At 68.9% G+C, this 110,893-nt stretch carries 110 protein-coding genes (1 of these 110 running past the window's edge); 72 read left to right on the top strand and 38 right to left on the bottom strand.

Annotated elements, in window-relative coordinates; translation table 11 throughout:
- Positions 1-260, bottom strand: the start of a protein-coding gene (locus ACFQ9K_RS19765) for an ROK family protein (protein WP_378719524.1). The gene continues 784 nt to the left of window position 1, outside the view; the window shows 260 of its 1,044 coding nt (coding positions 1-260); it begins with the start codon at positions 258-260; the stop codon falls past the left edge of the window.
- Between the two features lie 73 nt (positions 261-333).
- Positions 334-1,278: an SIS domain-containing protein gene (locus ACFQ9K_RS19770; protein WP_378719523.1), complete on the bottom strand. Its 945-nt coding sequence runs from the start codon at positions 1,276-1,278 to the stop codon at positions 334-336.
- 128 nt (positions 1,279-1,406) lie between these two features.
- Here ACFQ9K_RS19770 and ACFQ9K_RS19775 point away from each other — a divergent pair, with 128 nt between their 5' ends.
- From ACFQ9K_RS19775 to ACFQ9K_RS19820, 10 genes are all read left to right on the top strand, one after another.
- The gene (locus ACFQ9K_RS19775) at positions 1,407-2,657 is read left to right on the top strand and encodes an extracellular solute-binding protein (RefSeq protein WP_378719522.1); all 1,251 of its coding nucleotides are present in this window, start codon (positions 1,407-1,409) and stop codon (positions 2,655-2,657) included.
- A gap of 55 nt (positions 2,658-2,712) precedes the next feature.
- The gene (locus ACFQ9K_RS19780) at positions 2,713-3,540 is read left to right on the top strand and encodes a carbohydrate ABC transporter permease (protein WP_378719520.1); all 828 of its coding nucleotides are present in this window, start codon (positions 2,713-2,715) and stop codon (positions 3,538-3,540) included.
- Positions 3,537-4,445 (top strand): carbohydrate ABC transporter permease, encoded by a 909-nt coding sequence (locus ACFQ9K_RS19785; RefSeq protein ID WP_378719518.1) that lies wholly within the window; start codon positions 3,537-3,539, stop codon positions 4,443-4,445. Before ACFQ9K_RS19780 ends, ACFQ9K_RS19785 begins: the two co-directional genes overlap by 4 nt.
- Before the next feature lie 134 nt (positions 4,446-4,579).
- The gene (locus ACFQ9K_RS19790) at positions 4,580-5,980 is read left to right on the top strand and encodes a lipase family protein (RefSeq protein ID WP_378719516.1); all 1,401 of its coding nucleotides are present in this window, start codon (positions 4,580-4,582) and stop codon (positions 5,978-5,980) included.
- Between the two features lie 66 nt (positions 5,981-6,046).
- The gene (locus ACFQ9K_RS19795; RefSeq protein ID WP_378719514.1) at positions 6,047-6,700 is read left to right on the top strand and encodes a TetR/AcrR family transcriptional regulator; all 654 of its coding nucleotides are present in this window, start codon (positions 6,047-6,049) and stop codon (positions 6,698-6,700) included.
- Positions 6,701-6,840: 140 nt separating this feature from the next.
- Complete coding sequence (locus ACFQ9K_RS19800) at positions 6,841-8,916, top strand: CocE/NonD family hydrolase (protein ID WP_378719512.1); 2,076 nt, start codon at positions 6,841-6,843, stop codon at positions 8,914-8,916.
- A gap of 112 nt (positions 8,917-9,028) precedes the next feature.
- On the top strand, positions 9,029-9,820 hold the full coding sequence (locus ACFQ9K_RS19805; protein ID WP_378719511.1) for a DeoR/GlpR family DNA-binding transcription regulator: 792 nt from the start codon (positions 9,029-9,031) through the stop codon (positions 9,818-9,820).
- Positions 9,821-9,852: 32 nt separating this feature from the next.
- Positions 9,853-10,017 (top strand): hypothetical protein, encoded by a 165-nt coding sequence (locus tag ACFQ9K_RS19810; RefSeq protein ID WP_378719509.1) that lies wholly within the window; start codon positions 9,853-9,855, stop codon positions 10,015-10,017.
- A 245-nt stretch (positions 10,018-10,262) separates the two neighbouring features.
- Complete coding sequence (locus ACFQ9K_RS19815) at positions 10,263-11,804, top strand: cytochrome P450 (protein WP_378719507.1); 1,542 nt, start codon at positions 10,263-10,265, stop codon at positions 11,802-11,804.
- An 8-nt stretch (positions 11,805-11,812) separates the two neighbouring features.
- Complete coding sequence (locus ACFQ9K_RS19820; RefSeq protein ID WP_378719505.1) at positions 11,813-12,553, top strand: TetR/AcrR family transcriptional regulator; 741 nt, start codon at positions 11,813-11,815, stop codon at positions 12,551-12,553.
- A 25-nt stretch (positions 12,554-12,578) separates the two neighbouring features.
- Here ACFQ9K_RS19820 and pnuC read toward each other — a convergent pair whose 3' ends face one another.
- Positions 12,579-13,262 (bottom strand): nicotinamide riboside transporter PnuC, encoded by a 684-nt coding sequence (gene pnuC / locus ACFQ9K_RS19825; RefSeq protein ID WP_378719533.1) that lies wholly within the window; start codon positions 13,260-13,262, stop codon positions 12,579-12,581.
- Between the two features lie 160 nt (positions 13,263-13,422).
- On the opposite strand from pnuC, the gene ACFQ9K_RS19830 reads away from it, so the two are divergent.
- The 4 genes from ACFQ9K_RS19830 (at position 13,423) to ACFQ9K_RS19845 (ending at position 17,132) form a co-directional block, all read left to right on the top strand.
- Positions 13,423-14,265, top strand: coding sequence for an ABC transporter ATP-binding protein (locus ACFQ9K_RS19830; protein ID WP_378719503.1), 843 nt, complete (start codon positions 13,423-13,425; stop codon positions 14,263-14,265).
- A gap of 127 nt (positions 14,266-14,392) precedes the next feature.
- Complete coding sequence (locus ACFQ9K_RS19835) at positions 14,393-15,139, top strand: ABC transporter permease (RefSeq protein ID WP_378719501.1); 747 nt, start codon at positions 14,393-14,395, stop codon at positions 15,137-15,139.
- Positions 15,140-15,159: 20 nt separating this feature from the next.
- Positions 15,160-15,957 carry an ABC transporter permease gene (locus tag ACFQ9K_RS19840; protein WP_378719532.1) on the top strand — a complete coding sequence of 266 codons (798 nt, stop codon included), beginning with the start codon at positions 15,160-15,162 and terminating at the stop codon, positions 15,955-15,957.
- An 80-nt stretch (positions 15,958-16,037) separates the two neighbouring features.
- Complete coding sequence (locus ACFQ9K_RS19845; RefSeq protein ID WP_378719499.1) at positions 16,038-17,132, top strand: ABC transporter substrate-binding protein; 1,095 nt, start codon at positions 16,038-16,040, stop codon at positions 17,130-17,132.
- On the opposite strand, the gene ACFQ9K_RS19850 is transcribed toward ACFQ9K_RS19845, so the two are convergent.
- Together ACFQ9K_RS19850 and ACFQ9K_RS19855 are read right to left on the bottom strand one after the other, a co-directional pair.
- Positions 17,129-18,151: an XdhC family protein gene (locus tag ACFQ9K_RS19850; RefSeq protein ID WP_378719497.1), complete on the bottom strand. Its 1,023-nt coding sequence runs from the start codon at positions 18,149-18,151 to the stop codon at positions 17,129-17,131. The genes ACFQ9K_RS19845 and ACFQ9K_RS19850 overlap by 4 nt on opposite strands.
- Before the next feature lie 13 nt (positions 18,152-18,164).
- Positions 18,165-18,764 carry an NTP transferase domain-containing protein gene (locus tag ACFQ9K_RS19855; RefSeq protein WP_378719495.1) on the bottom strand — a complete coding sequence of 200 codons (600 nt, stop codon included), beginning with the start codon at positions 18,762-18,764 and terminating at the stop codon, positions 18,165-18,167.
- Positions 18,765-18,914: 150 nt separating this feature from the next.
- Here ACFQ9K_RS19855 and uraD point away from each other — a divergent pair, with 150 nt between their 5' ends.
- Genes uraD through ACFQ9K_RS19875 form a run of 4 tightly spaced genes read left to right on the top strand, consistent with a single transcriptional unit; the run spans position 18,915 to position 21,994 of the window.
- Positions 18,915-19,418 (top strand): 2-oxo-4-hydroxy-4-carboxy-5-ureidoimidazoline decarboxylase, encoded by a 504-nt coding sequence (gene uraD / locus ACFQ9K_RS19860; RefSeq protein ID WP_378719493.1) that lies wholly within the window; start codon positions 18,915-18,917, stop codon positions 19,416-19,418.
- A complete protein-coding gene (gene uraH / locus ACFQ9K_RS19865; RefSeq protein WP_378719491.1) occupies positions 19,415-19,732 on the top strand; it encodes a hydroxyisourate hydrolase in 318 nt (105 codons plus the stop codon). The genes uraD and uraH overlap by 4 nt, the downstream gene beginning before the upstream one ends.
- Before the next feature lie 7 nt (positions 19,733-19,739).
- Positions 19,740-20,645, top strand: a complete 906-nt coding sequence (gene pucL, locus ACFQ9K_RS19870) for a factor-independent urate hydroxylase (RefSeq protein WP_378719489.1) — start codon at positions 19,740-19,742, stop codon at positions 20,643-20,645.
- The gene (locus ACFQ9K_RS19875; RefSeq protein WP_378719487.1) at positions 20,633-21,994 is read left to right on the top strand and encodes an 8-oxoguanine deaminase; all 1,362 of its coding nucleotides are present in this window, start codon (positions 20,633-20,635) and stop codon (positions 21,992-21,994) included. Before pucL ends, ACFQ9K_RS19875 begins: the two co-directional genes overlap by 13 nt.
- Positions 21,995-21,996: 2 nt before the next feature.
- On the opposite strand, the gene ACFQ9K_RS19880 is transcribed toward ACFQ9K_RS19875, so the two are convergent.
- On the bottom strand, positions 21,997-22,383 hold the full coding sequence (locus tag ACFQ9K_RS19880; protein ID WP_378719485.1) for a hypothetical protein: 387 nt from the start codon (positions 22,381-22,383) through the stop codon (positions 21,997-21,999).
- Positions 22,384-22,613: 230 nt separating this feature from the next.
- On the opposite strand from ACFQ9K_RS19880, the gene ACFQ9K_RS19885 reads away from it, so the two are divergent.
- Positions 22,614-25,502: a tetratricopeptide repeat protein gene (locus ACFQ9K_RS19885; RefSeq protein ID WP_378719484.1), complete on the top strand. Its 2,889-nt coding sequence runs from the start codon at positions 22,614-22,616 to the stop codon at positions 25,500-25,502.
- A 1-nt stretch (position 25,503) separates the two neighbouring features.
- On the opposite strand, the gene ACFQ9K_RS19890 is transcribed toward ACFQ9K_RS19885, so the two are convergent.
- Complete coding sequence (locus tag ACFQ9K_RS19890) at positions 25,504-26,736, bottom strand: M20 family metallopeptidase (RefSeq protein ID WP_378719482.1); 1,233 nt, start codon at positions 26,734-26,736, stop codon at positions 25,504-25,506.
- Positions 26,729-27,415: a 2OG-Fe dioxygenase family protein gene (locus ACFQ9K_RS19895; RefSeq protein ID WP_378719480.1), complete on the bottom strand. Its 687-nt coding sequence runs from the start codon at positions 27,413-27,415 to the stop codon at positions 26,729-26,731. The genes ACFQ9K_RS19890 and ACFQ9K_RS19895 overlap by 8 nt, the downstream gene beginning before the upstream one ends.
- Positions 27,416-28,019: 604 nt before the next feature.
- Between ACFQ9K_RS19895 and ACFQ9K_RS19900 the strand changes: the two genes are divergently transcribed.
- From ACFQ9K_RS19900 to ACFQ9K_RS19925, 6 genes are all read left to right on the top strand, one after another.
- A complete protein-coding gene (locus ACFQ9K_RS19900) occupies positions 28,020-28,877 on the top strand; it encodes an FAD binding domain-containing protein (RefSeq protein ID WP_378719479.1) in 858 nt (285 codons plus the stop codon).
- Entirely contained in the window at positions 28,874-31,789 is a 2,916-nt protein-coding gene (locus tag ACFQ9K_RS19905; RefSeq protein ID WP_378719477.1) for a molybdopterin-dependent oxidoreductase, read from the top strand. The genes ACFQ9K_RS19900 and ACFQ9K_RS19905 overlap by 4 nt, the downstream gene beginning before the upstream one ends.
- Before the next feature lie 114 nt (positions 31,790-31,903).
- Positions 31,904-33,094, top strand: a complete 1,191-nt coding sequence (locus ACFQ9K_RS19910) for a DUF6986 family protein (protein ID WP_378719531.1) — start codon at positions 31,904-31,906, stop codon at positions 33,092-33,094.
- Positions 33,091-34,059, top strand: coding sequence for an allantoicase (gene alc / locus ACFQ9K_RS19915; protein ID WP_378719475.1), 969 nt, complete (start codon positions 33,091-33,093; stop codon positions 34,057-34,059). Before ACFQ9K_RS19910 ends, alc begins: the two co-directional genes overlap by 4 nt.
- Positions 34,056-34,976: an allantoinase PuuE gene (puuE, locus tag ACFQ9K_RS19920; protein ID WP_378719472.1), complete on the top strand. Its 921-nt coding sequence runs from the start codon at positions 34,056-34,058 to the stop codon at positions 34,974-34,976. The genes alc and puuE overlap by 4 nt, the downstream gene beginning before the upstream one ends.
- 101 nt (positions 34,977-35,077) lie before the next feature.
- The gene (locus tag ACFQ9K_RS19925; RefSeq protein ID WP_378719471.1) at positions 35,078-35,272 is read left to right on the top strand and encodes a hypothetical protein; all 195 of its coding nucleotides are present in this window, start codon (positions 35,078-35,080) and stop codon (positions 35,270-35,272) included.
- A 51-nt stretch (positions 35,273-35,323) separates the two neighbouring features.
- Here the strand turns inward: ACFQ9K_RS19925 and ACFQ9K_RS19930 are convergent, their stop codons facing one another.
- Positions 35,324-36,457, bottom strand: a complete 1,134-nt coding sequence (locus tag ACFQ9K_RS19930; protein ID WP_378720062.1) for an alpha/beta hydrolase family protein — start codon at positions 36,455-36,457, stop codon at positions 35,324-35,326.
- Positions 36,458-36,956: 499 nt separating this feature from the next.
- On the opposite strand from ACFQ9K_RS19930, the gene aceA reads away from it, so the two are divergent.
- From aceA to ACFQ9K_RS19950, 4 genes are all read left to right on the top strand, one after another.
- On the top strand, positions 36,957-38,246 hold the full coding sequence (gene aceA / locus ACFQ9K_RS19935) for an isocitrate lyase (protein WP_014988628.1): 1,290 nt from the start codon (positions 36,957-36,959) through the stop codon (positions 38,244-38,246).
- A gap of 194 nt (positions 38,247-38,440) precedes the next feature.
- Positions 38,441-39,313 (top strand): 3-hydroxybutyryl-CoA dehydrogenase, encoded by an 873-nt coding sequence (locus tag ACFQ9K_RS19940; protein ID WP_150399891.1) that lies wholly within the window; start codon positions 38,441-38,443, stop codon positions 39,311-39,313.
- 90 nt (positions 39,314-39,403) lie between these two features.
- Positions 39,404-41,707 (top strand): 5-methyltetrahydropteroyltriglutamate--homocysteine S-methyltransferase, encoded by a 2,304-nt coding sequence (gene metE / locus ACFQ9K_RS19945; protein WP_378720059.1) that lies wholly within the window; start codon positions 39,404-39,406, stop codon positions 41,705-41,707.
- A 311-nt stretch (positions 41,708-42,018) separates the two neighbouring features.
- Positions 42,019-43,623 carry a DEAD/DEAH box helicase gene (locus tag ACFQ9K_RS19950; RefSeq protein WP_378720057.1) on the top strand — a complete coding sequence of 535 codons (1,605 nt, stop codon included), beginning with the start codon at positions 42,019-42,021 and terminating at the stop codon, positions 43,621-43,623.
- 423 nt (positions 43,624-44,046) lie between these two features.
- On the opposite strand, the gene ACFQ9K_RS19955 is transcribed toward ACFQ9K_RS19950, so the two are convergent.
- Together ACFQ9K_RS19955 and ACFQ9K_RS19960 are read right to left on the bottom strand one after the other, a co-directional pair.
- Entirely contained in the window at positions 44,047-44,526 is a 480-nt protein-coding gene (locus tag ACFQ9K_RS19955; protein ID WP_378720055.1) for a Clp protease N-terminal domain-containing protein, read from the bottom strand.
- A gap of 2 nt (positions 44,527-44,528) precedes the next feature.
- On the bottom strand, positions 44,529-44,759 hold the full coding sequence (locus ACFQ9K_RS19960) for a hypothetical protein (RefSeq protein WP_378720054.1): 231 nt from the start codon (positions 44,757-44,759) through the stop codon (positions 44,529-44,531).
- A 73-nt stretch (positions 44,760-44,832) separates the two neighbouring features.
- On the opposite strand from ACFQ9K_RS19960, the gene ACFQ9K_RS19965 reads away from it, so the two are divergent.
- Entirely contained in the window at positions 44,833-45,246 is a 414-nt protein-coding gene (locus ACFQ9K_RS19965) for a VOC family protein (protein WP_378720052.1), read from the top strand.
- A gap of 5 nt (positions 45,247-45,251) precedes the next feature.
- On the opposite strand, the gene ACFQ9K_RS19970 is transcribed toward ACFQ9K_RS19965, so the two are convergent.
- On the bottom strand, positions 45,252-45,983 hold the full coding sequence (locus ACFQ9K_RS19970; RefSeq protein ID WP_378720050.1) for a ZIP family metal transporter: 732 nt from the start codon (positions 45,981-45,983) through the stop codon (positions 45,252-45,254).
- A gap of 79 nt (positions 45,984-46,062) precedes the next feature.
- Positions 46,063-46,620 (bottom strand): TetR/AcrR family transcriptional regulator, encoded by a 558-nt coding sequence (locus ACFQ9K_RS19975; RefSeq protein ID WP_378720048.1) that lies wholly within the window; start codon positions 46,618-46,620, stop codon positions 46,063-46,065.
- Positions 46,621-46,716: 96 nt separating this feature from the next.
- Between ACFQ9K_RS19975 and ACFQ9K_RS19980 the strand changes: the two genes are divergently transcribed.
- On the top strand, positions 46,717-48,030 hold the full coding sequence (locus ACFQ9K_RS19980; protein WP_378720046.1) for a condensation domain-containing protein: 1,314 nt from the start codon (positions 46,717-46,719) through the stop codon (positions 48,028-48,030).
- Here the strand turns inward: ACFQ9K_RS19980 and ACFQ9K_RS19985 are convergent.
- Together ACFQ9K_RS19985 and ACFQ9K_RS19990 are read right to left on the bottom strand one after the other, a co-directional pair.
- Positions 48,005-49,219: an AI-2E family transporter gene (locus ACFQ9K_RS19985; protein ID WP_378720044.1), complete on the bottom strand. Its 1,215-nt coding sequence runs from the start codon at positions 49,217-49,219 to the stop codon at positions 48,005-48,007. The two genes, ACFQ9K_RS19980 and ACFQ9K_RS19985, sit on opposite strands and share 26 nt — an antisense overlap.
- 127 nt (positions 49,220-49,346) lie before the next feature.
- Positions 49,347-50,399 carry an NAD(P)-dependent alcohol dehydrogenase gene (locus tag ACFQ9K_RS19990; RefSeq protein WP_378720042.1) on the bottom strand — a complete coding sequence of 351 codons (1,053 nt, stop codon included), beginning with the start codon at positions 50,397-50,399 and terminating at the stop codon, positions 49,347-49,349.
- A gap of 177 nt (positions 50,400-50,576) precedes the next feature.
- Between ACFQ9K_RS19990 and ACFQ9K_RS19995 the strand changes: the two genes are divergently transcribed.
- Entirely contained in the window at positions 50,577-51,662 is a 1,086-nt protein-coding gene (locus ACFQ9K_RS19995; RefSeq protein ID WP_378720040.1) for a S1C family serine protease, read from the top strand.
- Here ACFQ9K_RS19995 and ACFQ9K_RS20000 read toward each other — a convergent pair.
- Both ACFQ9K_RS20000 and ACFQ9K_RS20005 read right to left on the bottom strand, forming a co-directional pair.
- The gene (locus tag ACFQ9K_RS20000) at positions 51,659-52,225 is read right to left on the bottom strand and encodes a vitamin K epoxide reductase family protein (protein ID WP_378720038.1); all 567 of its coding nucleotides are present in this window, start codon (positions 52,223-52,225) and stop codon (positions 51,659-51,661) included. The two genes, ACFQ9K_RS19995 and ACFQ9K_RS20000, sit on opposite strands and share 4 nt — an antisense overlap.
- On the bottom strand, positions 52,222-52,998 hold the full coding sequence (locus tag ACFQ9K_RS20005) for a DsbA family protein (RefSeq protein ID WP_378720036.1): 777 nt from the start codon (positions 52,996-52,998) through the stop codon (positions 52,222-52,224). The genes ACFQ9K_RS20000 and ACFQ9K_RS20005 overlap by 4 nt, the downstream gene beginning before the upstream one ends.
- Before the next feature lie 193 nt (positions 52,999-53,191).
- Here ACFQ9K_RS20005 and ACFQ9K_RS20010 point away from each other — a divergent pair, with 193 nt between their 5' ends.
- Positions 53,192-54,052, top strand: a complete 861-nt coding sequence (locus ACFQ9K_RS20010) for an LLM class flavin-dependent oxidoreductase (protein ID WP_378720034.1) — start codon at positions 53,192-53,194, stop codon at positions 54,050-54,052.
- Between the two features lie 45 nt (positions 54,053-54,097).
- On the opposite strand, the gene ACFQ9K_RS20015 is transcribed toward ACFQ9K_RS20010, so the two are convergent.
- The 4 genes from ACFQ9K_RS20015 to ACFQ9K_RS20030 are packed head-to-tail and all read right to left on the bottom strand — an operon-like array spanning position 54,098 to position 56,760.
- Positions 54,098-54,946 carry a polyphosphate kinase 2 family protein gene (locus ACFQ9K_RS20015; RefSeq protein ID WP_378720033.1) on the bottom strand — a complete coding sequence of 283 codons (849 nt, stop codon included), beginning with the start codon at positions 54,944-54,946 and terminating at the stop codon, positions 54,098-54,100.
- Between the two features lie 30 nt (positions 54,947-54,976).
- Positions 54,977-55,705, bottom strand: coding sequence for an ESX secretion-associated protein EspG (locus tag ACFQ9K_RS20020; RefSeq protein WP_378720032.1), 729 nt, complete (start codon positions 55,703-55,705; stop codon positions 54,977-54,979).
- Positions 55,702-56,340, bottom strand: a complete 639-nt coding sequence (locus ACFQ9K_RS20025; protein ID WP_378720030.1) for a hypothetical protein — start codon at positions 56,338-56,340, stop codon at positions 55,702-55,704. The genes ACFQ9K_RS20020 and ACFQ9K_RS20025 overlap by 4 nt, the downstream gene beginning before the upstream one ends.
- Before the next feature lie 27 nt (positions 56,341-56,367).
- A complete protein-coding gene (locus ACFQ9K_RS20030; RefSeq protein WP_378720028.1) occupies positions 56,368-56,760 on the bottom strand; it encodes a hypothetical protein in 393 nt (130 codons plus the stop codon).
- Between the two features lie 153 nt (positions 56,761-56,913).
- Here ACFQ9K_RS20030 and ACFQ9K_RS20035 point away from each other — a divergent pair, with 153 nt between their 5' ends.
- The 4 genes from ACFQ9K_RS20035 (at position 56,914) to ACFQ9K_RS20050 (ending at position 60,031) form a co-directional block, all read left to right on the top strand.
- Entirely contained in the window at positions 56,914-57,657 is a 744-nt protein-coding gene (locus ACFQ9K_RS20035; RefSeq protein ID WP_378720026.1) for a GntR family transcriptional regulator, read from the top strand.
- An 86-nt stretch (positions 57,658-57,743) separates the two neighbouring features.
- Positions 57,744-57,950 carry a hypothetical protein gene (locus tag ACFQ9K_RS20040; RefSeq protein WP_378720024.1) on the top strand — a complete coding sequence of 69 codons (207 nt, stop codon included), beginning with the start codon at positions 57,744-57,746 and terminating at the stop codon, positions 57,948-57,950.
- A 108-nt stretch (positions 57,951-58,058) separates the two neighbouring features.
- Positions 58,059-59,312: a serine hydrolase gene (locus ACFQ9K_RS20045; RefSeq protein WP_378720023.1), complete on the top strand. Its 1,254-nt coding sequence runs from the start codon at positions 58,059-58,061 to the stop codon at positions 59,310-59,312.
- 152 nt (positions 59,313-59,464) lie between these two features.
- Positions 59,465-60,031 (top strand): hypothetical protein, encoded by a 567-nt coding sequence (locus ACFQ9K_RS20050; protein ID WP_378720022.1) that lies wholly within the window; start codon positions 59,465-59,467, stop codon positions 60,029-60,031.
- A 6-nt stretch (positions 60,032-60,037) separates the two neighbouring features.
- On the opposite strand, the gene ACFQ9K_RS20055 is transcribed toward ACFQ9K_RS20050, so the two are convergent.
- From ACFQ9K_RS20055 to ACFQ9K_RS20075, 5 genes are all read right to left on the bottom strand, one after another.
- Positions 60,038-61,150, bottom strand: coding sequence for a serine hydrolase domain-containing protein (locus tag ACFQ9K_RS20055; protein ID WP_378720020.1), 1,113 nt, complete (start codon positions 61,148-61,150; stop codon positions 60,038-60,040).
- A gap of 87 nt (positions 61,151-61,237) precedes the next feature.
- Entirely contained in the window at positions 61,238-61,870 is a 633-nt protein-coding gene (locus ACFQ9K_RS20060) for a class I SAM-dependent methyltransferase (protein ID WP_378720018.1), read from the bottom strand.
- A 23-nt stretch (positions 61,871-61,893) separates the two neighbouring features.
- Positions 61,894-63,144: a saccharopine dehydrogenase family protein gene (locus ACFQ9K_RS20065; RefSeq protein ID WP_378720016.1), complete on the bottom strand. Its 1,251-nt coding sequence runs from the start codon at positions 63,142-63,144 to the stop codon at positions 61,894-61,896.
- A gap of 18 nt (positions 63,145-63,162) precedes the next feature.
- The gene (locus ACFQ9K_RS20070; RefSeq protein ID WP_378720014.1) at positions 63,163-64,599 is read right to left on the bottom strand and encodes an ABC1 kinase family protein; all 1,437 of its coding nucleotides are present in this window, start codon (positions 64,597-64,599) and stop codon (positions 63,163-63,165) included.
- Positions 64,600-64,754: 155 nt separating this feature from the next.
- Complete coding sequence (locus ACFQ9K_RS20075) at positions 64,755-65,438, bottom strand: TetR/AcrR family transcriptional regulator (RefSeq protein WP_378720012.1); 684 nt, start codon at positions 65,436-65,438, stop codon at positions 64,755-64,757.
- Between the two features lie 202 nt (positions 65,439-65,640).
- Here ACFQ9K_RS20075 and ACFQ9K_RS20080 point away from each other — a divergent pair, with 202 nt between their 5' ends.
- The 6 genes from ACFQ9K_RS20080 (at position 65,641) to ACFQ9K_RS20105 (ending at position 70,392) form a co-directional block, all read left to right on the top strand.
- Positions 65,641-66,978: a DUF445 domain-containing protein gene (locus tag ACFQ9K_RS20080; RefSeq protein WP_378720010.1), complete on the top strand. Its 1,338-nt coding sequence runs from the start codon at positions 65,641-65,643 to the stop codon at positions 66,976-66,978.
- A 104-nt stretch (positions 66,979-67,082) separates the two neighbouring features.
- Positions 67,083-67,586: a helix-turn-helix domain-containing protein gene (locus ACFQ9K_RS20085; RefSeq protein WP_223884760.1), complete on the top strand. Its 504-nt coding sequence runs from the start codon at positions 67,083-67,085 to the stop codon at positions 67,584-67,586.
- Positions 67,583-68,251, top strand: coding sequence for a heparin-binding hemagglutinin (locus ACFQ9K_RS20090; protein ID WP_378720009.1), 669 nt, complete (start codon positions 67,583-67,585; stop codon positions 68,249-68,251). Before ACFQ9K_RS20085 ends, ACFQ9K_RS20090 begins: the two co-directional genes overlap by 4 nt.
- A 115-nt stretch (positions 68,252-68,366) precedes the next feature.
- Positions 68,367-68,672, top strand: coding sequence for a DUF2516 family protein (locus tag ACFQ9K_RS20095; RefSeq protein ID WP_378720064.1), 306 nt, complete (start codon positions 68,367-68,369; stop codon positions 68,670-68,672).
- Positions 68,673-68,821: 149 nt separating this feature from the next.
- Positions 68,822-69,859 carry an alpha/beta fold hydrolase gene (locus ACFQ9K_RS20100; protein ID WP_378720007.1) on the top strand — a complete coding sequence of 346 codons (1,038 nt, stop codon included), beginning with the start codon at positions 68,822-68,824 and terminating at the stop codon, positions 69,857-69,859.
- Positions 69,860-70,002: 143 nt separating this feature from the next.
- The gene (locus tag ACFQ9K_RS20105; protein WP_378720005.1) at positions 70,003-70,392 is read left to right on the top strand and encodes a hypothetical protein; all 390 of its coding nucleotides are present in this window, start codon (positions 70,003-70,005) and stop codon (positions 70,390-70,392) included.
- A gap of 11 nt (positions 70,393-70,403) precedes the next feature.
- Here the strand turns inward: ACFQ9K_RS20105 and purU are convergent, their stop codons facing one another.
- Both purU and ACFQ9K_RS20115 read right to left on the bottom strand, forming a co-directional pair.
- Positions 70,404-71,294 carry a formyltetrahydrofolate deformylase gene (purU, locus tag ACFQ9K_RS20110; RefSeq protein ID WP_378720003.1) on the bottom strand — a complete coding sequence of 297 codons (891 nt, stop codon included), beginning with the start codon at positions 71,292-71,294 and terminating at the stop codon, positions 70,404-70,406.
- Between the two features lie 70 nt (positions 71,295-71,364).
- The gene (locus tag ACFQ9K_RS20115; RefSeq protein ID WP_378720001.1) at positions 71,365-71,925 is read right to left on the bottom strand and encodes a GNAT family N-acetyltransferase; all 561 of its coding nucleotides are present in this window, start codon (positions 71,923-71,925) and stop codon (positions 71,365-71,367) included.
- 159 nt (positions 71,926-72,084) lie between these two features.
- Here ACFQ9K_RS20115 and deoC point away from each other — a divergent pair, with 159 nt between their 5' ends.
- The gene (gene deoC, locus ACFQ9K_RS20120) at positions 72,085-72,753 is read left to right on the top strand and encodes a deoxyribose-phosphate aldolase (protein ID WP_378719999.1); all 669 of its coding nucleotides are present in this window, start codon (positions 72,085-72,087) and stop codon (positions 72,751-72,753) included.
- A gap of 76 nt (positions 72,754-72,829) precedes the next feature.
- On the opposite strand, the gene ACFQ9K_RS20125 is transcribed toward deoC, so the two are convergent.
- Positions 72,830-73,561 carry a DUF2993 domain-containing protein gene (locus ACFQ9K_RS20125; protein WP_378719997.1) on the bottom strand — a complete coding sequence of 244 codons (732 nt, stop codon included), beginning with the start codon at positions 73,559-73,561 and terminating at the stop codon, positions 72,830-72,832.
- Between the two features lie 99 nt (positions 73,562-73,660).
- Between ACFQ9K_RS20125 and ACFQ9K_RS20130 the strand changes: the two genes are divergently transcribed.
- Entirely contained in the window at positions 73,661-74,269 is a 609-nt protein-coding gene (locus ACFQ9K_RS20130; protein ID WP_378719996.1) for a hypothetical protein, read from the top strand.
- A 12-nt stretch (positions 74,270-74,281) separates the two neighbouring features.
- Here the strand turns inward: ACFQ9K_RS20130 and ACFQ9K_RS20135 are convergent, their stop codons facing one another.
- The 3 genes from ACFQ9K_RS20135 to ACFQ9K_RS20145 all read right to left on the bottom strand — a co-directional run bounded on the left by ACFQ9K_RS20135 (position 74,282) and on the right by ACFQ9K_RS20145 (position 76,349).
- A complete protein-coding gene (locus ACFQ9K_RS20135; protein ID WP_378719993.1) occupies positions 74,282-75,106 on the bottom strand; it encodes a class I SAM-dependent methyltransferase in 825 nt (274 codons plus the stop codon).
- On the bottom strand, positions 75,076-75,597 hold the full coding sequence (locus ACFQ9K_RS20140; RefSeq protein ID WP_378719991.1) for a DUF2505 domain-containing protein: 522 nt from the start codon (positions 75,595-75,597) through the stop codon (positions 75,076-75,078). Before ACFQ9K_RS20140 ends, ACFQ9K_RS20135 begins: the two co-directional genes overlap by 31 nt.
- Positions 75,598-75,863: 266 nt before the next feature.
- The gene (locus ACFQ9K_RS20145) at positions 75,864-76,349 is read right to left on the bottom strand and encodes a DUF2505 domain-containing protein (protein WP_378722987.1); all 486 of its coding nucleotides are present in this window, start codon (positions 76,347-76,349) and stop codon (positions 75,864-75,866) included.
- Between the two features lie 24 nt (positions 76,350-76,373).
- On the opposite strand from ACFQ9K_RS20145, the gene ACFQ9K_RS20150 reads away from it, so the two are divergent.
- The 3 genes from ACFQ9K_RS20150 (at position 76,374) to ACFQ9K_RS20160 (ending at position 79,617) form a co-directional block, all read left to right on the top strand.
- Entirely contained in the window at positions 76,374-77,468 is a 1,095-nt protein-coding gene (locus ACFQ9K_RS20150; protein WP_378722985.1) for a UDP-N-acetylmuramate dehydrogenase, read from the top strand.
- Positions 77,469-77,536: 68 nt separating this feature from the next.
- Positions 77,537-78,769 carry an Ig-like domain-containing protein gene (locus tag ACFQ9K_RS20155; protein ID WP_378722984.1) on the top strand — a complete coding sequence of 411 codons (1,233 nt, stop codon included), beginning with the start codon at positions 77,537-77,539 and terminating at the stop codon, positions 78,767-78,769.
- Positions 78,770-78,816: 47 nt separating this feature from the next.
- Positions 78,817-79,617 (top strand): patatin-like phospholipase family protein, encoded by an 801-nt coding sequence (locus ACFQ9K_RS20160; protein ID WP_378722983.1) that lies wholly within the window; start codon positions 78,817-78,819, stop codon positions 79,615-79,617.
- On the opposite strand, the gene mscL is transcribed toward ACFQ9K_RS20160, so the two are convergent.
- Both mscL and ACFQ9K_RS20170 read right to left on the bottom strand, forming a co-directional pair.
- A complete protein-coding gene (mscL, locus tag ACFQ9K_RS20165; protein WP_378722981.1) occupies positions 79,618-80,073 on the bottom strand; it encodes a large conductance mechanosensitive channel protein MscL in 456 nt (151 codons plus the stop codon).
- 135 nt (positions 80,074-80,208) lie between these two features.
- Positions 80,209-80,943 carry an SDR family NAD(P)-dependent oxidoreductase gene (locus ACFQ9K_RS20170; protein ID WP_378722980.1) on the bottom strand — a complete coding sequence of 245 codons (735 nt, stop codon included), beginning with the start codon at positions 80,941-80,943 and terminating at the stop codon, positions 80,209-80,211.
- 152 nt (positions 80,944-81,095) lie between these two features.
- Between ACFQ9K_RS20170 and ACFQ9K_RS20175 the strand changes: the two genes are divergently transcribed.
- From ACFQ9K_RS20175 to ACFQ9K_RS20205, 7 genes are all read left to right on the top strand, one after another.
- Positions 81,096-81,917 (top strand): alpha/beta fold hydrolase, encoded by an 822-nt coding sequence (locus ACFQ9K_RS20175; protein ID WP_378722979.1) that lies wholly within the window; start codon positions 81,096-81,098, stop codon positions 81,915-81,917.
- Positions 81,918-82,056: 139 nt separating this feature from the next.
- Positions 82,057-83,469: a D-inositol-3-phosphate glycosyltransferase gene (mshA, locus tag ACFQ9K_RS20180; protein WP_378722978.1), complete on the top strand. Its 1,413-nt coding sequence runs from the start codon at positions 82,057-82,059 to the stop codon at positions 83,467-83,469.
- Entirely contained in the window at positions 83,466-83,969 is a 504-nt protein-coding gene (locus ACFQ9K_RS20185) for a YbjN domain-containing protein (RefSeq protein WP_378722977.1), read from the top strand. Before mshA ends, ACFQ9K_RS20185 begins: the two co-directional genes overlap by 4 nt.
- A 10-nt stretch (positions 83,970-83,979) precedes the next feature.
- Positions 83,980-84,885, top strand: coding sequence for an ROK family protein (locus ACFQ9K_RS20190; protein ID WP_378722976.1), 906 nt, complete (start codon positions 83,980-83,982; stop codon positions 84,883-84,885).
- 24 nt (positions 84,886-84,909) lie between these two features.
- Entirely contained in the window at positions 84,910-85,647 is a 738-nt protein-coding gene (locus tag ACFQ9K_RS20195) for a phosphoglyceromutase (protein WP_378722975.1), read from the top strand.
- Between the two features lie 476 nt (positions 85,648-86,123).
- Positions 86,124-88,181 (top strand): CocE/NonD family hydrolase, encoded by a 2,058-nt coding sequence (locus tag ACFQ9K_RS20200; protein ID WP_378722974.1) that lies wholly within the window; start codon positions 86,124-86,126, stop codon positions 88,179-88,181.
- Positions 88,182-88,383: 202 nt separating this feature from the next.
- Positions 88,384-90,414, top strand: coding sequence for a CocE/NonD family hydrolase (locus ACFQ9K_RS20205; protein WP_378722972.1), 2,031 nt, complete (start codon positions 88,384-88,386; stop codon positions 90,412-90,414).
- Between the two features lie 94 nt (positions 90,415-90,508).
- Here ACFQ9K_RS20205 and ACFQ9K_RS20210 read toward each other — a convergent pair whose 3' ends face one another.
- The gene (locus ACFQ9K_RS20210; protein WP_378722971.1) at positions 90,509-91,168 is read right to left on the bottom strand and encodes an NADPH-dependent F420 reductase; all 660 of its coding nucleotides are present in this window, start codon (positions 91,166-91,168) and stop codon (positions 90,509-90,511) included.
- A gap of 92 nt (positions 91,169-91,260) precedes the next feature.
- On the opposite strand from ACFQ9K_RS20210, the gene ACFQ9K_RS20215 reads away from it, so the two are divergent.
- The 3 genes from ACFQ9K_RS20215 to ACFQ9K_RS20225 all read left to right on the top strand — a co-directional run bounded on the left by ACFQ9K_RS20215 (position 91,261) and on the right by ACFQ9K_RS20225 (position 93,740).
- The gene (locus ACFQ9K_RS20215; RefSeq protein ID WP_378722970.1) at positions 91,261-91,665 is read left to right on the top strand and encodes a winged helix-turn-helix transcriptional regulator; all 405 of its coding nucleotides are present in this window, start codon (positions 91,261-91,263) and stop codon (positions 91,663-91,665) included.
- Between the two features lie 153 nt (positions 91,666-91,818).
- Positions 91,819-93,054 carry a sensor histidine kinase gene (locus ACFQ9K_RS20220; RefSeq protein WP_378722969.1) on the top strand — a complete coding sequence of 412 codons (1,236 nt, stop codon included), beginning with the start codon at positions 91,819-91,821 and terminating at the stop codon, positions 93,052-93,054.
- A complete protein-coding gene (locus ACFQ9K_RS20225; protein ID WP_378722968.1) occupies positions 93,051-93,740 on the top strand; it encodes a response regulator in 690 nt (229 codons plus the stop codon). The genes ACFQ9K_RS20220 and ACFQ9K_RS20225 overlap by 4 nt, the downstream gene beginning before the upstream one ends.
- Before the next feature lie 80 nt (positions 93,741-93,820).
- Here the strand turns inward: ACFQ9K_RS20225 and ACFQ9K_RS20230 are convergent, their stop codons facing one another.
- Positions 93,821-94,153: a hypothetical protein gene (locus ACFQ9K_RS20230; RefSeq protein WP_378722966.1), complete on the bottom strand. Its 333-nt coding sequence runs from the start codon at positions 94,151-94,153 to the stop codon at positions 93,821-93,823.
- 79 nt (positions 94,154-94,232) lie between these two features.
- Entirely contained in the window at positions 94,233-95,030 is a 798-nt protein-coding gene (locus tag ACFQ9K_RS20235; RefSeq protein WP_378722988.1) for a hypothetical protein, read from the bottom strand.
- Positions 95,031-95,173: 143 nt separating this feature from the next.
- On the opposite strand from ACFQ9K_RS20235, the gene ACFQ9K_RS20240 reads away from it, so the two are divergent.
- From ACFQ9K_RS20240 to ACFQ9K_RS20280, 9 genes are all read left to right on the top strand, one after another.
- Positions 95,174-96,205, top strand: coding sequence for a hypothetical protein (locus tag ACFQ9K_RS20240; RefSeq protein WP_378722965.1), 1,032 nt, complete (start codon positions 95,174-95,176; stop codon positions 96,203-96,205).
- Positions 96,202-97,734, top strand: a complete 1,533-nt coding sequence (locus ACFQ9K_RS20245) for a hypothetical protein (protein ID WP_378983425.1) — start codon at positions 96,202-96,204, stop codon at positions 97,732-97,734. The genes ACFQ9K_RS20240 and ACFQ9K_RS20245 overlap by 4 nt, the downstream gene beginning before the upstream one ends.
- A gap of 14 nt (positions 97,735-97,748) precedes the next feature.
- On the top strand, positions 97,749-98,654 hold the full coding sequence (locus ACFQ9K_RS20250) for a sugar phosphate isomerase/epimerase family protein (RefSeq protein WP_378724818.1): 906 nt from the start codon (positions 97,749-97,751) through the stop codon (positions 98,652-98,654).
- A gap of 266 nt (positions 98,655-98,920) precedes the next feature.
- Positions 98,921-99,802 (top strand): thioesterase family protein, encoded by an 882-nt coding sequence (locus ACFQ9K_RS20255; RefSeq protein ID WP_378724816.1) that lies wholly within the window; start codon positions 98,921-98,923, stop codon positions 99,800-99,802.
- Positions 99,803-99,824: 22 nt separating this feature from the next.
- Complete coding sequence (proC, locus tag ACFQ9K_RS20260; RefSeq protein ID WP_378724814.1) at positions 99,825-100,685, top strand: pyrroline-5-carboxylate reductase; 861 nt, start codon at positions 99,825-99,827, stop codon at positions 100,683-100,685.
- Positions 100,686-100,879: 194 nt separating this feature from the next.
- Positions 100,880-101,164 carry a helix-turn-helix domain-containing protein gene (locus ACFQ9K_RS20265; RefSeq protein WP_375911616.1) on the top strand — a complete coding sequence of 95 codons (285 nt, stop codon included), beginning with the start codon at positions 100,880-100,882 and terminating at the stop codon, positions 101,162-101,164.
- A 262-nt stretch (positions 101,165-101,426) separates the two neighbouring features.
- The gene (locus ACFQ9K_RS20270) at positions 101,427-101,528 is read left to right on the top strand and encodes a 30S ribosomal protein bS22 (protein WP_003402602.1); all 102 of its coding nucleotides are present in this window, start codon (positions 101,427-101,429) and stop codon (positions 101,526-101,528) included.
- A 247-nt stretch (positions 101,529-101,775) separates the two neighbouring features.
- Positions 101,776-102,810: an NAD-dependent epimerase/dehydratase family protein gene (locus tag ACFQ9K_RS20275; RefSeq protein WP_378724822.1), complete on the top strand. Its 1,035-nt coding sequence runs from the start codon at positions 101,776-101,778 to the stop codon at positions 102,808-102,810.
- Complete coding sequence (locus ACFQ9K_RS20280) at positions 102,807-103,832, top strand: lysophospholipid acyltransferase family protein (protein ID WP_378724811.1); 1,026 nt, start codon at positions 102,807-102,809, stop codon at positions 103,830-103,832. The genes ACFQ9K_RS20275 and ACFQ9K_RS20280 overlap by 4 nt, the downstream gene beginning before the upstream one ends.
- A 167-nt stretch (positions 103,833-103,999) precedes the next feature.
- On the opposite strand, the gene ACFQ9K_RS20285 is transcribed toward ACFQ9K_RS20280, so the two are convergent.
- Positions 104,000-104,953 (bottom strand): HAD family hydrolase, encoded by a 954-nt coding sequence (locus tag ACFQ9K_RS20285; RefSeq protein WP_378724820.1) that lies wholly within the window; start codon positions 104,951-104,953, stop codon positions 104,000-104,002.
- A gap of 186 nt (positions 104,954-105,139) precedes the next feature.
- Here ACFQ9K_RS20285 and ACFQ9K_RS20290 point away from each other — a divergent pair, with 186 nt between their 5' ends.
- The 5 genes from ACFQ9K_RS20290 to ACFQ9K_RS20310 all read left to right on the top strand — a co-directional run bounded on the left by ACFQ9K_RS20290 (position 105,140) and on the right by ACFQ9K_RS20310 (position 110,855).
- Positions 105,140-105,400, top strand: a complete 261-nt coding sequence (locus ACFQ9K_RS20290) for a glutaredoxin family protein (RefSeq protein ID WP_378724809.1) — start codon at positions 105,140-105,142, stop codon at positions 105,398-105,400.
- A gap of 330 nt (positions 105,401-105,730) precedes the next feature.
- On the top strand, positions 105,731-106,585 hold the full coding sequence (locus ACFQ9K_RS20295; protein ID WP_378724807.1) for a redox-sensing transcriptional repressor Rex: 855 nt from the start codon (positions 105,731-105,733) through the stop codon (positions 106,583-106,585).
- A complete protein-coding gene (locus tag ACFQ9K_RS20300; protein WP_378724805.1) occupies positions 106,582-108,087 on the top strand; it encodes a glutamyl-tRNA reductase in 1,506 nt (501 codons plus the stop codon). Before ACFQ9K_RS20295 ends, ACFQ9K_RS20300 begins: the two co-directional genes overlap by 4 nt.
- A gap of 49 nt (positions 108,088-108,136) precedes the next feature.
- Positions 108,137-109,216, top strand: a complete 1,080-nt coding sequence (hemC, locus tag ACFQ9K_RS20305; RefSeq protein ID WP_378724803.1) for a hydroxymethylbilane synthase — start codon at positions 108,137-108,139, stop codon at positions 109,214-109,216.
- A gap of 73 nt (positions 109,217-109,289) precedes the next feature.
- Positions 109,290-110,855 carry a uroporphyrinogen-III synthase gene (locus tag ACFQ9K_RS20310; protein ID WP_378724801.1) on the top strand — a complete coding sequence of 522 codons (1,566 nt, stop codon included), beginning with the start codon at positions 109,290-109,292 and terminating at the stop codon, positions 110,853-110,855.
- Positions 110,856-110,893: the final 38 nt, after the last annotated feature.

Genomic DNA, 110,893 nt, shown 5'->3' on the forward strand with positions numbered 1-110,893 from the left:
TCGAACGCCGCCTCACCCTGTGGTGTCGCGACGGTGCCGACCGCGAGCACGGTGCCCGCGACGTCGGTGATCTCGCCCTTGATCGTGGTGCCGCCGACATCGAGGCCGAGCACCAGCGCGTCCGCGGCCAACGCGTCCGGCTGCGGCGATACCGCAGCCGAACGCGTCGCAGTGCCGCCGCAGTGAGCCGCGGCCGACCCGGCAGTCCCGGCCGTGGGCCGGACGGCACTCGTCGAGGACGTCTCGTTCGCCACTCCCATGCTTGGCACAGTAGTTCCCGGCGCGTCGTGCGGGGTGGCGCCAGCTTGGTCGAGTTTCACCGGGCCGGTCCGATCACTGGTCGAGGACGACCGAGCGATTGAGCCCACGCGGGTGGTCGGGGTCGAGGCCGAGGTCGGCCGCGCGCAGCACGCAGAGCTGGTGCACGCGGAGCAGGTCGGCCATCGGGTCGATGTCGCGGTGCTCGAAGTGCGCACCGGTGCTGGCGATGTCTCTGGCGAAGTTCGGCACCAGCGGGCCGAAGGCCCAGACCGCGCGACCGGGCGCGGAGATGGCGACCGGGCCGTGGCGGTATTCGGTGGCCAGGTAGGACTCGGTCCAGGACTGGCAGGATTCGCGCAGCTTGAGCCCGGACTCCTCGGCGATGGCGGCGGCGAAGCCCATGCCGACGAAGCTGATCTCCTCGGCGTGGCGGACGTCGGCGAGCGAGACCGCCGGGTCCTCGGCGAGCACCTTGCGTCCCTGCTCGATCACCGGGGCGAGGTCTTCGCCGAGGTGCCAGCGCAGGATCGCCAGCGCGGTGGTGGCGAAGCGGGTCTGCACCACCGATTTCTCGTCGACCTCGTCGATCAGGATCGGGTCGCCCAGCTCGAGCACCGGGGTGCCCGGACTGGAGCAGATGACGGTGCGCGGAATGTGTGCTGGGATGTCCCGCATGGCATTGACCACCTCGGTGGTCGTGCCTGACCGGCATATCACCAGGTAGCGGTCGTAATCGCGGCCGTAGCGGACCTCGCTGGCGGGCCAGGCGTCGGTCAGGCCGTGGCCTGCGCCCTCGCGCAGCGCCGCGATCGCTTTGGACATGAACAGGGAAGTGCCGCAACCGATCACGGCGACTCGCTCGCCCTTGTGGGGGAGGATGTCGCGATGTTCGGCAGCGATCGTTTCGGCGCGCGCCCAGTCGTCAGGCTGGGTGGCGACCTCGTTGGCCAGATGGGTGACGGGGGTGGGTTCGGCGGAGATCGGCACCACAACAGAATCCGCCCGGTGATCGTTCATGTCAAATTTACGAGCGAATCGGTCACATATGATCAAGCTTGGGTCTATGTTGATAGTCGGTCGATCAGTTCGATCCCATCATCGGCTGTCCAGTGGCGCCCGGTGTGCAAATTTGAAAGGTTCTACTCGTGAAAAGACCACTCCACGGCGTGCTTGCGGGGGTCGCGATGTTCACCGGCCTCGCGCTGGCGATCTCGTCCTGTGGGTTCGGCTCGAAAGATAACGCCGATTCCGACAACACGATCAACTTTTTAGCCCCGGCCTACAGCGACGGGGCCAACGGTACGAAGGCGCTGTGGGACGGGATCATCGCGGACTTCCAGAAGTCGAACCCGGACATCAAGGTGAACCTGCAGATCGAGTCCTGGAACTCGATCAACGACGTGGTGCGCACCAAGTTGCAGTCGAAGTCGACCACCCCGGACATCCTCAACATCGACGCCTACGCCAGCTTCGCCAGTGACGGCCAGCTGTACCCGGCCGCGGAAGTCGTGTCGCCGCAGGTGCTTTCGGACATCCAGCCCGGCTTCGCGAAGAACGCATCGCTGAACGGCACGCAGTACGCGCTGCCGCTGTTCGCCTCCACCCGCACCCTGTTCTACAACACCGACCTGTTCACCAAGGCCGGCGTCACCGCGCCGCCGAAGACGTGGGCCGAGCTCACCGACACGGCGAAGAAGATCCAGGCCCTCGGCGGCGGGGTCTCCGGCTACGGCCTGCCGCTCGGCAGCGAGGAAGCCCAGGGCGAGACCTCCATCTGGACCTTCGGCGCGGGCGGCAAATGGGCCGACGGGGACAAGGTCACCGTCGACACCCCGGCCAACCTGGAGGGCGTGCGCGCGATGCGCGAGATCGCCGATGCCGGTGTCACCCAGCCGAATCCGGGTGCGACCGACCGCAAGGACGTGATCAACGCGTTCATCCAGGGCAAGATCGGCATGATCGAGGGCCTGCCCCCGACCATCAGCCAGATCGCCTCGAAGAACCCGGCGCTGAAGTACGCGACCGCGCCGACGCCGACCAAGTCCGGCACCCCGGTGACCCTCGGCGTGGCCGATCACCTGATGGCGTTCAAGAAGGACGGCAAGAAGACCGAGTCGATCAAGAAGTTCCTCGACTTCTTCTACGGCGCCGATGTCTACTCGAAGTTCGTCTCGACCGAGGGCTTCATCCCGATCACCAACACCGCGGCCGCCAAGCTGGCCGCCGACCCGGTGACCAAGGCGTTCGGCTCCACCCTCGCGGTGGCGCAGTTCTACCCGAGCAACAACCCGAAATGGGCTGCGGCGCAGGGCGCTATCCGGCAGCAGATGGGCACCATCGCACAGGGCACCGACCCGGCCCAGGTGCTGCAGCGCATACAGGAAGCCGCGAAATAGCGTGCGACGGAAAGGAACTCTGGCGGCGATACCGTGGATCGGACCCTCGCTGGTCTTGATCGCGGCTATCGTCGCCTTTCCCGCCTGCTACATGCTGTGGACCAGTACCCGGGATCTCAGCGCCTACGGTCAGGACCGGGGCGCGGCGGGCCTGGAGAACTTCCGCACGCTGTTCGGGATTTCGGAGCTGGGATCCGTCCTCGCGCACACGGTGATCTGGGTTGTCGCCGTCGTGCTGATCACCCTGGTGATCTCGGCGGGGCTCGCCCAGTTCCTGAACAAGGATTTCCCCGGCCGCACCGCGGTGCGGATGGCGATCCTGGTGCCGTGGGCCGCCTCCGTCGTGATGACGACGACGATCTTCTACTACATGCTCGATCCCGACGTCGGCATCGCCAACCGGTTCCTGGTCGATATCGGCCTGCTTGACCGGGGTTACGGCTTCACCAAGCAGCCGACGCCGGCCTTCCTGGTCGCGATCGGGGTCGCGGTGTTCGTCTCCATCCCGTTCACCACCTATACGATTCTGGCCGGGCTGCAGGCGATTCCGGCCGAGGTCAACGAGGCGGGCCGGGTCGACGGAGCCAGCGCGTGGCAGCGCTACCGCTTCCTCACGCTGCCGCAACTGCGTCCGGCGATCGCGGTGGCGACGATCATCAACATCATCAACTCGTTCAACTCGCTGCCGATCCTGCAGGTGATCACCGGCAGCATCGCGGGTTTTCAGGCCGACACCACAACCACGTTGATGTTCAAGCTGATTCGGCAGAATCAGCAGGTCGACACGGCGGCGGCGATGAGCGTGCTGAACTTCGTGCTGATCATCGTCATCATCGCGATCTATGTGAAGGTGGTCCGACCGACTCAGGAGGTCGACGGGTGACCGCCGCGGATTTGACGCACATCGAGAAGGTCACGGGCGCAGTGGCGGTGGCCGATTCGGACGCGCGGCCCGGCGTCCGGACGAAGCGACGGCGCTGGGAACTGACTGCGGTCGGTGTCGTGCTGGCCGCGCTGTTCCTGCTGCCGTTCATCGTGATGGTGCTCGGCTCGCTGAAGAGCCGGGCCGAAATCCTGCGTATCCCACCGACTTACCTCCCGGAGACGTGGCATCCGGACAACTACTCCACCATGTGGGACACCCCGGAAACGCCGCTGCCGTTCAATCTGGCCAGCACGGTGATCATTTCGGTGTTCGCCACGGTGCTCGTGCTGCTGGTCGCCATCCCGGCGGCGTATTACACGGCGCGGCACAAGTTCCCGGGCCGCGCGGTGTTCCTCGGCCTGGTGCTGGTCACCCAGATGTTGCAGCCGACGGTGCTGGTCACCGGTCTGATCCGGGAGTTCTTCGCGGTGGGAATCAACGACACCTGGCTGGCGATGATCCTGGTGAACGCGGCGTTCAACCTGTCGTTCGCGGTGTGGATCCTGCACAGCTTCTTCGCCTCCATTCCGGTGGAGATCGAGGAGGCCGCGATGCTGGACGGGCTGAGCCGCTGGCAGATCCTGGTCCGGGTGAGCCTGCCGCTGGTCTGGCCGGGCATCGTGACGGCGACGATCTTCGTCATCGTCTCCTGCTGGAACGAATTCGCCGCCAGCCTGGTGGTGCTGACCACCCCGGAGAATCAGCCGCTGTCGGTCGCGCTGACCAAGTTCGTCGGCCAGTACGACACCTCATGGCAATACGTGTTCGCTATCTCCACGGTCGGCATCATCCCGGTCGTGATCCTGTTCGCTTTCATCGAGAAGCGCCTGGTAGCAGGGCTTACGGCGGGCAGCGTCAAGTAGTTCTGCCGAAGCGGGTGGTGCGTCGCACCACCCGCTTCCGGCGGGCTATGCGCCGGATCACTGTCTGAGTCTGGACTTCTTGCGCCGTATCTGAAAACATGCCTTACCGGTATTGGCAACGGGAAGGCACTTCGATGAACGTGCGCAATGGTGGGCGCGTGGTAACCCTCGGCGTCATCGCGTTGATGGCGGCGTGGACGGCGCTCGGTGCGGCGCAGGCGGCACCAGGGGAGCGGCAGGAGGGGGTCCGGATCGAACCGGCGCCCGCGCTCACCCTGCCGCCCGAGCTCGACGACTTCTACCGGCCGGCGGCGGGGGTGGTCGCCGCGGCGCAGCCCGGCGAGATCCTGCGGGCGCGGGCGATCTATCCGGCGTTCATGGGCATCGTGCAGCTGAATGTCGATGCGTGGCAGTTGCTTTACCGCACCACCGACAGTCACGGTGAGCCGATCTCGACGGTGACCACGATCCTGAAGCCGCGCGGTCCGGCCCCGGCCGGTGGGTCGAAGTTGCTGTCGTATCAGATCGCCGAGGACAGCGTCGCGCAGTATTGCGCGCCGTCGTATGTGGCCCAATCCGGCGCCATTCCGGTCGATTACGTGAACGCGGCGGAGACGCTGATTCCGATCGCCGCAGGTCTCGGGCAGGGCTGGACGATCGCGATGCCCGACTATCAGGGGCCGAATTCGGCATACGGCGCGTCCAGGATGAATGCCCAGGCGACCCTGGACGGCATCCGGGCCGCGGAGAATTTCGCGCCCGCGCAGTTGAGCGGGCCGGAAACGCCGGCGGCACTGTGGGGTTACTCGGGTGGCACGATTCCCTCCGCCTTCGTCCCGGAGATCAAAGAGAGTTACGCGCCCGAACTGAATATCGTCGGAATCGCCGCGGGCGGTGTCGCGGCGGGCGACTACGCGGGGGTGGTGCGGCACAATAACGGCGGCGTGTACGCGGGACTCATCTCGGCCGCGATCGTCGGCATTTCGACCGAATACCCGGAAATGCAGCGGGTGATGCGCGAAAGAATCGATCCGCTGGGGCAATTCGTCATGGCCTCGAAGAAGGTGCTGTGCCATCCGCAGGGTGCCATCCTGTTCCCCGGATTCAACTATTTCGGCACCTTCCAAGGCGGTGATCCGCTCACCCTGCCCGAGATCCGGGAAGCGATCGCGGATAACTCGCTCGGACAACAGAAGCCGACCGTGCCGATCTACTTCTATCACGCACAGAACGACGAGCTGATTCCGATTGCCGGCACCGATTCGACCGTGCGGAAATACTGTGCCGAGGGTGCGCCGAGCGTGACCTACGTCCGGGAATTCGCCGCCGAACATCTCTCCGGTGTGCTCTCCCATCTGCCCGGCGCGTTCTATTGGCTCAAAGACCGGCTCAACGGCGTCGCGGCACCGCCGGGCTGCTCGATTACCAGCCCGGTCAGCACGGTCGGCGAACCGCAGTTCGGCCAGGCCCTGGCGGAGATTCTGCCGCCCATGGCGCAGGCCCTCGTCGGATATGCCATCGGCCAGCACAACTAGTCGTCGCCCCGGCTCGAGCCGATGTCCGGGCCGGGGTCGGGGCGGGTCGGCGGGTAGCATCGAACGGTGGCACGGCGGGAAGAGGAATCGAAGGACGGTCGCAGCTACGGCGGGCTGTCGCGGGAACAACGGGTGGCGCAGCGGCAGACTCGTTTGATCGATGCCGCCCTCGAGTTATTCGGAACCCAGGGTTACGCGGCCACGTCCATCGAGCGTCTGTGCGCGGTCGCGAATGTGTCCACGCGCAGTTTCTACGAAGATATGGGCAGCCGTGAGGCTTTGCTCATCGCGCTGGTCAACCGGACGACCTCGCACGCGGTCGAACGGGCTTTGGAAGCGCTGGCGAAAACCGAGAACGACCCGCTGTCGACCCGGGTGGTCGAGAGCTTCCGCGCCTATCTCTCGGTGACCTGTGCCGATCATCGGTCGGCCCGGGTCTGCTATGTCGAAGTGGTCGGCGTGAGCCAAAAGGTCGAGGAGTGGCGGAGGGAGCAACGGCGCCTGCTTTCCGCTTTGATCATCAGCGAGGCGGAACGCGGAGTCGAGCGCGGCGAGGCCAAGCCGCGCCGGTTCGACCTTTTCGCGCTCGCGGTCATCGGCGCGGTGAACTCGCTCGCCCAGGAATTGGTGCAGAGCACGCTGCCCGATTCGGTGCTCAGCGTGGACGAAATCTGCGAGGAGATCGCGTATTTCGTAAACTCCGGACTCGCCCTCACCTGAGGTGAAATTGGCGCAACCAAATGGCAGGCGCACTTACGCGACACATCTGAAAAGACGTATTGCCGAATATCTGGAAATCTCCTACAGTCGAGTCGGCTCCCTTATTCGGGGGAGTCGACGATTCTCTGGACGGAGCGTTCATGTCCTCCATCGGAAGTGCCGTCCGCGTGGTGGTAGTGGCCGGCGTTCTCGCCGTTTGCGCGGCGCTGCCGACGGCCGCACCGTGCGCGCTCGCGGATTCGGCGCCGACCGCCGAGTTGCCGAAGGCCGATGCGCGCACCGGATTGCCCGCGGGGTGGAATCCGGGGCCCGAGCGCTACGGCGTCGGTGAGCGGAAGAATGTCGAACTGCCGATGGCGGACGGCGTGGTGCTGCGGGCGGACGTGCGGTATCCGACCGACGCGTCCGGCGGGCCCGCACCCGGCCCGTTCCCGATCATGTTGACTCAGACGGCATATGGCAAGGACAGTGCGGGCTTTGTGCGGCTGCTGTCCTACGAGGGGCTCGGGCCGCTGTTGCACGACGCGCTGCCCAGCGTCATCGACGTGGCAAGGCAGATCGGCGACGCGGCGGGTTACGGCGACTACTTCGTCAAGCGCGGCTATATCAGCGTGATCGTGGATATTCGCGGCACCGGCTCGTCGGGTGGGCAGTGGAGCATTCTGCAACCGCAGGAGCGGGAGGACTCCAAGCGGGTAATCCATTGGGCCGCAGGGCTACCCGACTCGACCGGGGAGATCGGCCTGTGGGGGCTGTCGTATCTCGGGATGAGCGAGCTCTTCACCGCCGGTGTGCTGGAACCGGATTCGCCGGTGAAGGCGCTGTTTCCGCTGATGCCCGGTAACCACGCGTTCCAGGACCTGCTGGATCACGACGGGTTCTACAACACCGCGTTCCTGGCCTCCATGCTGCAATTCCCGATCACCCTGCTGCCGCAGATCGACCCGATCCTCGGGTTGTACCGGGAGCCGGACAAGCTGGCGAGTGTCTTCGTCGACCACCTGATCTCGCACTTCCGGTCGGACGGCACCTGGCACTCGGTGTTCAACGCGCTGCTCGACGGCGACAAGGCGTACAACGGCCCGTACTGGGAGTCGCGGGCGATCGACAATGTGGTGGAACGGATTGCCGCGAACGACATTCCGACCTACCTGGTGAGTGGTCAATACGACCTGCTCCAGGACGGGACGCCGCGCACGTTCGCCGGATTGCAGAACGCCTACGCCGGGCGCGCGCACAACGGACCGATGCCGTCGGACGCGTCATCCAGCGGTCGCTTCCAAATGCTCACCGGCCCTTGGTTCCACGTACAGCCGGGCGAGCAGCGCAACACCGATATCGATATGCACTCCATCCAGCTCGCCTGGTTCGACCGGTGGTTGAAGAACGATCGCAACGGGATCGACGAGACGAAGACGCCGCTGCACGCCATCGACGTCGACGGCAACGTGCTCGAGAGTGCTACCTACCCGATGCGAGAAACACCCACGCAGAACATGTATCTGGCGGCGGAGGGCAGGTTGACGCCGGATCGTCCAGTGGCGCAAACAGGTTCGGACCGGGTGACCTTCGGCCCGGTCAACGGCGGCACCGTCTGCAATGCGTCGTTCTCCCGGAACTTCTCCGGTGTCTACGAACTGCTCACCACGATGGCGGGTATCGATGATCCCTGTGCGCAGTTTCCCGCGCACCCGGATGTGCCTGGGCTACTGGACAATCCGCAGTACACGACCGAACCGTTCACCGAACCGACGGTGCTCGGCGGTCCGATCGGCGCCACCCTGTTCGCCGTCTCGAACACGCCCGCCTCGGCGTTCAGCGTGACCGTGCAGGACATCGCGCCCGACGGCACGGCGCTCGCGCTGACCGACGGCCAGCTGGCGGGCAACTTCCGCGCGCTGGACGAGGATCGGACGTGGCGCGCCCCGGACGGCAGCGTGCTCGGTGCGTTCCATCCCGGTACGCGAGAGTCGATGCTGCCGGTGGTTCCCGGCCGGGTGACCGAGTACAACGTCAAGATCCGCCCCGCCTTCCACGTCTTCCGGCCTGGGCACCGTTTGCAGATCACCATCGGCTCCGGCGACGCGCCCACCCACATCCTCAACCCGAAGGACTATCCGGCGCTGCTCGGCGGCGTCTACGACATTCAGCGCACCGAGGGCGCGGCCTCGTTCCTCACCGTGCCGCTGGCCGGCGCCGCCGCGATGCACCGCTGAGCCGGCGGCGCTTGGCATTGCCGCACCGGAATCTCTACGGTCGGCAGCGTGCCTATGGTCAGATTGTGCGCGTGCCTAGAAAAACAGCAGGTCGGGTTCGGGGCGGTGTGAGATGACCGGACCGACCGACCGCCCGCAGCGGTGGAACCGGCTGCTCGAACTGCTCGCCGAATCCGGACGGCTGTCCGTGGAGGAGGCCGCCGAGCGACTCGGCGTGTCCTCGGCCACGGTTCGCCGCGACTTCACCGCGCTGGCCGAACAGCAGCTGGCGACCAGGACCCACGGCGGTGTCGTGGCGACCTCCGTCGCCTACGACCTGCCCGCGCGGTACCGGCAGACCGGCGGCGAGGCGAAGCAGCGGATCGCGGAACACGCTGCGTCCCTGGTGGATCCGCACAAGGTCATCGCGATGAACGGCGGCACGACCACCACCGCCGTGGCGCGCGCCCTGGCCGGCCGCACCGACCTCGGCATGACCGGCGACGAGCAGCTGACCCTCGTCACCAACGCGCTCAATATCGCGGGCGAAATGGTCCTGCGCCCGCACATGCGCACCGTCGTGCTGGGCGGCGTGGCCCGGCGCGAATCCTACGAACTGCACGGCCCGCTGGCCGAGCGCGCGCTCGCCGAACTCCGCCTCGACGAGCTGATCCTCGGCGTCAACGCCATCTCCGCCGAGGGCGGCGCCCAATGCCGCCACATCGACGAGGCCGGCGTCACCACCGAAATGGTCCGCCGCTCCCGTCACGTCATGGTCGTCGCCACCGCCGACAAACTCGAACGCACCGCACTGGCCCGAATCTGCACCATCGAACAGGTCCAGGTCCTGGTCACCGACGCCGACGCCGACCCATCCGCAGTAGCCGCCATCCGCGCCACCGGCGTCCGAGTCGACGTCGTGTGAACGTTGCCCCGTCCTGTTTGAAGGTGGCTGGGGTGGGCATGTTCGAGTGCATGACGACTGAACCCCGTACAGAGCGGTCCGATGACACCGAGGTGGATCGGGAGGGCGTTGATCAGCCGGATGCGACGGAGGATGCTGCGGCGACGACGGAGGATCAGGCGGCGGACATGGATTATGAGGGGGATACGCCCAACTAGGGATTCTGTTCGCTCGGCACCGATTGATCGATGAGACTTGCTCTTTCGCGCCGCCACGCGTAGTTCCGCTCGATCGCGGGGCCGTCGATGATGCAGCCCGGTAGGCCTTGGCCGGCCTACCGGGCTGTGCTGTGTCCGGGGCAGGGGGGTGGGTGATGGTCACCCATTGACCGGGTCATCGTGTCTCACTACTCTGAGTGGGACAGCACGTCCCATGTGAGTGTGTAAGGCAAGGTGAGCCTGCTATGGCCGAGGTCGAGCCCGTTGCTTCCGTCGTCGATTCGACACTGCATCCACCGCGGTGGGCACCGACGTTCATCCGCTGGCACGGCACGCCGGTGACCTGGTGGGAGTCGGTGAAACTGTCGATCGGGATCCTGCCGCGGGTGCGCGATCACACGGCGCTGGACTATGTGACGAACTTTCCGGGGCAGGATGACGTGATCGTCGCCAGGGTGCCGTTCGCGAAGTTCGTCATCGTGCGGAGTCCGGAGTTGGCCCGGCATGTGCTGGTGACCAATCAGAACAACTACACGAAGAGCCCGGATTACGACATGCTCGCGGTGGCGTTCGGCCGCGGGCTGGTCACCGATCTGAACGATGAACTGTGGCAGCGCAATCGGCGACTGGTGCAGCCGATCTTCGCCAAGCGCAACGTGGATGGGTTCGCGCCGGTGATGGTCGAGGCGGCACGGGACGCGGTCGCGCGGATCCGGGAGCTGTCGGCGGGGGACGGCATCGTCGACGTCAATGCCGAAATGAACCGGCTCACTTTGGATGTCACGTCGCGGACCATGTTCGGCACCGACATCACCGGCCCGATGTCGGAGGTGGTGCTGTATCGACTGCTGCGCTTCTTCGGCCGCGGCTTCATGACGAACCTCAGCCATCCGCTGCACCACTTCGCGACCTGGCTGCACAAGCATGGACGTCACCGCGCCGATGCCGGGAATTCGCGGCTGCCGATGCGGATCATGCGGGCCGCGGGCTGGGTGATCGAGCCGCGCAGCATGCGCGACCTGCGCCACGCCGAGCGCGTGGTCGACGGCCTGATCGCCGATCACCGCGCGGGCCGGATCACCCGCAAGGACAACCTGCTCGCCGCCCTGATCGACGCGTCCGACCCGGAAACCGGCTACAAATACACCGATCAGGAGATCCACGACGAGCTGATGACGTTCATCGGCGCGGGCATGGAGACCACCGCGACCGCCCTGACCTGGGTCTGGCAGCTGCTCGCCGAACATCCGGAGGCCCGCGACCGCCTGCGCGACGAGGTGACCTCGGTGCTCGGCGCGCGCCCGGCCACCGCCGCCGACCTCGACCGGCTGCCGTGGACCCAGGCCGTGGTCGCCGAGACGATGCGCGTGCTGCCGCCGGTGGTCGGCCTGGCCCGAACGGCGAAGGCCGAGGACGCGCTGGGCGGTTACCGGATCAAGCCCGGGACCACGGTGATCACGCTGATCCACGGATCGCACCACAACCAGCGGGTGTGGGAGCGCCCGGACGAGTTCGATCCGAGCCGCTACCTGCCGGAAAACATTGCCCGCGAACACAAGCGAGCCACCATGCCGTTCGGGGCGGGCAAAAGAATGTGTGTCGCTTCGGGATTCGCGAACATGGAGGCCGCGCTCGTGGTCGCGACCTTCGCCCAGCAGCTGCAATTCGACGCGGTGTCGGATCAGCGCGTGCGCCGCCAGATCTCGTTCACCGGCGGCCCGGACGGCCCGCTGCCCATGCGCCCCCGGTTCCTGCCGGAACTGGAGCGCGCGGACACCGCCGTATAGTCGGATCCGTGAAACCGCCCGCCCACATGCGTACCCATCGCAGGCGCTCGGGCGGTCATCGGTGGGACGAACACAACTCGACCCGGCAGGCGCAGATCCTCGAGGCCGCCGTCGCGCTGATCGAGGAGAACGGTCCCGCGGCCGAGATATCGATCCAGCAGATCGCCGAGCGCGCCGGCCTGGCCCGCTCGGTGGTCTACCGGCAGTTCGACAACCGCGAAGACCTGGACGCCCGGGTGCGCGAGCACATCATGGATCACTACGTGTCCGAGGTGGAGACGCTGCTCGTGCTCGACCCGGCCAAGACCGCGGAGGAGGTGTTCCACGACGTGATCCGCCGGGTGGTGAGCTGGGCCGCGGCGCACCCCAATCTCTACCAGTTCGCGCAGAACGGCCCTGGGCACTCGTCGGGGGAGACCAGCCTCACCATCGGCAGGCACCGGGTCGCCGAGACGCTGTGGCAACAGTTCTCGTCGTGGACCGGCATGCTCGCCATCGATGTCGAACCGTACCGTCCGCTGGCCTACGGGCTGGTCGGCATGGTGGAGGGCATCGTGACCCAGTACCTGAGTACGCCCGCCGGGGCCGAGCGTCCGGACCAGGAAACCATCGCCCGCATGCTCACGGCCTCCGCCTGGCACCTGTTCGCCGGTCACGCCGCCGATCTCGGCTACCACTTCGACCGTTCCGCGAATATCGCCGAGGTGCTCGCCAAGCTCTTCGCCGATGCCGCGGCCCAGAAGGACTGAACCGCAAGCGTTTTCGTCCCGAAGCTCAGTGCGCCGAGGCCACCGGCACGGCCGCGGGCAACGCCTCCGCGCGAATATTGCGCATCCAGACCAGGAATCCCCACGCGACGAACCCCGCGTAGACGAAGTACAGCGTCGCCGACGGGTAGTAACCGGCCTGCACCAGCAGCGGGATACCGACGATGTCGACGGCGATCCAGATCAGCCAGAATTCGGCGAGGCCGCGGGCCATCCCGTAGGTCGCCAGTACCGAGCCGGTGAAGATCCAGGCCTCTGCCCACGGCCCATACGACCCGATCAGCGCGAAGAGCTGGGCAAAGGCCGCGGTTCCGGCCAGCATCGCGGCGACGAGCACGAGCCGTTCGCGGTTGCTCGCCCAGCGCGGTTCGACGCCCCGATGTTCGAGGCCGGTCTCGCTGGCATGCCGATGCCAGCTCCACCAGCCGTAGACGCTGACCGCGATGAACATCAGCTGACGCCCGGCCTGCCCCGCCATGTTCAGATGCTGCGGGGTGTTGAACACCCCGCCCACGAAAACGGTGAACAGCAGCGCGTTCCCGGCGATGCCGATCGGCCAGGCCCAGACCCGCCTGCGCATGCCACCGAGCGCGGAGGCGAGGCCGAAACCGTTGCCGATCACCTCGCGCCAGAGGATCTCCGAGCCGGCGATGTGCAGCTTGGCGTCGAGCAGCGCGTAGATCGGGTTCACCTGTGGTGCAACCAGCGCGCGCCCCGATGTCATCCACGAGCGGGAGATCGGCTCGCGACGATCGGAAATCCGGTGTGCGCGCGGGTTCGCGTAACGATTGCGAAATCTGGGGTCGCGATTCGCAATATCTGTGCAACGGGCTGCTTCTAGGGTGACCTTCATGAGCGTGGAAAGCAGTGCCGGGGGGACCGGAATTCACATCAGTGGGTTGACCAAAACCTTCAGGGTGGGGCGGAAGACGGTAGCGGCCCTCGACTCGGTCGATCTGCATACCGAACAGGGCACCTTCCTGTCGCTGCTCGGCCCGTCCGGCTGCGGCAAGTCGACCGTCCTGCGCATCCTGGCCGGGCTGGAGACACCGAGCGCGGGCAAGACGCTCATCGACGGCCAGACGCCCGCCGAGCTGGTCCGCAGGCACGAACTCGGCATCGCGTTCCAGGACTCGGCGCTGCTGCCGTGGCGCACGGTGGAGTCGAACATCAAGCTGCCCTTGCAGGTGGCGGGCCTCACCCCGGACCCGGCGCTGATCGCCGACCTGATCCAGCTGGTCGGGCTGGACGGTTTCGAGAAGGCCAAGCCCGCGCAGCTGTCCGGTGGCATGCGCCAGCGCGTCTCGATCGCGCGGGCGCTGGTGGTCAAGCCGACCGTGCTGCTGCTCGACGAGCCGTTCGGCGCCCTGGACGACATGACCAGGCAGCGGCTCAACCTGGAGCTGCTGCGGATCTGGACGGAGAAGCCCGCGACCACGCTGATGGTCACGCACGGCATCGCCGAGGCGGTGTTCCTCTCCGACGTGGTCGCGGTGATGAGCCCGCGGCCGGGCCGGGTGCTGGAACTGGTGGAGATCGACCTGCCGCGCCCGCGCACCCCGGAGATGATGCGCACCCCCGAGTTCCACAAACTGCACGACTACCTGTCGGAGCTGCTGTTCGGGAAGACCGGCACCGGCGGCGCGCTTGGCACCGATGCGGGTAAGTCGAGCACGGGCGCGGTGCAGGCATGAGCGACGACGGACAACGACCGGCACGCTGCCGATGGCAGGCGAGACCGGGGTGGCAGCGGGTGCGCTCGTACGGGCGGCCCATGCGGTCGGCCGCGCTGTGCGTCCGACGTGGTCAGGGAGGCCGGGGATGAAGCGGATCGGCGGATTGCTCGGCGTCGCCGGGCTGATCGGGGTGTGGTGGCTGCTCGCCGCGCTCGGGGTGGCGGGCGGCACCGTGCCCAGCCCCTGGACGGTCGTGCACACGATGTACACCGACGGGTGGGGGCTCTACGGCCCGAACTTCCGGATCACCGCGCTCGGCGCGTTGAAGGGATTCGTGTGGGGGAACGGGATGGCCATCGCGCTGGCGATCCTCATCATGCTGATTCCGCAGATCGAATCGCTGGCCACCCAGCTGGCGATCCTGAGCTACTGCACGCCGCTGCTCGCGCTCGGGCCGATCATCCTGGTCGTGTTCGGCGGGCGCACCCCGACGGTGTTCCTGGCCGCGATGTACTGCTTCTTCACCACCATGGTCGGCACCGTGACCGGATTGCGGTCGGCGGACCGAACGAGCCTCGATCTGGTGCGGGCCTACGGCGGCGGGCGCTGGCAGCAGCTGTACCGGGTGCAGTTGATCTCGGCGTTGCCGAATACGTTCGCGGCGTTGAAGATCGCCGCCCCGTCGGCCGTGCTCGGGGCGATCATCGGCGAGTACCTCGGCGGTGTCGACAGCGGTATCGGGGTCGCGCTGACCGCCGCGCAGACGGCCTACAACGTGCCCCGCACCTGGGGCATGGCGCTGGCCGCGGCGGCGCTGGCCGGCCTCGGCTACGCGGTCGTCGCGCTGGCCGCCCGCGTGGTCGCCCCGTGGACCACCCAGGAGGCGCGATGACCACGAAAGAGGGAGGTCCGATGCAGGTTGTCCTGCGGATCGGGAAGTTCCTGTTCCCGCTGTTCACCTCGCTGCTGTTGATGCTGGTGATCTGGTACGTCTTCCTCGAGGCGTTTCCACAGGTCGGGCCGCGCGTGGGCAAGTCGCCGGAAGACATCTGGCGCTACCTGGTGACCTCGCGCGGCGCGAGTGCCGCGCGGGCGGTGATCATCGACGACCTGCAGATCACCCTGCGGGACGCGGCGATCGGGTTCGCGCTCGGCATGCTGGCCGCGCTGGTGGTGGCCGCGCTGTTCGTCTCGTTCGCCGCGGTGGAGCAGACCTTCCTGCCGGTGGCGATGCTGCTGCGCTCGGTGCCGCTGGTGGTGCTCGCCCCGATCATCGTGCTGGTGTTCGGTCGCGGGCTGGGCGGGGTGACCGTGCTGGCCGCGATCGTGGTGTTCTTCCCGGCGCTGGTGATGATCATGGCGGGGTTGCGCAACGCGCCCCGGCAGGCGATGGACCTGGTGGCCGCGTACGGCGGGTCCAAATGGACCGGTTTGCGGATGGTCGCGGTGCCGGCGGCGCTGCCCTCGGTGTTCGCCGCTGCCCGGATCTCGGTGCCCGGCGCGCTCATCGGTGCGCTGCTCGGCGAGTGGCTCGGCAGCGGAACGGGGTTGGGCGCCAGCCTGATTCGCGCCATTCCGACGTTCCAGTACAACCAGCTGTGGGCGTCGATCGTCATCGTCACGATCGTCTCGGTGCTGCTCTACGCGGTGGTGGGCGTCATCGAGAATCTGGTGCTGGCCCGCTTCGGCGCCGACGCCGGTAGGTCCTGAATCCCGGTGAAATTCGAGCAAATCACCGCTCGGAACGTCAAAGTAAAGAAAATGAAACGCAATCGACCTAGATTCGGCCCATGACACCCGTGCAAAGCTCCTCGTTCGGGCCTTCACTGAACCGACGGTCTCTGTTTCGTTACTCCGCAATGGCAGGTGCCGCACTCGGCGGTGCGGGCCTGCTCGCCGCGTGCGGCGACAACGCCGCCGACTCCTCGGGTGGCTCCACCGCGGACGGCTCCAAATACGGCACCGTCGCGGTGCAGCTGTCCTGGCTGAAAAACATCGAATTCGCCGGCGAGTACTTCGCGGACAGCAAGGGCTATTTCAAGGAGGCCGGTTTCGGCTCGGTCAACCTCATCGCGGGCGGCGCGGCCAGCACCTCGGTGGAGGCCGGGCTGGACACCGGGAAGATCTGGCTCGGCCTGTCCGCGCCGCAGACCACCGCCAAGGCGGTGCTCGAAGGGCTGCCGGGCAAGATCATCGCCACCACCTACCAGAAGAACCCGTTCGCGATCGTCAGCTCGGCGGCCAAGCCGATCAAGACGCCCGAGGACATGCGCGGCAAGAAGATCGGCGTGCAGGACACCAACCAGCTGATCTTCAAGGCGCTGCTCACCGCCAACGGCCTCAAGCCGAACGACGTCACCATCGTGCCCGCGCAGTTCGATCCGTCCCCGCTGGCCAACGGCGAGGTCGACGGTTGGGTCAGCTACGTGACCAACGAGCCGATCACCTTGACCGCCAAGGGATTCGCGAACACGCACTTCCTGTTCGCCGATTACAACCTGCCGCTGGTCGCCGAGACGCTCACGGTCAAGCAGTCCACCATCGACAAGGAGCGGGAGAAGCTGAAGGCGTTCCTGGTGGCGGAGATCAAGGGCTGGAAGGACGCGGTCGCCAATCCCGCCGAGTCCGCCCGTCTCGCGGTCGAGGTGTACGGCAAGGATCAGAAGCTGGACCTGGCCGAGCAGACGAAAGAGGCAGTGGCGCAGAACGATCTGGTCACCTCCCCGGACGCGACCGCGAACGGGCTGCTGACCATGACCGACAAGCTGATCGAGCAGAACATCGCCGCGTTGCGCGCGGCCGATCTCGATATCAAGGCCGAGGAGTTGTTCGACCTCTCGGTGCTGCGTGAGGTGTACGCCGAGAACCCGGGGCTGAAGGCTTAACTACTCAGTCCGACAACTGTTTTCAGTGGCGACTGGGTGTTGGAGTGATCGAGCGAGTGCCGCCCGGACTGTTCGGTCCTGGCGGCAATCAGCTCGGCGGCGATCGCGATGGCCATCTCGGTGGCGGTGCGGGCGCCGAGATCTAGTCCGGCGGGGGAGTGCAGGCGGGCGAGGGTCGCTTCGGTGAAGCCGCCCGCGCGTAGGTCTTCCATGCGCTGGGTGTGCACGGTGTGCGCGCCCATCGCGCCCAGGTAACCGAGCTCGGGTAGTCGGAGCGCGACGGTGAGCAGCGGGATCTCGAACTTCGGATCGTGTGAGGTGACGACAATGCCGGTGCTGCTGTCGATTTCGCCCGCCGAGGACAGCGTGTTCAGGTAGCGGTGCGGCCAGTCGACGACCACCTCCGCGCCGGGGAACTTCTCCGGTTTGGCGAAGTTCTCCCTGGAGTCGCAGATGGTGACCCGGTAGCCGAGCAGCCGGGCCTGCACGGTCAGTGCGGCGGCAAAAGAGTTGGCGCCGAAGATGATCAGCCGCGGCGGCGGGGCGAACGACGCGACGAACACATCCGAATCCGGCAGCGCGAGCAGCTCGGTGCCGTGCTTCTTGTCGGTGACCAGGTGCTGGCCGATCAGGTCGGCGTCGGAGTTCCACACCACGGTGAACACGGTGATCCGCCGGTGCGCGGCGATCTCCGCGGCGACGAGGGGGAACTCGGGAAAGTGCCTGCGCGAGAACGGTTCGGTGAACACGTCCATCGTGCTGTCCCGGTCGGCGACGGTAGCCGCGCCGTAGCGGTGCAGCGCGCGCCGGCCCGTGCGGGCGGCTTGCAGCACCGCCTCGTAGGCGATCTCCTCCAGCCCGCCGTCGGTCACCGCGCCGTAGACGCCGCCGTCCGGATCGACCAGCATCGCGGAGCCGACCGGTAACGTCGCGGAGCCCATCGTGCGCACGATCGTGGCCAGCCCGCCGGTACGCCCGGAATGCCACACCCGCAATAGGTCATCGATGATGTCCCGCATCTGCTCGCTCCGATCACCGTGCGGACGAGGCCGGGTAGTCACGATCGACGCCCGTCGCCAAATCGTCGCACGTGACGCACACCATATCTGCCTTGCGGGACAAATAGGTGCGCGCGCCTGAATCTCCTACGGCCTCCTGACATATCGAGGTCCAGTGCTTGTGCGCGAGCACAACCGGATGCCCGGGTGTGTTGTGGAACACAGCCCGTGCGAGGCCGCTCGGCGAGCCGAACGCGGCGGCGGTGACCCTGGCGACGACATCCGCGCCGACGTCCGGGGTATCCACCGGCATGATCGCGGCGAAGCGCGCCGGGGTGCGCGCGGCGGCGATCAGCCCGGCCCGCACGGACGCGCCGAGCCCGGTGGCCCAGTCCGCGGCCCACACGGATTGGACGCCCGGCGGAAGGTCGAGCGGGCGCGGATCGGGTCCGGTGGCGCCGAGGACCACGATCACCGGATCGCAGCCGCCGTCGCGCAGCGCGGCCACCGCGCCGCGCAGCCAGGCGCCGCCCTCGGCCAGTGCCTTCGGCCGTCCGTACCGGGTGCCTGCGCCCGCGGCGAGCACGATGCCCGCGCAGGCGGGCGGGGCGGCCGGGCGATCGGGTACAGCCATGGGTACGACGTTAGCCCGGAACCGCGGTGCGCGCGTGCCGGAACAGTGCTGCTCGGGGACCTGCGCGACCGCATTCATTGCGGCGACACGCCGAGGGTGATCTATCTCTTTCGGGTGGCGGCCGGGCGGGTCGTATTCGATGCTGGTCCGATGACAGACGACGAGGCGGGCCTCGCCGGGTTCCACGCGCTGCCCGAAGCGGCCGCCACCGAGGCATTGCTCGCGTGTTGCTCTTCGCCCGAATGGGCGCGGGTGCTGGTCGCGGGGCGGCCGTATCCGAGCGTCGACGCCCTGCTCGCGGCCGCGGACGCCGCCTTGGCGGACCTGCCCGAGGCGGAGATCGATCGAGCGCTCGCCGGGCATCCGCGGATCGGCGAGCGAGCGGACACGGCCGCCTCGGCGCGCGAGCAAGCGGGGGTCGCCACCGCCGACGACGCGGTACGGTCGGCGCTCGCGGCCGGGAACCGGGCCTACGAGGCGCGGTTCGGGCACATCTATCTGGTCTGTGCGAGCGGCAGATCGGGCGATGAGCTGCTCGCGATCCTGGCGGCGCGATTGGGCAACGATGCCGAGACCGAAAGGCGGGTCATGCGAACCGAACTGGCGAAGATCAATCGAATCCGGTTGCGCGCGTTGCCGGCGGCGACCCGATGAGCTCGTTGAGCACGCACGTGCTCGACGCGATGCGCGGCGCGCCCGCCGAGGACGTCGCGGTGACGCTGTATCGCGGTGCCGAGCAGCTGGATTCGGGCGTCACCGACGCGGACGGCCGGATCGGCGCACTGGGCGGCGCGCTGCCGGCGGGCGGCTATCGCCTGGTGTTCGCGACCGGTCCCTATTTCGCCGGGCAACAGGTCGACACCTTTTACCCCGAGGTCTCGGTGAGCTTCGAGGTCACCGCGGAGCGGCACTACCACGTCCCGTTGTTGCTGTCGCCGTTTGCCTTTTCCACCTATCGAGGGAGCTGAACCGAGCATGGAACTGACCGGGCCGATCGTGCTGTCCGACCACCGATACGGCAAGGCGGAGAACCGGATCGTCCGGATCTGGCGGCAGCACTCCCGCCACGAGATCCGCGACGTGAACGTGTCCACCGTGCTGCGTGGCGATTTCGCCGACGCCTACACCGCCGGTGATCAGCGCAAGGTGCTGCCGACCGATACGCAGAAGCAGACCGCCTACATTTACGCGAAACAGCCTGGGCTACAGACGATCGAGGACTACGCGCTGGCCCTGGCGGGGCATTTCGTCGACGACGTCGAGCCGGTGACCGGTGCGCGCATCGAGGTCGACGAGTACGCCTGGCAGCGGGTTTCGGTGGACGGCAAGGAACACGAGCACACCTGGGTCCGGCAGGGGCCGGAGGTGCGCACCGCGGCGGTCACGGTGGCGGGCACGGGCGCGAACCGGCAGGCCTGGGTGATCGGCGGGGTGAAGGATCTGACCATCCTGAAGTCGACCGGTTCGGAGTTCGCCGACTTCCTGACCGACGAATTCACCGTGCTGGCCCCGACGCACGACCGGATGCTGGCGACGTCGCTGGTCGTGGAATGGCGGTTCGCGGGGACGACCGGCATCGCCTGGGACGAGGTGTACGCGGGCATCCGGGCCCGGCTGGTCGAGACGTTCGCGACGCAGCACTCGAAGGCATTGCAGCAGACGCTGTTCGAGATGGGCAAGGCCGCGCTCGAGGCGTACCCCGTGCTGGCCGAGATCCGGCTCGCCGCGCCGAACAAGCACCATTTCGACTACGACCTGGCACGCTTCGGTATCGAGAACAACGGCGAGGTCTACCACGCCGCTGATCGTCCCTACGGCCTGATCCACGCGACCGTGCAGCGGGCCGACGCACCGGAGGCAGGACCCGCATGGACCCAGTGACCGTCATCGAGGGTTGCGCCGTCGCGACCGTCGACGCCGCAGGCACCGAATACCGCGACGGCTATGTGGTGTTGCGCGGCAACCGGATCGAGGCCGTCGGTGCGGGCGCGGCGCCGCCGCCGGACGGGGAGGTGCGGCGGATCGACGGTCGCGGCTGCCTGCTGACGCCCGGCCTGGTGAACACCCATCACCACCTCTACCAGTGGATCACCCGCGGCCTCGCCGCGGACCACACGCTGTTCGAGTGGCTCACCACCCTCTACCCCATCTGGGCGGGCATCGACGAGGAAGCGGTGCGGATCGCGGCGACCGGCGGGCTGGCCGCGCTGGCCAGGACCGGCTGCACCACAACGACGGATCATCACTATGTGTTCCCGCGCGCGGGCGGGGATCTGCTCGCCGCCGAGATCGCCGCGGCTGCCGAGGTGGGCCTGCGCTTCCATCCGTGCCGCGGCTCGATGGACCTGGGCGCCAGTTCCGGTGGGCTGCCGCCCGATCACGTGGTGCAGACGCTGGACGACATCCTGGCCGACAGCGCGGCGGCCATTGCCCGCCATCATGATTCGTCGTTCGACTCGATGCTGCGCATCGCGCTCGCCCCGTGCTCGCCGTTCTCGGTGACGCCCGAACTCCTGCGCGAATCGGCGGCATTGGCGCGCGAGGCCGGGGTGCGGCTGCACACTCATGTCGCGGAGACGATCGACGAGCAGGACTATTGCGCGGAAACCTTCGGCTGTACGCCCGCGCAGTACATGGAGCGGCTGGGCTGGGTGGGCGCCGACGTCTGGTGGGCGCACGCGATCCACCTGGACGACTCGGCGATCGAGACGATGGCGAAAACCGGTACCGGCGTGGCGCATTGCCCGACGTCGAACGCGCGGATCGGCGCGGGCATCGCCCGCACCGCCGATCTGGTGCGCGCGGGCGTGCCGGTGGGCCTCGGCGTGGACGGCGCGGCGAGCAACGAGTCCAGCTCGATGATCGAGGAGCCGCGCAATGCCCTGTTCTTCGCGCGCAACCGGGGCGGCCCGCGGGCGATGACCGTGCGAACGTCGTTGGCGCTGGCCACCATCGGCGGCGCGCGGGTGCTCGGCCGGGACGCCGAGATCGGCTCGATCGAACCGGGCAAGCTGGCTGATCTGGCGCTCTGGCGGCTGGACACCCCGGCGCACGCGGGCATCGACGATCCGGTGACCGCGCTCGTCCTCGGCTCGGCGCCGCCCCTCGCGGCGCTGATCGTGAACGGTCGTGAGGTGGTTCGCGACGGCAGGCTGCGCACCGTCGACGAGGAGACCGTCGGCCGCCGAGTGGCCAGGGCGCAGGCCGCATTGGTGGCCAAGGCGGGTTAGGGCTACGCGGCGAAGCACCGCATGCCGTGCCACAGCGCCGCCGCGGATCGCGCTCGATCATCGATCGGGCACCAATCCCCCTCCGGCTCCGTGGAATCGGCGGGCGCCCGCAAGGCGAGCAGGCTCATGATCTCGTGCAGGGTACTGCCGAGTTCGGCCGCATGCAGTTGCGCGACTTCATGATTCAGGCCGGCCGGATACAGGCCGCCGAGCACGATCATCTCGGCGAGCACCATGCCTGCCATCGCCTGATTCCGGCTGAGCCGCCGGTTGGTCGGCAGGTAGGACAGTATCCACGTGCCCCGGTCACGTTCGGGCAGATCGACCCGGAACGCGGCCTCGTGCGCGACATCGCTGGTGATGAGCCAGTCGGTGGCTCTGATCGCCATCGCGGGCCCCCTTTCGTCCGCCTTCGTCACATTGTTCAGGTGACGCCTCTCAGGGTGCCAGTTCTCTTCGGCGCGCCGCGATCCCAGCGGGCCGGGCGTTTTATCGGGTCGGCCGAATTACTTGACCTGGGAAAACGGCACTGCTACCAAGGAATTAATCACAATCAGCGTCTCGATTCTCCGGTTCCGGCGCACCCTGCCGGATCCATCGCGCGCGGGAGGGTGGCGGGATGGATCGATCCGGCCGAACCGAACGATGGCGTCCCGGCGGTAATTTGACCGCCGAGCAACGGCGGCGGCTGCGGGATCGGCTGGCCGATCTCGGGCTGACCGAAGTGCAACTGCTCGAACCGCTGGCCGCGGAGCTGCGCCAGCGCGGCTACCGGCCGCGAGCGGCCTGGCGCTATGCCAACGGGCTGACCCAGGCCGCGGTCGCCGAGCGCTACAACGAGGTGACCGACAGCGCCCGCGCGGCCATGAAGGCCAGCCGGATCTCCGAATACGAGGCGTGGCCGTTCGCCAGGGACGGCGCCGATCCCGACGACGAACACCACCGCCCCGGCGGCGCCCGCCCGACCATCCGGGTGCTGAAAAACCTTGCCGCCATTTACGGTACGGCCTGGGACCAGCTCGTCGACGTCGCGGATCTGGCGTACATGCCGCATACCGAACGGATGGAATACCACGAGGCGGTGGCCAGGCGATCCATCGGTCGGCAGCCGGTGCGCGCCGGTCGTGACCTGCCCGCGGAGGTGCCGCATTTCACCGGTCGCGAGGGGCCGAAAGCGCAACTGCGCGAGCGGGTTACCGCGCATCTGCGCAGCACGGCGGTGGCCGTGCACGTGATCGTCGGGCTCACCGGGATCGGCAAGACCGCGCTGGCCAGATACGCGGTCGCGGTGTTCGGCAAGCACTATCCCGACGGCACGCTCTGGATCGATCTACAGGGCTACACGCTCGGCCGCGAGCCGCGCGAACCGGCCGACGTGCTCGAACAGCTGCTGCTCCAGATCGGCGTGCCGCGCGAGACCATCGAGACGGATCTGGCCGGGCGGGCCAACCGCTGGCGCGCCGCGACCCGGCAGCGCCGGATGCTGATCGTGTTCGACAACGCGCTCGACAGCGCGCAGGTCAAACAGCTACTGCCGCAAGCCCCCGGCTGCTTCGTGCTGATCACCAGCCGCAGCAAGCTCACCGGGCTGGCCGAGGCGGTGCCGTTGCGCTTGGACGTGATGGAGTGGGCCGAGGCCGAGGAACTGCTGGTCAAACTCGGCAACCTGCGCGCGGGGTACGACCGGGACGCGGTGCGCCAGATCCTGCACACGGCAGGCCGATTGCCGCTGGCGATCCGGCTGATCGGCGGCCAGATCGCGCATCACGGCGAGGCCATGCTGGCCGACAGCGCGGCCGATATCGCGCAGCTGGCCGAGCGGATCAAACACGCGCCGGCGGACCGCACGAATGGTTCGGCGGCCGAACATCTTCTGGATCGGTTCGCCGCCGAGGACGAATCGCTGCGGGCGGCGTTCGAGATGTCCTATCAGCGATTGCCGGATGCCGGGCAGCAGCGCGCCGTCCGGCTGCTCGGCTGGTTTCCCGGTCCGGAGATCACCGCCGAGGCGATGGCGACCATGGCCGCGGTGCCGTTGCGCGACGGAAAGACGCTGGTGCGCAGGCTGTTCGAGGCGGGCTTCCTCGATCCGTCACCGGGCGGCCCCGGCGGGCCGCGGTATCGCATGCACGATCTGACCCGGCTGTGTGCGCGCCTGCACGCGGAGCGGGAGGACTCACCGGCGGAGTACGCCGCGGTGATCGACCGGCTCGTCGGCGACGGCCTCGCGGTGGCCCGTCGCGCCAATACCAACCAGGTCTTCGATCCCGCGGGCAGCGAACACCTTTCGAATCCCTCGGCGGACGCGGCCCGCGCGCGAGCCTGGCTCACCAGGGAACGCGAGCTGCTCGTCGGTTGCCTGCGCGACGCCGAACCCAGCTCGGCGGCAGCGGAATTGGCTACCAGGCTGGCCTCGCACCTGTCCGGCGTCGGGCACTGGTCGCTCGCGTTGCGGCTCTACGCGCGGGCGTTGGAGATCACCACCGAGATCGGCGATCGGCGCGCCCAAGCCTGGGCGCTGGTCGGCAAGGGGCGGGTCGATCGGCTCATCGGCCACCATGAGCAGGCGTGCACCGGCTTTCGGCTGGCCCGCAGGATCGCGCTCGAGTTGCGTGATCGGCAATGCCAGGCGGCCGTGCTGTGTGAGCTGGGGCAGACGGCACGGGTCACCGGCGACCACGCGGCGGCGCGGCGCTATTTCAGCGAGGCCCTCGGCATCGCGCGGGATATCGACGATCGGCCGACCGAATGCGACGCGCTGGACGGGCTCGCGCATGTCGAGCGCGCGTCGTCGGAATACCGTGCGGCCTGGAACTGTTCGGCGCAGGCGCTGGCCATCGCGGAGGCCATCGACGATCCGGTGCGGGTGGCCAGCGCGCAGTGGGGGTTCGCGGAGGTGATCCGGCGGCTCGGCGATCCGGAGGGGGCCGAGCGCCGGTATGCCGAGGCGCTGGAGATCGCCAGGGGACTGAATCATCAGAAACTGGAGGGGGATGCGCTGCGCGGGCTCGGGCACATCGAACGGCTGGTCGGCGAGCACGAGACCGCCCGCCGCTACTTCGACGACGCACTCGAGATCGCCCGCCGCATCCGCGATCGCTACGGCGAGGGCTGGACCCTGTGGGGGCTCGGCAATCTCGCGCGCAAGGCGGGCGACTACCCGGAAGCGCTCGCCCTGTTCCAGCTGGCCTACACCATCGCGGTGGAGATCAACGATCCGCTCGGGCAGGTCGACGCGCTGCGCGGGCTGGGGCACATCGATCGGCACTTCGGCCGCTTCGATGCCGCGCGCAGGTATTATCTCGAGTCGAAGGACGTCGCGCAGCGGATCTGCGACCCGCTCGGCCAGGCGGACGCGCTGCGCAGCCTGGCCGGCGTCGAGACGGCGACGGGCTCGGCGGCGCGGGCCGACGCCCTGCTGGCGCAGGCACTGGCGCTGTACGACGGCATCGGCCTGCAATTCGCGACCCAGGTGCGAGCGGAATTGCGGCCGGGCGACGGTGCGTAGGTCAGCCGCAGCGGCGGGCCGCCAGCAGGGCGAGAGTGTCCGCGCAGGCGCGCATTTCGCTGATCAAGACGTGGTGTTCGGTGTCGGGGGTCGCGCCACGCGGCCCGAACAGACAGCATTCGATGCCTGCCCGGCTCAGGTGAGTGGTGTCGTTGCCGCAGTAGGAGTAGGGCAGTGCCAGTCCGGTCTCCTCGACCCGGAAATCCGAGACCTGCGGCAGCAATTCGGTGAGGTCGCGGACCACCGAACAGTCGGCGGGCAGGTCCATCGGCGGCATATCGGTGCCGCCGACCCGGAATTGCGGATCCACCGGATGCTCCATGGTGATCCGCGCGTCCGGGAACATACCGCGGGCATGGTCCAACACGGCGTCGACCGCCTTGCCGACCTGGTGCGGCTCGTACGGCGGCGGATAGCGCAGGTCGATCAGCGCGGTGGCCTTGTCCGAGCAGTAGCTCACCCCGGACAGGTCGTGGCCCTCGCCGCGGCCCGCGATCAGGCTGGCCACCTGAAGCCTTGGCAGCGGCGGGAATTCGTGGTTGTGCAGGCCGAGCTCGGCGGTGTCGAGCAGATCGAGCACGCGACGCAGGATCGCGATCGCGTCGACGCCCTCGTGGTGCCTGCTGGTGTGCGCCGTGGTGCCGCGCACGACGACGGCGAACTTGTGCACGCCGGCGGTGCGGGTGATCACCCGGCGGACCGAATACGGCTCGGGGACCACGGCGGCGTCCGCGGTGAGGCCGCTGCGCAGCGCGTGGCGGGTGCCGACCCCGCCTTGTAACTCGCCGGCGACGAACTCGAGCAGTAACGGCCGATGCAGCGCAATACCGCTGCGGCGCACCGCGATCGCGGCACCGAGGATCGCCGCCAGGCCGCTCTTCATGTTGTGCAGGCCCGCGCCGTAGAGCCGGTCGCCGTCGCGGCGGGCGGCGAACGGCTCGCCGGGGAAGTCCCGGCCGAGCGGATCCATGTCGAGGTGACCGTTCAGCAGCAGTGCCGGAGTGCCGGTCTCGGGCCCGAGGCGCGCGACGGTCTGCAAACGGCCCGGCGCCACCTCCTGGTGGTAGGAGTGAATGTCGTTGCGGGCAAGGGTGTTCCGGACGTGGAAGGCCAGCGGCGTCTCCTGCCCGGTGAAGGACGGGACCGCGGTGAGCCCGGCGGCGAGCTGGACGAGTTCGTCGTCGGGCAGCAGCCGGGGCAGCTGGTCGGCGAGGGTCGTTGTGGAGCTATTCACGCTTTCTGAATCCGATCAGCAGGACATCGCGTAACCCGGCGCCCTCGGCGGGATCGGTCACCGTGATTGTCGTCGTGTAGTGCAGTACCCGCTCGTCGTCGAACACGTAGGAGTCGAGTGGTTGCTCGAGGACGAAGCTACACAGCTCCCGCTCCGGTTCGTGACGGTCGTAGAGGGCGGAACGGCCGCCGGTGATATTGGTCCGCCGGATCAGGTGCGCGGAGCCGGCGATGAGGCCGTCGCGGTGCTTGCCCTCCGGGGCCGGGTGGCCCGGCGCGATCAGCCGCATGTAGTGGGCGTCGACCAGGCAGTGCGGGGTGGTGACCGCGGACAACACGCCGTTGGCGGCGAGCAGCCGGGCCACCGCGGTGGCGATCTGCCTGGTCGGCTCGGTCGCGGGGTGGTCGGGCGGGATCAGTTTGAAGGCGCGTTCGATGTCACCCGCCACCGGGTTGACCTGCTTGGACTGCAGGTAGGGCGGCGGGTCGGCGATCGCGGTGAGCGCGTTCGCGCCGTCGTCGGCCAACCGAGCCAGCTCGAGGTCGAAGCATTGGTAGGCCCGCCGACGGTACTGCTCGCCGCCGGGCAGCCAGTGGTCGAGTTCGGTGTAGTCGCGGAACGTGCGGCGTAGGACGTGCAGGTCGCGCTCGGTGAGGGGGAAGTCGGCCGCCGTCATCATCCAGGAGGACGGTGCGTCCGCGGAGCGGGGCGCTGGCAACTCGTGGTCGGCAGTCGCCGCCCGCTGGTTGGCGTTTATCGGTGGCCCTTCCGCGTCGGGACATGCGCTGCCGACAGCGAGGCCGTCGATGGCGCACATCAGTGAGGGGGACGGTCCGCGTAGGCGTGGGAAATGTCACACAGACCGGGCCGCGATGCACATTTAATCCGGCGGCCGTCCGGTTGTCGAGTGTGTGACGTACTCGATCTGGCGTGTCGACAGCGCGCCGTGGACCGGGGCTCGGTGTGTTGTACCGAGATGGCGTGCGCGGCGGACGACCGCGCCGATTTCCAGTGCCTGCGCAGGGGCAGGGCAGAAATAGACCGGCAGGTATTAAATTGGCATTAGGCCAGTTCAGGGCCTATACGGAATAGTGGAACGGTGTCGCCTCTGACTGTCGGAGGCGCACAGAACGGACGTCGAGCGTCGCGGACCGCGCGGGAGTGGAAGCGATCGGTCGGACGTAGGCAGGTAACGGCCGCGCAATCTGGGCCGGAGTTGTGCAACATCGCGGCAACTCCTCGCTCCTAGGGTGGCCGGACACGGCAGTGGAGTGAGGTGAGACGTGGACCTGGACACGATCCGGGAGGTGGTGCCTGCGCGGGAACGCGCGGACCTGAGCGCGATCGGCGGTTCGTGCGCGGTGCTCGCGGGCGGGACCTTCCTCTTCTCCGAGCCGCAGCATCATCTGGACCGGCTGGTCGACATCACCGCGCTGGGCTGGCCCGCGCTCGCCGAGGTGCCGGACGGGCTGGAGATCGCCGCGACCTGCACCCTGGCCGAATTCGCCGGGTCGGTGCCCGGGCGTGAACTCGGCGCTTCGGTGTTGCGCGAAGAGTGGCCGGGGACAAGGCTGTTCGCGCAGGGATGCCGCGCATTGCTGGCGTCGCACAAGATTTGGCGGACCGCGACGGTCGGCGGCAACATCTGCTCGGCCCTGCCCGCCGGTGGGGTGCTCGGCGCGCTGATCGCGCTCGACGGTGTCGCGCTGGTGTGGTGTGCGGACGGTGCGGATCGCCGGATTCCGTTGCGCGAGTTCGTGCTCGGACCCGGTCGCACCGTGCTGCGGCCCGGTGAGGTGCTGCGCTCGATCACCGTGCCGAGGTCGAGCCTGCTGGCCCGCACCAGTTTCCGGAAGGTCGCGCTGGCACCGCTCGGACGGTCCGGATCCGTGGTGATGGGGCGGCGCGATCCGGATGGGCGTTGCGCGGTCACGGTCACCGCCGCCACCGAGCGCCCGGTGGTGCTGGATTTCGCGGTGGCGCCCAGCGATGCCGAGATCGGTGTGGCGATCGGCGGGCTGGATCCGTCGCTGTGGTTCGACGACCCGCACGGTGCGCCCGACTGGCGCCGCCACGTCACCGGTGTGCTCGCTCGTGAAGTGGCCGCCGAGCTGCGGGCCGCGGATCGGGCGCGACGATGAGGTTCGAGGTCGACGGCAGACCCGTCGAAGCCGACCCGCGCCCGGGACAATGCTTACGCACCCTGCTCCGCGAGCAAGGCGCGCTGTCGGTCAAAAAGGGGTGTGACACAGGGGATTGCGGCGCCTGCTCGGTGCAGGTCGACGGAATGACCGTGCACTCCTGCCTGATTCCCGCCCATCGTGCCGCCGATCGGACGATCACCACCGCCGCCGGACTCGGTACCGCCGAGGAGCCGCATCCGGTGCAGCGCCGATTCGTCGAGCACGCCGCCTTCCAATGCGGGTTCTGCACGGCGGGAATGGTGGTGACCGCGGCCGGGCTCGGCTGCGGAGAATCTGCGCGTGCATCGTCGGCTGTGCCGTGTGCTGCTGCCGGTGCAACCGCGCACCCGGGGGGCGAAGCGACCGCGGTGCCGGAGGGCGGTCGCTCCGTTGCCGAGCTGGCCGAGTTGATGAAGGGAAACCTGTGCCGTTGCACCGGGTATCGGTCGATCGCCGAGGCACTGACCTCGGGATCGGCCGATGGTGCGGGCAGGCACGGCGCGGTTGCCGACGAAACGCGCTCGGGCAGGGGCGGATCGGGTGCGGCGATCGAGGGCCGAGCCGGTAGCGGCGTGGGTGCGCCCGCAGGGCCGCGGATCGTGCGCGGGATGGAGCCGTTCACCTTCGATATCCGACCCGGTGCCGACGGTCCGGCCGGCCTGGACGCGAGTTCGCCTGACGAGCCGGAGATTTCGCCGCCTACCGCACCGCTGCACATCGCGGTGCTGCCGAGCCCGCATGCGCACGCGCACATCGTGTCCATCGATACCGCGGCCGCCGAGGCGCTGCCCGGCGTGCACGCGGTGCTCACCTATGCCGATGCCCCGGACGTGGCGTTTTCCACCGCGCGCCACGAATTGCGGGCCGACGACCCGGACGACACCTACGTGCTCGATCGGACGGTGCGGTTCGTCGGGCAGCGCGTCGCGGCGGTGGTCGCGGACACTGCGGCGGCGGCGCGCGCGGGCTGCCGTGCCTTGCGCGTCGAGTACGCGGTGCTGCCCGCCGTGTTCGATCCGGCCGAGGCGTTGACGCCGGACGCGCCGAAACTGCACGGCGGGAAACCGGATTCGGCGCGCATCGCCGACGTCGATCGCAATTTGATCGCCGAGCTGCACGGCGAGGTCGGCGATGTCACCGCCGGTCTCGCCGCGGCGGCGAAAGTGGTGCGCGGCGTGTGGCATTCGCCCCGCGGCCAGCACGTGCACCTGGAGACCCACGGCGGCATCGGCTGGCTCGACGCGGACGGCCGGCTGGTCATCCGGTGTAGCACCCAGGTGCCGTTCCTGGTGCGGGACGAGCTGTGCCAGGTGTTCGGGCTGCGTCGCGACCGGGTCCGGGTGTTCGCCACCCGGGTCGGCGGCGGATTCGGCGCCAAGCAGGAGATGCTGGCCGAGGACCTGATCGCGCTGGCGGTGCTGCGGACCGGGCGGCCGGTGCAGTACGAATTCACCCGCGCCGACGAATTCGCCTCGGCCACCTGCCGTCATCCGATGCGGGTCGAGGTGACCGCGGGGGCGGACGCGCACGGCGTGCTGACCGCGCTGGCCATCGAGGTGCTGGCCGACGCGGGCGCGTACGGAAACCACAGCGCCGGCGTGCTGTTCCACGGCGTCGGGGAATCGGTCGGCGTCTACCGCTGCGCGAACAAGCGGGTGGACGCGCAGGCGGTCTACACCAACAACATTCCCTCCGGCGCGTTCCGCGGCTACGGCCTCGGGCAGGTGATCTTCGGGATCGAGTCCGCGCTCGACGATCTGGCGCGCGAGCTCGGCCTCGACCCGTTCGAATTCCGGCGGCGCAACGTGGTGGTGCCCGGCGACGAGTTCGTCGGCGCCGAGGTGGACGCCAGCGACCTGTCGTTCGGCAGCTACGGCCTCGATCAGTGCATCGACCTGGCCGAACGAGCGCTGTTGCGCGGCAACGAGATACCGAGCCCCGGAGCCGAGTGGCGGGTCGGCACCGGGATGGCGGTGGCGATGATCGCGACCATCCCGCCGCGCGGGCACGCCGCGGACGCCACGATCACCCTCCTGCCCGACGGCCGGTACGAACTCAGGGTCGGCACCGCCGAGTTCGGCAACGGCACCACCACCGTGCACGCCCAGCTCGCGGCCTCCGCGCTGGAGACCGACGCGGCGCGCATCGTGATCCGGCAGTCCGACACCGATCTGATCGGGCACGACACCGGCGCGTTCGGTTCCACCGGAATCGTGGTGGCGGGCAAGGCGACCTACACGGCCGCGCTCGAACTGCGCAGGCTGCTGCTGGCCCGCGCGGCGAAGCTGGCCGGGCTGCCCGAGCGCGACGGCGTGCTCCTGCCGGACGGAGTTCGCTGCGGCGACCAGGTATTCGGCGTCACCGAGCTGCTGGCCGACGGCGACCTGATCGCGCACGGCGAGCACTCGGGCACCCCGCGCTCGGTGAGCTTCAACGTGCACGCCTTCCGGGTCGCCGTGCACCTCGACACCGGCGCGATCCGCATCCTGCAGTCGATCCAGGCCGCCGACGCCGGGACCGTGCTCAATCCGGTGCAGTGCCGCGGGCAGGTGGAGGGTGGCGTCGCGCAGGCGATCGGGACGGCGCTCTACGAGGACATGCGCAGCGAAGCGGGCGCGGTCACCACGCAGTCGCTGCGGCACTATCACATCCCGCAGTTCGCCGACGTTCCGCGCACCGAGGTGTACTTCGCCGACACCGACGACGCGTTCGGCCCGCTCGGCGCGAAGTCGATGAGTGAATCCCCGTACAACCCGGTCGCCCCCGCGCTGGCGAACGCGATACGGGATGCTGTCGGGGTGCGGCCGGATCGGCTGCCGATGACCGCCGACAAGATCTGGCGGGCCATGCAGGAAGGAGACACCAGGTGAGCCAGCGTCGCGAGCCTCAGGACCGGAGGAGCCAGCTTGCGTAACCAGGGAGGTCCAGCCAACGACGCGGTGCGGACGCAGCTGCCGGAGAGTGTCCGGGCGGGCATCGATGCCATGCTCGACGCGGTCGACGCCCAGTTGCGCGCGAACTACCCGGGGCCGGACGGACGAGCACAGCCGATCCACACCGCGTATGTGCCTGCCGACCGCATCGCCGAGGACACGCCGCAGGTCTGGGGCGCCGCCGCGATCGAACTGCTGGACCGGCACGCGGATCTGCTCGCCGAGCTGGACACGACCGGTTCGCTGCCCGAGGTGCGTCGGCGGCTGGAGCGCGACCCGATCCAGGATCTGCGGATCGACTTCGAGGACGGCTACGGCTTCCGCTCCGACGCGGAGGAGGACGCGGCGGCCCGTGCGGCCGGCGCGGTGCTGGCGACCTGGGCGTACACGCCGTACCGCCCGCAGAGCTACGGCATCCGGACCAAGGGGCTGGCGGTCAGCGAGCGCAACCGCACGCTGCGCACCCTCGAACTGGTGCTGGCCGCGATGGTCGACGTGCCACCGGGTTTCGTCTTCACCGTGCCCAAGATCCGCGCGGCCGAACAGGTTCCGCCGCTGGTTGCGCTGTGCGAGGGACTGGAGCGCGGCTACGGCCTGGCCGCGGGCACGCTGCGCTTCGAGTTGCAGATCGAGAGCCCGCAGGCGATCATCGCCGCCGACGGCACCGCGCCGATCGCCCGGATGATCGGACTGGCCGACGGCCGGTGCAGCGCTTTGCATTTCGGCACCTACGACTACACCGCCGCGTGCGGCGTCGCCGCTCCGGACCAGGCCCTCGATCACCCGGCCGCGGATTACGCGAAGGCGGTCATGCAGGTGGCCGCGGCGCAGACCGGCGTCTGGGTGTGCGACGGCTCGACCCAGATCGTGCCCGACACCGACCCGGAAGTGGCGCTGCGCAATCACCACCGCCTGGTCGGCCGGTCGCTGCAACGCGGCTACTACCAGGGCTGGGACATGCACCCCGGTCATCTGATCACCCGCTGGCTGGCCACCTACGACTTCTTCCGCCAGGCGATCGACGTGGCGGTCCCACGCTTGCAGGCCTACCTCGACCGTCGCTCGGGCGGCGTGCTGGACGAGCCCGCCACCGCGGAAGCCCTGGCGGCCACCGTTCTACGCGGCCTGGAGTGCGGCGCGCGGACCGCGGAGGACCTCGCCGCCCGTGCGCCCGAATTGTCGCCGGCCGTATTGCGCGCGCTGGTCACGCGTTCGCCGATTCCCCAGGAGGTGCGGTCGTGAGCGACCGGGAAGAGTTCACCCTGCTGCCCGATCTCGCCGTCCGCCCGCTCGGCGGCTCGGTGATCTGGGCGAACGACGAATTCTTCGCGGAGAAGGAGAATTTGATCAACCCGGGTCCGGCCGAGTATCAGCCGTCCACCTTCGGCCACAAGGGCCAGGTCTATGACGGCTGGGAGACCCGCAGGCATCGCGGCAGGCCCGGCGACGACTCGGCCATCGTGCGGCTCGGCGTGCCCGGCGTGATTCGCGGCGTCGTGGTGGATACCGCCTGGTTCAAGGGCAATTATCCGCCGGCGGTTTCCCTGGCCGCGCTGGAGATCGACGACTATCCGACCGCGGAAAGCATTGCCGCACGCGATGACTGGGAGACGCTGATCGATCGGGCGCCGGTCGAGGGGGACAGCGCCAACCAGTTCGCCGTGGCCAGCGAACGGCGGTGGACCCACGTCAAGCTCACCATGCATCCCGACGGCGGCGTGGCCCGGCTGCGCGTGCACGGCGAGGGCAGCCCCGATCCCCGCCTGCTCGGCCTCGGACCGCTCGACCTGGCCGCGCTGGAAAACGGTGCGCTGGTGATCGATTGCTCGAACCGCTTCTACAGCTCGCCGAACCAACTGCTGTATCCCGGACTGGCCAGGAAGATGGGCGACGGCTGGGAGACCGCCCGCCGCCGCGACGACGGCAACGACTGGGTGCGGGTCCGGCTCGCCGGGCCCGGCCTGATCCGGCTCGCCGAGATCGACACCTCCTACTTCCTCGGCAACAGCCCGGGCGCGGCGCGGCTCACCGGCCGCACCAACGACGGCACCGAACTCGAATTGCTGCCGCGCACCGAGCTTTTGCCCGACACCAGGCATCAGTTCGCGATCGCGCCGATGGCGGCCTCGGTGGAGGAGGTGCGCCTGGACATCTATCCCGACGGCGGCCTGGCCCGGCTGCGCCTCTACGGAGAACTCGGCGGATGAGCGAACCCTACGAGCCCGCCCGCGAATTCATCGGGTACGGCCGCACGCCGCCCGACCCGCGATGGCCGGGTGGCGCGCGGATCGCCGTGCAGTTCGTGCTGAACTACGAGGAGGGCGGCGAGAACAATGTCCTCGACGGCGACCCGGCCTCGGAGACCTTTCTCTCGGAAATGACACCGGCCGAGGCCTTTCCGAACCGGCACATGAGCATGGAGTCGCTCTACGAGTACGGCTCCCGCGCCGGGCTGTGGCGCGTGCTGCGTGCGTTCGAACGCCGCGGCCTGCCGCTGACCATCTTCGCCGTCGCGCACGCGATGCAGCGAAACCCGGAGGCCGTGGCGGCTTTTCGCGAACTCGGCCACGAGATCGCCAGCCACGGCCTGCGCTGGAAGTCCTACCAGCTCACCGACCGGGACACCGAGCGGGCGGACATGGCCGAGGCGGTGCGCCTGCTCACCGAACTCACCGGCGCCGCACCGCTCGGCTGGTACACCGGCCGGGACTCGCCGAACACCCGCGAGCTGGTGGTCGAGCACGGCGGCTTCGTCTACGACTCCGACTCCTACGCCGACGACCTGCCCTACTGGGTCACCGTGCGCGGCCACGACCACCTGGTGGTGCCCTACACCCTGGACACCAACGACATGCGCTTCGCGTCCTCCGCCGGGTTCCCCACCGGCGAGCAGTTCTTCGCGCACCTGCGCGACGCGTTCGACGTGCTGTATCGCGAAGGCGCGGAAGGCAGTCCGAAGATGCTGTCGATCGGCCTGCACTGCCGCATCGTCGGCCGCCCGGCCAGAATCGCCGCGCTGGAACGGTTCCTGGACCACGTCCAGTCCCACGATCGGGTCTGGATCACCCGCCGCATCGACATCGCCGAACACTGGCGCGCGGTCCATCCGGCGAAGAACGCCTGAACCTCGGCCGACTCGATTGAGCGACAACACAATTCGGGTCGTGCAAGTCGACGACGGGTCGACTATGTTCGGCCGTCTACCCGAAGCACGAGGAGTTCTGAATGTCCTTTTTACGTGGGATCGTCGCCGGCGCCGTCATCGGTGCGGCAACCCTGATCGGCGCGGGCGCGGCTACCGCGGCTCCGCTCACGCTCGAGCCCGCCGCCCCGGCCGCCGAGCCGGTGGCCAAGGATTGCACCGGGGTGATCCACCCCCTCGCCCAGCTGACCTGCACGCTCAGCAGCCTGTCCGGCTAGCCCGGGACGGCGCGGCCGGTCGGCGAGACCCGGCCGCGCACGTCAGGGGGATCAGCCGAACAAATTGCGCACGAACGGCACCGAGTCCGGCAGCGACGCGTTCACCGTGCCGCTGTGGTCCTCGGGGTAGGTGTGCAGTTGCACCGGCTGCCCGTTCGCCTTCAGCACCGCGGCGAACCGCAGCGTCTCCGGCGTGATCACGTCGGTGTCGCGCAGCCCTTGGCCGAGGAACAGCGGCTTGTCGTAGCCGGACTCGGGCAGCCCGAGGTAGCGGCCCAGCAGCCCGTGCAGGTCGGGAATCTGGCTGAGCGGCTTGGTGAACAGATTGCCGACGATCACACCCTGCGCCGCGAGTTCGTCGCCCAGCGGAACCAGGCACTGCTCCCGCGCCTTCGCCAACCACGTACGGCCCGCGTCGGTCAGGTAGGACTCGATGTTCAGCTCGGGGTACGTGGTGCGCAATCCGTTGAGGATGTAGAGCACGTAGCCGGTCGTGTGCGGGCTGAGCTTCACCGGCGGCACTCCGGGACCGAGCGGCACCAGGATGTCCTCGATATAGGCCGGTGTGCCGGTGCCGACCGCGCCGCGATAGTCGAGCGCCGAACCGCCGAACTCGGTGGCGTAGCGCGCCGTGAAGACCGCGGCACCCGCGCCCTGCGACTGCCCGACGACCGCCCACTTCTTCGACAGCGACGAATACTGCTCGGTGGCCGCCTTGACCGCGTCGACGACGTTGTGCGCCTCCACGACGCCGTTGAGGTAGGGATGCTCGCCCGGGGTGCCGAGCCCGGCGTAATCGGCGGCCACGATCGCGTAGCCCTGCTGTAGCCACGTGCCGAGGTAGGCCCAGTCCCGCTCGACCGCGCCCGGCCCGGCGACGCTGTACGCGCAGTCGTCACCGAGGCCGACGGTGCCGTGCGCCCAGGCGATGACCGGCCAGCCGCCCGCGGGCGGCGCGCCCGGCGGGAAATAGACCGCCGCGCTCGCCGTCGTCGGCACGTCGTTCGCCGTGGTCGAGCTGTACAGAATGCGGGACGAATTCACCGAGCCGGGCAGCGTCGCGGCCGGGGCCAGCGGTGCGACCGACACGACGGTGCCCGTGGGCGCGCCCGACGCGGCGGGCAGATTCAGTAGGGCTGCGGTGCAGGCGAGGGTGAACGCGGCGGCGATGACCGATGTCCGCATAGGTGGATCTCCTGTCCGGGTGCGCGTGGCGCCGGATGCTTCTCCAGCGGAAGCCGGGCGCACGTCCAAGTTCGGATTCGCCCCAGTCTGCCCGAACCACCGCCCGTCGCTCACGTGCGGGTGGCGTGGCCCACACAATCGGCACCCGCCCGTACTTGTGAACGTCCTCACAACCCGGAATGGATGGCCCGGCGGTCGGCCGACACGCGGCGGATGTCTAACAGTACGGGCGTTACGCTAAAACCGCATGTCAGGGCTACTTGCCGGTAGGTTCCACCTTTGCAATTTGCTCGCAAATTTCGCAGAGTTAGCAAACGGGGATCGAAACCTAGCTTAGATTCACATTAGCAACAGGTAGACGGCCATTTCGCATTGTGCAATCGTGTGGAAGTACACCCCATGGGCCTAGCAAGCCTGCAAATTGCCGCTCCAGCAGTTCGAGCTGTTTTACCGCTCGGCCGTGGGGCAATCGACTTAAAACGAGGAAGTGGAGTCAGAGATGTCGAACGCCGGCACCCCGAAGACCGCTGCGGAAATCCAGCAGGACTGGGACACCAACCCCCGCTGGAAGGGCGTCACCCGTAACTACACCGCCGAGCAGGTGTCGAAGCTCCAGGGCACCGTCGTCGAAGAGGCCACCCTTGCTCGCCGCGGTTCGGAGATCCTCTGGGATCTCGTGAACAACGAGGACTACATCAACTCCCTGGGCGCCCTCACCGGCAACCAGGCGGTCCAGCAGGTCCGCGCCGGCCTGAAGGCCATCTACCTGTCCGGCTGGCAGGTCGCTGGTGACGCGAACCTGTCCGGTCACACCTACCCGGACCAGAGCCTCTACCCGGCCAACTCGGTGCCGAGCGTCGTGCGCCGGATCAACAACGCGCTGCTGCGCGCCGACGAGATCGCCAAGGTCGAGGGTGACGACTCGGTCAAGAACTGGCTCGCCCCCATCGTCGCCGACGCCGAGGCCGGCTTCGGTGGCGCGCTGAACGCCTACGAGCTGCAGAAGGCCATGATCGCGGCCGGCGCCGCGGGCGTGCACTGGGAAGACCAGCTCGCCTCGGAGAAGAAGTGTGGCCACCTCGGTGGCAAGGTGCTGATCCCGACCCAGCAGCACATCCGCACGCTGACCTCCGCGCGTCTGGCCGCCGATGTCGCCGACGTGCCGTCGGTGATCATCGCCCGCACCGACGCCGAGGCCGCCACCCTGATCACCTCGGACGTGGACGAGCGCGACCGGGAGTTCCTGGACGGCACCCGCACCGCCGAGGGCTTCTTCGGCGTGAAGAACGGCATCGAGCCCTGCATCGCGCGGGCCAAGGCCTACGCCCCCTACGCCGACCTGATCTGGATGGAGACCGGCGTGCCGGACCTCGAGGTCGCGCGCAAGTTCGCCGAGTCGGTGCGCAGCGAGTTCCCGGACCAGCTGCTGGCCTACAACTGCTCGCCGTCCTTCAACTGGAAGGCCCACCTGGACGACGCGACCATCGCGAAGTTCCAGCGTGAGCTCGGCGCGATGGGCTTCAAGTTCCAGTTCATCACGCTGGCCGGCTTCCACTCGCTCAACTACGGCATGTTCGACCTGGCCTACGGCTACGCCCGCGAGGGCATGACCGCCTTCGTCGACCTGCAGGAGCGCGAGTTCAAGGCCGCTTCCGAGCGTGGCTTCACCGCGATCAAGCACCAGCGTGAGGTCGGTGCCGGCTACTTCGACACCATCGCCACCACCGTTGACCCGAACACGTCCACCGCGGCGCTGAAGGGCTCGACCGAAGAAGGCCAGTTCCACTGAGCCACTCGTGATTCGCCAAGGGAATGAGGTTCCCGACGTGAATACCGATAGCCCCCAGTAGGGGTGTACCGCCCTCCCCGCTGAACAGCCCCAGCGGGGAGGGCATCCCTATACCTTGGACCATCGAGGGGCCGCTCACACCAGAGCCCACCCCTCCAGCCACCGACTAGCCAGACCAACAGCAGGAGCGGGACGTGAGCAGCGAGAAGATTCAACGCGTCGGCATCATCGGTGCCGGACAGATGGGTGCCGGAATCGCGGAGGTGTGTGCCCGGGCGCACGTCGACGTGCTCGTCTTCGAACAGACCCGGGAATTGGCCGCCGCGGGTCGTTCGCGCATCCTGCGCTCGCTCGACCGCGGTGTCAGCAGCGGCAAGATCACCGAGCGGGAACGCGAGCAGGCCGCCTGGCGGCTGCGGTTCACCTCCGACCTCAACGACTTCGCCGACCGCCAGCTGGTGGTCGAGGCGGTGCTCGAGGACGAGAAGGTGAAGACCGCCATCTTCGCCGAGCTGGACAAGGTCGTCACCGACCCCGAGGCCGTGCTGGCCTCCAACACCTCCTCCATCCCGATCATGAAGATCGCGGTCGCCACCACCCAGCCCGAGCGCGTGGTCGGCATGCACTTCTTCAACCCGGTGCCGGTGCTGCCGCTGGTCGAGCTGGTCACCACGCTGAAGACCAGCGAGGCGGTGTCCAAGCGGGCCGAGGCGTTCGCCGGCGACGTGCTGGACAAGCAGGTCGTCCGCTCGGCCGACCGCTCCGGTTTCGTGGTCAACGCGCTGCTGGTGCCGTACCTGCTCTCGGCCATCCGGATGGTCGAGTCCGGCTTCGCCACCAAGGACGACGTCGACAAGGCGATGGTCCTGGGCTGCGCGCACCCGATGGGGCCGCTCGCGCTCACCGACCTGGTCGGCCTGGACACGGTCAAGTCGATCGCCGACTCGATGTACCAGGAGTTCAAGGAGCCGCTGTACTCCGCTCCGCCGCTGCTCATGCGCATGGTCGAGGCCGGGTTGCTCGGCAAGAAGACCGGCGCGGGTTTCTACCAGTACAACCGGGCCTGAGCTCGTTTCGATTCAACCCAGGCGCTATAGCGTGCGGCGTCCATTGGTTCCGGTGGGCGCCGCACAGCCATCGAAGGGAGCAGCGCGCTCATGGTGAACGTGACCGACGGCTACGGGTCGAGCATTCTCGGCTACCCGCGGATCGGGCCGCATCGAGAACTCAAGCGGGCACTCGAGGCCTATTGGCGCGGTGCGATTCCCCGCGCCGAATTGCTCGCGGTGGGTCGTGACATTCAAGACCGGCAGTTCAACGAACTCGCCGCCACCGGGCTGACCCAGGTCCCCGGCAATACCTTCTCCTTCTACGACCACGTGCTCGACAACGCGCTGCTGTTCGGGGCGGTGCCGAAGCGGTTCGAGCAGTACCGGGACGAGCTGGACCCACTCGACTTCTATTTCCTGATGGCGCGCGGCAATCCGGACGTGCCGCCGCTGGAACTGGTGCGGTTCTTCGGCACCAACTATCACTACCGGCAGCCGGAATTGGATGCCGACACCGAATTCTCGCTGCATCCCGAGGCGCTGCTGGACGAATTCGACCGGGCCAAGGAGCGCGGCATCGAGCTGCGCCCGGTGGTGCTCGGTCCGCTGTCGCTGCTGCTGCTGTCCAAGGCCGGGCAGGTCCCGGGCCAGGACGAGTTCGACACGCTGAAGCTGCTCGACAAGCTGCTCCCCGCGTATGAGCAGCTGTTCGAGATCCTGGCCAAGCGCGGCTCGACCTGCGTGCAGCTGGACGAGCCCGCGTTCACCAGCGAGCGCTCGGCCGACGAGCTGGCCGCGTTCGAGGCCGCCTACCAACGGCTGTCCAAGGCCCCGCTGCGGCCGCGGATGCTCGTCACGGGTCAGTACGGCGATTTCGGTGAGGCGCTGCGGATCCTGGCGGCCAGCAATGTCGAGGCCATCGGCCTCGACCTGGCCAGCTACCGGATCTCGCCGGAGGTCCTGGCGGAGATCCCGGGGATCCGCCGCAAGCGGCTCTACGCCGGGGTGATCAGCGGCCAGAACGTCTGGCGGGCCGACCGGCACGTCACGCTGGAGTACCTGAACCGGCTCGCGCAGGTGTGCCCGGACCTGGTCGTCTCCACCGGCACCACGCTGCTGCACGTGCCCTACGACCTGCTCATCGAGTACGACATCCCCGGCAACGTGGCCGACCGGCTCGCCTTCGCGAAACAGAAGGTGGGCGAGGTGGTTTCGCTGGCCAAGGCGCTCACCGACGGCCCGTCGGAGAGCTGGCGCAAGCGGCCGACCGAGGTGCACTTCAAGCAGAAGCACGCGGTGCGGCAACGGGTGTACGCGGTCACGCCGAAGATGCGTGAGCGGGAACCGTACGCGGTGCGCCGGGCGGCGCAGCAGGCCAGGTTGAACCTGCCGCCGGTCCCCGCGACCACGCTCGGCTCGTTCCCGCAGACCGGCAAGATCCGGCAGGCGCGCTACGAGCTCGGGCAGGGCCGGTTGTCCTTCGACGACTACAAGAAGCGGATCGAAGCCGAGATCGAGGCGACCATCCGGCTGCAGGAAGACATCGGTCTCGACGTGCTGGTGCACGGCGAGCACGAGCGCAACGACATGATCCAGTACTTCGCCGAGCTGCTGGACGGCTTCGCGACCACGCACTTCGGCTGGGTGCAGGTGTACGGGTCCCGCTGCGTGCGGCCGCCGATCATCTACGGCGACGTGTCCAGGCCCGCGCCGATGTCGGTGGAATGGATCAGCTACGCCCAGTCGCTGACCGACAAGCCGGTCAAGGGCATGGTCACCGGGCCGGTCACCATGCTCGCCCGTTCGTTCGTCCGCCAGGACCAGCCGCTGCACGAGACCGCGGACCAGGTGGCCCTGGCCATCCGCGACGAGCTGGCCGACCTGGAGAAGGCGGGCATCGCGATCATCCAGGTCGACGAGCCCGCGCTGCGGGAGATGCTGCCGCTGCGCCCGGCGGGACGGGCGGAGTACCTGCGCTGGGCGGTCGGTGCGTTCCGGCTGGCCACGTCCGGGGTCAAGCCGGAAACCCAGATCCACACGCACATCGGGTATTCCGGACGGGCCGAGGTGGTCGAGGCGATCGAGGAGCTGGACTGCGACGTCACCGCGATCGTGGCGACCCGCTCGATCGAATGGGTGGTGAAGGCGCTCGCGGCGGACAGCGGCACCGATCACGGACTCACCCACGGTGTCGGCCCCGGCGTGTACGAAAGCCGCTCGGCGCGCATCCCGGACATCGATGAGCTGGACGAATTGCTCACCGCCGCAGCCGAAGCCATCACCCCGGAACGACTATGGGCGAATCCGGACGGTGGCCTGAAGACGCGGCACTACTGGCAGCTGGAGCCGTCGCTGCGCAATCTGGTCGCCGCGGCGCGCCGGGTGCGCAGGCGCGCGCTGGCCGGCGAGTAGCCGAACTGCGTTGGCCGCCCTCGGTTTTCGCCGGGGCGGCCAACGCGGGGAATCGGTGGTCATGCCCTGATGTGGCGCGCCGTGACGTAACCCACTATCGACCTCGCGGTCCGAAGGCGAGGAATACGCGAGGTTGCGGTAGAGTTACCAGAGGCAAGCGTTGATCTTCACGCTCCCTCTCGATCCGTCGTGGATGTCTTACCTTTCGCGTCGGCGCCTCAGCTGGGTGTCATAACACCGAACGCACGGACCACAATCCTGCGCAGCGCTGGGGTACACCCCCCGATGCCTGGAAGGCACACCCACCACATATGACCACCCCTGTTGTTTCGAGCCCTGCCGCCACCACGTCGTTCGCCGCGCTCGGCGTCGGCGCGAAGCTGGTCGGCGCCCTCACCGCGAGCGGCATCACGGCTCCGTTCCCCATCCAGGCGGCCACGCTGCCCGACACCCTCGCCGGTCGCGACGTGCTCGCCCGCGGCAAGACGGGTAGCGGCAAGACGCTCGCCTTCTCCATCCCCATGGTCGACCGCCTGGCCGGCGGCGATCGGCGCCCCGGCGGCAGGCCGCGCGGCCTGATCCTCGCGCCGACCCGCGAGCTGGCCACCCAGATCGCCACCGCGCTGGAGCCGATGGCCACCGCGGCCGGGCTGGCCGTGACCACCATCATGGGCGGCGTCTCCCAGCACCGGCAGGCCAAGGCCTTCGCGGCCGGCGTCGACATCGTCGTCGCCTGCCCCGGCCGGCTCGAGGACCTGATGCGTCAGCGCGTGGTTTCGCTGCAAGACGTGCAGATCACCGTGCTGGACGAGGCCGACCACATGGCCGACCTCGGCTTCCTGCCCGCGGTGACCCGCATCCTCGCGGCCACCCCGAGCGGCGGCCAGCGGCTGCTGTTCTCCGCGACGCTGGACAACGGCGTGAACAAGCTGGTCAAGCAGTTCATGCGCAATCCGGCGACGCACTCCGTGGACACGGCGGACTCGCCGGTGGCCGCGATGACCCACCACGTCTTCGAGGTGGGCGGTGTCGAGGCCAAGCGCGTCCTGGTCGAGACGCTGGCCGCCGGATCCGGTCGCCGGATCCTGTTCATGCGCACCAAGCACCAGGCGCGCAAGCTGGCCAAGCAGCTGACCACCGCGGGCATTCCCGCGACGGACCTGCACGGCAATCTGTCCCAGGTCGCCCGCGACCGCAACCTCGCCGCGTTCAGCAACGGTACGGCCCGGGTGCTCGTTGCCACCGATATCGCGGCGCGCGGCGTGCACGTCGACGACGTCGAGCTGGTCGTGCACGTCGACCCGCCGGCCGAGCACAAGGCGTACCTGCACCGCTCCGGTCGTACCGCGCGTGCGGGCAGCGCCGGTGATGTCGTCACCGTCGTGCTGCCCGAGCAGCGGCGCGACGTCGCGGCCCTGCTGCGCAAGGCGAACATCACGGTCGCGTCCCAGCGGGTGACCGCCGATTCGGCGCCGGTGACGGCGCTGGTCGGCACCATCGCGCCGCGGGTCGCGCCGAGCGCGACGCCGGTGGCGTCGAATGCCGACGGCCAGGGCAACCGGAATCGGCGGGGCGGTGGCGAGCGCCGGTACGGCGCGCCTGCCGGGCAGGCGCGTGGTCGTGGCGAGCGTGGACCGCGTGACGGTGCCGCCGCCGGTGGCCAGCCGCGCACCCGCAATGCGCGGGGCACGGACGACGCGTCGCGCGGTGCCGCCGGTGGCCAGCCGCGCCGCGGCGGCCGCGGTGACGTTGCGGGCGGGCCGTCGCGTAGCCGAAATGGGCACGGCACCAACGGGTCTGCCGCACACAGCTTCGATGCCGCCGGTCGTGGCGCGACTCGCTCCGCGCGGGGCGGTGCGCCGCGCACCCGCGCGACCCGCGAGCAGGCGCCCGCCGCGCGGGCCGGGCGTTCCTGAGTTCACCAGCTGAAAGATCGAGGCCGTCGTCCCATTACGGGAAGGCGGCCTTTTTCAGTGCGAGGAAGAATCGCCATGGGGTCGTGCCGATCACCGTTGGTGTGGGTCACCACGGTGCGTTCGCCGTCTCGGCTGCCCATGGCCCAGGTCCTGGAGCCCATGGTGGCTTCGGCCAGTCTGTAAACCGTTGGGCCGCCAGGTAGTTCCGGCTCGAAGACACCCAGGCCGGATCGGGTGTCGGCGACCCGGTCCGCGCCGTCGGTCGAGACGGTGGTCCACATCTCGCGCTGCCGGTCGCGGTGTCGGACACGCCCGCGGAGCCGGACCAGCGACCGTGCTCGTCGTGGATCTCGCCGACGATGCCGGGGAGACCGTGCTCGCGCACCGCCGCGTCCAAGAGGTATTGCACCGCAAGGTGTTCCGTCATCCGGCTGCCTCGAGCGTGTGCCGCACCCTGGTCTGGAGATCGGTGCGATCCACCCCGGCCAGGGCGAGCGCCCGCGGCACGGTTCCGATCTCGGCGCGCAGAATGCCGAGCAGCACGTGCGCGGGCCGCAGGTCGCGCTTGCGCGGAACGGAATCGAGGCCGCGCTCCAGCGCGAGCTTCATCGAGGCGCCGACCTTCGGCGAGCCCTTGTGAAAGCCTTGTGCGCGTGGCACGTTCAGCTCGGCCAGGGACACCCCGGCCGCGCTCAGGCTGTGCTCGAACTCGCGGTGCAGCGCGTCCCGAAGCGCCTGCTGGTCGAGGCCGACCGAGGCCAGCACCCGCTGCGGCGCGGTGCCAGGCTGCGCGGCGATCGCGAGCAGCAGATGTTGCGCCTCGACGGTGGGCGACCCGTCGCGTTGCGCCTCGCTGCTGCCCTCGGTGATGACCGTGTGCAGGTATTCGTCGAATGAGGTCATGGTCAGCGCCTCCTCAGGCTGACGCCGGCGGCGATGAGCCGCTTGGCGTGCTTCTTGTGCACGGCTTGCCGGGTGACGCCGAGCGCCTCGGCGACCTGCGGCCAGCTCCAGCCCGCCCGCATCGCCTCCTCGACGGCACTGTCCTCCAGCTGATCGGCCAAGCGCCGCAATGCGACCACGGCCGCGAGCCGGTCCGCGGGACCGTCGGCGCCGGGGGTTTCGGGGATGGGCATACAAGCAACTCTAGTTGACTAACTTCGATATAGTCAACCTTGGTTGCTAACGGCTGCGTCGTATCGTCGGGATGTGGGAGCAGACAACGACACCTGGCCGGTGGCGCAGGTGCGGATCGCCAGGCCGACCGATCGGCTCGAGGCGGTGGTGCGGTTCTACGTCGAGGGTCTCGGGTTACGCGAGCTCTTCCGGTTCGCGAATCACGAGGGCTACGACGGTGTGCTGGTCGGGCTGCCGGGGACCGGCTACCACCTGGAGTTCACGACGCATGCCGACGGCAGCCCCGGCGCCGCGCCGAGCGCGGAGAACCTGCTGGTGCTGTACTTCGCCGATGCGGCAGGGATGTCCGAGGCCGCGCGCAAGCTGACGGAGTTCGGTGTCGAACCGGTCGAGGCGGCGAACCCGTACTGGGCGGCCAACGGCGGCTTGACCTTTCCCGATCCGGACGGCTGGCGGGTGGTGTTGATGCCGCGGCCGGTGTTCTGACCGGGTCAGTGGTTGAGCGCGGCCACGCCGAGCATGAGACCCGCGCCCGCCACGGTGCAGGCGAGGGTGAGGCGGGACGGGTGCACGGCGTGCGCCTCGGGAAGGATGTCCGCGGTCGCCAGGTAGAGCAGGAAGCCGGCGAAATACCCGAGGTAGAGGCCGACGACGCCGTGCGGAACGCGGATGAGGGAGCCGAGGATCGCGCCGACGACCGGGGCGACGGCGTCGAGGGCGAGCAGGGTGAGCGCGCGTTTGCGTGCGTTGCCGTAGAGGGTCGAGATGGTGAAGGTGTTGAAGCCGTCGGCGAAGTCGTGCGAGATGACCGCGATGGCGACCGCGGCGCCGACGGTGGCGCCGGCCTGGTAGCCGAGCCCGATGCCGAAGCCGTCCAGCAGACTGTGGAAGATCAATCCCGCGGCGGCGAGCAGGCCGACGGATTCGAAACCGTGTGTGTGCGTGCCGAATTCCTGCTCGTGCCCGGTGTGGATGGCGACCGCGCGCTCGATCACGTGGATGGTCAGGAATCCGCCCACCGCGGCGATCAGCGCGGCGGGCACGCCGAGCACGTGCCTGCCGGACTGTTCCAGCGCCTCGGGCAGCAGGTCGAAGAAGACGACGCCGAGCATCACGCCCGCGGCCAGGCCGAGCACCAGGTGTTTGCGGTCGCCGATGCGCACCGCGACGAGGCCGCCGACCAGCGTCGCGCACATCGACACCAGCCCCAGCAGAATCGCCATCGTTCCAGCATGGGTGATCGGCACGGGCGGGAACGTTAGCACGGGCCGGTGAGTTCGCCGGACCGTCGCCCGGTGCCGCTCAGGCCGGGCGCACGGCCGCGCCCAGCGTGCGCAGCCCTGCGGTCAGCGTCTCGGCCGTCGGCGCGTTGTCCGGGTCGACCAGCCACTGGATGAGCAGTCCGCCGATCAGGGTCTGCAACACGGCGCCGACCGCGGGGTCGGTCGAGTCGTCGGCGAAGAAGTGTGAAAGTCCCTCGCGCGCTTGGGCTTGCGCGATGCCGAACTCGGTGCGGAGCTCGGGGGAGTGCAGCGCCTGGGCGAAGCTCTCGGCATTGGCCGACCACAGCGGCCGGTCCGCGGTGAACGAGTCGATCAGGCGCTGCAGGAAGGCGTGCAGCCGCACGGCCGGGTCGGCGGGGTCGGCGGCGGGCGGTGAGTCGAGGATCTGCTGCACCGCGCTCGCGGTGGTCTCCATCATCGCCTGGGTGAGCAGCTTGTCCCTGGTGCCGAAGTGGTAGTTGATCGCCGCGAGGTTGGTGCCGGAGGCGGCGACGATGTCGCGCACGGTGGTGCGGGCGTAGCCGCGTTCGGCCAGGCACCGCTTGGCCGCGGCGAGCAGATCGTCTCGGGTTCCCACCTGCGCACGATAGCAGCCGGGCATACGTGTGTTTGTGACGATCGTTTCAAACATTTGTTTGTGACAAGTGTTTGAAACGTGCGTATGGTCGGAATCATGACCGCACAGCGCCCCATTTCCCCGTTCGAATCCACGTTCTTCGGCACCGGTACCAAGCTCGGCAGCGTCCCCACCGGCGGTATGCCGCTGTTCATCGGCTCGACCGTGCACGGTGAGCTCGAACCCGAGATCCTGCGCCGGGTACTAGGCGAGCTGGCCGCCGGCCATCCACTGCTCCGCAGCACGGTGGTCACCGCGGCCGACGGCACGCCGCACCTGCGCCGCGCCGACGACTATGTCCCGCGCCTGGACATCGCCGACGGTGACGAGGTCGACTACCTGCGACTGGTGAACGGCCCACGGGACTGGACCGGCGGGCTGTTCCGCGCCCGGCTGTTCCGCGCAGGCAGGCGCCAGCAGCTCGTCCTGGTCATCCATCACGGAATCGCCGATGGCCGTTCGGCTTTCGCGCTGCTTGCCGAGCTGTGGCAGCGCTACTCCGCGCACGTCGCGGGAAGCCCGCTGCCGGTGGCTGATTCGAACCAGGCGTTGCCCGAGGCGGTGGATATCCGGCTCGCTGAGGTCTTTTCCGCTGCCGAGGTGGCCGAGTTCCTGGAACTCGCCGCCGCGGGGGTGACGATGATCGATCCGGCGGCGGCACCGCGCCGATTGCCCTACGCCGGGGTCGCCGACGATCCGCTCGGCCGATTCGCGGTGCGCCGCATCGAATTGGATACCAGGGAGACCGCCGCGCTGATCGATTCCGCGCGGTCGCACGGCCTCTCGGTCAACAGCCTGCTCGCCGGCGCCGCGCTGGTCGCGTTCCGTGCGCAGCTGGAGCCGAATACCGGTGCGCTGCCGATGATCTGCGGGCACGCCGTGGACGTGCGCGGGGAGCTGCGGCCGCCGCTGCCCGCGCGGACGATGCTCAACGCCGCGTCCGGCGTCGGCACCGCCGCCGAGGTCGAGCCGGACCACAGCCCGATCGACCTCGGCCTGCTGGTGACGGCGGGCATGCGGGCCGCCGCCGAACGCCATGACGCGGGCCGGTTCCTGCTGGCCGCACAGCGGGTGACGGACCCGGCGGCGGCCGCCGCGTTCGCCGCGCCGCCGACCCTCGCCATGTCCAATATCGGCCGCCTGCCCGCGCATTCGACCCCCGCGGGCGTCCAGCACATCCGCGACGACGTCTTCGCGATGGGGCCCGGCATGCCGCCGAAGCTCACCGTGTTCACCGTCGGCGACCGGCTCACCGTCCAGGTCGAGCACGACACCGCGGAGCACAGCCGGGCGCAGATGGGCACGCTCGCACAGGCGCTGCGCGAGCAGCTCGGACGGTGCGCGACTACTTCGGCCGGTCGGCTCCGGTGAACCGAATGGTCAACTGGCGAGCCCACTTCCGGTGCGGCTTCGGTGGCGGGGGCGGCAACGGCGCGTCGTGGTCCACGTCGGTCTGTACCTCGTAGCGCCGGATGTAGGCCCCGGAGAAGGCCTGCACGGTCGCGGTGACCGGAATCGCCAGCAGGGCGCCGGTCGCACCGAGCAGGGCCGCGCCGGCCAAGACCGCGCCGAACGCGACGGCCGGGTGCATGTCCAGCGTGGTCGCGGTGATTCGCGGTTGCAGCACGTAGTTCTCGAACTGCTGATACACCACGATGAAGCCGAGGATCCACAGCGCGTCCGAGGGGCCGTGCACCAGCGCGACGATGATCGGCAGCGCGCCGGCCAGATAGGTGCCGACGGTCGGGATGAACTGCGACACAACGCCGACCCACAGCGCGAGCGCGAACGCCGACGGCACGTCGAGCACGCGCAACGCGACGTAGTGCGCCACGGTCGAGGCGAGCGCGAGCAATCCGCGCGAGTAGATGTAGCCGCCGGTCTTCTCCACCGCGATATCCCAGGCGCGCAACACGTGTCGCTGCTTGCGCGGTGGCAGCAGCGAGCAGACGGCGTTGCGGAAACGCGGTCCGTCGGCGGCGAAGTAATAGGTGAACAGCAGCACGCCGAGGGATTGGAAGACCACGCCGACCGTCCGCGTGCCGATGTCCCAGGCGTTGCCCGCCGCGCCCTCGAGGTATTTACTCCAGTTGCTGGTGTATTTCTCCAGGTCGGTACCGGAAAGGTGGGTCTTGAACGTGCGGTTGACCCAGTCGATGCCCTGATCGGCGTACTGCGGGGCGTTGTTGACCAGGGTGGTGACCTGATCGATGAGCAACGATCCGAGCGCCCAGAAGAAGGCGAAGACGACCGTGGCCAGGACGAGAAAGACCACCCCGGTGGCGAGTCCGCGTTTCATCCCGCGCCGGGCCAGCCAGTTCACCGCGGGTTCGATGGCGAACGCGAGGAACAGCGAGACCAGCAGGATGGTGAGCAAACCCTGCAACCGGGTCAGGGCCCAGAAGCCGGCGAACAAACCGGCCACCGTCGCCGCCGCGAGCAGGAACGCCCGCAACAGCCACGGCGGCGGGCTGGTCGTCATCTCCGCGGTGACCACAGTCGCACCGACTGCCGCCTGGGTCGCGGCGGGAGGCGTCGTTTCGTCGTCATCCGCGGGCACACCGCCAACGTACCCACGATCGCCGCGGCGCACGCCCGCAACATGCGGACGGGCTCACCCGCCCGCTCAGGATCTCGACCGCATGCCGGCGGCTCGGTGCACGGACCCGCCTGGGGCTACGCGGGTGTCACATGGTCGAGACGTCGATGACGAAGCGGTAGCGGACGTCGCTGGCCACCACGCGGTCGTAGGCGCCGTCGATCTCGTCGGCGGAGATCACCTCGATCTCCGCGCCGATGCCGTGCTGGGCGCAGAAGTTGAGCATCTCCTGGGTCTGGGCGATGCCGCCGATCATCGAGCCGGCCAGCGAGCGCCGGTAGCCGGTGATGGTGAACGGCTTGATCGCCATCGGGTTTTCCGGCAGGCCGAGGATCACCAGGGTGCCGTCGAGGGCGAGCAGCTTCAGGTAGTCGTCGATCGGCAGGTCCGCCGAGACGGTGTTGAGAATGAGGTCGAACTTGCCGCGCAGCTCGCGGAAGGTCTGCCGGTCGCTGGTCGCGTAATAGTGGCTCGCGCCGAACAGCTTGCCGTCCTCCTGCTTGCTCAGCGAGTGGCTGAGCACGGTGACCTCGGCGCCGAGCGCGGCCGCGATCTTCACCCCGACGTGCCCGAGCCCGCCCATGCCGATGATGGCCACCTTCTTGCCCGGCCCGGTGTTCCAGTGCCGCAGCGGGGAGAACAGGGTGACGCCCGCGCACAGCAGCGGCGCGGCCTGGTCGAGTCCGATGCCCTCCGGGATGCCGACGACGAAGTTCTCGGTGACCACGATCTGGGTCGAGTAGCCGCCCATCGTGTACCCGTCGACCTGCACCGACGGATCGACGGTCGTGTTGTAGGTCATGGTCGCGCCGCGGTGGCAGTACTGCTCCTCGTTGGCCAGGCACGGCCCGCACTTGCCGCAGGAGTTCACCATGCAGCCGACGCCGACCCGGTCGCCGACCTGATACTTGCTCACCTCGGACCCGACCGCGGCGACCAGGCCCGCGATCTCGTGACCGGGCACCAGGGGGTATTTGGTGCCGCCCCACTCGTTACGCGCGGTGTGAATGTCGGAATGGCAGATGCCCGCGTATTTGATATCGATCAGCACATCGCGGGGACCGAGATCCCTGCGCTCGATCGTCACCTTCTCGAATGCGCCATCGGAGGCGGATAGGGCGTACGCGGCAGCAGTTGTCATGCATACATGCCTACCGCCGCATGCGCCTCCATGCCAAACGCAAGCCATAACGAACTCGCCTGAATTTCCGACACGCGGGGATATCGGCGGTGGTCGACGACGGACCGCGCCATTTTCTGATCTACGGTGAAGATCTCCGGCCACAATGGAATTCGCAGGTATCGAGGCGGAGAAACGATGAATGAGCAACGGTTCGGCGGCCGCGCGCTGGCGATGATCATCGCCGCGCTGCTCGCCGTGGCCGCGTTCCTCGGTTACCGGGGTGAGCTGCCCAGCTGGTCCGGCGGCACGACCGAGGCGGCCGCGCCGCTGCTCGCGCCACCACCACCGCTCGATCCGCTGGCGGTCGCCGCGGCGGTGGACCCGGCGTTGGTCGATATCACCGCCTCGACCAGGCCGTTCGGGCTCGGCGCGGCCGGCTCGGGCATCGTGCTCACCGCGGACGGCCAGGTGCTGACCAGCCATCACGTGGTCAAGGGCGCGGACACGGTCACCGTCACCGATGTCGGCAACGGCCGCGAGTACGACGCGGTGGTGCTCGGGTACGACTCCGAGGCCGATATCGCACTGCTCGCGCTGACCGGCGCGACCGGGCTGCCGACCGCGCGAATCGGCAGTTCGGCCGGCGCACGGGTGCGCGACGAGGTGCTGGCGATCGGCAACGCGGGCGGCGTCGGCGGCACCCCGACCGCGATCCAGGGCGTGCTCACCGATCTGGACAGCACCATCGTCGCGCTGAATTCCGCCGACCTGTCCCGCAAACCGCTCACCGGAATGCTCGAGGTCGCCGCCGCGGTCACCTCCGGGCAGTCCGGGGGTGCGCTCGCCGATCGGGAGGGCGCGGTGATCGGGGTGATCGCCGCGGCGTCCGGCGATCCGGCGCGCGCGGTGAGCAGGCCGCCGAACGGTTACGCGGTGCCGATCGATACCGCGATGCGGGTGGTGCAGCAGATCCGCTCCGGCACGCCGACCGACACCGTGCACGTCGGGCCGACCGCGACGCTCGGCGTGCTGGCCACCGACGCGAAACCCAGCGGGGCCCGCATCGATCTGGCGCTCTACGGGCTACCCGCCTACGCGGCCGGGCTGACGCACGGCGAGGTGATCGTCGCCCTGGACGGTCGCGAGATCACCTCGGCCCGCACGCTGCACGCCGCGATCAACGTGCACAAGCCCGGCGACTCGATCCAGCTCGACATCCTGGACACCGCGGGCGCCCGGCGCACGGTCGCCCTGGTGCTCGCGCTCGGCACGCCGAATTAGACCAGCGACAGCCAGTAGTCCTGGAACCGCAGGAAGATCAGCACCAGCACCACCGCGTAGAACAGCGCGACGATGGTCCAGCGCCATTCCGCGAGGATGCGCAGCGGGCCCCGCGACCCGCCCCAGAGCTGATCGGTGACGACCGCGAGCAGCGGGGTGATGATCGCCCACACCACCATGCAGTACGGGCACAGCGCGTTGATCCGATACAGGCTCTGGAAGATCAGCCAGCCGACGAAGCCGACGCCGAGCAGCAGCCCCAGCCACAGCCCGCCCCAGATCCATTGCGGAAACCCCACCCCGGCCACCGACAGCACCGCGAGGGTGACCAGCACGGAGAAGCCGACGATGCCGATGATCGGATTCGGGAATCCGAACACCGCGGCCTGCTTGGTCACCATCACCGATCCACAGGACAGGATCGGGTTGATGCTGCACGACGGGGTGTAGCCCGGGTCGGTGAACAGCTTGAACCGTTCGATGGTCAGCGCCATCGCGGCCAGCCAGCCGGCCAGCCCGCCCAGCAGCAGGATCCAGGCCGCCCGGGGTGGGGCGGTGCTCACTGCGCCGCGGCGGCAGCGATCGCCGGTGCGAGGCCGCCGGGGCCCATCAGCTCCTGGCTCGACTGGATCTGCTTGCCGTTGACGAAGACCGACGGGGTGGACTGGATGCCGCTCTTGAGCACCTCATCCGTGCGGGCCTGAATGTACTTGTCGTACTTCACATCCGTGATGCAGTTCGCCACCGAGTCCGGGTAGCCCGCGTCCTTGGCGATCTGGACCAGCTTGTCGTTCGGCAGGCCGGCGCCGCCCTCGGCGGGCTGCTGGGCGAACATCGAGGTCAGCCAAGCCATGTACTTCGACGGGTCGGCCTCGGCGACGCAGTACGAGGCGTTCGCCGCGCGGGTCGAGTACCGGGTGCTGGACGCCTTGTCCAGGAACGCGATCACGTTGTATTCGACCGCGATGGTGCCGTTCTTCACGTTGTCGTCGAGCACCTGGGAGTTGGCCGCCTCGAAGCCCTTGCAGGCGGGGCACTGCAGGTCGGCGACGACCCGGACGGTGACCTTCGCGCCGGGCTTGCCGATGCGGATCGCGCCCTTGTCGGTGATCGTGCCGGTGATGCCCGCCGGGTCCGCGTTCGCGGCGGCCGCGATGGCCGGGCTCGGGCCTGGGTCGTCCTTGCGCGCCTTCTTCACCGCGACACCGATACCGATCGCCGCGATGAGCGCGATCAGGACAGCGGCCACGCCCACTTGGATGAAGATCTTGCGGTTGCGGTCGCTGCGATCCGCCGCCAGCAACGGGTTCTTCTTCCCACCCGGGTTCTTGCTCACCGTGCGTTCACCACGCCTTTCGCTCGAGACTGCCGGTACCTGCCGCCACGATGGTAGAGCTGGAAACTCATCCCCGCGTGATCGGGCCACGGCCACATCATCATGGGTGAACCTGAGAGATTCCGAAATATCGGGCGCCGACGCGGCAGTGGGTATCCCGCGGTTGTCATACCCGCCGGGTAGGAATTGTCAGATGACAGTTCTCGGTGCGGTATTTCGTCCACAGAATCCACCGGAGCGGTTGCGGGCCGTGGCCCGGGTCGCCGAGGAATCGGGGCTGGAGCAGTTGTGGCTCTGGGAGGACTGCTTCCTGGAGAGCGGGATCGCCAGTGCCGCGGCGGTATTGGGCTGGACCGAGCGGCTGCACGTCGGCATCGGCCTGCTGCCGGTGCCGCTGCGCAACGTGGCGCTCACCGCGATGGAGGCCGCCACCCTCGACCGGTTGTTCCCCGATCGGGTGCTGCTCGGCGTCGGCCACGGGGTGCAGGATTGGATGGGTCAGGTCGGCGCGCGGGTCGAATCCCCAGTCACGTTGCTCGGCGAATATCTGGACGCGTTGCGCGCGTTGCTGGCCGGCGAGCGGGTCACCACCGCAGGCCGCTATGTGCGGCTCGACGACGTGGCGCTCGACTGGCCGCCGTTCGCGCCGCCGAAGATCTACGCCGGCGCCCAGGGTCCGCGTTCGATTCGACTGTGCGGCTCGCATGCCGATGGGACGCTGCTGGATTCGATCACCGACGCCGACGGCGTGCGGGCCGCGCGGACGTTGATCGACGAGGGGCGGATCGCCGCCGGTCGTACCGATCCGCATCCGGTCGTCGCGAGCCTGCTCGCGGTCACCGGCCCGGATGCCGAGGCACGGCTGGCCGCCGAACGGACGCCGAAGCACGCGCCGGGTGCGGGCGTCGCGGGTGGTGCGCAGGTGGTGGCCGACGCGGTGCACCGATTGGTCGACGCGGGCGCGGACACCGTCATCATCCAGCCGACGGCGGACGAGCCGGATCCCGAAGGCTTCGTTCGTTTCGTCGCGGAAGAGGTCCGCCCGCTGGTCTGAACCCCGTGCGCGGTGGCGGGCGCCGTGCCGCCACCACCCTCGCGGTCAGGCTTCGGCGAGCCGGCGCTTCTGCTCCTCGACGTCGAATTTCGCCGGGGGCCACTCCAGGTCGAGGCGTTCGAGCGCGTCGATAAGCAGTTCGGTGATCGCCAAGCGGGAGAACCACTTCCGGTCGGCCGGGATCACGTGCCACGGGGCGTACTCGGTGTTCGTCCGATCCAGCATGGCCTGATAGGCCTCCTGGTAGGCGGGCCAGTAGCCGCGCTCGTCGATATCGGACGGATTGAACTTCCAGTACTTGTCCGGCCGTTCGAGGCGCTCCATCAGGCGTTTCTTCTGCTCGTCGAGCGAGACGAACATGGCCACCTTCACCAGCGTGGTGCCCTCGTCCACGAGTTCCCGCTCGAACGCGTTGATCTCGTCGTAGCGCGGTTCCCACTCCTGTTTCGGCACCAGGTTGTGCACGCGGACCACCAGCACGTCCTCGTAGTGCGAGCGGTCAAACACGCCGAGCTGCCCGCCGCGCGGCAGCGCCTTGCGGATGCGCCACAGGTAGTGGTGGCGCTTCTCCTCCTCGGTCGGCACGCCGAACGCGTGGTGGTCGACGCCCTGCGGGTCGACCGAGCCGATCACGTGCCGGACGATGCCGCCCTTGCCTGCGGTGTCCATGCCCTGCAACACCAGCAGCACGCTGCGCGAATCACCGGACCGGCCGTTGGCGTAGAGCCGTTCCTGCAACGCCGAGAGCACCTCGGTGCGCTCGGCTTGCAGTTCCTGGCCTGCCGCCTTGTCGCCCTTGAACCCGGGCGTGCCGTCGGTGTCCAGGTCAGCGATCCGCAAACCATCGGCTTTCAGGGCCTCGGTGGCCGGAACGGACCACTGCTTCTTCGCCATCTCCCACAACTACCACAGCGGGGGCCCGGCTCAGCGGATGTGCGCGAGACCGATCAGCTGGGCCGCGAAGTCCTCGTCGGAGACCGGGGTGAGGATGAGGTCCTGCGACGTGGTCAGCAGGTAGCGCCCGTCGCCGGTGAAGTCGAGCCAGGTGCGGTGCCGGGTGGGCGGCGACATCGGGTTGTCCGGTTCCACGGTGACGGTGAGGAAACCGCGTCCGTCGACCGGTTTGCGCAGGGTCTGGCGGAACCGGGCGGCGGCGCGATGCCCGTTGGTGAGGAACTGCTCGTCCCGGTCCGGGCCGAGCACCGCGTCCTGTGGTTCGCGCATGGTGCCGAGCTTGCCCGGCTGCGCCGAGCCGATGATCTGCACCAGGCGCTCGCCCACCTGGCGGGCGTGGCACATCAGCACGGTCACCTTGTCCGGGGTGGCGACCAGGATGCCCGCGTGATTGTGCACCACCGCGGCGAAGGCGAGGATGCGCTCGGTGTCCGCGTCGCTGCCGTTGCGTGGGGGTGTGCCGCGCTCGCCGGAGACGGTGATGGTGGTCGCGTCGGTGCGCCCGCACAGCATGAGCGCCGCGGCCAGATCCGGGTCGGCCTGCCGGGCGAAGCGTTGCGGCAATCGCAGTGCGGCGTACTCGGATTCGGTGCGCACGGTGGCCGCGGGCACCATGTTGACCGGGTACGGCCTGCGGTCCAGGCTGGTTTCGTTTTCCCAGACGTGCGAGAACTCGTCCGGGGTGAGCACCCATTTCACCGCGCGGCGCCCCCGTCGCCCGCCGGCCGTGGTCCGTCGGGAGGTGGGATGAAGCGGGGCACATGATTGCCCGAGGCGGGCATGGTCGGCGCGTAGACGTAGGTCATCGTGTCCCGGACGTCGGCCTCGACGTCGGCGGCGGCGCTGTCGTGCGCCATCCGCCGCTGGCCGCCGTAGACCGCCTCGGCGGCCGGGTCGGCCAGCGGCCGATACGGCAGCGGTGCCGGGATCGCGCCCCGAATGGTCTGCGCGGCATCGCAATTCAGCTCCATCAGGCGCGCGACGGCGCGGCATACGTCGTGTGCCGCGGTGCCGGCCAGGATGAACTCCCTGGTGGCCCGCGCGGCGGCGTCGGCGGCGCGGCCCGACCAGCGGGCGAACTCCCGGTTGGTGGCGTCGGAGAAGGCCTGGAACGCCTCGGCGAGCGCGTCCGCGTTCGCCTGCCACGCGGCCGAGGCCTGGCCGAGCGCGGCCGGGTCGAGCGCCTCGCGCACGAGGTCCCAGATCTCCTGGTGGCTGTAGGAACCGAAGCGTTCGCGGTCCGGTGCGTAGGCGGGATCGGTTGCGCCGGTGGGTAATCCGGCCAGTTCCTGGCGGATGCTCTCGGCGGCGGCGCGGGCGGCGGAATCTGCCATGGCTGCCTCAACCGGCCCGGTGCGGGGTCATCGGGCCTCTAGGTGCTCGGCGACCAGATCGATGGCCGCCTTGTTCGCCGCCTCGGCATCGGCGAACATCTTGCCCGCCGCCAGATACGCGGCCTTGAACAGCAGCGCGGTCTCCTGAAAGGCGGCGAGGGTGTCCAGGTATTGCCTGCCCTTGTCGCCGAAGCCGCGGGTAAGTCCGTGCCCGCTCGGCAGATTCGGGAAGCCGGTCACGTCGGTGACGAGGTGTCCGTCGAACATGGCGTGATGTAGGTCCTCGACCAGCTTGTCGCAAGCGGCAGCGAGGTTTTCGGCGACGTCGGGCGCGAGCTCGAACGGCTGACCGGTGCCTGCCCCGGTGGCCGCCGCGTAGAGTTGTCTTGCCGTTCCCTGCCCGGTGTCCGGTACCGCCATCTGGGAAACCCCCTCTGTTGGTCCACTCCGTAGCGCCGTACTTGAACGGGCACTCTACCGGGCGGTAACGCTCGCCGGGACCCGCTTGGCCGTGCGGTCCCGCTGTGATGTGAGGCACGATTGTTAGACTTCACAGTGGCCTGAGGCGGGTGTGTGCAGAAAGGGCGACCGGTGCCCGAATTCGACGAAGTACTGCCGAAGTATCTGCGGATTTCGGGGTATCTGCGCGATCGAATCGAGCGCGGTGAACTCGCGCCCGGCGCCGAGGTTCCGTCCGAACGTGAGCTCGCCGCACAATGGAAAGTGGCCCGCCCGACCGCGGCGAAGGCGCTGAATACGTTGCGGCAGCAGGGAATTGTGGAGTCACGCCGGGGTTCCGGCACCTACGTGGCCGACGGTCCGGTGGTGCGGGAGCGCGCGCCGCACTACGGCTCGGCCTATGCGGAGGGGGCGACCGAGACCGTGCTCGAGGCCGCGATCGTCGCCGCACCGGGTCATGTCGCGGAGGCGCTCGGGGTGCCGGGGGGAAGCGCGGTGCTCATGCGGAAACGGTTGACCGGCAGCGGAACTCGGTCCGGCGAGCTGGCCACATCCTGGTTCGGCAGCGAACTCGCCGAGCTCGCGCCGCGGCTGCTGCGCGCCGAGCGGCTGGCCGGCGGCACGCTGCGCTATCTCGAATCCGTTACCGCCCTTCGGATTTCCTACCTTCGCGACCGGGTCGCCGCGCGGCTCGCCACGGCCGACGAGCGACGGCACCTCGGGTTGGCCCGGCCGGCCGCCGTGCTGGTGTACCAGCTGACGCTGCACGCCGCCGACGGCACCGTGATCCAGCTCGACGAGATGGTCAACCCGCCGGCGAAATGGATGTTCCAAAAGGAATATTCCAGCAGGTCATAGGCCCTTTTTCTGATTGACACCCCGGTGTGACGGATGGCATAGTCACGGATATCGGAAGTGGCATAGGCCAACGGGTGGGAGGTGCGATGTTCGATCAATTGACCGTCGGTAGCTGGGTGATCGTCGACGAGCACTGCGGGGTCCGGCGCACGCCCATGCAAATGGACGACCACCTGACCTACGTCTTCGACAGTGGCGGAAGCGAATTCGAACTCGCCCTGGCTCCACAGATATTACAGCGCATGGTCGAACTCAGTGCCGACCCGCCGCCCGAGGACGACGATCCGGACTGACTCGGGAGAATCCGGTTCGTCGAGCGCCTTCTCGCTGTCCGCCGAAATGCGCGGCGAGAAGGCATTTCTCTCACCGGGATCTCAGCTACCCGTCGATATGCTGGGCAAATGAGCACACTCCCGGACACGTTGGTGACGGTGGCCGAAGACCTGGACTCGGTGACCACGATCGGCGCCGAGGACGATCCGGCGGCGGCCGGGTTGACGGCGGGTGCGGTCGACGCGCTGTGGGAATCGGTGCGGGACTGGTATCGGCTCGGGACGACCCCGGCGATCCAGGTGTGTGTGCGGCGTAACCGGAGGATCGTAGTGAACCGGGCCATCGGACACGGCTGGGGCAATGCGCCGGGCGACGGCGCGGACGCGACGAAAGTGCCGGCCACGCCGGAGACCCCATTCTGTGGATTCTCCACGGCGAAAGGAGTTTCCGCGGCGCTGATGTGCATGCTGATCGAGCAGGGCGCGTTCGGGTACGACGATCCGGTGTGCCGCTACATTCCGGAATTCGCGGCCAACGGCAAGGAACGGATCACCATCGGTCACGTGCTGAACCATTCCGCGGGCGTGCCATTCGTGACGCCGCCGTATAAAGGGTTCGAATTGGTCGTGGACGAGGAATTGGCCGTGCGCGGTCTCGCCGACCTGGTGCCGAGTTGGCCGCCGGGCCGGTTCCGCATTTATCACGCGATGACCAGCGGGCTGATCCAACGCCTGCTGGTGCAACGGGCGACCGGAAAACGCATGCGGGAACACCTCGCCGAACAGGTGCTCACGCCACTGGGCTTCCGCTGGACCAACTTCGGCGTCCGGCCTCAGGACGTCGACCGCGTCGTGGCCGGGGTGAAGACCGGACCGGGACCGTCGCGCATCTCGAAATACCTGGCGCGCAAGGCGCTCGGCGGCGGGATGGGCGGCGCGGTCTCCGACGCCGCGACCCGGAGCTTTCTCACCGCCGAACTCCCGTCGGGCAACCTCGTCACCACCGCGGCCGAACTGTCCCGCTTCTACGAGATCCTCACCCACGGTGGGGAACTGGACGGCGTGCGAATCATGCGACCGGACACGCTGCGTGCGGCGATACGACCCGCGCCGTGGCTGCCCGGCGTGGCCGGGCGGGTCAGCCGAGCCGGCTTCGAATTGGGCGGGCGCCGATCGAAGTTCGGCCGCGATACCCGGTCGCACTTCGGCCGCAGCGGATTGACCACGCAGTACGGCTGGGCCGACCCGGCCCGCGGCCTGTCCGGCGCCATCCTCACCAGTGGCAAGGCGACCACCGATACGCAGCGGCCGACGCGGCTCGTCGCGCAGATCTCCGCGACCGTCGATCGCCACGCCGGCAACAGCAAGCCGTCCTGGCTGTGAATGGTCGGCGCCGGAAATCTCCTGCCCCGTAAACGAGGGGCACGCGCGAACAATATGTACGCAAAAGCGCTGCCGTGTATCGGATTCGGACAGTATGCCGATACGCGGACCGGAGCGTGGTATCCGCGCTCCGGTCGAGATGGAGATCGAACATGTCGCAGTCGAACACCCGTAGACACAGAGCGCGGAAGGCAATCCTGCTCTCCGCCGCGGCGGGGGCATTGGTGCTCGCTCCCGCGGCGCTCATCGTGCCCGCCTTCGCCTTCCCCGATACCTCCGCCGCACCCACCGATACCCCCACCGCCGCGCCGGTCACCACCGCCCCGCCCGTGACCGTCCCGCCGGTGACCACGGTCCCCCCGGTCACCACCGCCCCACCGGTGACGACAGCTCCGCCGGTGACGACCACACCTCCGGTCACCACGCCGCCGGTGACCACCACCCCGCCGATCATCACCCCGCCGGAAACGACCGTGTTCCCGCGGCCGACCGAGCCGGACGACCCCTACAACCACGACGGCTACGACGATTGGGGCTACGACCGATTCGGTTACGACCGGGCCGGATACGACAAGTGGGGCTACGACCGCCAAGGCTATGACCGCCAGGGCTACACCGCCCAGGGCTGCGCCCGCTCCGGCGACGACCGCCCCGACGCCGACCACGCCGCCTGCGAGCTCCGCCGGGCCCGCCCCGCCACCGGCAGCGCCGGCCGCTGATTCAGCTCAACCGAGGCAGAGGGCCGCGTCGGCGACGGCGGTCATGTCGCCCTGATGCACGACCGTGGTGAGCGGGTCGGGCAGTTGGTTGAGGGTGATGGTCACCGCCCTGGCGGGGGTGGCGGCGTTGATGACGACGAAGCCGTTCATGGCGCCGCCGTGGCTCCAGACCTCGAGGCCGCAGGCGTTGGTTCGATGGAAGAGGCCGAGGCCGAAATCATCGGTGCGCAAGGGGTCGCCGGACGGGACGACGTGTTGCATGTCGGCCAGTTGGGCCGGGGGCAGCAGATCGCCGGAGAGCAGGGCCATGAAGAAGCGATTGAGGTCGGTGCCGGTCGACACCATGGCGCCGTCGGACAGGCCCCAGCCCGGATCGATGTCGGTGATATCGACCAGGGCGCCGTCGAATTGGTGGTAGCCGCGCGGATGCGGCAGGCGGATGATGTGCTCCAGCGGGAACAGGGGCCAATAGGTGTCGCGCAGGCCGAGCGGGATGATGATCCGGCGGGTGACCTCCACACCGACCGGCTGACCCGTGACCCGCTGGATCAACTCTCCGGCCAGCAGGAAGTCCGTGTTGGAGTAGCCGGTACCGGTGCCAGGGGCGAAACCGGCGGGCTGATCGAGACCGAGCCGGATCAATTCCGTGGCCGGGCGCGGCCTTTGCAGGTCGGCGACCGAGGTCAGGTTCAGGTAGGTCAGGTAGTCGGGTATTCCGCTGCTGTGCTGCAACAGATCTCGCACGGTGATCCGGTTACCGTCGCCGCCCGGACCGTTGACCATGCCGGGAAGGTACTGCTCCACCGGAGCGTCCAGGCTGATCCGCTGTTCCGCGGCCAGCTGCAGGACGACCGTCGCCACGAAGGTCTTGGTGTTGCTGGCGATCCGGACCTGGGCGTTGTCCGGAAACGCCGCGCCGGTGCCGAGATCTCCGATACCGCTGTCGAGTTGGCGGTTCAGGCCGTCCCCGACGACCACCAGCTGCGCGCCGGGCACGCCGACGCGCTGCACCAACTGATCGAGATAGGTCTGCAACTGCGCCGTGGGGGTGCCCGGTTCGCCGACCGCGGAACCGGGCGTGATCGAAAACGTCGCTGCGACAACGAGAACCGAACTCATCAGGAATCGCCGCACCGGGTCTCCATCGTCGTCTGACTGGGCCACCAGGGTTATCCCCGGCCGGAGGAAGATCGTTTCCGATTCCGGTTATTCGGGGCGGGTCGCGCTGACGTATTGCAGCAGCCGGTGCACATCCTGCTCGATGTCGACCAGGCCCGCCGCGGCGAACAGATCGGGGAAGGTCCTGGTGTCGAAGACCCGCAGCCCGCTCCACCCGCCGACGACCCGGCTGAGATCGCCGAACGGATTGTCCGCCCGGTAGCTGGTGGTGATGGCGATCCGCCCGCCGGGCGCGAGCACGCGCAGCATCTCGCGGGTCGCGCCGATCGGATCGGGGATCAGATAGAGCGCGCCGAAGCAGCACACCGCGTCGAAGGTCCCGTCCGCGAACGGCAGCACGCGCGCGTCGCCGCGCAGATACCCGACGCGCGGACCCGCGTTGTCCGCGACCGCACGGGCGAGCATCGGTTCCGAGTAGTCCAGGCCGACGGCGAACCCGTCCCCGGTCAGCGCGGTGCTCAGATGGCGGGTGAAATTGCCCGGCCCGCAGGCGATATCGAGCACCTTCTGTGCCCCGCCCAGGCGCAGCGTGCTGATCGCGTCGCGCCGGTCCGACTCCGTCGTGCGCCCGCTGGCCAGGTAGAACAGCGCGGGCCGCCAGGCCCGCTCGTACACCGCGGCCAGCGCCGGATGGTTCATCGTGCGTCGCGCCAGATTCATCGGGGTGCTCCTCGCAACATCTTTCAGACTCGCGCGACTTCGATCGTCATCCCCGCCGCCCGCAGGCGCTCGGTGAGCGCGTCACCCATTGCCGCCGCGGGGGTGAGGATGCCGGCCAGCTCGGGCTGCTTGTCGGTGTCGAAGGCCAGCGACAGCCCGCTCTCCCCGAGCAGCACCGCGGTCGCCTTGTAGCCGGGATCGCCCTTGCCGGAGAAGGTCGCTACGTACTTGGCGCCCGAGGAGGTCCGGGTGAACGTCTTCATCGCGAACCACCCACTGTCGCGGGCCTTTTCGCTCGGGCCGGTGCCCGGCTTGGGCAGCACCCGGTCGAGCAGCTTGCGCCCGGCCGACACCCGCGACAGCAGCGCTCCCGCCGCCAGGCCCGCGACGATGCCGCCCGCCATGCCCGCGGCCACCAGCGGCGCGGCCGGCGACTTACCCGCGCTCATCACCTCGCGGTAGCGGAAGTTCTTGCCGTACACCCAGCCGAGCAGGCCGTTGGTCCGGCGCACGATCTTGGTGTTGTGCGCGGCCATGACGAACGTGCTCACCCAGCCGTCCAGGCTCGGGTCGATGGCGCTGGCCCGGGACAACGCCTGATCGGACTGGCGCCCGACGTCCGGGTCCATCGACCGGTCCGGGCTCAGCGAATACGGGTGCGACAGCACCGATCCCTTGCTCGGATCGGCGGCGATCGCCTCCATCATCGCCCGGCCGGAATCGATGGTGCCGCCGCTGACGCCGCCCTTCAGCGACGCGACCAGCGTGGTCTCCTCCAGCTCGCCGGTGTTGTCCGCCAGCGAGCGCTGGTACAGCTGGTACACGCTCAGATCCGACGGAATCGAGTCGTAGCCCGCCGAATTCACGATCTTCGCGCCGGTCGCGACCGCCTGCTCGTGGTACCGGTCGATCGCGTCCCGGATGAACAGCGGCTCGCCGGTGAGGTCGGCGTAGTGCGTGCCCGCCTTAGCGCAGGCGGCGACCAGCGGCAGGCCGTAGCGCAGGTACGGACCCACCGTGGTGACCACGACCCTGGTCCGCGCGGCGAGCGACGCGAGCGCGGCCTCGTCGGTGGAGTCGGCCACCACGAGTCCCCAGTCGGCGGCGGCCGGGCCGAGCTCGGTGCGGACCTTGGTGAGCTTGTCCAGCGAACGCCCGGCCAGCGCGATGCGCGCGGACTCCGGTGCGGCGGTGAGCAGGTACTCGGCGGTCAGCTTGCCGACGAAACCGGTGGCACCGAAAAGGACTAGGTCGAACTCGCGATTGTCTGCCATGGTCTTCCGTTTCTGCGGTTACGCGTCGGTGCTCGGTTTGGACGCCTTCTTGGCCCGCACGCGCGGCTTCTTCGGCGCGACGGGCGGATGCTCGGCCAGCCACGCGTGGTGGACCTTGCCGAGCTCGGTGACGGGCGGCTCGCCGTAGAGCCATTCCCTGGAGATCTGATGCCAGTTCGCGGTGCAGCCGAGCTGACCGAGCATGCCGAAGGTGAGGAAGTCGGCGCGGCGGGAGAACAGATGCTCCGGCGGCAGGTTCTGCTGCTTCATGCCGGTGAACTCGCTGGCCCTCGGGTCGACCGCGAGCAGGAACGCGCCGCTGGCCAGCTCCGGGGTGATGGTCAGGTCCTCGTCGATCAGACACCACTCGGACGCGGCGAGCACGTACTCGAGACACTCCTCGGCGCCGATCTCGTCCGGCGAGTCGATCACGCCGCGCTGGATCATCAACTCGCGCAGGTCTTCCGCGCGGTCCTCGGCGGCCGCGCGCAGGCAGGTCAGCTCGAACTGCACGTGCTCCGGGTCCATCCGGTTGAACAGCCCGAAGTCGAGGAAGGCGACCTTGCCGTCGTCGGCGAGCAGCACATTGCCCGGATGCGGGTCGCCGCAGAACTCGTTGAAGGTGAACAGCGAACCGACGTAGAAGCGGTAGATGATCTCGCCGAGCCGGTCGCGCTCGGCGTCGGGCAGCTGGCGGATCTCCTCGAAACCCTTGCCCGGCACGTACTCACTGACCAGCACCCGGGTGGTGCTGAGCTCGGGCATCGACCGCGGCACCACGATGAACGGATGCCCGGCGTAGAGCTCGGCGATCTGGAGCTGGGTGTTGGCCTCGGCCTGGTAGTCGAGTTCGCTTTCCATGTTGAGCCGCAGTTCGTCCAGCACCGCCGGGGTCACCCAGGGCATGGCCGATTGCAGCACCCGGCGAAACATGGCCAGGTTCTTCAGATCCGCGCGCACCGCGGCGTCGATGCCCGGGTACTGCACCTTGACCGCGACCCGCCTGCCGTCGTGCAGCGTGCCCCGGTAGACCTGCCCGATCGAGGCGGCGGCGATCGGCTCGGCCTCGAACTCGGCGAAGATCGCGCCGAGCGGCTGGCCGAAATCGTCCTCGATCACCTGGCGCATCGACTCGAACGACACCGACGGCGCGGCATTGCGCAACACCGCGAGCCGCTTCTGGAACCGCTCCCGGTGCGCCTCCGGCACCAGGTCCATGTCCAGCACGGACATCATCTGCCCGAGCTTCATGGCCACGCCCTTCATGGTGCCGAGCACCATGACCACCTGCTCGGTGGTGCGAATCATGGACTCCTCGGCCATCTTCGCGCGCACCGCGTCGGATCGTCCCCGCATCGACAGCCGTGCGCGTTGCGTCCGGATGACCGAGCTGGCTGCGACGGCACCGAGTTTGGTGCCACGAGCAAGCCGGGAGGTCGGTACTTGCTTCGCCATCGAGGTACCTCCATTGGTGCCAGTGCGCGGGGCGGTGACGCAGCCCACTCGGGCACACCGCTCGGGTTCAGAGTAGCCAACCGCGCGGCAAAGTCGAGCCCCTCGTCACACTTTTGCTAGCACCCCAGCTAGCACCCGGGGAGTCGGGCGTTTGATCAGTTAGCCGAGTTCGCGCCGGGTGCGGGCAGCACGTGCGGCTGCGCGTTGAACACCTCGGCGGAGCCGTTAGCACGCGCCATGCCGTCGATCGCGCTCCAGGCCATCATGGTCAGGTAGTCGATCACCGCTTCGCGGGACATGGTCTTGTTCGTGGTCCACCAGTGCGTGGCCAACTGGATTCCGCCGACCAGGACGTAGGACCACAGCATGGCGCCGTCGGTCTGGATGCCCTTCTCGGTCGCGCGGTCGATGATGACCGCGGCCACCACCTCGGCGAACAGCTTCTCGAATTCGGCCAGCGAGGACTGGTCGGCCGAGCCGTTGCCCATGATGAAGCGATAGACCTCGGGGTCCTCGTCGACCGTGCCGACGTACTCGGCCAGCGCCGAACGGACCAGCTGGTACTCGTCCGCGTCCAGGCTGATCGCGCCGTAGACCTTGGGCATCAGGGTGGTCTCGATGAACCGCTGCATGGTCGCGTGGACCAGGTCGTTCTTATCGGAGAAGTACCGGTACAGGACGGTTTTGGAGACGCCGATCTCGGCGGCGATCTCATCCATCCCGGCATTGGAGCCGCGCGCCCGGACCGCGGCGAGCGTGCCGTCGACGAGTTCCTCGCGGCGGTCGATCTTGTGCTGGCGCCAACGGCGTTTGCGGCCATCCGTTCGGCCGGTGCGCACCGCCGCCGGTCGGTCGGCGATCTCGCCGACGTCGACAAGGTCATCGGTGGACAGCGTGGGCTCCTTAGTTGGTCGGTTTCTCCTCGGACCACCAGCTTAGGTCCCTGTCGCTGGTGATATGCGCGTTTGGCCACGGATGCGACGGGTTGCACATCTTCCGCGCCTCAGGCGGGCAGCCGCTCCGGCACAGCAGAATGGAGGCATGGAGAAAGCTCCCGGCAACATCGCGGTCCTGGAAACGCCCCCGGCCCCCGCGCCCGCCGCGCCCCTCGGCTTCGCCGCCGTGCTCGACGAGGACAGCAAGCGCCGCGACCTCTGGCGGATGAAGGCGCTGGCTACCGGGCTACTCGCGGTCGCAACGGCGATCTATCTGTTCTGTCGCTGGCTGGAATCGCGCGGCAGCGGTGGTGGCTGGGTGGACTATGTGCGCGCGGCGTCGGAGGCGGGCATGGTCGGCGCGCTGGCCGACTGGTTCGCCGTCACCGCGCTGTTCCGGCATCCGCTCGGCCTGCCGATTCCGCACACGGCGATCATCCGGAAGAAGAAGGACCAGCTCGGCGAGAGTCTCGGTACCTTCGTCGGCACCAACTTCCTTTCCCCCGAGGTGGTTTCGGCGAAGGTGACCTCGGCGCAGATCTCCTGGCGGGTCGGCAGGTGGATGGCCGATCCGGGTCACGCCGCGCGGGTGGCCGAGGAGAGTTCGACCCTGCTGCGTGCGGCGGTGGACGTGCTGCGCGACGAGGACGTCGAGCAGATCATCGACCAGACGATCGTTAAACGGATCGCCGAACCGCTCTGGGGGCCGCCGATCGGGCGGGTGCTCTCGGAGTTGCTCGCCGACAACCGGCAGCTGGTGCTGCTGGACCTGCTCGCCGAGCGCGCGCATCAGTGGGCGCTCGGCTCGCAGGAGACGATCGACCGGATCGTCTTGCGCGACGCACCACAATGGGCGCCGAAATTCGTCAACATTTTGCTTTCCGAACGGATCTACCGCGAACTCGTCGAGTTCACCTGGAAGGTCAGGTCGAACCCGGAGCACGAGGTGCGGCTGGCCGCGAATCGTTTTCTCGAGGAATTCGCCGACGATCTGCAACACGACGACGCCATGATCAAGAAGGCGGAGCGGATCAAGGCGCAGATCATGGGCCGCGACGAAATCACCGGCATGGCCTCGGCGACCTGGCGCGCGGCCAAGCGATTGATCTTGGAATCGGCCGACGATCCGAACAGCACGTTGCGGCGTAAGGTCGGCGAGAACGTGCAGCAACTCGGCGAGCGGTTGCGCGACGACGCGGATATGCGCGCGAAGGTGGACGGCTGGATCGACCGGGGGGCAAGGTATCTGGTCGGGAACTATGCCGGGGAGATCAGCACGCTGGTCACCGATACGGTTGCCAGGTGGGATGCGGACGAGGCAAGCAAGAAGATCGAATTGCAGGTCGGGCGTGACCTGCAATTCATCCGCATCAACGGAACGGTCGTCGGTTCGCTTGCGGGCCTGGTGATTTACACAATTTCGCAACTGATGTTCGGCGGCTGAGCGGTAGCGCGCCGAATGTTTGCCGAGAGGGTGCTAGCAGACTGCTTGCAATAGTTAGCACCCTGCCCTAGAATTGAACTCGTACAACCGCCAGAAGGTGAGTGATGGCAGACCAGCCCGAGGTTTCCGCCGAGTACACCGATAGTTCGGCCGAGCAATCGACCGGCGTCGGAGAAAAAGCGGCCCGCGTGTTAGACGCGGCGCACGACATCGGAGGCTTCATCAGGGCACAGCGAGAGGCCGCGCAAGTCTCGCTGCGTCAGCTCGCCACCCTTGCGGGAGTGAGCAATCCGTACCTCAGCCAGATCGAGCGCGGATTGCGCAATCCGTCCGCCGAGGTACTCGCGCAGATCGCCAAGGCACTGCGGGTGTCGTCGGAGGTGTTGTACGTCCGAGCCGGTTATCTCGAACAGCGGCCACACAGCCCGGTCCGGGATGCCCTGCTTGCCGATACGTCTGTCAGCGAACGGCAGAAGCAGGTACTGCTCGAAATCTATGAATCGTTTCGCCGGGAAAACGGAGGGAACGAGCCAGGGGGGGATGGGGACAGCGTCGTTCCGCGCACCACAACCGAAACTCCGCCACGCCAGGAGAACGAAATACCATGACCGAGAAGACCAACCCGACCGTGACCAAGCCGCTGCTCGCGACCGTCGGCGCCGGCGATGCCATCTACGCCGCCGTGACCGATGTCGTCACCCAGGTGCGTGAGCGCGCCGCGTCGACCGACGTCTCCGCCCGGGTCGAAGAGGCCCGTGAGCGCTTCGCCAACGTGCCCGCCGACGTGCAGGCCCAGTTCGAGACGCTGCGCGAGCGGCTGGCCGGACTGCCCTCGGAACTGCCGGAGGACCTCGCCGAGCTGCGCGAGAAGTTCACCCCCGAGGAACTGCGCTCGCTGGCCGACAAGTACTACCACCAGGTGCTCGACATCTACGCCGATCTCGCCGTGCGCGGCGAGGAGACGGTGGAGCGGCTGCGCGCCAACCACCTGGTCGAGGAGCAGATCGAGCGCGTCGAGGGCCTGTACAAGGACGCCGCGACCCGCGCCGAAGACGTGCTCGGCCGGGTCAACGGCCTGCTCGGCCGCCCGGCCAAGGTCGAGGAAGCGCCGGCCGCGCCGGTCGTCGACGCCGAGGTGGTCACGGTGACCACCGAGACCACCCCGGCCCCCGAGGCCAACGGCGCGCCGGTCGAGGATGTCGCGCCGGCTCCGGCCAAGAAGGCCCCGGCCAAGAAGGCTCCGGCCAAGAAGGCCGCGCCGAAGAAGGCTTGATCCACCCGGTTCACCGACCGGCCCGCTGCCCGATTTCCCAAGGGCCGCACCGGTATCGGAGTTCTACCGGACAACGCCCCCGCACACCCTGGTGTGCGGGGGCGTTGCTCGTATGATGGGACAGGTGAATATGGTGCACGGATTGACCGGGATGATCCTGCTCGTGCTGTGGCTGGCCGCGCTCGGCGCGACGATCTTCGCGCTGATCCATGCCGTGCGGCAGCGCCCGGACGCGTTCACCGCGGTGGACAAGCTGACCAAGCAGATCTGGCTGGCCATCCTCGGGGTCGCGGTGCTGCTCTTGCTGCTCTCGCCTGCCGGGCTCGGGTTGCTCTCGTTCATCGCCATCATCGCCACCGGCATCTATCTGGCCGACGTGCGGCCGAAGGTGGACGAGATCCAGCGGGGTCCGCGCTGGTAGGGGCGACACGCCCCGGCGCAGGTCGGCGGGCGGTTTCCTCCGGTCCCCGGGTTCGGACGTCGAATACTCGATAACTTTTCGAGTGCTAGCACTAGCTAGCAGCGCGCATCGGAGTTACTGTATCTAGCAGTAACACAAAGGAGTGTCCGATGCGTGCCCTGCTGCCCACTGCGTTGGTGAACTTCCCGGAACAGCTTCGCGGGAAGCTCGACGCCCACCGCGCGAACCTGCGCTCGCGTACCTACGCGACCACCGCGTTCAACCCGCCCGCCATCGCGCCCGAGGTGATCCCGGTGATCACCAAGGACGGCACCCGGCTGCGCGTGCACGCCTACGGGCCCGCCGACCGGCCGGTGATCGTGCTGGTGCACGGCTGGAGCTGCTGCATCGAATACTGGAACGCGCAGATCAACGCCTTCGCCGGCGAGTATCGCGTGGTCGCCTACGACCAGCGCGGCCACGGCGAGAGCGAGCGGGGCGACAGCCCGCTGAGCATGGATCTGCTCGCCGACGACCTGGCCGCGGTGCTCGACGCGGCGCTGCGCCCCGGCACCCGGGCCGTCCTGGTCGGCCACAGCCTCGGCGGCATGACCCTGCAGGCATGGGCCGGACGCTATCCCGACCACGTCGCCAAGCAGGCGCTCGCGGTCCTGCTGACCAACACCGCGCCCGATCGGCTGGTCCTCGAGACCACCGTGATCCCGCTGCTGAACCGGCCGATGCGACTGCTGGAACTCAAGGTCCCGCTGCCGTTCCTGTTCGGCCGCTTCGGCCTCGGCGCGCCGCTGGTCTTCCCGCCCATCGCGCCCGTGCGCTGGCTGTTCGCGCGCTCGATCATGACCACCAAGGCCAAGGGTGACCTGCTCGACTACAGCATGGCCATCGTGCGCTCGTGTCCCGCGATGGTGCGGGCCAGGTTCGGCAGGCTGCTCGCCGACATGAACGTGGGCGAGGCCGCGCGCAATCTGGTGGTGCCGACCACGGTGATCGCCGGCGAGTTCGACGACATGACCCCCGTGGTGCATTCTGAGCGGATCGTCCAGATGCTCAGGGAAACCGGCAGTCTCGCGCGCTTCACCACGCTCCCGACCGGGCACCTGGGCAACACCGAGGCGTTCGAGCAGTTCAACGAGGAGCTGGGCCACGTGCTCGAATCGGTGCGGCTGCGCACCGAGATCGCGGGCTGACGCTCGGCTCAGGTGGCAAGCCCCCTGCGGGTCGGGTATGGCAGGCGACGTGCTCAGCAACTACTCCAGAAACCTGGGACAGGTCTTCAGCTTCGGACCGCAGGTCAGTTTCCCCGGAGATTTTGTGACGTAACCACAGCCAGATGACCACGCCGGAACTCGACGCCGCGCATCCCGACATGCGCCTGAAGCCGGGTACGGCCGGCGACGCGCTCAGCACTACTCGAGTGAAAACCTGGGTAGGTCTTCAGCTTTCCCTCGTTAGGTCACGTTGGGATATGCCGGGTGTGCGCCCGGTGAGTCAGGTGCGCCTGCTCCCAGAGATGATCGATAGTGCTGAGCACGTCAGGTGGGGTCCCCGACCTGCTTACGCAGTTGGTATGGGCAGCGCGCGGGTTCCAGCGTGGTCATCGGGTTGTGGTCCGGTTCAAAGAGGCTTGGGAAACGAGCTGCATCGAGGCGAGTCAAAAGGTTGTTTTCGTATCGAGGTGAGTCAAAAGGTTGTTGTTGAAGATCATTTGGCGACCTTTTGACTCGACTCGACTCAGGTGAAGACGACTGTGCGGCGGCCGTGGACGAGTACCCGGCCTTCGAGGTGCCAGCGGAGGCCGCGGGCCAGGACGACGCGTTCGATGTCGCGGCCTTGGCGGACCATGTCGCGCACGTCGTCGGCGTGGTCGATGCGGCTCACGTCCTGCTCGATGATGGGTCCCGCGTCCAGTTCCGCCGTGACGTAGTGGCAGGTGGCGCCGATCAGCTTCACGCCGCGGGCGAACGCCTGGTGGTACGGGCGGGCGCCGACGAACGACGGCAGGAAGCTGTGGTGGATGTTGATCGCCCGGCCGGTCCAGTGCGCGCACAGTTCCGGCGGCAGCACCTGCATGAAGCGGGCCAGCACCACGGCGTCCGGATTGTGCGCGTCGACCAGCGAACGGACCTCGGCGAAGGCGGGCCCGCGCTCGGCCGGGTCCTTCGGGAACGGGACGTGATGGAACTTCACCCCGTGCGCCTCGGTCATCTCGGCCAGATCGGGATGATTGCCGATCACCGCCTCGATGGTCGCGGGCAGCTCGCCGCTGGCCGCGCGGCCGAGCAGGTCGTGCAGGCAGTGCCCGTCCTTGCTGACCAGCAGCACGGCCCGGCGGCGGGCGCCGGAATCGAGCAGCTGCCATTCCGTCTCCGGTCCCAGCTCGCCCGCCACGCCGGCGAATCGGTCGCGCAGTTCGGCGAGCCCGAATGGCACGGTCGAGGCCTTGATCGCCTGCCGGGTGAAGAACCAGCCGCTGTCGGCGTCGGAGTGGTAACCCGCCTCCACGATCGAGCCGCCGAACTCGGCGATGAACGAGGTGATCCGGGCGATGATGCCCGGCCGGTCGGGGCAGCCGAGGGTCAGCACGAAACGGCGGTCGTCCACGGCGGGTAGAGCGGCACTCATGCACGCCATCCTTCCAGGTCACGCCGGATGGCCGAGCTCCACCCGCGGTCCGGGAGGACGGGGCGACGGGTCAGAGTTCGTAAAACGGTTCGGGGTAGCGGAATTCGCCGGTGATGCGCGGGTCGTAGGCGCTGAGCGAGCGGACCTGGAAGTGCGTCACCCAGGACGGATCGTCCGGGGTGATGCCGAGGCGGGCGGCCGGGACGAAGCCGAACCGGGGGTAGTAGTCGAGGTGGCCGACCAGACCGACCAGCGGTTCGTCGAGTGCGTCGGCGGCGCCGAGGACGGCGTGCATGAGCGCCGAGCCGACACCGGTGCCCTGATGTTCGGCGAGCACGCCGATCGGGCCGAGCGCCAGCACCGGGAACGGGCCGATGCTCGCCCTGGTCAGGCACACGTGGCCGATCACCGTCCGATACTCCACCGCGACCATCGACAGGGTCGGGATCCAGCCGGGGTCGCTGCGCAACCGGGCCACCAGATCGACCTCCGGCGGATCGGCGCCGTCGTCGGCCTGCGGTTCACCGGTGAGTTCGGTCAGGTCGTCGTCGGGGTGGTGCGGACCGAACGCGCTGCGATGCACCGCCGCGATTCCGGCGATGTCGTCGGCGCGTTCGCGACGGATCAACACGGTGTCGTCTCCTCCCGAACCAAGTAGGGGTCCATCCGGCACACGTTAATCAGTCGACCGCTTCGTCACTACCGGCGATCCGGCACCAGGTACGAGTGTGCGGGAAGGGTCGCCAGGCGCGCAACGGAATTCGCCATAGGTGTGCCAGACTCTCAGCTCATGGCAAGTTCCGCGTCACCGACCAGGGCCGAAGTGGCCGCCATGATCGATCACACACTGCTGGCGCCGGGGGCGACCCCCGACGACGTCGCCGCGCTGATCTACGAAGCCCGCGAACTAGGGGTGCTGGCCGTCTGCGTCTCGCCGTCGATGCTGCCGGTACAGGCGCCGGGACTGGTGGTGGCGACCGTCGCCGGATTCCCGTCCGGCAAACATCATTCGCTCGTCAAGGGCGCCGAGGCCCGGCTGGCGGTGGACCAGGGCGCGGCCGAGGTGGACATGGTCATCGACGTCGGCGCGGCGCTCGCGGGGGACTACAACGCGGTGCTCGCCGATATCCTCACGGTGCGCGAGGCGATGGGCGATCGCGCCGTGCTCAAGGTGATCATCGAGGCGGCGGCGCTGCCGGACGAGGCGATCGTCGAGGTCTGCCGGGTCGCCGAGCGCGCAGGCGCGAATTTCGTGAAGACCTCCACGGGTTTCCACCCGGCGGGCGGTGCCAGCGTGCACGCGGTCGAGCTGATGGCCGCGACCGTCGGCGGGCGGCTGGGGGTCAAGGCGAGCGGCGGCATCCGTACCGCCGAGGCCGCGGCGCAGCTGATCGCGGCGGGGGCGACGCGACTCGGGCTGTCGAAGTCGCGCGAGGTACTCGACGGGTTTCCCGCCTGATCGTCGAAAAGGCCCGAACCCCGGCTGATTTCGCGCGGCAGTGCACGAAATCGGCCGAGGTTCAGTGGTTTTCGTGCTACGAGCAGGTCGCGCCCGCGTTCTGATCGGCGGCGGGCAGTTCGGAGCGCGTGCCCGCGAGCTCGACCGCGATGCCGTCGTCGGTGACCTTCACCTCGGTCGGCCGCATGTTGTACGGGTAGCTCTGCAGGCTCTTGGTGAACACCTCGACGATGCCCTGCACCAGGTCGGTGGGCAGGCCCATACCGAGCAACTGCGCCGACATGGTCTCCACCTCGATCACCCCGCCCTTGATCACCGGCTTCACCTGCAGCTGCGCCAGGCCGCCGAGCACGTCCAGGTTCAGCAGGTTCGAGCTCGCGGACGACTTCACGCCGCTGACCAGACCGCCGAGCGTCTGCCGGATGCCGTCGTTGTTCCAGGTGACGTCGGCCGAGGAACTGCCGATCACGCCGCCGCCGCGCCCGTTGTCGGTGACCTCGACGTCGTGGAACTCGGCGTGCACCACCATGCCGACCGCGGGGCCGAACTTGGTGTCGTCGCTGTCCACCTTCACCGTCGGCACCTTGCCGTCGAACCAGGTGATCAGCATCGGCTTGGCGCCGAAGCTCACGTCGATCTTCGAACCCATCTCCTTCTCGAATTGCGTACTGATGCAGCGAGACACGGTGTGTCTGGCGTACGCCTCGCCGCCGACCAGGGCCGTGACGAGCAATATCGCTACCACGATCAGGGCGATCAGCAGGGTCCGCCGGTTGGTCGTCCTGGTGGACGGAGGCTGGGTGCTCATGCGGCTGATTCTTCCCCACGTTTCTGTGCCGTCTCTGAGGGCCCATTGTGGGGTTCGAATGTGACGTCTGACACAAGAATCGAGCGTAGCCTGATGACCATGGCTGGCGATGCGGCGGGCCGCGCCCTCGGTTCCGCGGACCACGGATGGCGGGTGTTGCGCCGATTGGCCGGTCGGCACGCGGGTTTCTTCACCACCCGGCAGGTCCTGCGCACCCACTGCGAGGCGCGGGTGCGGATCGCGCTCGGCGACGGCTCGGTGACCAGGGCCGGGGTCGGCCTGCTCCGACTATCCGAGTGGCCGGCCGGTCCGCTCGACGAATACGCCATGTGGGCGGCCTGGTTCGACGGCGCCGCGGCGGTCTCGCACCACAGCGCGGCCGAGCTACACGGCATCGGCCGGCTACGCCCCCGCTTCCTGCATCTGTCCGTCGGGTCCGGCCGCCCGCCGGTGACCCCGCGCCTGGTGGTGCTGCGGCGCTCACTGATCGGCACCGAAATCGAATCGGCGGGCGCGTTCCTGGTGACGACCCCGCTGCGCACCGTGCTCGATCTGGCCGAGGGCGACATCGGCCAGTCCGCGCTGGACGAGGTGGTCGCCGACGCGCTCGCCATCAACCGCTGCACCAGCGACGAAATCCGCACCGCCGCAGGCACTCTCAGCCCCCGCGCGGCCTCCCGGCTGTACCGCGCGTTGACCGGCGCCTGAGCCGGGCGCGCGCTACGCCGAATCCGCCCGGGGCGGTTCGCCATTCGGGGCAACCGTGGTCCAGGGGACCGACAGTACGCAGTCGCGCATGCGGCGGCGGTAGGGGCGCAGTGGGAAGCCTTCGTGGCGTAGGGATTCGGCGGTGGCGCGCCAGCGGACGCGCGGGCCGAAGGGGGCAAGGGGGGCGGCGCGGGCCCAGGCCCGGTCGGCGGCGGTGAGCAGGGTATGAATGGGCTCGCCCGGAATGTTGCGGTGGATCAGGGCTTTCGGTAGTCGTTCGGCGAGGTCGGAGGGCTGCTCGACGGTGAACGGGTCCCAGGCGAGGGTGAGCGATCGCGGGCCGGAGCGGTCGAGCAGGACCCACGCGCAGCGGCGGCCGAGCTCGTCGCAGGTGCCGTCGATCAGCAGGCCGTCCGGCGCCAGCCCGGACCGGATGGTCGACCAGGCTTCGGGCACCGCAGATTCCGGGTACTGGCGCAGGACGTTGAACGCGCGCACCAAAACCGGTCGCAGACCGGCCAATTCGAATCCGCCGCGGGCGAAGCGCACGCCGTCCCGGCCGGGCACCACGCGGTCCGGGTCGATCTCCAGCCCGACGACGCGCACGTCCGGGCGCACGGTGCGCAGCCGTTCCGCCAATTCCAATGTCGTCCACGGGCTCGCGCCGTACCCGAGATCGACGACCAGCGGGTCGGCGGCCGCCCGCAGCCGCCCGGTCACCAGTTCGTCGTGGGTCAGCCAGCGATCACTGCGCCGTAGCCGATTGACACCGGTGGTACCGCGGGTGATGGTGCCGACCGGTTTGGTCAGCTGGTTGGGTGGTGGTCGTCCAGCCACTGCACCGTGAATTCCGCTTCGGCCCGGAACAGATCGACCAGGTTCACCAGCATCAGCTGCTCCAGCCGGGGGCCGACCATCGGGATGAACACCTTGGCCTCGGAGGAGAAGCGCATGGTGCAGCCGGTGTCGGTGGGGAACAACCGGATGGTGCCGCCGAGACTGCCCGGCCCGGCCGGGATCGAGGCCGAGTACTTGCCGTCGATCTCCTCGGCGCCGAACGGCCCGTAGCTCTCCTTGCGGGTGATGATCATGTCCTTGCGCATCACCGCCTGCGCGATCTCCGGCAGCATCTCGCGCGGCAGAACGTGGTGCAGCTCGACGTCGATGCCGCTGTCGCCGGCCGTCAGCTGCGCGACCTCGTTGCCCGGTGAGTACTTCCGCATCTCGGCCATCCGCGCGTCCCAGTAGTCGCGGCTGGACAGCGCCGCGTACAGCTCTTTGGTGGTGTGCAGCGGGTAGCGCGCGGAGTAATCGAGTCGACGGGCCATGAGTCGAGAGATTACTGGGCTGTGTTTTCGGCCGCGCGGGCGCGGCAGGTTCGTGGCCCGAGACGGCAGCATCGCGCATCGATTCGATGAGGGGTGGCGGTCGGGCGACGGGTGGGCCTCGCGTCCGAGCTGTCGAGACTCGCGCCTGCGGCGCATGCGCTTCGACAGCTCGGACGCGAGACGGGCCACGAACGGCGCTCGATTTCCTCGCGCGTGGTGGTCGTTTGGGCGGCATCCGTCATTCCGCATCGGTGCCTGGAGCGTGATCAGTGCGAGTCGAGCCAGGTGTTGGTGAACTCTTCCTCGTTCTTCAGCACCTCGGTCAGGTGTTCGGCGATCGCGGACTCGATCTTGCCGCCGAACAGCGGGATCTTCACCTCGATGGTGCCCTTGGCGGCGGCGGTGGAGCCCGCGCCGTCGTCGGTCAGCGTGATGGTGCCGCGCACCTCGGCGGGCGCGCCGTCGACGGTCGCCTGGAAGGTGGCCGAGTCGCCGTCCCAGGTCTCCACCCGGGGGATGATCAGGTCGCCGGGGCGCACCGCGGTGATCGCGGCGGGCAGCAGCTCGGCGGCGATGGCCTGCACCAGCTGCACCCGGATCTGGTCGCCGTCGACCTGGACCGAGTCGAGCCGGGCGTTCGGCCCGCCCACCTCGGCGACGCGGTCCTTCCAGTACTGATCGTTCGCGAACGCCGCGCGCACGGCGGCAGCGGGATGCGAGTAGCGGGCCGTGTACGCCAGCGGTGTAGCCATGGTCGGACACGCTACCGTCTGCCTGTGCGAACTTCACGTGTGGTGCCGTCGGATGTGCTGGCCGCCACCGGCGCCCGGATCCGCGAATCGGTGCCGCTGGCCGAGCTGACCACGCTGCGGGTCGGCGGGCCCGCCACGGTCGCCGAGTGCACCACCACCGAATCGCTGGTGGCGACGGTGCGCGCGCTGGACGAGGCGGGCATTCCGGTACTGCTCATCGCCGGCGGTTCCAACCTGCTGATCAGCGACGACGGGTTCGACGGGGTGGCGGTCCTGGTGGCGACCGACGGCGTCGAGCTCGGTGCGGACGGCGTGCTGGCCGAGGCGGGCGCGAACTGGGACGCGGTGGTCGCGGCGACGGTCGCGGCGGGCCTCGGCGGCCTCGAATGCCTGTCCGGAATCCCGGGTTCGGCCGGCGCGACCCCGGTGCAGAACGTCGGCGCGTACGGCGCGGAGGTGGCGAACCTGCTGCGCCGGGTGCGGCTGCTCGACCGGCACACCGGCGCGATCCGCTGGGCCGAGCCCGCCGAACTCGGATTCGGTTACCGCACCAGCGTGCTCAAGCACCGCGACGACGCCGTGGTGCTGGCCGTCGAGTTCGCGCTCGACCCGACCGGCGCGAGCGCGCCGCTGCGCTATGGCGAGCTCGCCACCGCGCTCGGCGCCGCCGACGGCGAATCCCGGCCTGCCGCCGAGGTCCGTGCGGCGGTGCTGCGCCTGCGCGCGGGCAAGGGCATGGTGCTCGATCCGGCCGACCACGACACCTGGAGCGCGGGCTCGTTCTTCACCAATCCGGTGGTGCCCGCGGACCGGGTGGCCGAGGTGCGCGCCGCGATCGCGGCACATGTGGGAGATGTCACGGTGCCCACCTATCCGGCGCCGGACGGGGTCAAATTCTCCGCGGGCTGGCTGATCGAACGGGCCGGCTTCGCCAAGGGTTTTCCCGGCGCGGACGCCCCGGCCCGGCTGTCCACCAAACACACCCTTGCGCTCACGAATCGCGGTGCCGCGACCGCCGCGGATCTGGCCGATCTGGCCAGGACGGTGCGCGATGGTGTGGCCGCGCGATTCGGCATCCGGCTGGAGCCCGAACCCGTCACGGTCAATGTGCCGGTGTAACCGGGTGAAACGGACACCACACCTTTCGCTAGCCAATCGAACGAGTTTGCCCGCGTAAATTCGATGGCGTGAGCAACCGTCCAGGGATCCGCAGACCGGTCGCCGCTGTCTCGGCCGTGCTCCTCGTCGTGGTCGCCTTGGTGGCCGGATGCAGCAGCGGTAGCGGCGGCAACAACAGCACGCCCCGCGATCCCGGCCCGGTGGCCAAGGTGAGCTTCGCGCCGGAGAACGACGCCACGAAGGTCAACCCGGCCGCGCCGGTCTCGGTCACCGTCGCGAACGGCACCATCGATCAGGTCGCGCTGACCAACGCCGCGGGCAAGCAGGTGGCCGGCGAATTCAGCCAGGACAAGCGCAGTTACAAGATCAGCGAGGCGCTCGGCTACGACGCCACCTACACCTGGTCGGGCACCGCGATCGGCACCGACCACAAGCCGGTCCCGATCGAGGGCAAGTTCAGCACGCTCGCGCCGAAGAGCACCGTCCCGGCGACCATCAACATCGCGGACAACCAGGAGGTCGGCATCGCCGCGCCGATCATCCTGCAGTTCAAGGCTTCCGTGCAGAACAAGGCCGCGGTGGAGAAGGCGCTGACCGTCACCACCGACCCGCCCACCGAGGGCGCATGGGCCTGGTTCCCGGACGACAACGGCTCCCGAGTGCACTGGCGCCCCAAGGACTACTGGGTCCCCGGCACCACCGTGCACGTCTCGGCCAAGCTCTACGGGCTCGATCTCGGCGGCGGCAACTACGGATACACCGATCTCACCACCGATTTCCGCATCGGCCGCAGCCAGATCGTCAAGGCCAACGCGCCGAGTCACCGGATGCAGGTGGTCCGGGACGGCAAGACCGTCTTCGATTTCGCGGTCAGCTACGGCGAGGGCAACGAGCCGCGCAACGTGACCCGCTCCGGGCTGCACGTGGTCACCGAGAAGTACGAAGACTTCCTGATGTCGAATCCGCCGTTCTACACCAACGTTCGCGAGCGCTGGGCCGTACGCATCTCCAACAACGGCGAATTCATCCACGCGAACCCGGAATCCGTGGGCGCCCAAGGATCTTCGAACGTCACCAACGGCTGCATCAACCTCTCGCCCAGCGATGCCCAGGCGTACTTCCCGACCGCGCTCTACGGCGATCCGGTGGAGGTGACCGGCACCTCCATCCCGCTGTCCGCCGCGGACGGCGATCTCTACGACTGGACCATCGACTGGGCCACCTGGAAAACCATGTCCGCCGAGGACGGTTCCACCTCGGTCGTTTCCGCGACCCCGGTCGCACCCGGCCCGCCCCGCTAGGCTCGAGCTCGATCGAGATCGCGGTGTGAGGTTCGGAGGGTGACAGGGTGAGTGGTCGTGCAGCGGTGCTCGGTCCCGGTGGAGTGGTCGGCACCGCCTGGTTGCTCGGCGTCGTGGAAGGCTTGCGCCGCAACCGCATCGAGCTCGCGGACGCCGATCTGCTCGTCGGCACCTCGGCCGGCGCGATCGCCGCGGCCGGGCTGGCCGACGGCCGGGATCTGAACGCCTACGCCGAACTTCCGCCCGACGACGGCAGCCCGCTGATCGTGGATCCCGCGGTGACGGCGGAGGTGTTCGAGGTGCTGCGCGGCACCGGCAGTGCGTCCAGCAAACTGCATCGCGTCGGCAAACTCGCGTTGCGGGCGCACACCAGCCCGGAGCGGGAGCGCATCGAGCGGATGAAAGTTCTGGTGGGCGAGGGTGATTGGCCGCATCCCCAGCTGCTGATTCCCACCGTGGACATCGATTCCGGCGAGCCGAAGGTCTGGCGGGCCACCGACGGCATACCGGTGCACCAGGTCATCACGGCGAGCACCGCGATGCCCGGCCTGGCCGCGCCGGTCACCATCGGAGCGCACCGCCACATCGACGGTGCGCTCCGCAACGGCTCGAATGCCGATCTGGCCGAAGGCAATTCGACGCTGATCCTGATCGAGCCGCTGGCCAACGCGTTCCCCACCACGGTGCCGTCGAGCGCGCAGCGGGTCGCCCGGATCATCCCGGACGCCGCCGCGCTCCGCGCCTTCGGCCCTGACCTCGACGATCGGTCGAGCTGGCCGGTGGTGTTCACCGCGGGCCTGCGCCAAGGCCGGGCCGCCGCCGACGAGGTGCGCGCGGTCTGGCGCTGACTAGCGCCGCAGCGACGGGTCGAGATCGGGATCGTTCTCGATCTCCCGGTCGGCCGCCCGCTGGGCGCGCACCGCGTCGTGCCGCTCGGCCAGCAGGTCGCGGATCTCGATGAGCAGCTCGGTCTCGGTCGGCTCGGCCGCCTTGGTGGTGCCGAAGCGGTTCTTGATCGTCTTCATCGGCAGCATCAGCACGAAGTACAGCACCGCGGCGACCACGAAGAAGTTGATGAACGCGGTCAGGATCGGGCCGATCTGGATGAAGGTCGCGGGTTTGTCCGCGATCAGCTGAACGCCGAGTCCCAGCTCGTTCTGGCTGCCGAACACCGCCAGCAGGGGATTGACCACACCCTTGGTCACCGAGGTGACCACCGCGGTGAACGCGGTGCCCATCACGACGGCGACGGCCAGGTCGATCACATTCCCGCGCATCAGGAACTCTTTGAAGCCCTTGAACATGAGCAGAAAACCCCAATCTGATGTAGACGACGTCAAAGCATCAGATGCTAACGGCCGGAGGTAACTGGCGAAGATTCGGCAAACCTTCCGCTAACCCTCGGTCGACGGTGGGTGATTCGGATCGGCTATCAGTGTTCAGGAGCGCCGGGCGAAGCGCCCCGCGTCCGCCTGATCGCGCGGCTTGACGATGATCTGGTCCAGATTCACGTGCGACGGCCGGGACGCGACGAAGCCGACGATCTCCGCGATGTCCTGCGCGACCAGCGGGTCGATCCCCTCGTACACCTTGGCGGCGCGCTCCTCGTCGCCGTCGAAGCGAACCAGGGAGAACTCGGTTTCCACTGCGCCGGGCGCGATTTCGGTGAGCCGCACCGGCTGGCCGAGCAGCTCGCCGCGCAGGGTGCGGTGCAGCACGGCCTGGGCGTGCTTGGCCGTGGTGTAGCCCGCGCCGTTGTCGTAGGCGACGAAGGCGGCGACCGAGGTGATGGTGACGATGAGGCCGTCGCCGGAGGCGATCAGCTTGGGCAGCAACGCCTTCGTGAGCCGCAGCGTGCCGAGCACGTTGGTCTCCCACATCCAGCGCCAGTCGTCCAGGTCGGCGTCGGCGACGGTGGCCAGGCCCTTGGCGCCGCCCGCGTTGTTGACCAGCACGTCGGCCCGCTCGATCGCGGCGGTGAAGGCGGCCACCGACTCGTCCGAGGTGACGTCGAGTTCCAGTGCGGTGCCACCGATCTCGTCGGCGACGCGCTGCAGGCGGTCGAGCCTGCGGGCACCGACGTAGACGTGATAGCCCTGTTTGGCCAGTTCGCGGGCGGTGGCCTCGCCGATGCCGGAGCTGGCTCCGGTGACGACAGCGGTGCGAGTGCTCATGCCTGCGCCTCGCTGGCGCTCGGCTCCGGCACGAGCACACTCGTGGCTGTCTTAATGGTTCGCTCGCTGCGCTCGCTCATGAAAGAAATCCTAGGTGTCCGTCGTTTGCGGGCAGGGGCGCTGTTGCGGGGATCACCGTTAGCCTGAGCGGTATGGCTATTCGGGACGCGGTGAGCGCGGACGGCACCAACATCGTCTACCGAGTGAGCGGCCCGGCCGGCGCGCGTCCGCTGCTGCTCTTGCACGGCTGGTCGGCGAATCTGCGCTGCTGGGGACGGGCCGCCGACGAGCTCGCCGCCCGGTTCCGGGTGCTCGCCGTCGACCTGCGCGGCCACGGCTACTCCGACGCGCCGGCCGCGGGCTACGACGACCCGAAGAACTGGGCCGCCGATGTCGCGGCCGTGCTGGCGGGCGAGCGCATCGAGTCCGGCGCGATCCTGCTCGGCTGGTCCTACGGCGGCATCGTGCTCAGTGACTACCTGACCGCGTACGGCACCGACGCGATCGCGGGCATCGTCTTCAGTAGTTCGCAGGCCAATATCGGCCGCGGGGTGCCCGGTGCGGCGGCCGGCTCGGCGATGCAGGCCGCGATGCCCGGCGTCTTCGAGGAGAGCGCGGGACGCGCGGTGCGGGCCTTCGGCGCCTTCGGCAACGCCAACACCGGCCCCGGCGCAGACAAGGGCGCCGACGCTCAGCGACTGTTCGGCACGAGCCTGGCCACCCTGCCCGCGGTGCGCAAGGCGCTGTTCTATCGCACCGCCGACAACACCGAAACCCTTCGCACACTGGATATCCCGGCGCTGGTGCTGCACGGCACCGACGACCCGGTGGTGCCGATCGAGAACGGCCGCTACGTCTACGAGGCGGTGCCGGACGCGCGCGCGTCGTTCTGGGAGGGCAGTCAGCACGGGCTGTTCATCGAGGACCCGGCTCGCTTCGCCGGCGAGATCAGCATGTTTGCCGACAGCCTCTGAATTCCGGCCACGCGCGCCCTTTCTCCTGGGCATTCCGGAAAATAGCGCGTTTGCCGCCTGTGAGGGAGTTCACTGCGGCCCTGTGATAGCTCTCACTCGAGCGCGTGACGGTGTGGAGGCCGGGAATCCAACGTGCACTATGGATGGTGTGAGTCAACGCCCGGACCTACGGCCGAACCGTGTCGCCGTGCTATCGGTGCATACCTCACCACTGGCTCAGCCGGGCACCGGCGACGCGGGCGGCATGAACGTCTACGTGCTGCAGACCGCGCTCCAGCTGGCCCGGCGCGGCACCGAGGTCGAGATCTTCACCCGGGCCACCGCCTCCAATCTGCCGCCCGTGCAAGAGGCTGGCCCCGGCGTGCTGGTGCGCAACGTGGTCGCCGGCCCGTTCGAGGGACTCGACAAACACGACCTGCCGACCCAGCTCTGCCCGTTCACCGCGGAGGTGCTGCGCCAGGAGGCCAGGCATCTGCCCGGCTACTACGACCTCGTGCACTCGCACTACTGGCTGTCCGGCCAGGTCGGCTGGCTGGCCCGGGATCGCTGGCGGGTGCCGCTGGTGCACACCGCGCACACGCTGGCCGCGGTGAAGAACGCCGCGCTCGCCGAGGGCGACTGTCCGGAGCCGCTGACCCGCGAGATCGGCGAGAAGCAGGTGATCAGCGAGGCGGATCGGCTGGTTGCCAACACCGCGGACGAGGCCAGGCAGCTGGTCGAGCTGTACGGCGCCGAGCCCGAACGCATCGATGTGGTGCCGCCCGGCGCGGACCTGACCCGGTATCAGCCGGGCGACAAGGCCGCCGCCCGCGCGGCGCTCGGCCTGGCCGCGGACGAACAGGTCGTCGCGTTCGTCGGCCGGATCCAGCCGTTGAAGGCGCCGGACGTGCTGGTGCGTGCCGCGGCCGAGGTGCTGCGCGCGGACCCGGCGCACCGGCTGCGCGTGCTGATCGTCGGCGGTCCGTCGGGCACCGGACTGGAACGCCCGGACGCGCTCATCGAACTGGCCGCCGCGCTCGGCATCGCCGACCGCGTCACCTTCCTGCCGCCGCAACCGCCGGACCGGCTCGTATTGGTCTATCGCGCAGCCGATCTGGTCGCGGTGCCCAGCTACAACGAGTCCTTCGGCCTGGTCGCGATCGAGGCCCAGGCCAGCGGGACCCCGGTGCTGGCCGCCGATGTCGGCGGCCTCGGCACGGCGGTCCGGCACGGCGAAACCGGCCTGCTGGTGCCCGGCCACCGGACCCCGGATTGGGCCGGCGCCCTCGGCTATCTGCTCGACGACCCCGACCGGCTGCGCCGGATGAGCGGGCGCGCGGTCGAGCATGCCGCCAACTTCTCCTGGGAGCACACCGCCGACGGATTACTCGCCAGCTACTCCGCAGCACTCGCCGATTTCCGGGCCGAGCGGGTCGCCGTCGGCGCCGGCCGGATGAGCGGCGCGCTGCATGACGACGTGCGCGAACGGGTACCCGGTGAACGCATTAGCCTGGAATCCAGTCAGGCCAGGTCGCGGGCGCTGTGGCGGCGTCGGATGGGAGCACGCCGGTGAACGAGGTACAGGCAAGCGCTCAGCTGATCGAGGAAACCCTGCGCGAACGCGAGATCGAGTACGACCGGTCCGGCGCGGAGACGTTCGTCGTCGTCCTGCCAGGTGAGCGCAAGCTGAAGACCAGCGTCATGCTCACCGTCGGCAAGCACGGGGTCCGGATCGAGTCGTTCGTCTGCCGCAAGCCGGACGAGAACTTCGAGGGCGTCTACAAGTTCCTGCTCCGCCGCAACCGCAGGCTCTACGGCGTGGCCTACACCCTGGACCGGGTCGGCGACATCTACCTGGTCGGCCAGATCGCCACGCACGCCCTCACCGCCGATGAACTCGACCGGGTGTTCGGGCAGGTGCTCGAGGCCGTGGACGCCGATTTCAACGTGCTGCTCGAGCTCGGTTTCGCCGAATCCATTCGCAAGGAATGGAAATGGCGGGTCTCGCGCGGGGAATCGCTGAAGAACCTGCGTGCCTTCGAACACCTGGTAGACGCGGCCGACAAGCCGTAAATTCTCTGCGATGACGGTTCTCGCGCTGGACATCGGCGCCTCGAAGTTCGCGGCAGGCCTGGTACACGACGGCACGAACGTGCACGACGTGCGCCAGATCGTGGTGCCGCCCGAGGGGGTCTGGGCGGCCTGCCGCGCCCTGCTGCTCGAGGTCGCCGGGGACGAACCGATCACCGCGGTCGGCATCGGCTCGGCCGGGCCGGTCGACGTGCGCACCGGGGTCACCGCCCCGCTGAACATCCCCGAATGGAAGTCCGGCTTCGAGATCGTGGCCGCCGTGCAGAAGCTGTTCCCCACGGCGGCGATCAGTTTCGCCATCGACGGCGCCTGCCTGGCTCTGGCCGAGCAGCACGTGGGCGCGCTGCGCGGGATCCCGAACGGGCTGGCCATGACCGTCTCCTCCGGGATCGGCGGCGGGATCATCGCCGACGGCCGGGTGGTCGTCGGACGGACCGGCAATGCCGGGCACATCGGTCATATCGTGGTGCCCGGCTGGGACACGCCGTGCCTGTGCGGCGGCGTCGGCTGTGTCGAGGCGGTCGCCAGCGGCATGTCCTCGGTGCGCTGGGCGACCAAGCAGGGCTGGCAGGGCACGACCGGCAAGCAACTGTCCGAGGCCGCGCAGGCCGGCGACGAGATCGCCCTGGCCGCGCTGCACCGGGCAGGCACCGCGCTCGGTCAGGCGATCGCCTCGGCCGCCGCGCTGCTCGACGTGGACATCTGCGTCATCGGCGGCGGTTTCGCACAATCCGGTGAGCCACTGTGGAAACCGATGCGCGCGGCGCTGGCCAAGCACGCCCGCCTCGAGTTCACCCGCGAGCTGCGGGTCGAACTGTCCCGGATCAGCAACGGCGCCACCCTGGTCGGCGCCGGTGTGCTCGCCACCGGGCAGGCCACGGCCGACGAGATCGGCTGAGACCTGAATGGAACAATGGGCCGCATGACCTACACCCTCGTGCTGCTGCGCCACGGCGAGAGCGAATGGAATGCCCTGAATCTGTTCACCGGCTGGGTGGACGTGCATCTGACCGACAAGGGCATCGCCGAGGGCAAGCGCGCGGGGGAGCTGCTGGCCGAGCACGGCATCCTGCCCGACGTCGTCTACACCTCGCTGCTGCGCCGTGCGATCAGCACCGCCAATCTCGCGCTGGACGCCGCCGACCGGCACTGGATCCCGGTGGTCCGGGACTGGCGGCTCAACGAGCGGCACTACGGCGCGTTGCAGGGCAAGAACAAGGCCCAGGTGCGGGACAAGTACGGCGATGACCAGTTCATGCTGTGGCGGCGCAGCTACGACACCCCGCCGCCGGCCATCGACCCGGGCGACGAGTACAGCCAGGAGGGCGATCCGCGCTACGCGGGCATCGAGGTGCCGAAGTCCGAATGCCTGCTCGATGTGGTCAAGCGGATGGTCCCGTACTGGGAGGACACCATCTCCAAGGACCTGCTGACCGGCAAGACCGTGCTGGTCGCCGCGCACGGCAACTCGCTGCGCGCGCTGGTCAAGCACCTCGATCAGATCTCCGACGAGGACATCGCGAGCCTGAACATCCCGACCGGCATCCCGCTGCGGTACGAGCTGGACGAGAACCTGCGTCCGGTCCGTCCGCGGGAGTACCTGGACCCGGAGGCGGCCGCCGCGGGCGCCGCCGCTGTCGCCAATCAGGGTGGCAAGTAGCCTTTTCGGCGAAATCGAGCGCGCCGTGTCCTGAATAGGGCACGGCGCGTTGGCTTTTCGGCGCGAAGTTGCCGAATCCCCTGCGCGTGAGCGGGTTTCCTGCGCACTGTGCCGCCACGTCGAGCGGGCTGCTTCGGTCCGCGCCGGACTACGGGCGCGATCGTGGTTCTGCTGCCGGGTTGCCCGCGGACTCCGGTGCGCCGCGCTCCGCGCCGGTCGGACGTGTTCTCCGACACAGCGCCGGGCTGAGCGCCAGCGCTGAATGGCAGGTTCGGTCGAGTGCACAGTGAGCGTTGGTTCTCCTGTGGGCCTGCCGGTGGAACGCCTGTTACCTGCGCTTTGGGCGTGGCATGATCTCACCGGTTGCTGTATGTGAACCCCTATTCGAAATCGATACGTGTTACCCCTTGTCCTTACCGACAAGTAGGTATGTACACTTTGGGCGTTCGACCAGTCCGAGAGGAAGATCACGCCTGATGAAGCACGTGTTGCGCGCAACAGTCGCGGCGGTTGCCGCCGCGATGCTCGTCCCGTTCCTCACCAGCGGCGCTTCCGCCGCACCGGCCCCGACCGGTCCCGACGGCGGAGCCGCGGGCGCGGCGTGGCAGGCGACCCAGGACGGTGCGCAGCAGTACCCGAACATCAACATCCAGTGGGATGTCCCGATCACGATGAGCGACGGAACTGTCCTGAAGGGCAACGTCTATCGCCCCGCGGACGCGGCGGGCCGGCCGATCGATACGCCGACGCCGACCGTCGTGAACCTCACCCCGTACACCAAGCTGGTGTCGAACCTGGCCGACCACGCGCAGGCCATCCCCGGCCTGTCCGACGCGCTGTTCGGGCTGCTCCGCCAGATCGACCTGAGCGGCACTCCGCTGTCCGGGGTCACCGACCTGACCAAGGGCTTCGCGGGCGGCGAGCTGCGCAACTTCACCGTGGACCGCCAGCTGATCAAGAGCGGTTACTCGCAGGTGGTCGTCGACGTGCGCGGCACCGGCTTCTCCCAGGGCGTCTGGGACATGCTGCGCCAGCGCGAGCAGCAGGACACCGTCGAGGTGATCGACTGGGCCGCGCGCCAGCCCTGGTCCAACGGCCGCATCGGCATGAACGGCATCTCCTACTCCGGCATCAATCAGGTGCAGGCCGCGGAGAAGCATCCGGCCGCGCTGCAGGCGATCTTCCCCGTCGTGCCGGGCAGTGACCTGATGAACGACGTGCTCGCCCCCGGCGGCGGCTTCGGCTTCAACTTCATCCCGCTCTGGCTGACCGCGATCAACGGGCTCAAGCTGGTGCCCGACCTGGCCTCGGTGCTCAACGGGCAGTTCGACACCCAGTGGCTGGCCGATCGGGTGCGAGATCCGTTGACCTTCATGGATGTTCTGCTCAACGTCTACACCACCGCCCGCATCGACGATCTGGACCCGCGGGCCAAGGAACTGCTCACCGGCACCTCCACCCCGCGGCAGGGCTGGCTGGGTGATCCGTCCAAGGTTCAGGTGCCGACCTTCGTCACCGGCGGCTGGCACGACCTGTTCACCTACTCGGAATCCAAGATCTACAACGAGATTCCGCTGCCCGCCGGGCAGAAGCAGCTGCTGATGGGCAACACCTACCACGTCAATTCCGGCAACGAGTACGCCAAGCCCGGCCTGCCGCCGCGCCTGGACGTGTTGCAGCGCGCGTGGTTCGACAAGTGGCTCAAGGACATCGACAACGGCATCGATCGCTATGGTCCGATCACGTTGCGCCAGCAGGGCGGCGGCTGGATCACCACCGACTCGTTCGCCGAGCCCACCGAGGGCGCGGGCGCGCAGGAGCCTGCGCATCGGCGGATGTATCTGTCCGCCAACCGAAGCGGCACCGCGAACAGCGTGTACGACGGATCGCTCACCGCGGCGGCCAACGGCGACACCGCGCGGCTGACCGTCGCGCCTGGCCTGACCAGCCTGTGCTCCAACGACGCGGCACAGGGCAGCGCGGGCATCCTGTCGATCATCGACGGCTGCGCGAAGGACTCGCGGATCGAGGAGTCCAACGGGCTGACCTTCACCAGCGCGCCGGTGGCCGAGCCGACCACCATCTCCGGCCGGATCGCGGTGCGGCTCAACACCGTTCAGGATGCGCCGGACGGGTACTGGGTGACCACGGTGAACGACGTCGCGCCGGACGGGCAGTCGACCGTGCTGTCCTCCGGGCAGATCATGGCGTCGCTGCGCGAGGTGGACGAGGCCAACAGCAGCAAGTCGGCCAACGGCGACTACACCGACCCGCGGGCGTTCACCTCGCTGGATCACCGGCAGCCGACCGTGCCCGGCGAGGCGACGACCCTGGACATCGCGCTGCCCGCCACCGAGGCGATCCTGCAACCGGGCCACCGGCTGCGCGTCGACGTCTACGCGGGCAACTTCCCGAAGGGCCTGCCGATCCTGCCGATGCTGATCGACACCGGCCTCAAACCGCAACACGTGCAACTGGATCCGAACCGGCCGAGCTTCGTCAATGTGCCGGTGCGCGGGAATCCCGGTTGGTGATTCCGGACTGATCTCCGACAGGGCGTCTTCGGCTCGAGCGTTTCGAGCGAAGGCGCCCTGTCGCAGTTATGGCGCTGCCTCAGTTCCGCGCGAATATTTGTGAACCTGCACGAGTTTTCGCTGTTCTGCCACGAATATCGGACAGTTTCTGGTTCCCTCCCTACGGTTAGAGAGCATCTGTTCCCTGAAGAGAGTGGATCCAATGAGGTATGCGCTCCGGGCCGCGGCGCTGTGCGTCGCGGCGGTGGCCTTGTCCCCCTTCCTTTCACCCTCCGCCGTCGCGAGTCCGGTCGGCCCGGACGGGGCCGCCAGCGGGGCCGCCTGGACCGCCACCGAGGACGGCCCGCAGCAGTATCCGAACGTCTTCATCGAATGGGACGTGCCGATCACCATGAGCGACGGCACCGTGCTCAAGGGCAATGTCTATCACCCGGCAGACGCTGCGGAACAACCGATTTCGACACCGACGCCGACCATCGTGAACATGACGCCCTACACCAAGCTCGGGTCGATGATCGCGGACAGCCTGATCTCGGTTCCGTGGCTGTCCGACGCGGTGATGCAGGTGGCCCGCGACGTGGACCTGTCCGGCACCCCGTTCTCCGGCATCACCGATCTCACCAGGGCGCTCGGCGGCGGCCTGCTGCGCAATTTCACCGTGGACCGGCAGCTGATCAAGAGCGGATACACCCAGGTCGTCGTCGATGTCCGGGGAACCGGCTTCTCCCAGGGGGATTGGGATCTGCTGCGCTATCGGGAACAGCAGGACACGGTCGAGGTGATCGACTGGACCGCGCATCAGCCGTGGTCGACCGGGAACATCGGGATGAACGGCGTCTCCTATTCGGGCCTGAACCAATTGCAGGTCGCCGCGAAGAACCCGCCCGCGCTGAAGGCGATCTTCCCGGTGGTGCCGAGCCGGAATCCGTTCCGCGACCTGGTCGCACCTGGCGGCGCCATCGGCGTCACCTTCATGCCCGCCTGGCTGCTCGCGGTCAACGGCGCGAAGCTGGTGCCCGATCTCACGGCGCTGGCCCGGGGGCAATTCGACATGCAGTGGCTGAGGGACCGGCTCGCCGATCCGTTCACCTTCGTCGACGCGCTGCTGAATGTGCTCGTCACCCCGGAGATCGATCAGCTCGATCCCAAGGTGCAGACGCTGCTGCAGGCGGACAGCCCGTTCCGGCAGTCCTGGGAGACCGATCCGAGCCGAATCACCGTGCCCACCTTCGTGACCGGCGGTTGGCACGACGTGTTCGTCAACTCGCAGGCCGACGTGTACCGGCAGATTCCGTTGCCGCCCGGGCAGAAACAGCTCTTCGTCGGCGACGGCTACCACATCAGCAACGGCAACGAGTCCGGTCGGCCCGGCCTGCCGCCGCGGATGGACGTGCTGCAGCGCGCCTGGTTCGACAAGTGGCTCAAGGGAATCGACAACGGCATCGACGAGTACGGGCCGGTGACGCTGCGCCAGCAGGGCGGCGGCTGGATCACCGCGCCGTCCTTCCCGCAGCCCGGCGTCGACTATCGGCGGATGTATCTGTCCGCCGCGCCGAGCGGGACCGCGACCAGCGTGCACGACGGTTCGCTGTTCGGCGCGCCGAGCCCGGCCCTCGACCGGCTCACCGTCGCGCCGGGGCTGACCGGGATGTGCTCGCGGGACTTGGCGCAGGAGTCGGCCGGCGCCACCTCGATCATCGACGGGTGCAGCAAGGACGCGCGGATCCAGGAACTCGGCGGACTGACCTTCACCAGCGCGCCGGTGCCCGAGCCGACCACCATCTCCGGCCCGATCGCGGTGCGGCTCAACACCGTCCACGACGCCACCGACGGCTACTGGACCGTCACGGTGAACGACGTCGCGCCGGACGGTCGATCGTCGGTGCTGTCCTCGGGACAGCTGGTCTCCTCGCTGCGCGCCATCGATGAGGGCCGCAGTACCCGCCTGCCGAACGGCGACTACTCCGAGCCGGTGCCGGACCTGTCGCTGGACACCAGGCAGCCCATGGTGCCGGGACAGCCTGCGACGCTGGACATTTCGGTGCCGGGGATCGAGGCGGTGCTGCAACCGGGACACCGGTTGCGGGTCGATGTCTACGCCGGCAACTTCCCCAGGGGCCTGCCGCCGATGCCGCTGCTCGTGGACAGCGGACTGCGTCCCCAGCACCTGTTGCTCGACCAGAACCAGCCAAGTTTCGTGAATATCCCGATACGCGGCAACGCGGGCTGGTAAACCGTAACCCGGTCTGAGCGTGCACTTATCGCGCATCAAAGCTCGAACTCGCGGGGTATGAGCGAATAGTGCATGCTCAGGCCGGGTTTCATGGTCAGTCGATTACGGCGAACGCCGCGTCCAGCGGCGGGAAGATCGCACGGGCGTCCTGTCCGGCGAACCACAGTCCGACGGTGAACACCGACACCGCCTCCAGATACTTTGCCCGGTGCAGGCCGCCGGCCGAAAGCGGTTGCAGTCGCAAATCTTCCACCAGCTTCGCGACCCGCCGCACGGCCTCCTCGTCGTCGCCGCACAGCGGCACCGCCAGCCTGCGCCCCTCGAACACGCGAGTCGGCGACGCCCACACCTCGGCCGCGCACACGTTGAACGCCTTCACCACGTGCGCACCCGGGGCGGCCGCCGCAATGCGTTCGGCGACAGCGTCTTCCGTAAGCCCGAACGCCGTCACCCCGTCGGGTGCCGCGACATCCGGAGTGAGGGCGTTGGTGCAATCGATGACCGCCCGCCCGGCCAGCAACTCACCCGCTGCCCGCAGCACCTCCGTCAGGGCATTCACCGGCAGCGCGAGCAAGACCACGTCACCGAAACCGGCAGCATCCCGGACACTTCCGGCACGTCCGCCGATCGCCACCGCCAATTCGCCCGCCGCGATGCTGGATCTGGCTCCGACGAGGACCTCGTGCCCCGCCGCGGCCCATCCGCCGCCCAGCGCCCGCGCCATCGCGCCCGCACCGATGATTCCGATTCGCATATCGACTCCTAGCTCGAAAGGTCTTCGCCCCGAACGCTAGGCAGATCGATAGGCACCGGCGGGTGCGCAACGGCGCTGGCATGCTGGCACACATGACCGTTGTGCCTGAGCCGCGCACCGCCGAACCGGTCGAGTTCGCGCCCTACGGCGACTTCGAATCCGACTGCCCGGCCAGGATGGGCGTCGACATCTTCGGCAACTCCTGGCTACCCGTGGTCGTCTATCTGCTGCGCGACGGTCCGATGCGGCCGAGCGATCTGCGCGCGGCGATCGGGGGGATCAGCCAGAAGATGCTGACGCAGACCCTGCGTCGGATGCAGCGGATGGCGCTGATCGACCGGCGCCGCTACGCCGAGGCGCCGCCGCGCGTCGAATACGAGCTGACCGAGGCGGGCCGCGACTTGCTCATCCCGATCTACGCGCTCGGCGACTGGGTGGGCAGGCACGGTCGAGCCGTCGGTGCGGGCTTGCCCGGCCCGGATCCCGGCGATGACTGAAATCCGCTCGTCGCGGACCCGCGCAACAATGCGGCTGAGACATACCCAACGGCACGTAAACGGCTGGCTAACGGCACCGGAAGTGGCCATGACCTGCGCGAAACATCGTGTACCCGGAGTTGGATACGTCCTACGCGACCGTACGATTCAAGGGTGAGTGTTCCGCAAGCCGTCCTACTGGCAGTCCTTGCGGCTGTCGTAGGTCTGGCAGTCGGCGGGCTACTTATCCCCTATATGAATGCCAGGCAGCAGGCCCGCAGGCAAGCGGATTCCGGCCTGACCATGTCGCAGGTGCTCGACCTGATCGTGCTCGCCTCCGAGAGCGGCATCGCGGTGGTCGACGAATACCGCGACGTGGTGCTGGTCAATCCGCGCGCCGAGGAACTCGGCCTGGTCCGCAACCGGCTGCTCGACGAGCGCGCCTGGGCCGCGGTGGAGAAGGTGCTGGCCACCGGCGAGTCCGCCGAGTTCGACCTGACCGCGAAGAACCCGGTGCCCGGCCGCGGCCGCATCGCGGTGCGCGGCGTGGCCCGCCAGCTATCCCGCGAGGACACCAATTTCACCGTCCTGTTCGCCGACGACGACTCCGAGCAGGCCCGGATGGAGGCCACCCGGCGCGACTTCGTCGCCAATGTCAGCCACGAGCTCAAGACGCCGGTCGGCGCGATGAGCCTGCTGGCCGAGGCCATGCTCGAATCCGCGGAAGATCCCGAAGCGGTGCGCCATTTCGGACAGCGCGTGCTGGGCGAATCACGGCGGCTCGGCAAAATGGTGACCGAACTCATCGCGCTGTCCCGGCTGCAGGGCGCGGAGAAGCTGCCCGAGCTCGAGGTGGTCGACGTGGACACCGTCGTCATGCAGGCGGTCGACCGGTCGCGCACCGCCGCGGAGGCCGCCGGAATCACCGTCAGTACCGACCGGCCCAGCGGGCTCGAGGTGCTCGGCGATGAAACCTTGCTGGTCACAGCCCTATCAAATCTGGTGGAGAACGCGATAGCGTACTCACCGGCCGGCTCCCATGTGTCGGTCAGCCGGTCATTACGTGGCGACCATGTCGCGATGGCCGTGACCGACCGCGGTATCGGCATCGCCAAAGAAGACCAAGAGCGGGTGTTCGAACGCTTCTTCCGATCGGATAAGGCCCGCTCGCGCGCCACCGGCGGTACCGGGCTCGGCCTGGCTATCGTCAAGCACGTGGCCGCCAACCACAACGGTGAGATCACCCTGTGGAGCAAGTTGGGCACCGGTTCGACGTTCACCCTGCGAATACCTGCCCACCACGAGGTCGACGGAGAAGAGGATTCCGCAGGCCCGACGGTGAGCTCTAGAGAAACAAGCCCGCGCCCCTCGGGGGCGGGCCGACCCAATGGTGTGGAGGCACGCAGATGACGAGTGTGTTGATCGTCGAGGATGAGGAGTCGCTGGCCGATCCGCTCGCGTTCCTGCTGCGCAAGGAGGGTTTCGAGGTCACCGTTGTCGGTGACGGACCATCCGCGCTCGCCGAGTTCGATCGGTCCGGTGCGGACATCGTGCTGCTCGATCTCATGCTCCCCGGCATGAGCGGCACGGACGTGTGCAAGCAGTTGCGCACCCGCAGCGGCGTGCCGGTGATCATGGTGACGGCAAGGGACAGCGAGATCGACAAGGTGGTCGGGCTGGAGCTCGGCGCCGACGACTACGTGACGAAGCCGTACTCGGCGCGCGAGCTGATCGCGCGCATCCGGGCCGTGCTGCGCCGCGGCGCCGGCGACGAGCTGGACGGCACCAACGAGAGCGGCGTGCTGGAGGCCGGCCCGGTCCGGATGGACGTGGACCGGCACACGGTGCTGGTGAACGGAACGCCGGTGACGTTGCCGCTCAAGGAATTCGACCTGCTCGAGTACCTGCTGCGCAACTCCGGCCGGGTGCTCACCCGCGGGCAGCTGATCGATCGCGTCTGGGGCGCCGACTACGTCGGTGACACCAAAACCCTTGACGTGCACGTGAAGCGGCTGCGCTCGAAGATCGAGGCGGACCCGGCCAAGCCGGAGCATCTGGTCACGGTCCGCGGCCTCGGCTACAAGCTGGAGGCGTAAGGCCTCGATTTCGGTGCCGGGCACAAGCAACGGCCGAGGGCGCTGCGATGCCCTCGGCCGTCACTCGGTTGTCCGCTACATCAGGGCAGGTAGGTCCACGTCGGGCCGACGCCGGGAACGTCCATCTTGCGCAACGTGATCCAGCCCAGGTCGTCTTCCTGCATGCAGTCGTACACGTCGGCGGCGCTGGTGCCGCGGCACGCGATGGTGCGCGAGGTGCCGTACGGGCTCATGATCAGGTTCTTGCCTGCCGCCGCGGCGCCCATGGCGTCGGGGGTGTTGGCGGGCATGAAGTCCGCGGTGAAGTCGGCGTACTTGGCGGGGTCACCGTTGGGTTCGGCGTTGGCTACTGCGGGCAGACAGAGAGCGGCGCCGAGTGCTACGGCGGCCAGGGTCAAAACTTTCTTGGACATGACCGCACATCAAACCGCAAACAGGTGAAGATCGCATGCCTTCGAGGTGAACGGGGTGCAGGCTCGCATTCCGAGGGCCTCACGCGGACGCGGGGCCCGCGCTGTCGCGCATCCGGTCCGCGTGCACCGTGGCCGGGTGGATGGCGATGAGCCCGAGCCCCTGCCTGCGCTTGCAGTGCCTGGCCAGTTCCTCGTAGGCGGGCGCGCCGAGCAGCTCCTTCAGCTCGGGGCCGTAGGACTGCCAGACCGGGCGGGTGCCGACATGCGCGTCCGGTGAACCGGAGCAGTACCAGTCCAGGTCTTCGCCGCCGGGTCCCCAGCCGCGCCGGTCGTACTCGGTGACCGTGGTGCGCAGGATCTGCACCCCGTCGGGCCGGTCCACCCACTCCTGGGTGCGCCGGATCGGCAGCTGCCAGCACACGTCCGGCTTCACCTCCAGCGGCTCGATGCCGCGGCGCAACGCCATGCTGTGCAGCGAACAGCCGACGCCGCCGGCGAAACCGGGGCGGTTCAGGAAGATGCAGGCCCCGTCGAAGCGCCGGGTGCGCAGGGCGGGTTCGTCCTCGAGTTCGTCGAGCTCCAGGTAGCCCTTCTTGGTCACCTTGCCCGCCGCGTCCGTCGCCTCACCCATGAGCTGCCAGTCCTCGGGTGTGAGCATTTTCACAGCGTTCTGCAGCCGCTTGCGATCGTCCTTGTCGGACAGGAACGCGCCGTGCGAGCAGCAGCCGTCATCCGGCCGATCGGCGATGATGCCCTGACAGGCCGGGGTGCCGAACACGCACGTCCAGCTCGACAGTAGCCAGGTCAGATCGGCGACGATCAGATGCTCGTCGTTTGCTGGATCGACGAACTCGATCCATTCGCGGGGGAAATCCATGTCGACCTCGGGACTCGGATCGATCTTCCCCGCTGGTCGGGGCCGGGTCCGGCCGCTGCTCGATGCGCCTACCGTCACACCTCGGAACGCTAACAGTTCAGTCGCTTAACCTATAGGACCGGATCACCCAGTACCGTGTTCATGTGCGGCTTGGGGTACTCGATGTCGGAAGCAATACCGTTCACCTGCTGGTGGTGGACGCGCATCGGGGTGGTCACCCCATGCCGATGAGCTCGACCAAGGCCACTTTACGGCTGTCGGAAAACATCGATGACGAGGGCAGAATCACCGAGGCGGGCGCGCAGCGGCTGATCGCCACGGTCGCCGAATTCGCCAGCATCGCCGAGACTTCCAAGTGCGTCGAGCTGATGCCGTTCGCCACCTCCGCGCTGCGCGAGGCGACCAATTCCGAGGACGTGCTCGCGCGTGTCCGCGCCCAGACCGGCGTGGCGCTGCAGGTGCTCTCCGGGGTGGACGAGGCCCGGCTGACCTTCCTCGCGGTGCGCCGCTGGTTCGGCTGGAGCGCCGGGCGCATCCTCAACCTGGACATCGGCGGCGGTTCGCTGGAGATGACCAGCGGCGGCGACGAGGAACCCGATCTCGCGCTGTCGTTGCAACTCGGCGCCGGACGGTTGACCAGGGAGTGGCTGAAGGAGGACCCGCCGGGCAAGCGCCGGGTCAATGTGCTGCGCGACTGGCTCGACGCGGAGCTCGCGCTGCCGGCGAAACAGCTGCTGGACACCGGTAAACCGGATCTGGCCGTCGGCACCTCGAAGACCTTCCGCTCGCTGGCCCGGCTGACCGGAGCGGCACCCTCGGCGGCGGGTCCGCGGGTGCGTCGTACACTCACCAGCTCAGGTCTGCGCCAACTGATTGCGTTCATCTCGCGGATGACGGCGGCCGACCGTGCAGAATTAGAAGGCGTAAGTTCCGATCGGTCACAGCAATTGGTGGCTGGCGCATTGGTCGCGGAGGCGAGTATGCGGGCACTATCGCTGGAATCCTTGGAGATTTGTCCCTGGGCGCTGCGGGAAGGTCTGATCCTGCGCAAACTGGATACCGACATGAATGGCGGACCCCGAGCGACACCCTTGCCGGGCCCCGCGGCCGCTAGTGGCCGCGCGGTGCCCGGTGGCGCTGCGCTACCGGGGCCGATAGGAACGGTGTCGTCATGAGTGAGGACTCTAAACAGCTATCGGTCGCCGAGCTGCTGGCCAGAAACGGGCAGCAGGGCGCCTCGTCCGCCGGCGGTGGCCGTCGCCGCCGCGGCGGTCGCGGGATCTCGGTGGCCGAGCTGACCGGAGACATGCCCGCCATCGGCAGCGGGCAGTCGTCGCATGCCGCGCCGGACGCCGAGCCCGAGCCGGCGTACGAACCGCCCGCCTATGAGCCGCCCGCGCCGGAACCTGTCGCATACACGCCACCCGCGCCGGACCCATCGGCGTATTCGCCGATGTCCGGCCCGATCTCGATGTACGACCCGCTGGCCGCGTATGCCCCGCCCGAGCAGGCCGACCCGTTGCCCGGCCGATCGAACCGGGTGATGCCGGGCCGGGAGATGCCCGGCCGGGAGATGCCGCGGCACGACCCGCTCGTGGATCCGCTGTCGTCGCACACGCCGGCCGCCGACCTGTACGCCCCGTCGCCGAACCCGTACGCGCCCTCGCCGAATCCCTACGCCCCGTCGCCCAATCCGTACGCGAGCGACCCGCTGCCGGACGACACGCCGCGCTCGGGCCGCCGGCGCAGGCACGACGACCTCGACGACCCCACCACCGAGGTGCGGCCCCTGCGCGAGTCCGGGGGAGCGAGCACCGCGCCGCCGGAACGCAACGGCCGCAACGGGGTAACCGGCGGCCGGGCGGCCCGCCGTCGGGCCGCCGAGGCCGAGGCCGAGGACCTCGCCCCGTCGACCGCGGCCTGGTCGCCGTCGGCCACCGACTACGAACCGGAACCCGCGCCGCCGCTGCCGGAATCCAGGGCCACCGCGCCCTGGGCGCCGACGCCCGAACCGCCGCCGCGGGCTCCGCACCGCAACGGTTCGCCCGAGGGCGCCCTGCCCGCCTGGTCGGCACGAAGACGCAAACCCGATGCGCCGCAGCGCAATGACCCGCCGCCCGACGAGGGCATCTCCACCGCCGCCTGGTCGCTGGCCAGTCAGGACCAGCAACTCGTGTCCGGCCAGACCGTGGCGGGCGATCTGCTCCGGGACGGGGTCGAGCGGGCCGAACGCGCGGCCGGCCGAGGCAAGCGTGGCCGTGCGAAAGACCGCGGCGCGGTCGACGAGCTCGAGCTGTACGACGGCAAGACCGATTTCTTCGAGCCCGTCGAGCTGGACGACGAGCACGACGAGCTCGATGATTTCGACGAGGACGAGCAGTCCGGCCGCGCGGCGTCGCCGCGCCGCTCGGCGCGCAAGGCCAGAAAGGCCGAGGACGACGCCAACCGCCGTCAGTGGATGATCCTGGGCGGTCAGAGCACCGGCGCGGCCGTCGCGGGCATGCTGCTGTTCAAGGGTTTCGAGCGGATGTGGGAGATGCTCCCCTGGGTGGCGCTGGCCCTGGCGATGATCGTGATTCTCGGCCTGGTGGCGCTCGTGCGGATCCTGCGCCGGACCGACGACGTGCTCAGCACGGTGATCGCGGTGGTCGTGGGCGTCTTCGTGACGCTCGGACCGCTAGCCTTTCTGCTCAGTACGAACTGAGGCAGGGAGCGGCAGTGGGGAAAATCGGACGGCCGGACGAGACCCGGCGACAGATCCTGGTCGGACTCTCCACCGCGTCGGTGTATCCGCAGAACACCGAGGCGGCGTTCCGGTACGCGGCCGAACTGGGTTACGACGGCGTCGAATTGATGGTCTGGGCCGAGCCGGCCAGCCAGAGCATCGCCACGGTGCAGGCCTACTCGCGCAAGTACGACGTCCCGGTGATCGCGATCCACGCGCCGTGCCTGCTCATCTCGCAGCGGGTCTGGGGTGCGGACCCGGTGGCGAAGCTGGAGCGCAGCGTGCGCACCGCCGAGGCGCTCGGCGCGACCACCGTCGTGGTGCATCCGCCGTTCCGCTGGCAGCGCCGCTATGCCGAGAACTTCGCCGACCAGGTCGGCGAGCTGGAGGAGCACAGCCCGGTCATCGTCGCGGTGGAGAACATGTTCCCGATGCGGGCCGACACCTTGTTCGGGCGCGGCGAGCGTTCGGTGAAACGGCTCGAGCGGCGCGGCGGGCCGGGGATCGGACTCACCGCGTTCAGCCCGTCCTACGACCCGACCGACACCGGGTTCGAGCACTACACCCTCGATCTGTCGCATACCGCGACCGCGGGCGCGGACCCGTTGGCGCTGGCCGCCCGGATGGGTCAGGGGCTGGCCCACCTGCACCTGGCCGACGGCCGCGGTGCCGCGCACGACGAGCATCTCGTGCCGGGGGAGGGTACCCAGCCGTGTGTCGAGGTGTGTGACACGCTGGTCCGCAACGGTTTCACCGGTCAGGCGGTCGCCGAGATCAATACGCAGAACGCCAGGACCACCCAGGACCGCGCGGCCATGCTGCACCGGACGCTGGCGTTCGCCCGGCTGCACCTGAACGGGCAGACCGCGCCCGCGCCCACCCCGGCGCAGCACGCCTGACCCGAAAGTTCGCGTGCCGCAATAGTATTGGTGGTCGCAGCGCGAAAAGCTCACCAGCGCAATCGCTTTGCGTGAACGCATGCCCTTCGCGGGGATGACGCGGAGCCGACCCCGCGCCTGAGCTCGCGCGCACCGATGTGACGAGGATCGCCTTCGTCCGGCCGAGGGGAATGCGCCTACCGAATCGCTTCGTTCTACGCTGTACGAACGCCGCGTACCAGCAACCCGAATCGCCGACGCGCGGCCGGTGGACAACAGGAGCGACTATGACGACGGAGCTGGACCTGGCGGCGGTCACCGAGACCGAGGCGCCCTTCACCCGGGTACTCGCCTTGACCCAACTGCCCTCGACCACCCCCGGCGCCGGTCGCTACCTGGGCACTATCGGCAAGACCTGGACCATCGGCAAGAAGGTGCACGGCGGCACCATGGTCGCGGCCAGTGCGGCCGCGGGTCTGAAGTGGCTGCGCGCCGCCGAGCCGGACCTGGCCGGCATGGCGCCGATCGCCGCGAGCTCCGACTTCCTCGGCGCGCCCGACCCCGGCGAGGTCGAATACGAGGTGCGCATCCGCAAGCTCGGCCGCCAGATCTGCCTGGCCGACGCCGACCTGGTCCAGAACGGTCGCACCCTGGTCCGCACCGCGCTCACCTTCGGCCACCTCGACGACGCCGAGCCGCGGTTCGCCCGCGAGCACGCCGACATGCCGGTCGAGCCGCCCGCTGACGCGGTCGGCTACGAGCCGGATTCGCCGATGGGCCGAGTCGTGCACGTGGGCCAGGCCGCGGAGGTCTACATCGATCGCGAGTGGGCCCGCTTCCTCGACGGCGAGACCGCCGAGCCGCGGCTGCGCCTGTGGATGCGCCCGCGCGCCGCCGATCAGCAGGACCCCGAGGTGGCCATGTTCTTCGCGATGATGAGCGCGGACATGAGCCCGCCGGTCCCGTACAACCTCGGCCACTTCGGCTGGTCACCCACCGTCCAGATGACCACGTTCCTGCGGCGCAAGCCCGCGCCGGGCTGGTTGCGGATCATCGCGACCACGCACGAGGTCGGCGCTCGCCTCTTCGACGAGGATCAGCTCATCCTCGATTCCACCGGCGCGGTGGTCGCGCAGAGCCGCCAGCTGGCGCTGATTCCGCAGGGATGAGCGCCGTCTAGGCTTTTCCCCCATGACGAGAATTGCGGTAATCGGTGGCGGGCGCATCGGGGAGGCGCTGATCGCGGGCTTACTCGAGTCCGGGCGGCTGGCGAAGGACCTGGTTGTCGTCGAGACGTTCGCGGAGCGGGCCGCGCAGATCGCCGAGCGGTTCGGCGTGCGGGTGACCGACTCGGTGGCCGACGCCGCGGTCGGTGCGGACCTGCTGGTGGTCGCGGTCAAGCCGGCCGATGTCGACGCGGTGATGACCGCGCTGGGCAAGGCCGCGCTGAGCGACAACGCGAGTGTGGACGCCGATCGCGACCAGATCCTGGTGTCGCTGGCGGCCGGCGTGCCCACCTCGCGGCTGGAGGCGAAGCTGCCCGCCGGTTTCCCGGTGGTGCGGGTGATGCCGAACACGCCGATGCTGGTGGGCCAGGGCATGAGCGTCATCGCGCCGGGCAGGCACGCGCGGCCGCCGCAACTGGAGCTGGTGACCGAGGTACTCGGCGCGGTGGGCAAGGTGGTCACGGTCGCGGAGGCGCAGATGGACGCGGCCACCGCGGTATCCGGCTCCGGACCCGCCTACTTCTTCCTGATCGTCGAGGCCATGGTGGACGGCGGCGTCGGCCTCGGGCTGACCCGCGAGGTGGCCACCCAGCTGGTGGTGCAGACCATGCTCGGCGCGGCGGCCCTGCTGGACGAGTCCGATCAGGACGCCGCCGAGCTGCGCGCCGCGGTCACCTCGCCGGCCGGCACCACCGCCGCCGCGGTGCGCGAGCTCGAGCGGGGCGGCGTGCGTTCGGCCTTCCTGGAGGCGCTGTACGCGGCGAAGCAGCGCTCCGCCGAGGTCGGCGGCACGAGCGACGGGGCGGGCGCAGGCAGCGCCCTGTGAGCCTGCCGGACATCACCCGTTCGGAAGCACGCAACCGGTCGGTTCCCAATGGGAAAAGCTGATTTCTCACTCCCGTCGCAGTAACACCACTGGTCCCGCTAAGCTTCAAGCAGCACGTGCGTGTCTGTTCCGCCGGTGGGGAAGCCGGCGGCGCGGGCGTGCCGGAGGTCAATGGTGCAATGATGTCTAACAAGATGTCTGCAAGTAGCTCAGGAAGTTCGAGTGGCCCAGGTCCCTCAGGCGCCCGGGCTGGTTCCCGGACGCAAGGTGGTTCCGGGTCGCAGGGTCAACCCATGCTGGGCGGCACTCAGTTCCTCACGGTCGCCGAGGTGGCGAGCCTGATGCGAGTGTCCAAGATGACGGTGTACCGGCTTGTGCATTCCGGTGAGTTGCCCGCGGTGCGGGTGGGTCGTTCGTTCCGGGTGCACGCCAAAGCGGTGCACGACTATCTGGAGACGTCCTACTTCGACGCTGGATGAGCGCCTGATCCCGCCGTGGCCCACGGGCCGCGGGACGCCGACGGACCTGGTCCGGCGGCGTTGGATCGGGCGGTTTCGGGCCCGGCCGGACGTGCCGGTACGATAGACCCTCGGTTCGTGTTCGCCCGCCGGTGGCATCACCTGTGGTGTCCGGTGGTACCCGGCGGCGCGGACACTGGACGTGAGGCTTGCCGAACGACCGGTCAGTTGGCGCACGTGTGTAGCGTGCGCGCCGAGTAGAGAGAACGCGAGGAACAACCCTATGGGTTCTGTGATCAAGAAGCGCCGCAAGCGCATGTCGAAGAAGAAGCACCGCAAGCTGCTTCGCCGCACACGTGTGCAGCGGCGCAAACTCGGCAAGTAAGCGCTGCGCGTCAGCTCGAAGACCCGTCACCGTGAGGTGGCGGGTCTTTTTGTTTGAAATACCGAATTTTGAAACCACGGCGTGTTTCAGGTGACTGAAGTCATCGTTAGAACCTGGTAAATACCAACAGAACCCGGGAACGCAGCGGCTACCCTAGGAACCGGGGAATAAGTGAAATGGGGGCTTGCCAAGGTGGGATGCGGTGCCGGTGGCTTCTGACACTCGAGACGGACACACGCCGAAAGTCGTGTTGGTGACCGGTGCGAGTCGCTTCTTCGGCGGCAACGTGGTCGCTCGTCTCGCCCAGGATCCCGACATCGATCGCATCATCGCGGTCGACACCATGACCCCGAGCCGGGACTTGCAGCGGCGCATGGGCCGCGCCGAGTTCGTGCGCGCGGATATCCGAAATCCGTTGATCCGTAAGGTGATCGATGGTGGCGCGGTGGACACCGTGGTGCATGCGGCGATGCTGGCCAAGCCGCCGTCCGGGGCAGGCCGCGCGGTGATGAAGGACCTCAACGTGCTCGGCGCGATGCAGTTGTTCGCGGTATGTCAGAAGGCGCCGACGGTGCGCCGGGTGGTCGTGCGCTCCACCTCCGCGGTGTACGGATGCAGCGCGAAGGATCCGGCGAAATTCACCGAAGAAATGAGTGCGCGCACGCCGCCGCGTGGTGCGTTCGCGCGCGACATGATCGACATCGAAGGTTTCGTGCGCGGACTCGCGCGGCGGCGTCCAGATATTGCAACGGCCATTCTGCGTTTGGCACCAATTGTCGGACCGCGGTTGGCCAGTCGCGGTGTGCAGTATCTCCGATCGCCGATCACGCCTACGGTCTTCGGCCGGGACGCGCGCATCCAGCTGCTGCACCAGGAGGACGCGGTGGCCGCGCTCGCGCACGCCGCGCTGAGCGCCCGCGGCGGCACCTACAACATCGCCGGCGACGGCGCGCTCGCGCTGTCCCAAGCGGTGCGGCGCGCGGGCCGGATCGAACTGCCGGTGCCGTTCGCGCTGTTCCGCACGGCGGGCCGGGTGCTGATGGGCCCGGTCATGCGCGAGTTCTCCGGCGAACAACTCGACTACTTCCATTTCGGCTGCGGCTTGGACACCACCCGGATGCGGGCCGAACTCGGCTTCGTCCCGCGCTGGACCACGGTGCAGGCCTTCGACGACTTCATCGGGGGCGCAGCGTTGCGGCCCGTCATCGATCCCGCGTGGATCGATGCCGCAGAACACAAACTGCTCGGCCTGCTCGGGGCCGGTACGGGAGCACAGCAATGAACGACGTAGCGAAAGTCATCCACCTCCACGACCTGCAGGACGACGCGCGTCCGCGGCCGCCCGCCCGGCGCTGGCCGGAGCATGCGCAGGGCGAAGCGCCCAGCCCGGTGACCTCGCTGACCGATCGGCTGGCCGCCACCGAACCCCCTGCGCCGCAATCGTTGTCCGACCTGGTGCGCGGCGCGCTGGGCAAGCAGATCGGCAAGACCGCCGACTTCGCCCGGCGCAGGCTCACCGGCGACTACCAGGTGGACGAGTTCGGTTTCGACGAGCACCTGCTCGAGTCGGTGATCCTGCCCGCGCTGCGCCCGATGTCGGACCTGTGGTTCCGGGTGCAGGTCAGCGGGATGGAGCACATCCCGGAGGTGGGCGGCGCGCTGATCGTGGCCAACCACGCGGGCACCATCCCGCTGGACGGGCTGATGCTGCAACTGGCCATCCACGATCGGCACCCGAAGCAGCGCGCGCTGCGCCTGCTGGCCGCCGACCTGATCTTCGAGACGCCGCTGCTCGGCGCGCTGGCCCGCAAAGCCGGGCACACCCTCGCCTGCCGCGAGGACGCCGAACGCCTGCTGCGCTCCGGCGAACTCACCGGCGTCTTCCCGGAGGGCTTCAAGGGCGTCGGCAAGCAGTACGCCGACCGCTACAAGCTGCAACGCTTCGGCCGCGGCGGATTCGTGGCGGCCGCGGTGCGCACCGGCGTGCCGATCATCCCGTGCTCCATCGTGGGTTCGGAGGAGATCTACCCGAAGCTGGCCGACCTGCAACCGCTGGCCCGCCTGCTCGGCCTGCCGTACTTCCCGGTGACGCCGCTGTTCCCGCTGCTCGGCCCGCTCGGTGCGGTGCCGCTGCCGTCGAAGTGGTACATCGAGTTCGGCGCGCCCATCCCCACCACCGGCTACGAGCCGGAGGCCGCCGACGACCCGATGACCATGTTCGAGGTCACCGACCAGGTCCGCGAGACCATCCAGTCGACGCTCTACAAGCTGCTCACCAAGCGCCGCAACCCGTTCACCGGGTAGTGGCCCGACCGCCGGGCACCAGTCGGTAAACCCCTCGGCCGCACTGGTTTCCGGCGCTCGTGCGCCTTCTCCGGCGCTGACGCTCAGCCCTCAGTGCTCGATGGGAGGGCTTCGCTGCGCCTGCGTGGTTACGCTGCGCTGCCTCCTCCGGCGCTGACGCTCAGCCCTCAGTGCTCCCGCTTGCGGGTCACCGCGGCGGCCACCGCGCCGCCCGCGGCGCCGAGCGCCAGCGCGGTCGGCACGCCGATCTTCGCCGCCTTGCGCCCGGTGCGGAAGTCGCGGATCTCCCAGCCCCGGTTCTTCGCCACCTCGCGCAGGTCCGAATCCGGATTGATCGCGACCGCGGTGCCGACCAGCGAGAGCATCGGCACGTCGTTGTGGCTGTCCGAATACGCGGTACAACGCTTGAGGTTCAACCCTTCTCGGATCGCCAGCGTGCGCACCGCGTGCGCCTTGCCGAGGCCGTGCAGGATGTCGCCGACCAACCGCCCGGTGAACTTGCCGTCCACGCTCTCGGCCACCGTGCCGAGCGCGCCGGTGAGCCCGAGCCGCTTGGCGATCACCTGGGCCAGTTCGACCGGGGTCGCGGTGACCAGCCAGACCTGCTGCCCCGCGTCCAGGTGCATCTGCGCGAGTGCCCTTGTGCCGGGCCAGATCTTGTCCGCGATGATCTCGTCGTAGATCTCCTCGCCGAGTTCGGCCAGCTCGGCGGTGGGGCGCCCGGCGATGAACGCCAGCGCCTTCTCCTTGCCGCTGACCATGTCGGAGCTGTTCTCCCGCCCGGTGACCCGGAACTTGACCTGCTTCCAGGCCACGTCGACCAGGTCGGAGGTCTTGAAGTATTTGCGCGCGGCCAGGCCGCGGGCGAAGTGCACGATCGACGCGCCCTGCACCATGGTGTTGTCCACGTCGAAGAACGCCGCCGCGGTCAGATCGCGCGGCACCTCGGGGGAGGTGTCATCGGTCTGCGCGAGCGCCAATTCCGCGTCGTGCAAGGACAATGCGGCATCGGCACTGGCCTCGCCGGCCAGGTTGGCCCGCAGCTCTTCCTCGCTGGGGCCGAAGGGGCTGCGCGGGATGCGGGCCAGCTGATCCTGCAGGCCCTCGCCGATCGCGCCCAGATTCCACCGCGCCGGAAACTCGCCGAATCGTCCCGCGATGAATCCGGCCCTTGCCACCTTCGATCGTTCCGGCACCGATACCTCCGCCCGTCGCGCGAACCACGTCCACAGTAACCGGGCGGGCCGACAGTCATCGCAGTACCTGGCAGACCGATTCCGGTGTGGCGAGGGGATTTAATATCCGCCATGACCAATCCCACACACGAGGTGACCCTGTTGACCAGATCCGGCTGCGGTCTGTGCGTCACCGCGCTGGACCAGCTGCGGACGATCTGCGCCGAGTTCGGCATCGAGCCAGCGACCCTGGATGTGGACGCGGCCGCGGCCACCGACCCCGGCCTGCGCGCGGAGTTCGGCGACCGTTTGCCGGTCGTGCTGCTCAACGGCCGCGAGCACAGCTATTTCGACGTCGACGAGGCCCGATTGCGCGCCGACTTGAGCCGCTGAGGGCTGAGCCCCGGCGCCGGCGGAAGGCGGCGCGACGTCTCCGCGGAGGCGCAGCGAGGCCCGCAAATCGAGTGCTGACTGGTAGCCATGACTGTCCGATTCCGTCGCAGCGCTGGTCGCGACGGAAAATGAGGCCAATTTCACCGACTTTGTGAAGGGCTGCACAAGCAGTTACGGTGGTGGCACGCGGACCCGCTTGCCGAGGCTGCGGGCCCACCGCGTACAGACACCCAGCATCAGCGACACTTCGACCATGGCACCGGACCGTCCCGGGCCAGAGGTCCAGCGACGAACCGGAACCCGATCGGGCCGGAACGAGGAGCCGACGACGTGACAGAGCAGCATGAGGCGCCGAGCGGCGTCTCCGGCAGGGCTCTGCAGAAGGACATCCCGCAGGCCACCGTCGCGCGTCTGGCGACCTATCTCCGGGTCCTCGCCACGTTGGCCGACGAGGGTGTTGCCATCGTATCGAGTGAGGAACTCGCTGTCGCGGCGGGTGTCAATTCGGCGAAGTTGCGCAAGGACCTTTCCTTCCTCGGACCCAATGGCGTACGGGGTGTCGGCTATGACGTAGCCAGGCTGAGGACAAGGATCGAGGATGTGCTCGGCCTGTCGCAGGGACACCGCGTGGTGCTCGTCGGCGCCGGGAATCTCGGCCGGGCCCTGGTCGGTTACGGCGGATTCCAGCGGCGTGGCTTCACCGTGGTCGGCATCTTCGACAACCACCCCGAGGTGATCGGCCTCTCGGTCGCCGGGTTGGTGGTGCGTGACGTCGCCGGGCTGGCCGAGGCGGTCGCCGCGCTCGACCCGACCATCGCGGTCATCACCGTCCCCGACGACGCCGCGCAGGACGCCTGCGACCGGCTGGTCGCGGCCGGGCTGCAATCCATCCTGAGCTTCGCGCCGGTCGAGCTGAGCGCGCCGAGCACGGTCGAGCTGCGCCGGGTCGACCTCGCGGTCGAGCTGCAGATGCTGTCGTTCGAGCGAGTGCGCAACGCGGACAACGCAGCCGAGCCCGCGGCCAAGCCGCCCGAGGTGGCGCGGCCGAGCCGGATCAGCCACCGCGCGCCCACCGCGCACACCTCGGCCGTGCACCAGGCCCTCAAGCATTCGGCAGCCGCGCATACGGCGTCCTCGCACACGGCAACGGAGCCAAGCAGCAAGGGATCGGTGGTTACTCCATGAGCGTTCTTCTGGTCGGGATCTCGCACCGCAGTGCGCCCGTCTCGGTGCTGGAAAAGGTGGCCATCGCCGACGCCGACCGCCCGAAGCTGATCGACCGCATGCTCACCTCGAGCCACGTCTCCGAGGCGATGATCGTCTCGACCTGCAACCGGGTCGAGGTCTACGCCGTAGTCGACGCCTTCCACGGCGGTCTCGCCGAGGTCGGCGACCTGCTCACCAAGCATTCCGGGCTGCCGCTGCCGGACCTGACCAAGCACGCCTACGTGCGCTACAGCGAGGCCGCCGCCGAGCATCTGTTCGCGGTGGCCAGCGGGCTGGACTCGATGGTCATCGGCGAGCAGCAGGTGCTCAGCCAGATCCGCGGCGCGTACGCCTCCGCCGACGCGCAGCAGGCGGTCGGGCGGACCCTGCACGAACTGGCCCAGCACGCGCTGCGGGTCGGCAAGCGGGTGCACTCGGAGACCGGAATCGACCGCGCCGGAGCGTCGGTCGTGTCCGTCGCGCTGGATCGGGCGCAGCAGGTGCTCGGGGCGGCAGCGTCCGGCCAGGGGGAGGCGGCCGGTGTAATCACCGAGGGCTCCGCCGGATCACCCGGCGTGCTGGCCGGGCGGACCGCCGCCGTGGTCGGCGCCGGCGCCATGGGCAGCCTTGCGGTGGCGCATCTTTCGCGAGCGGGCATCGGCCGGATCATCGTGGTGAACCGCACCATCGGCCGGGCCGCGCGGCTGGCCGAGACCGCGGGCACCTACGGCGTGGCCGCCGAGGCGCTGGAACTGTCCCGGCTCCCCGAGGCGATGGCCGCGGCCGACGTGGTCATCACCTGTACCGGCGCGGTCGGCAACGTGGTGACCCTGGCCGACACCCACCGCGCGCTGACCGAGCGCGAGCGCGGCATCGAATCCGCCGCCGCCGAACGGCCGTTGGTGTTCTGCGACCTGGGCCTGCCCCGCGACGTCGAGCATGCCGTCGCCGGACTGCCCGGCGTGACCGTCATCGACATCGAGACTTTGCAGCGCGACCCCGCGGCGGGCGCGGCCGCCGACGACACCGCCGCCGCCCGCGCGATCGTCGCCGACGAGCTGGCCAAGTACCTGACCGGCCAGCGGATGGCCGAGGTCACCCCGACCGTGGCCGCGCTGCGCCAGCGCGCCGCCGAGGTGGTCGAAGCCGAACTGCTGCGGCTGGATTCGCGGCTGCCCAGCCTGGCCGATCCGGAACGTGACGAGGTGGCCCGCACGGTGCGCCGAGTGGTGGACAAGCTGCTGCACGCGCCGACGGTGCGGGTCAAGCAGTTGGCCTCGACGCCGGGCGGCGACAGCTACGCCGAGGCGCTGCGCGAGCTGTTCGAGCTGAAACCGGGTGCGGCGCAGGCGGTTGCCACCCCCATGGAGATCAGCGCGATCGGCGACCACGCGGGCATGTTGCTCACCGACGCCGACATCGCCCTGGCCGACGACTTCACCGCGAGCCAGCAGGGTGACGAACAGGGGCAGCCGGCATGACGGCGCCCAGGAACGGTATGGCCGCGACCCGCGTCCGCGAGGTGCGGGCATGACACTCGTGCAGGAAGAGGACAACGTGACGGCAGGCAGCACGCGCGCGCCGTGGCGGATCGGCACCCGTGGCAGCTTGCTCGCGCTCACCCAGTCGGGCACCATCCGCGACGCGCTGGTCGCCGCGGGGCACGAGGCCGAGCTGGTGGTGGTCAAGACCCTCGGCGATCTGTCCGCCGAGCCCGTGCAGCAGATCGGGGTCGGCGTCTTCACCTCCGCGCTGCGCGACGAACTGGCCGCGGGCACCATCGACATCGCGGTGCACTCCTACAAGGATCTGCCGACCGCGCAGGACTCGCGCTTCACCATCGCGGCCATCCCGCCCCGGCAGGACCCGCGCGACGCGCTGGTCGCCCGCGACGGACTGGTGCTCGGCGAACTACCCGCAGGCGCCAAGGTCGGCACCTCGGCCCCACGCCGCGCCTCCCAGCTGCGCGCGCTCGGCCTCGGCCTGGACATCGTCCCGCTGCGCGGCAATCTGGACACCCGCCTGCGCAAGGTCAGCGACGGTGATCTCGACGCGGTCGTGGTCGCCAGAGCCGGCCTGGCCAGAATCGATCGGCTGGACGCGGTGACCGAGGCCTTGGAACCGGTGCAGATGCTCCCGGCGCCGGGGCAGGGCGCGCTGGCCGTCGAATGCCGCAGCGGGGACGCCGAACTCATCGAGGTGCTCAGCGCGCTGGACGACGCCGCGACGCGCGCGTCGATCGTCGCGGAGCGGGCGCTGCTCGCCGAACTCGAGGCGGGCTGTACCGCGCCGATCGGCGCGCTCGCCGAGGTGGTCGAGTCGATCGACGAGGACGGGCGGATCTTCGACGAACTCTCGCTGCGCGGTTGCGCCGCGGCCGTCGACGGTTCCGACGTGGTCCGGGCCTCGATCGTCGGCGCGCCGGCCGACGCGGACGAGCTCGGCCGGGCCCTGGCCCGCGAACTCCTCGACATGGGCGCGCGCGAACTGCTCAGCGTCGTCGAACCAGGGCCGAGCGGCCCCGAACCGGATGCCGGTTCGAACACCCAGGCGGTGAACGCGCCCGCCACAGACTTCACCCAACCCAGCCCAATGGAGAACAACCAATGAGCGAGCGCAGCGAGCGATTCATGACACAGTGCGCACCGCGCATGACGGAACCGAGCGCCAGCGAGGTGGAGGCATGAGCGGTCGAGCTACCAAGAAGCAGCCAGGTCGGATCCTTTTCGTCGGGTCAGGTCCTGGCGACCCGGCGTTGCTCACCGTGCGCGCCCGTGAGGTGATCGGCCGCGCGACGCTGGCGTTCACCGATCCCGATGTCGACAAGGGTGTGCTCGCCCTGATCGGGACCGCGGTCGAGCCCGGCGACGACGGCGAGCGTCCGGTGGACGTGCGCCCCGCCCTCGGCGAGCCCGCCGAGGTGGCCAAGACGCTGATCGCCGAGGCTCGCAACGGCCACGACGTGGTCCGCGTCGTCGCCGGTGACCCGTTGACCACCGATTCGGTGATCGCCGAGGTCAACGCGGTGACCCGCTCGCACATGGTGTTCGAGGTGCTGCCGGGCCTGCCCAACGGTTCGGCCGTGCCGAGCTACGCGGGCATCGCGCTCGGCTCCGGGCACACCGAGGCCGACGTGCGCGGCGAGGTCGACTGGGCCGCGCTGGCCGCCGCCCCGGGACCGCTGGTGCTGCACGCCACCTCCGGGCACCTGGCCGAGACCGCGAGCGCCCTGGTCGAACACGGCATGGCGCCGCAGACCCCGGTCGCGGTGACCGTGCGCGGCACCACCCGCCAGCAGCGCACCATCGAGGCCACCCTGGCGACGCTGAACAGCGCCGCCTCCGAACTGGTCGGCCCGCTGGTGGTGACCATCGGCAAGGTGGTCGCGTCGCGCTCGAAGATGTCCTGGTGGGAGTCGCGCGCGCTGTACGGCTGGACCGTGCTGGTGCCGCGGACCAAGGACCAGGCGGGCGAGATGAGCGAGCGGCTGGTCACGCACGGCGCCATCCCGATGGAGGTGCCGACCATCGCGGTCGAGCCGCCGCGCAGCCCCGCGCAGATGGAGCGCGCGGTCAAGGGTCTGGTCGACGGCCGCTACCAGTGGGTGGTGTTCACCTCCACCAACGCGGTGCGTGCGGTGTGGGAGAAGTTCGCCGAATTCGGTTTGGACGCACGGGCTTTCTCCGGCGTGAAGATCGCCTGCGTCGGCGAGGCCACGGCGGACCGGGTCCGCTCGTTCGGCATCAACCCGGAGCTGGTGCCCAGCGGGGAGCAGTCCTCCGAGGGCCTGCTCGCCGACTTCCCGCCCTACGACGACGTTTTCGATCCGGTCAACCGGGTTCTGTTGCCGCGCGCCGACATCGCCACCGAGACGCTGGCCGAGGGCCTGCGCGACCGCGGCTGGGAGATCGACGACGTCACCGCCTACCGCACGGTGCGCGCGTCGCCGCCGCCGGCCGAGACCCGCGAGATGATCAAGACCGGCGGCTTCGACGCGGTCCTGTTCACCTCGTCCTCCACGGTGCGCAACCTGGTCGGCATCGCGGGTAAGCCGCACGCGCGCACCATCGTCGCGTGCATCGGCCCGAAGACCGCCGAGACGGCCATCGAATTCGGTCTGCGCGTCGACGTGCAGCCCGAGGTGGCGCAGGTCGGCCCGCTGGTCGAGGCGCTGGCCGAGCACGCGGCCCGGCTGCGTGCCGAGGGTCTGCTGCCGCCGCCGCGGAAGAAGAGCCGCCGCAGCCGCTGATCACGCTCCACCACCCTGCCCGTACCGAGTTCGGTACG

The sequence above is a fragment of the Nocardia sp. NPDC056564 genome (assembly GCF_042793755.1).
Classification (GTDB): domain Bacteria; phylum Actinomycetota; class Actinomycetes; order Mycobacteriales; family Mycobacteriaceae; genus Nocardia.

What these genes read in the sequence shown, in the direction of transcription:
- ACFQ9K_RS19955 (WP_378720055.1), bottom strand. Translation starts at nt 44,526, where the DNA reads ATGACCTCATTCGACGAATACCTGCACACGGTCATCACCGAGGGCAGC.
- ACFQ9K_RS19880 (WP_378719485.1), bottom strand. Translation starts at nt 22,383, where the DNA reads ATGGCGATCAGAGCCACCGACTGGCTCATCACCAGCGATGTCGCGCAC.
- ACFQ9K_RS19905 (WP_378719477.1), top strand. Translation starts at nt 28,874, where the DNA reads ATGAGGTTCGAGGTCGACGGCAGACCCGTCGAAGCCGACCCGCGCCCG.
- ACFQ9K_RS20215 (WP_378722970.1), top strand. Translation starts at nt 91,261, where the DNA reads ATGACCGTTGTGCCTGAGCCGCGCACCGCCGAACCGGTCGAGTTCGCG.
- ACFQ9K_RS20090 (WP_378720009.1), top strand. Translation starts at nt 67,583, where the DNA reads ATGACCGAGAAGACCAACCCGACCGTGACCAAGCCGCTGCTCGCGACC.
- ACFQ9K_RS20235 (WP_378722988.1), bottom strand. Translation starts at nt 95,030, where the DNA reads ATGGATTTCCCCCGCGAATGGATCGAGTTCGTCGATCCAGCAAACGAC.
- proC (WP_378724814.1), top strand. Translation starts at nt 99,825, where the DNA reads ATGACGAGAATTGCGGTAATCGGTGGCGGGCGCATCGGGGAGGCGCTG.
- ACFQ9K_RS20175 (WP_378722979.1), top strand. Translation starts at nt 81,096, where the DNA reads ATGGCTATTCGGGACGCGGTGAGCGCGGACGGCACCAACATCGTCTAC.
- ACFQ9K_RS19840 (WP_378719532.1), top strand. Translation starts at nt 15,160, where the DNA reads ATGCAGGTTGTCCTGCGGATCGGGAAGTTCCTGTTCCCGCTGTTCACC.
- ACFQ9K_RS20190 (WP_378722976.1), top strand. Translation starts at nt 83,980, where the DNA reads ATGACGGTTCTCGCGCTGGACATCGGCGCCTCGAAGTTCGCGGCAGGC.
- ACFQ9K_RS20310 (WP_378724801.1), top strand. Translation starts at nt 109,290, where the DNA reads ATGAGCGGTCGAGCTACCAAGAAGCAGCCAGGTCGGATCCTTTTCGTC.
- ACFQ9K_RS20100 (WP_378720007.1), top strand. Translation starts at nt 68,822, where the DNA reads ATGCGTGCCCTGCTGCCCACTGCGTTGGTGAACTTCCCGGAACAGCTT.
- uraH (WP_378719491.1), top strand. Translation starts at nt 19,415, where the DNA reads ATGAGCTCGTTGAGCACGCACGTGCTCGACGCGATGCGCGGCGCGCCC.
- ACFQ9K_RS20050 (WP_378720022.1), top strand. Translation starts at nt 59,465, where the DNA reads ATGTCGCAGTCGAACACCCGTAGACACAGAGCGCGGAAGGCAATCCTG.
- purU (WP_378720003.1), bottom strand. Translation starts at nt 71,294, where the DNA reads ATGAGTGCCGCTCTACCCGCCGTGGACGACCGCCGTTTCGTGCTGACC.
- ACFQ9K_RS20265 (WP_375911616.1), top strand. Translation starts at nt 100,880, where the DNA reads ATGTCTGCAAGTAGCTCAGGAAGTTCGAGTGGCCCAGGTCCCTCAGGC.
- ACFQ9K_RS20070 (WP_378720014.1), bottom strand. Translation starts at nt 64,599, where the DNA reads ATGGCGAAGCAAGTACCGACCTCCCGGCTTGCTCGTGGCACCAAACTC.
- ACFQ9K_RS20255 (WP_378724816.1), top strand. Translation starts at nt 98,921, where the DNA reads ATGACGACGGAGCTGGACCTGGCGGCGGTCACCGAGACCGAGGCGCCC.
- metE (WP_378720059.1), top strand. Translation starts at nt 39,404, where the DNA reads ATGGTGAACGTGACCGACGGCTACGGGTCGAGCATTCTCGGCTACCCG.
- ACFQ9K_RS20125 (WP_378719997.1), bottom strand. Translation starts at nt 73,561, where the DNA reads ATGAGCACCCAGCCTCCGTCCACCAGGACGACCAACCGGCGGACCCTG.
- ACFQ9K_RS19930 (WP_378720062.1), bottom strand. Translation starts at nt 36,457, where the DNA reads ATGCGGACATCGGTCATCGCCGCCGCGTTCACCCTCGCCTGCACCGCA.
- ACFQ9K_RS20210 (WP_378722971.1), bottom strand. Translation starts at nt 91,168, where the DNA reads ATGCGAATCGGAATCATCGGTGCGGGCGCGATGGCGCGGGCGCTGGGC.
- ACFQ9K_RS20300 (WP_378724805.1), top strand. Translation starts at nt 106,582, where the DNA reads ATGAGCGTTCTTCTGGTCGGGATCTCGCACCGCAGTGCGCCCGTCTCG.
- ACFQ9K_RS20170 (WP_378722980.1), bottom strand. Translation starts at nt 80,943, where the DNA reads ATGAGCACTCGCACCGCTGTCGTCACCGGAGCCAGCTCCGGCATCGGC.
- ACFQ9K_RS19980 (WP_378720046.1), top strand. Translation starts at nt 46,717, where the DNA reads ATGACCGCACAGCGCCCCATTTCCCCGTTCGAATCCACGTTCTTCGGC.
- ACFQ9K_RS19990 (WP_378720042.1), bottom strand. Translation starts at nt 50,399, where the DNA reads ATGACAACTGCTGCCGCGTACGCCCTATCCGCCTCCGATGGCGCATTC.
- ACFQ9K_RS19815 (WP_378719507.1), top strand. Translation starts at nt 10,263, where the DNA reads ATGGCCGAGGTCGAGCCCGTTGCTTCCGTCGTCGATTCGACACTGCAT.
- ACFQ9K_RS20015 (WP_378720033.1), bottom strand. Translation starts at nt 54,946, where the DNA reads ATGGCGAAGAAGCAGTGGTCCGTTCCGGCCACCGAGGCCCTGAAAGCC.
- ACFQ9K_RS20290 (WP_378724809.1), top strand. Translation starts at nt 105,140, where the DNA reads ATGACCAATCCCACACACGAGGTGACCCTGTTGACCAGATCCGGCTGC.
- ACFQ9K_RS20145 (WP_378722987.1), bottom strand. Translation starts at nt 76,349, where the DNA reads ATGGCTACACCGCTGGCGTACACGGCCCGCTACTCGCATCCCGCTGCC.
- ACFQ9K_RS19960 (WP_378720054.1), bottom strand. Translation starts at nt 44,759, where the DNA reads ATGCCCATCCCCGAAACCCCCGGCGCCGACGGTCCCGCGGACCGGCTC.
- ACFQ9K_RS20225 (WP_378722968.1), top strand. Translation starts at nt 93,051, where the DNA reads ATGACGAGTGTGTTGATCGTCGAGGATGAGGAGTCGCTGGCCGATCCG.
- ACFQ9K_RS20065 (WP_378720016.1), bottom strand. Translation starts at nt 63,144, where the DNA reads ATGGCAGACAATCGCGAGTTCGACCTAGTCCTTTTCGGTGCCACCGGT.
- ACFQ9K_RS20085 (WP_223884760.1), top strand. Translation starts at nt 67,083, where the DNA reads ATGGCAGACCAGCCCGAGGTTTCCGCCGAGTACACCGATAGTTCGGCC.
- hemC (WP_378724803.1), top strand. Translation starts at nt 108,137, where the DNA reads ATGACACTCGTGCAGGAAGAGGACAACGTGACGGCAGGCAGCACGCGC.
- ACFQ9K_RS19910 (WP_378719531.1), top strand. Translation starts at nt 31,904, where the DNA reads ATGCTCGACGCGGTCGACGCCCAGTTGCGCGCGAACTACCCGGGGCCG.
- ACFQ9K_RS19925 (WP_378719471.1), top strand. Translation starts at nt 35,078, where the DNA reads ATGTCCTTTTTACGTGGGATCGTCGCCGGCGCCGTCATCGGTGCGGCA.
- ACFQ9K_RS20025 (WP_378720030.1), bottom strand. Translation starts at nt 56,340, where the DNA reads ATGGCAGATTCCGCCGCCCGCGCCGCCGCCGAGAGCATCCGCCAGGAA.
- puuE (WP_378719472.1), top strand. Translation starts at nt 34,056, where the DNA reads ATGAGCGAACCCTACGAGCCCGCCCGCGAATTCATCGGGTACGGCCGC.
- ACFQ9K_RS19875 (WP_378719487.1), top strand. Translation starts at nt 20,633, where the DNA reads ATGGACCCAGTGACCGTCATCGAGGGTTGCGCCGTCGCGACCGTCGAC.
- ACFQ9K_RS20060 (WP_378720018.1), bottom strand. Translation starts at nt 61,870, where the DNA reads ATGAATCTGGCGCGACGCACGATGAACCATCCGGCGCTGGCCGCGGTG.
- ACFQ9K_RS20245 (WP_378983425.1), top strand. Translation starts at nt 96,202, where the DNA reads ATGAGTGAGGACTCTAAACAGCTATCGGTCGCCGAGCTGCTGGCCAGA.
- ACFQ9K_RS20105 (WP_378720005.1), top strand. Translation starts at nt 70,003, where the DNA reads ATGACCACGCCGGAACTCGACGCCGCGCATCCCGACATGCGCCTGAAG.
- uraD (WP_378719493.1), top strand. Translation starts at nt 18,915, where the DNA reads ATGACAGACGACGAGGCGGGCCTCGCCGGGTTCCACGCGCTGCCCGAA.
- ACFQ9K_RS20095 (WP_378720064.1), top strand. Translation starts at nt 68,367, where the DNA reads ATGGGACAGGTGAATATGGTGCACGGATTGACCGGGATGATCCTGCTC.
- ACFQ9K_RS19845 (WP_378719499.1), top strand. Translation starts at nt 16,038, where the DNA reads ATGACACCCGTGCAAAGCTCCTCGTTCGGGCCTTCACTGAACCGACGG.
- ACFQ9K_RS20045 (WP_378720023.1), top strand. Translation starts at nt 58,059, where the DNA reads ATGAGCACACTCCCGGACACGTTGGTGACGGTGGCCGAAGACCTGGAC.
- ACFQ9K_RS19830 (WP_378719503.1), top strand. Translation starts at nt 13,423, where the DNA reads ATGAGCGTGGAAAGCAGTGCCGGGGGGACCGGAATTCACATCAGTGGG.
- ACFQ9K_RS20010 (WP_378720034.1), top strand. Translation starts at nt 53,192, where the DNA reads ATGACAGTTCTCGGTGCGGTATTTCGTCCACAGAATCCACCGGAGCGG.
- ACFQ9K_RS19855 (WP_378719495.1), bottom strand. Translation starts at nt 18,764, where the DNA reads ATGGCTGTACCCGATCGCCCGGCCGCCCCGCCCGCCTGCGCGGGCATC.
- ACFQ9K_RS20200 (WP_378722974.1), top strand. Translation starts at nt 86,124, where the DNA reads ATGAAGCACGTGTTGCGCGCAACAGTCGCGGCGGTTGCCGCCGCGATG.
- ACFQ9K_RS19970 (WP_378720050.1), bottom strand. Translation starts at nt 45,983, where the DNA reads ATGGCGATTCTGCTGGGGCTGGTGTCGATGTGCGCGACGCTGGTCGGC.
- ACFQ9K_RS20280 (WP_378724811.1), top strand. Translation starts at nt 102,807, where the DNA reads ATGAACGACGTAGCGAAAGTCATCCACCTCCACGACCTGCAGGACGAC.
- ACFQ9K_RS20205 (WP_378722972.1), top strand. Translation starts at nt 88,384, where the DNA reads ATGAGGTATGCGCTCCGGGCCGCGGCGCTGTGCGTCGCGGCGGTGGCC.
- ACFQ9K_RS20195 (WP_378722975.1), top strand. Translation starts at nt 84,910, where the DNA reads ATGACCTACACCCTCGTGCTGCTGCGCCACGGCGAGAGCGAATGGAAT.
- ACFQ9K_RS19770 (WP_378719523.1), bottom strand. Translation starts at nt 1,278, where the DNA reads ATGAACGATCACCGGGCGGATTCTGTTGTGGTGCCGATCTCCGCCGAA.
- ACFQ9K_RS19835 (WP_378719501.1), top strand. Translation starts at nt 14,393, where the DNA reads ATGAAGCGGATCGGCGGATTGCTCGGCGTCGCCGGGCTGATCGGGGTG.
- ACFQ9K_RS19995 (WP_378720040.1), top strand. Translation starts at nt 50,577, where the DNA reads ATGAATGAGCAACGGTTCGGCGGCCGCGCGCTGGCGATGATCATCGCC.
- ACFQ9K_RS20230 (WP_378722966.1), bottom strand. Translation starts at nt 94,153, where the DNA reads ATGTCCAAGAAAGTTTTGACCCTGGCCGCCGTAGCACTCGGCGCCGCT.
- ACFQ9K_RS20030 (WP_378720028.1), bottom strand. Translation starts at nt 56,760, where the DNA reads ATGGCGGTACCGGACACCGGGCAGGGAACGGCAAGACAACTCTACGCG.
- deoC (WP_378719999.1), top strand. Translation starts at nt 72,085, where the DNA reads ATGGCAAGTTCCGCGTCACCGACCAGGGCCGAAGTGGCCGCCATGATC.
- mscL (WP_378722981.1), bottom strand. Translation starts at nt 80,073, where the DNA reads ATGTTCAAGGGCTTCAAAGAGTTCCTGATGCGCGGGAATGTGATCGAC.
- ACFQ9K_RS20140 (WP_378719991.1), bottom strand. Translation starts at nt 75,597, where the DNA reads ATGGCCCGTCGACTCGATTACTCCGCGCGCTACCCGCTGCACACCACC.
- ACFQ9K_RS19805 (WP_378719511.1), top strand. Translation starts at nt 9,029, where the DNA reads ATGACCGGACCGACCGACCGCCCGCAGCGGTGGAACCGGCTGCTCGAA.
- ACFQ9K_RS19790 (WP_378719516.1), top strand. Translation starts at nt 4,580, where the DNA reads ATGAACGTGCGCAATGGTGGGCGCGTGGTAACCCTCGGCGTCATCGCG.
- ACFQ9K_RS20055 (WP_378720020.1), bottom strand. Translation starts at nt 61,150, where the DNA reads ATGAGTTCGGTTCTCGTTGTCGCAGCGACGTTTTCGATCACGCCCGGT.
- ACFQ9K_RS19895 (WP_378719480.1), bottom strand. Translation starts at nt 27,415, where the DNA reads ATGATGACGGCGGCCGACTTCCCCCTCACCGAGCGCGACCTGCACGTC.
- ACFQ9K_RS19800 (WP_378719512.1), top strand. Translation starts at nt 6,841, where the DNA reads ATGTCCTCCATCGGAAGTGCCGTCCGCGTGGTGGTAGTGGCCGGCGTT.
- ACFQ9K_RS20130 (WP_378719996.1), top strand. Translation starts at nt 73,661, where the DNA reads ATGGCTGGCGATGCGGCGGGCCGCGCCCTCGGTTCCGCGGACCACGGA.
- ACFQ9K_RS19885 (WP_378719484.1), top strand. Translation starts at nt 22,614, where the DNA reads ATGGATCGATCCGGCCGAACCGAACGATGGCGTCCCGGCGGTAATTTG.
- ACFQ9K_RS19850 (WP_378719497.1), bottom strand. Translation starts at nt 18,151, where the DNA reads ATGCGGGACATCATCGATGACCTATTGCGGGTGTGGCATTCCGGGCGT.
- ACFQ9K_RS20080 (WP_378720010.1), top strand. Translation starts at nt 65,641, where the DNA reads ATGGAGAAAGCTCCCGGCAACATCGCGGTCCTGGAAACGCCCCCGGCC.
- mshA (WP_378722978.1), top strand. Translation starts at nt 82,057, where the DNA reads ATGGATGGTGTGAGTCAACGCCCGGACCTACGGCCGAACCGTGTCGCC.
- ACFQ9K_RS20270 (WP_003402602.1), top strand. Translation starts at nt 101,427, where the DNA reads ATGGGTTCTGTGATCAAGAAGCGCCGCAAGCGCATGTCGAAGAAGAAG.
- aceA (WP_014988628.1), top strand. Translation starts at nt 36,957, where the DNA reads ATGTCGAACGCCGGCACCCCGAAGACCGCTGCGGAAATCCAGCAGGAC.
- pucL (WP_378719489.1), top strand. Translation starts at nt 19,740, where the DNA reads ATGGAACTGACCGGGCCGATCGTGCTGTCCGACCACCGATACGGCAAG.
- ACFQ9K_RS20040 (WP_378720024.1), top strand. Translation starts at nt 57,744, where the DNA reads ATGTTCGATCAATTGACCGTCGGTAGCTGGGTGATCGTCGACGAGCAC.
- ACFQ9K_RS19950 (WP_378720057.1), top strand. Translation starts at nt 42,019, where the DNA reads ATGACCACCCCTGTTGTTTCGAGCCCTGCCGCCACCACGTCGTTCGCC.